This window comes from Streptomyces sp. NPDC055400 (genome assembly GCF_053644375.1).
On sequence record NZ_JBSHLM010000001.1, the window covers coordinates 854,968 to 968,173 of the forward strand.

Annotated in this window: 95 protein-coding genes and 4 pseudogenes (2 of these 99 running past the window's edge); 52 read left to right on the top strand and 47 right to left on the bottom strand. The window is 71.6% G+C overall.

The genetic code is table 11. The features are described from left to right. Positions 1–43: the 3' portion of a hypothetical protein gene (locus tag ACWIGU_RS03830; protein WP_454397041.1), read on the top strand. 809 nt of this gene lie to the left of the window's left edge; 43 of the gene's 852 nt are visible here — the last part of the coding sequence; its start codon lies beyond the left edge, outside the window; its stop codon occupies positions 41–43. A 64-nt stretch (positions 44–107) separates the two neighbouring features. Here the strand turns inward: ACWIGU_RS03830 and ACWIGU_RS03835 are convergent, their stop codons facing one another. Next, positions 108–746, bottom strand: coding sequence for a winged helix-turn-helix transcriptional regulator (locus tag ACWIGU_RS03835; protein ID WP_454397043.1), 639 nt, complete (start codon positions 744–746; stop codon positions 108–110). Between the two features lie 94 nt (positions 747–840). Here ACWIGU_RS03835 and ACWIGU_RS03840 point away from each other — a divergent pair, with 94 nt between their 5' ends. Together ACWIGU_RS03840 and ACWIGU_RS03845 are read left to right on the top strand one after the other, a co-directional pair. Further along, positions 841–2,049 (top strand): pyridoxal phosphate-dependent aminotransferase, encoded by a 1,209-nt coding sequence (locus ACWIGU_RS03840; protein ID WP_454397045.1) that lies wholly within the window; start codon positions 841–843, stop codon positions 2,047–2,049. After that, positions 2,046–2,702, top strand: a complete 657-nt coding sequence (locus ACWIGU_RS03845) for a peptidase (protein ID WP_454397047.1) — start codon at positions 2,046–2,048, stop codon at positions 2,700–2,702. The genes ACWIGU_RS03840 and ACWIGU_RS03845 overlap by 4 nt, the downstream gene beginning before the upstream one ends. Positions 2,703–2,735: 33 nt before the next feature. Here ACWIGU_RS03845 and ACWIGU_RS03850 read toward each other — a convergent pair. Next, positions 2,736–2,819 (bottom strand): annotated as a pseudogene (locus ACWIGU_RS03850) (IS200/IS605 family transposase); the annotation flags it as partial. 53 nt (positions 2,820–2,872) lie between these two features. On the opposite strand from ACWIGU_RS03850, the pseudogene ACWIGU_RS03855 reads away from it, so the two are divergent. Next, a pseudogene (locus tag ACWIGU_RS03855) lies at positions 2,873–4,152 on the top strand (RNA-guided endonuclease InsQ/TnpB family protein). 32 nt (positions 4,153–4,184) lie between these two features. After that, a pseudogene (locus ACWIGU_RS03860) lies at positions 4,185–4,385 on the top strand (hypothetical protein); the annotation flags it as partial. Between the two features lie 33 nt (positions 4,386–4,418). Here ACWIGU_RS03860 and ACWIGU_RS03865 read toward each other — a convergent pair. Then, on the bottom strand, positions 4,419–5,696 hold the full coding sequence (locus tag ACWIGU_RS03865; protein WP_454397049.1) for an SWIM zinc finger family protein: 1,278 nt from the start codon (positions 5,694–5,696) through the stop codon (positions 4,419–4,421). A gap of 13 nt (positions 5,697–5,709) precedes the next feature. Beyond that, a complete protein-coding gene (locus ACWIGU_RS03870) occupies positions 5,710–8,574 on the bottom strand; it encodes a DEAD/DEAH box helicase (RefSeq protein WP_454397051.1) in 2,865 nt (954 codons plus the stop codon). 222 nt (positions 8,575–8,796) lie between these two features. On the opposite strand from ACWIGU_RS03870, the gene ACWIGU_RS03875 reads away from it, so the two are divergent. The 3 genes from ACWIGU_RS03875 (at position 8,797) to ACWIGU_RS03885 (ending at position 10,637) form a co-directional block, all read left to right on the top strand. Next, positions 8,797–9,390, top strand: a complete 594-nt coding sequence (locus ACWIGU_RS03875) for a histidine phosphatase family protein (protein ID WP_454397053.1) — start codon at positions 8,797–8,799, stop codon at positions 9,388–9,390. A gap of 95 nt (positions 9,391–9,485) precedes the next feature. Then, positions 9,486–10,124, top strand: a complete 639-nt coding sequence (locus ACWIGU_RS03880; protein ID WP_454397055.1) for a hypothetical protein — start codon at positions 9,486–9,488, stop codon at positions 10,122–10,124. A 90-nt stretch (positions 10,125–10,214) separates the two neighbouring features. Next, positions 10,215–10,637 carry an acyl-CoA thioesterase gene (locus ACWIGU_RS03885; RefSeq protein ID WP_266558436.1) on the top strand — a complete coding sequence of 141 codons (423 nt, stop codon included), beginning with the start codon at positions 10,215–10,217 and terminating at the stop codon, positions 10,635–10,637. A gap of 27 nt (positions 10,638–10,664) precedes the next feature. Here ACWIGU_RS03885 and ACWIGU_RS03890 read toward each other — a convergent pair whose 3' ends face one another. Continuing rightward, complete coding sequence (locus ACWIGU_RS03890) at positions 10,665–11,519, bottom strand: NAD(P)H-binding protein (protein ID WP_454397057.1); 855 nt, start codon at positions 11,517–11,519, stop codon at positions 10,665–10,667. 96 nt (positions 11,520–11,615) lie between these two features. Between ACWIGU_RS03890 and ACWIGU_RS03895 the strand changes: the two genes are divergently transcribed. The 3 genes from ACWIGU_RS03895 (at position 11,616) to ACWIGU_RS03905 (ending at position 13,955) form a co-directional block, all read left to right on the top strand. Continuing rightward, positions 11,616–12,545, top strand: a complete 930-nt coding sequence (locus ACWIGU_RS03895) for a helix-turn-helix domain-containing protein (protein ID WP_454397059.1) — start codon at positions 11,616–11,618, stop codon at positions 12,543–12,545. Positions 12,546–12,743: 198 nt separating this feature from the next. After that, entirely contained in the window at positions 12,744–13,568 is an 825-nt protein-coding gene (locus tag ACWIGU_RS03900) for a chitosanase (protein ID WP_454397061.1), read from the top strand. Positions 13,569–13,751: 183 nt separating this feature from the next. Continuing rightward, positions 13,752–13,955: a hypothetical protein gene (locus ACWIGU_RS03905; protein ID WP_454397301.1), complete on the top strand. Its 204-nt coding sequence runs from the start codon at positions 13,752–13,754 to the stop codon at positions 13,953–13,955. A 37-nt stretch (positions 13,956–13,992) separates the two neighbouring features. Here the strand turns inward: ACWIGU_RS03905 and ACWIGU_RS03910 are convergent, their stop codons facing one another. The 8 genes from ACWIGU_RS03910 to ACWIGU_RS03945 form a co-directional block, all read right to left on the bottom strand. Beyond that, positions 13,993–15,486 (bottom strand): nucleobase:cation symporter-2 family protein, encoded by a 1,494-nt coding sequence (locus ACWIGU_RS03910; RefSeq protein WP_454397063.1) that lies wholly within the window; start codon positions 15,484–15,486, stop codon positions 13,993–13,995. Positions 15,487–15,714: 228 nt separating this feature from the next. Beyond that, entirely contained in the window at positions 15,715–17,103 is a 1,389-nt protein-coding gene (locus ACWIGU_RS03915; protein ID WP_266558447.1) for an 8-oxoguanine deaminase, read from the bottom strand. 48 nt (positions 17,104–17,151) lie between these two features. Beyond that, positions 17,152–18,552: a nucleobase:cation symporter-2 family protein gene (locus ACWIGU_RS03920; RefSeq protein ID WP_454397066.1), complete on the bottom strand. Its 1,401-nt coding sequence runs from the start codon at positions 18,550–18,552 to the stop codon at positions 17,152–17,154. Between the two features lie 71 nt (positions 18,553–18,623). Beyond that, on the bottom strand, positions 18,624–19,571 hold the full coding sequence (gene pucL, locus ACWIGU_RS03925) for a factor-independent urate hydroxylase (protein WP_454397068.1): 948 nt from the start codon (positions 19,569–19,571) through the stop codon (positions 18,624–18,626). A 5-nt stretch (positions 19,572–19,576) separates the two neighbouring features. Then, positions 19,577–19,981 (bottom strand): hydroxyisourate hydrolase, encoded by a 405-nt coding sequence (gene uraH, locus ACWIGU_RS03930; protein WP_454397069.1) that lies wholly within the window; start codon positions 19,979–19,981, stop codon positions 19,577–19,579. Continuing rightward, positions 19,981–20,496 carry a 2-oxo-4-hydroxy-4-carboxy-5-ureidoimidazoline decarboxylase gene (gene uraD / locus ACWIGU_RS03935; RefSeq protein ID WP_454397280.1) on the bottom strand — a complete coding sequence of 172 codons (516 nt, stop codon included), beginning with the start codon at positions 20,494–20,496 and terminating at the stop codon, positions 19,981–19,983. Before uraD ends, uraH begins: the two co-directional genes overlap by 1 nt. 171 nt (positions 20,497–20,667) lie before the next feature. Continuing rightward, positions 20,668–21,045: a helix-turn-helix domain-containing protein gene (locus tag ACWIGU_RS03940; protein ID WP_266675213.1), complete on the bottom strand. Its 378-nt coding sequence runs from the start codon at positions 21,043–21,045 to the stop codon at positions 20,668–20,670. Continuing rightward, complete coding sequence (locus tag ACWIGU_RS03945; protein WP_100591422.1) at positions 21,042–21,293, bottom strand: hypothetical protein; 252 nt, start codon at positions 21,291–21,293, stop codon at positions 21,042–21,044. The genes ACWIGU_RS03940 and ACWIGU_RS03945 overlap by 4 nt, the downstream gene beginning before the upstream one ends. A 162-nt stretch (positions 21,294–21,455) precedes the next feature. Between ACWIGU_RS03945 and ACWIGU_RS03950 the strand changes: the two genes are divergently transcribed. The 3 genes from ACWIGU_RS03950 to ACWIGU_RS03960 all read left to right on the top strand — a co-directional run bounded on the left by ACWIGU_RS03950 (position 21,456) and on the right by ACWIGU_RS03960 (position 24,950). Next, positions 21,456–22,313, top strand: a complete 858-nt coding sequence (locus ACWIGU_RS03950) for a TIM barrel protein (protein WP_454397072.1) — start codon at positions 21,456–21,458, stop codon at positions 22,311–22,313. A gap of 59 nt (positions 22,314–22,372) precedes the next feature. Then, complete coding sequence (locus ACWIGU_RS03955; protein WP_454397074.1) at positions 22,373–23,287, top strand: 2-hydroxy-3-oxopropionate reductase; 915 nt, start codon at positions 22,373–22,375, stop codon at positions 23,285–23,287. A gap of 205 nt (positions 23,288–23,492) precedes the next feature. After that, positions 23,493–24,950 (top strand): catalase, encoded by a 1,458-nt coding sequence (locus ACWIGU_RS03960; RefSeq protein ID WP_454397076.1) that lies wholly within the window; start codon positions 23,493–23,495, stop codon positions 24,948–24,950. Positions 24,951–25,394: 444 nt separating this feature from the next. On the opposite strand, the gene ACWIGU_RS03965 is transcribed toward ACWIGU_RS03960, so the two are convergent. Continuing rightward, positions 25,395–26,165, bottom strand: a complete 771-nt coding sequence (locus tag ACWIGU_RS03965) for a hypothetical protein (protein ID WP_454397078.1) — start codon at positions 26,163–26,165, stop codon at positions 25,395–25,397. Positions 26,166–26,319: 154 nt separating this feature from the next. Then, entirely contained in the window at positions 26,320–28,107 is a 1,788-nt protein-coding gene (gcl, locus tag ACWIGU_RS03970; RefSeq protein WP_454397080.1) for a glyoxylate carboligase, read from the bottom strand. Positions 28,108–28,417: 310 nt separating this feature from the next. Between gcl and ACWIGU_RS03975 the strand changes: the two genes are divergently transcribed. Next, positions 28,418–29,218 carry a hypothetical protein gene (locus ACWIGU_RS03975; protein ID WP_454397082.1) on the top strand — a complete coding sequence of 267 codons (801 nt, stop codon included), beginning with the start codon at positions 28,418–28,420 and terminating at the stop codon, positions 29,216–29,218. Positions 29,219–29,370: 152 nt separating this feature from the next. Here the strand turns inward: ACWIGU_RS03975 and ACWIGU_RS03980 are convergent, their stop codons facing one another. Both ACWIGU_RS03980 and ACWIGU_RS03985 read right to left on the bottom strand, forming a co-directional pair. Next, positions 29,371–31,017 carry an AMP-binding protein gene (locus tag ACWIGU_RS03980; protein ID WP_454397084.1) on the bottom strand — a complete coding sequence of 549 codons (1,647 nt, stop codon included), beginning with the start codon at positions 31,015–31,017 and terminating at the stop codon, positions 29,371–29,373. Then, entirely contained in the window at positions 31,014–32,717 is a 1,704-nt protein-coding gene (locus ACWIGU_RS03985) for an AMP-binding protein (RefSeq protein WP_454397086.1), read from the bottom strand. The genes ACWIGU_RS03980 and ACWIGU_RS03985 overlap by 4 nt, the downstream gene beginning before the upstream one ends. Before the next feature lie 139 nt (positions 32,718–32,856). Between ACWIGU_RS03985 and ACWIGU_RS03990 the strand changes: the two genes are divergently transcribed. Both ACWIGU_RS03990 and ACWIGU_RS03995 read left to right on the top strand, forming a co-directional pair. Continuing rightward, positions 32,857–33,726: a response regulator transcription factor gene (locus ACWIGU_RS03990; protein ID WP_454397282.1), complete on the top strand. Its 870-nt coding sequence runs from the start codon at positions 32,857–32,859 to the stop codon at positions 33,724–33,726. A 75-nt stretch (positions 33,727–33,801) separates the two neighbouring features. Then, the gene (locus tag ACWIGU_RS03995; protein WP_454397284.1) at positions 33,802–34,446 is read left to right on the top strand and encodes a LysE family translocator; all 645 of its coding nucleotides are present in this window, start codon (positions 33,802–33,804) and stop codon (positions 34,444–34,446) included. A 22-nt stretch (positions 34,447–34,468) separates the two neighbouring features. Here the strand turns inward: ACWIGU_RS03995 and ACWIGU_RS04000 are convergent, their stop codons facing one another. Beyond that, positions 34,469–35,617 (bottom strand): winged helix DNA-binding domain-containing protein, encoded by a 1,149-nt coding sequence (locus tag ACWIGU_RS04000; protein ID WP_454397088.1) that lies wholly within the window; start codon positions 35,615–35,617, stop codon positions 34,469–34,471. Between the two features lie 182 nt (positions 35,618–35,799). On the opposite strand from ACWIGU_RS04000, the gene ACWIGU_RS04005 reads away from it, so the two are divergent. Further along, positions 35,800–36,963: a magnesium and cobalt transport protein CorA gene (locus ACWIGU_RS04005; RefSeq protein ID WP_454397090.1), complete on the top strand. Its 1,164-nt coding sequence runs from the start codon at positions 35,800–35,802 to the stop codon at positions 36,961–36,963. Positions 36,964–37,107: 144 nt separating this feature from the next. Here ACWIGU_RS04005 and ACWIGU_RS04010 read toward each other — a convergent pair whose 3' ends face one another. Next, positions 37,108–37,686 carry a TetR/AcrR family transcriptional regulator gene (locus tag ACWIGU_RS04010; RefSeq protein WP_454397092.1) on the bottom strand — a complete coding sequence of 193 codons (579 nt, stop codon included), beginning with the start codon at positions 37,684–37,686 and terminating at the stop codon, positions 37,108–37,110. A 91-nt stretch (positions 37,687–37,777) separates the two neighbouring features. On the opposite strand from ACWIGU_RS04010, the gene ACWIGU_RS04015 reads away from it, so the two are divergent. Beyond that, the gene (locus ACWIGU_RS04015) at positions 37,778–38,224 is read left to right on the top strand and encodes an anthrone oxygenase family protein (protein WP_454397094.1); all 447 of its coding nucleotides are present in this window, start codon (positions 37,778–37,780) and stop codon (positions 38,222–38,224) included. Between the two features lie 119 nt (positions 38,225–38,343). Next, positions 38,344–38,769 carry a DUF4267 domain-containing protein gene (locus ACWIGU_RS04020; protein ID WP_454397096.1) on the top strand — a complete coding sequence of 142 codons (426 nt, stop codon included), beginning with the start codon at positions 38,344–38,346 and terminating at the stop codon, positions 38,767–38,769. Between the two features lie 127 nt (positions 38,770–38,896). Here ACWIGU_RS04020 and ACWIGU_RS04025 read toward each other — a convergent pair whose 3' ends face one another. Continuing rightward, positions 38,897–39,391, bottom strand: a complete 495-nt coding sequence (locus ACWIGU_RS04025; RefSeq protein WP_454397098.1) for a GNAT family N-acetyltransferase — start codon at positions 39,389–39,391, stop codon at positions 38,897–38,899. A gap of 208 nt (positions 39,392–39,599) precedes the next feature. On the opposite strand from ACWIGU_RS04025, the gene ACWIGU_RS04030 reads away from it, so the two are divergent. The 5 genes from ACWIGU_RS04030 (at position 39,600) to ACWIGU_RS04050 (ending at position 43,779) form a co-directional block, all read left to right on the top strand. Next, the gene (locus ACWIGU_RS04030) at positions 39,600–39,827 is read left to right on the top strand and encodes a hypothetical protein (RefSeq protein ID WP_454397100.1); all 228 of its coding nucleotides are present in this window, start codon (positions 39,600–39,602) and stop codon (positions 39,825–39,827) included. Positions 39,828–40,383: 556 nt separating this feature from the next. Beyond that, a complete protein-coding gene (locus ACWIGU_RS04035; RefSeq protein ID WP_454397102.1) occupies positions 40,384–41,151 on the top strand; it encodes an aminoglycoside phosphotransferase family protein in 768 nt (255 codons plus the stop codon). Next, positions 41,148–41,639, top strand: coding sequence for an NUDIX domain-containing protein (locus ACWIGU_RS04040; RefSeq protein ID WP_454397104.1), 492 nt, complete (start codon positions 41,148–41,150; stop codon positions 41,637–41,639). The genes ACWIGU_RS04035 and ACWIGU_RS04040 overlap by 4 nt, the downstream gene beginning before the upstream one ends. A gap of 87 nt (positions 41,640–41,726) precedes the next feature. Then, positions 41,727–42,923 (top strand): bifunctional class I SAM-dependent methyltransferase/NUDIX hydrolase, encoded by a 1,197-nt coding sequence (locus ACWIGU_RS04045; protein ID WP_454397106.1) that lies wholly within the window; start codon positions 41,727–41,729, stop codon positions 42,921–42,923. Between the two features lie 394 nt (positions 42,924–43,317). Further along, positions 43,318–43,779, top strand: coding sequence for a VOC family protein (locus ACWIGU_RS04050; RefSeq protein WP_454397108.1), 462 nt, complete (start codon positions 43,318–43,320; stop codon positions 43,777–43,779). 41 nt (positions 43,780–43,820) lie between these two features. On the opposite strand, the gene ACWIGU_RS04055 is transcribed toward ACWIGU_RS04050, so the two are convergent. Beyond that, positions 43,821–45,635: a bifunctional sugar phosphate isomerase/epimerase/4-hydroxyphenylpyruvate dioxygenase family protein gene (locus ACWIGU_RS04055; RefSeq protein WP_454397110.1), complete on the bottom strand. Its 1,815-nt coding sequence runs from the start codon at positions 45,633–45,635 to the stop codon at positions 43,821–43,823. A gap of 60 nt (positions 45,636–45,695) precedes the next feature. Further along, positions 45,696–46,571 (bottom strand): shikimate dehydrogenase, encoded by an 876-nt coding sequence (locus tag ACWIGU_RS04060; protein ID WP_454397112.1) that lies wholly within the window; start codon positions 46,569–46,571, stop codon positions 45,696–45,698. 152 nt (positions 46,572–46,723) lie between these two features. Between ACWIGU_RS04060 and ACWIGU_RS04065 the strand changes: the two genes are divergently transcribed. The 4 genes from ACWIGU_RS04065 to ACWIGU_RS04080 all read left to right on the top strand — a co-directional run bounded on the left by ACWIGU_RS04065 (position 46,724) and on the right by ACWIGU_RS04080 (position 51,414). Next, positions 46,724–47,389, top strand: coding sequence for a TetR/AcrR family transcriptional regulator (locus ACWIGU_RS04065; protein WP_454397114.1), 666 nt, complete (start codon positions 46,724–46,726; stop codon positions 47,387–47,389). 216 nt (positions 47,390–47,605) lie between these two features. Further along, complete coding sequence (locus ACWIGU_RS04070; RefSeq protein ID WP_454397116.1) at positions 47,606–48,970, top strand: MFS transporter; 1,365 nt, start codon at positions 47,606–47,608, stop codon at positions 48,968–48,970. 138 nt (positions 48,971–49,108) lie between these two features. Continuing rightward, on the top strand, positions 49,109–50,038 hold the full coding sequence (locus ACWIGU_RS04075) for an oxygenase MpaB family protein (RefSeq protein ID WP_454397118.1): 930 nt from the start codon (positions 49,109–49,111) through the stop codon (positions 50,036–50,038). 596 nt (positions 50,039–50,634) lie between these two features. Further along, positions 50,635–51,414, top strand: a complete 780-nt coding sequence (locus tag ACWIGU_RS04080) for a polysaccharide deacetylase family protein (protein WP_454397286.1) — start codon at positions 50,635–50,637, stop codon at positions 51,412–51,414. A 28-nt stretch (positions 51,415–51,442) separates the two neighbouring features. On the opposite strand, the gene ACWIGU_RS04085 is transcribed toward ACWIGU_RS04080, so the two are convergent. Continuing rightward, positions 51,443–52,657, bottom strand: a complete 1,215-nt coding sequence (locus tag ACWIGU_RS04085; RefSeq protein ID WP_454397120.1) for a cytochrome P450 family protein — start codon at positions 52,655–52,657, stop codon at positions 51,443–51,445. 138 nt (positions 52,658–52,795) lie between these two features. Between ACWIGU_RS04085 and ACWIGU_RS04090 the strand changes: the two genes are divergently transcribed. Continuing rightward, complete coding sequence (locus ACWIGU_RS04090) at positions 52,796–53,236, top strand: SRPBCC family protein (RefSeq protein ID WP_454397122.1); 441 nt, start codon at positions 52,796–52,798, stop codon at positions 53,234–53,236. Between the two features lie 19 nt (positions 53,237–53,255). Here the strand turns inward: ACWIGU_RS04090 and ACWIGU_RS04095 are convergent, their stop codons facing one another. Then, on the bottom strand, positions 53,256–54,686 hold the full coding sequence (locus ACWIGU_RS04095; RefSeq protein WP_454397124.1) for a hypothetical protein: 1,431 nt from the start codon (positions 54,684–54,686) through the stop codon (positions 53,256–53,258). A 127-nt stretch (positions 54,687–54,813) separates the two neighbouring features. Between ACWIGU_RS04095 and ACWIGU_RS04100 the strand changes: the two genes are divergently transcribed. Then, on the top strand, positions 54,814–56,622 hold the full coding sequence (locus ACWIGU_RS04100; protein ID WP_454397125.1) for a hypothetical protein: 1,809 nt from the start codon (positions 54,814–54,816) through the stop codon (positions 56,620–56,622). Here ACWIGU_RS04100 and ACWIGU_RS04105 read toward each other — a convergent pair. The 5 genes from ACWIGU_RS04105 to ACWIGU_RS04125 form a co-directional block, all read right to left on the bottom strand. Further along, complete coding sequence (locus ACWIGU_RS04105) at positions 56,571–57,746, bottom strand: XdhC family protein (protein ID WP_454397127.1); 1,176 nt, start codon at positions 57,744–57,746, stop codon at positions 56,571–56,573. The genes ACWIGU_RS04100 and ACWIGU_RS04105 overlap by 52 nt on opposite strands. A gap of 56 nt (positions 57,747–57,802) precedes the next feature. Then, positions 57,803–59,260 carry an NCS2 family permease gene (locus ACWIGU_RS04110; protein WP_454397129.1) on the bottom strand — a complete coding sequence of 486 codons (1,458 nt, stop codon included), beginning with the start codon at positions 59,258–59,260 and terminating at the stop codon, positions 57,803–57,805. Between the two features lie 275 nt (positions 59,261–59,535). Continuing rightward, on the bottom strand, positions 59,536–61,935 hold the full coding sequence (locus ACWIGU_RS04115; protein ID WP_454397130.1) for a xanthine dehydrogenase family protein molybdopterin-binding subunit: 2,400 nt from the start codon (positions 61,933–61,935) through the stop codon (positions 59,536–59,538). A gap of 4 nt (positions 61,936–61,939) precedes the next feature. Beyond that, the gene (locus ACWIGU_RS04120; RefSeq protein ID WP_454397132.1) at positions 61,940–62,569 is read right to left on the bottom strand and encodes a (2Fe-2S)-binding protein; all 630 of its coding nucleotides are present in this window, start codon (positions 62,567–62,569) and stop codon (positions 61,940–61,942) included. After that, positions 62,569–63,459, bottom strand: a complete 891-nt coding sequence (locus ACWIGU_RS04125; RefSeq protein ID WP_454397134.1) for an FAD binding domain-containing protein — start codon at positions 63,457–63,459, stop codon at positions 62,569–62,571. The genes ACWIGU_RS04120 and ACWIGU_RS04125 overlap by 1 nt, the downstream gene beginning before the upstream one ends. A 337-nt stretch (positions 63,460–63,796) precedes the next feature. On the opposite strand from ACWIGU_RS04125, the gene ACWIGU_RS04130 reads away from it, so the two are divergent. Beyond that, entirely contained in the window at positions 63,797–65,527 is a 1,731-nt protein-coding gene (locus tag ACWIGU_RS04130) for a PucR family transcriptional regulator (RefSeq protein WP_454397136.1), read from the top strand. Positions 65,528–65,691: 164 nt separating this feature from the next. Continuing rightward, positions 65,692–66,453, top strand: a complete 762-nt coding sequence (locus tag ACWIGU_RS04135) for a hypothetical protein (RefSeq protein ID WP_100591784.1) — start codon at positions 65,692–65,694, stop codon at positions 66,451–66,453. Positions 66,454–66,492: 39 nt separating this feature from the next. On the opposite strand, the gene ACWIGU_RS04140 is transcribed toward ACWIGU_RS04135, so the two are convergent. Continuing rightward, positions 66,493–67,266 (bottom strand): GntR family transcriptional regulator, encoded by a 774-nt coding sequence (locus ACWIGU_RS04140; protein ID WP_454397138.1) that lies wholly within the window; start codon positions 67,264–67,266, stop codon positions 66,493–66,495. Between the two features lie 141 nt (positions 67,267–67,407). Here ACWIGU_RS04140 and ACWIGU_RS04145 point away from each other — a divergent pair, with 141 nt between their 5' ends. Both ACWIGU_RS04145 and ACWIGU_RS04150 read left to right on the top strand, forming a co-directional pair. Then, positions 67,408–68,253, top strand: coding sequence for a (2Fe-2S)-binding protein (locus tag ACWIGU_RS04145; RefSeq protein ID WP_454397140.1), 846 nt, complete (start codon positions 67,408–67,410; stop codon positions 68,251–68,253). A 216-nt stretch (positions 68,254–68,469) separates the two neighbouring features. Then, positions 68,470–69,549, top strand: a complete 1,080-nt coding sequence (locus ACWIGU_RS04150; RefSeq protein WP_454397142.1) for a DUF2637 domain-containing protein — start codon at positions 68,470–68,472, stop codon at positions 69,547–69,549. 64 nt (positions 69,550–69,613) lie between these two features. Here the strand turns inward: ACWIGU_RS04150 and ACWIGU_RS04155 are convergent, their stop codons facing one another. The 4 genes from ACWIGU_RS04155 to ACWIGU_RS04170 all read right to left on the bottom strand — a co-directional run bounded on the left by ACWIGU_RS04155 (position 69,614) and on the right by ACWIGU_RS04170 (position 77,510). Then, positions 69,614–70,108 (bottom strand): ATP-binding protein, encoded by a 495-nt coding sequence (locus ACWIGU_RS04155; RefSeq protein ID WP_454397144.1) that lies wholly within the window; start codon positions 70,106–70,108, stop codon positions 69,614–69,616. 159 nt (positions 70,109–70,267) lie between these two features. After that, positions 70,268–72,013, bottom strand: coding sequence for a pyruvate dehydrogenase (locus tag ACWIGU_RS04160; protein ID WP_454397146.1), 1,746 nt, complete (start codon positions 72,011–72,013; stop codon positions 70,268–70,270). Between the two features lie 79 nt (positions 72,014–72,092). Further along, positions 72,093–73,610, bottom strand: coding sequence for a protein phosphatase 2C domain-containing protein (locus tag ACWIGU_RS04165; RefSeq protein WP_454397147.1), 1,518 nt, complete (start codon positions 73,608–73,610; stop codon positions 72,093–72,095). 153 nt (positions 73,611–73,763) lie between these two features. Further along, positions 73,764–77,510 carry a S8 family peptidase gene (locus ACWIGU_RS04170; RefSeq protein ID WP_454397149.1) on the bottom strand — a complete coding sequence of 1,249 codons (3,747 nt, stop codon included), beginning with the start codon at positions 77,508–77,510 and terminating at the stop codon, positions 73,764–73,766. Positions 77,511–77,708: 198 nt separating this feature from the next. Here ACWIGU_RS04170 and ACWIGU_RS04175 point away from each other — a divergent pair, with 198 nt between their 5' ends. The 6 genes from ACWIGU_RS04175 to ACWIGU_RS04200 all read left to right on the top strand — a co-directional run bounded on the left by ACWIGU_RS04175 (position 77,709) and on the right by ACWIGU_RS04200 (position 85,567). After that, positions 77,709–78,773 (top strand): winged helix-turn-helix transcriptional regulator, encoded by a 1,065-nt coding sequence (locus ACWIGU_RS04175; RefSeq protein ID WP_454397151.1) that lies wholly within the window; start codon positions 77,709–77,711, stop codon positions 78,771–78,773. Between the two features lie 85 nt (positions 78,774–78,858). Next, positions 78,859–79,341, top strand: coding sequence for a DUF456 domain-containing protein (locus ACWIGU_RS04180; protein ID WP_454397153.1), 483 nt, complete (start codon positions 78,859–78,861; stop codon positions 79,339–79,341). A gap of 153 nt (positions 79,342–79,494) precedes the next feature. Next, positions 79,495–81,822: a glycosyl hydrolase family 95 catalytic domain-containing protein gene (locus ACWIGU_RS04185; RefSeq protein ID WP_454397155.1), complete on the top strand. Its 2,328-nt coding sequence runs from the start codon at positions 79,495–79,497 to the stop codon at positions 81,820–81,822. Between the two features lie 177 nt (positions 81,823–81,999). After that, entirely contained in the window at positions 82,000–83,694 is a 1,695-nt protein-coding gene (locus ACWIGU_RS04190; RefSeq protein WP_454397157.1) for an MFS transporter, read from the top strand. Next, positions 83,691–85,121, top strand: a complete 1,431-nt coding sequence (locus tag ACWIGU_RS04195; protein WP_454397159.1) for an amidase — start codon at positions 83,691–83,693, stop codon at positions 85,119–85,121. The genes ACWIGU_RS04190 and ACWIGU_RS04195 overlap by 4 nt, the downstream gene beginning before the upstream one ends. A gap of 77 nt (positions 85,122–85,198) precedes the next feature. Further along, positions 85,199–85,567, top strand: a complete 369-nt coding sequence (locus ACWIGU_RS04200; RefSeq protein WP_385189494.1) for a PPOX class F420-dependent oxidoreductase — start codon at positions 85,199–85,201, stop codon at positions 85,565–85,567. Here ACWIGU_RS04200 and ACWIGU_RS04205 read toward each other — a convergent pair. The 3 genes from ACWIGU_RS04205 to rsgA form a co-directional block, all read right to left on the bottom strand. Beyond that, positions 85,564–86,061: a methylated-DNA--[protein]-cysteine S-methyltransferase gene (locus ACWIGU_RS04205; RefSeq protein WP_454397162.1), complete on the bottom strand. Its 498-nt coding sequence runs from the start codon at positions 86,059–86,061 to the stop codon at positions 85,564–85,566. The two genes, ACWIGU_RS04200 and ACWIGU_RS04205, sit on opposite strands and share 4 nt — an antisense overlap. Next, positions 86,058–87,458, bottom strand: a complete 1,401-nt coding sequence (locus ACWIGU_RS04210) for a DNA-3-methyladenine glycosylase 2 family protein (protein ID WP_454397287.1) — start codon at positions 87,456–87,458, stop codon at positions 86,058–86,060. The genes ACWIGU_RS04205 and ACWIGU_RS04210 overlap by 4 nt, the downstream gene beginning before the upstream one ends. A gap of 123 nt (positions 87,459–87,581) precedes the next feature. Continuing rightward, complete coding sequence (rsgA, locus tag ACWIGU_RS04215) at positions 87,582–88,685, bottom strand: ribosome small subunit-dependent GTPase A (RefSeq protein ID WP_454397164.1); 1,104 nt, start codon at positions 88,683–88,685, stop codon at positions 87,582–87,584. Positions 88,686–89,160: 475 nt separating this feature from the next. Here rsgA and ACWIGU_RS04220 point away from each other — a divergent pair, with 475 nt between their 5' ends. Beyond that, positions 89,161–89,502 (top strand): DoxX family protein, encoded by a 342-nt coding sequence (locus tag ACWIGU_RS04220; protein WP_454397289.1) that lies wholly within the window; start codon positions 89,161–89,163, stop codon positions 89,500–89,502. Further along, positions 89,499–89,966, top strand: coding sequence for a peroxiredoxin (locus ACWIGU_RS04225; RefSeq protein ID WP_454397166.1), 468 nt, complete (start codon positions 89,499–89,501; stop codon positions 89,964–89,966). Before ACWIGU_RS04220 ends, ACWIGU_RS04225 begins: the two co-directional genes overlap by 4 nt. 77 nt (positions 89,967–90,043) lie before the next feature. Here ACWIGU_RS04225 and ACWIGU_RS04230 read toward each other — a convergent pair whose 3' ends face one another. Beyond that, complete coding sequence (locus ACWIGU_RS04230; protein ID WP_454397168.1) at positions 90,044–91,363, bottom strand: radical SAM protein; 1,320 nt, start codon at positions 91,361–91,363, stop codon at positions 90,044–90,046. 60 nt (positions 91,364–91,423) lie between these two features. Next, positions 91,424–92,116, bottom strand: a complete 693-nt coding sequence (locus tag ACWIGU_RS04235) for a pyridoxamine 5'-phosphate oxidase family protein (RefSeq protein ID WP_454397170.1) — start codon at positions 92,114–92,116, stop codon at positions 91,424–91,426. Between the two features lie 154 nt (positions 92,117–92,270). Between ACWIGU_RS04235 and ACWIGU_RS04240 the strand changes: the two genes are divergently transcribed. The 6 genes and pseudogenes from ACWIGU_RS04240 (at position 92,271) to ACWIGU_RS04265 (ending at position 100,228) form a co-directional block, all read left to right on the top strand. Continuing rightward, positions 92,271–93,497, top strand: a complete 1,227-nt coding sequence (locus ACWIGU_RS04240) for an ROK family transcriptional regulator (protein ID WP_454397172.1) — start codon at positions 92,271–92,273, stop codon at positions 93,495–93,497. Between the two features lie 15 nt (positions 93,498–93,512). After that, positions 93,513–96,407, top strand: coding sequence for a glycoside hydrolase family 2 TIM barrel-domain containing protein (locus tag ACWIGU_RS04245; RefSeq protein WP_454397174.1), 2,895 nt, complete (start codon positions 93,513–93,515; stop codon positions 96,405–96,407). 58 nt (positions 96,408–96,465) lie between these two features. After that, positions 96,466–96,963: pseudogene (locus ACWIGU_RS04250) on the top strand (SAM-dependent methyltransferase); the annotation flags it as partial. Positions 96,964–97,160: 197 nt separating this feature from the next. Further along, entirely contained in the window at positions 97,161–98,789 is a 1,629-nt protein-coding gene (locus ACWIGU_RS04255; RefSeq protein ID WP_454397176.1) for an IS200/IS605 family accessory protein TnpB-related protein, read from the top strand. Positions 98,790–98,808: 19 nt separating this feature from the next. Beyond that, complete coding sequence (gene mmuM / locus ACWIGU_RS04260) at positions 98,809–99,723, top strand: homocysteine S-methyltransferase (RefSeq protein WP_454397178.1); 915 nt, start codon at positions 98,809–98,811, stop codon at positions 99,721–99,723. Positions 99,724–99,814: 91 nt separating this feature from the next. Beyond that, complete coding sequence (locus ACWIGU_RS04265; RefSeq protein ID WP_454397180.1) at positions 99,815–100,228, top strand: VOC family protein; 414 nt, start codon at positions 99,815–99,817, stop codon at positions 100,226–100,228. Between the two features lie 30 nt (positions 100,229–100,258). Here ACWIGU_RS04265 and ACWIGU_RS04270 read toward each other — a convergent pair whose 3' ends face one another. Both ACWIGU_RS04270 and ACWIGU_RS04275 read right to left on the bottom strand, forming a co-directional pair. Beyond that, the gene (locus ACWIGU_RS04270; protein ID WP_454397182.1) at positions 100,259–101,443 is read right to left on the bottom strand and encodes an amidohydrolase; all 1,185 of its coding nucleotides are present in this window, start codon (positions 101,441–101,443) and stop codon (positions 100,259–100,261) included. Then, on the bottom strand, positions 101,440–102,819 hold the full coding sequence (locus ACWIGU_RS04275; RefSeq protein ID WP_454397184.1) for an MFS transporter: 1,380 nt from the start codon (positions 102,817–102,819) through the stop codon (positions 101,440–101,442). The genes ACWIGU_RS04270 and ACWIGU_RS04275 overlap by 4 nt, the downstream gene beginning before the upstream one ends. 184 nt (positions 102,820–103,003) lie before the next feature. On the opposite strand from ACWIGU_RS04275, the gene ACWIGU_RS04280 reads away from it, so the two are divergent. Next, complete coding sequence (locus ACWIGU_RS04280) at positions 103,004–104,020, top strand: Lrp/AsnC family transcriptional regulator (RefSeq protein ID WP_454397186.1); 1,017 nt, start codon at positions 103,004–103,006, stop codon at positions 104,018–104,020. Positions 104,021–104,034: 14 nt separating this feature from the next. On the opposite strand, the gene ACWIGU_RS04285 is transcribed toward ACWIGU_RS04280, so the two are convergent. Both ACWIGU_RS04285 and ACWIGU_RS04290 read right to left on the bottom strand, forming a co-directional pair. Further along, a complete protein-coding gene (locus tag ACWIGU_RS04285) occupies positions 104,035–104,727 on the bottom strand; it encodes a DUF6597 domain-containing transcriptional factor (protein ID WP_454397291.1) in 693 nt (230 codons plus the stop codon). 51 nt (positions 104,728–104,778) lie between these two features. Continuing rightward, the gene (locus ACWIGU_RS04290) at positions 104,779–105,954 is read right to left on the bottom strand and encodes a YihY/virulence factor BrkB family protein (protein WP_454397188.1); all 1,176 of its coding nucleotides are present in this window, start codon (positions 105,952–105,954) and stop codon (positions 104,779–104,781) included. 18 nt (positions 105,955–105,972) lie between these two features. Between ACWIGU_RS04290 and ACWIGU_RS04295 the strand changes: the two genes are divergently transcribed. Further along, positions 105,973–107,619 (top strand): acyl-CoA dehydrogenase family protein, encoded by a 1,647-nt coding sequence (locus ACWIGU_RS04295; RefSeq protein ID WP_454397190.1) that lies wholly within the window; start codon positions 105,973–105,975, stop codon positions 107,617–107,619. A gap of 310 nt (positions 107,620–107,929) precedes the next feature. After that, a complete protein-coding gene (locus tag ACWIGU_RS04300) occupies positions 107,930–109,204 on the top strand; it encodes a GAF domain-containing protein (protein WP_454397293.1) in 1,275 nt (424 codons plus the stop codon). A 55-nt stretch (positions 109,205–109,259) separates the two neighbouring features. Here ACWIGU_RS04300 and ACWIGU_RS04305 read toward each other — a convergent pair whose 3' ends face one another. The 4 genes from ACWIGU_RS04305 to ACWIGU_RS04320 form a co-directional block, all read right to left on the bottom strand. Then, a complete protein-coding gene (locus tag ACWIGU_RS04305; RefSeq protein WP_454397192.1) occupies positions 109,260–110,144 on the bottom strand; it encodes an SIS domain-containing protein in 885 nt (294 codons plus the stop codon). Positions 110,145–110,325: 181 nt separating this feature from the next. After that, entirely contained in the window at positions 110,326–111,111 is a 786-nt protein-coding gene (locus ACWIGU_RS04310; protein ID WP_454397194.1) for a DeoR/GlpR family DNA-binding transcription regulator, read from the bottom strand. Between the two features lie 155 nt (positions 111,112–111,266). Further along, complete coding sequence (locus ACWIGU_RS04315) at positions 111,267–112,454, bottom strand: Gfo/Idh/MocA family protein (protein WP_454397196.1); 1,188 nt, start codon at positions 112,452–112,454, stop codon at positions 111,267–111,269. Between the two features lie 70 nt (positions 112,455–112,524). Then, positions 112,525–113,206 carry the 3' end of a hypothetical protein gene (locus tag ACWIGU_RS04320; RefSeq protein WP_454397198.1) on the bottom strand. The gene runs 968 nt beyond the window's last position, so 682 of the gene's 1,650 nt are visible here — the last part of the coding sequence; its start codon lies off the right edge, out of view; the stop codon is at positions 112,525–112,527.

Below are 113,206 nucleotides of genomic sequence, written 5' to 3' on the forward strand. Positions count from 1 at the left end.
GCGCGGGACGGGCCGCCCGTCCCGGGTGCCGCCGGGCATGTAACCCACCCGTCCATGGCGCCCGCGCACCTCACGTGCCGGGCGTCATGGACGAGTTGCTCCCTGCTTCACACCTCTCGCAGCGCCTTCGCCAGGGCGCCGTCCCCGGACACGGCGACACGGCCCGCGCGCGCCGCCTCCTCCAGCGTCAGCTCGCCCCGCACCACGGCGACACAGGTTTCCGTGCCGAGGACGAGCCGCGCGTCGGGCTCGACACCCACCGGCCCCTCGGCATAAACAGGCCCGCCCGCGCCCGAGCCGCCGACCCTCACATGGAACTCCCCCTCGTCGAGGCGCACTTCGACCACACCCTCGCCGCCGAGCCGCTCCAGATGGCTCAGGAGCGGCAGGGCGAACCAGTGCGCGCGTACCGCGTCCGTGGGCCCGCGCTCCTCAAGCGCGGGTGCGCCCCACTCACCCAGCGCCTGGAGCACCGGCAGCAACTGCCGTCCCCGCGGGGTCAGTTCATACACGTACGCCGAGACGGGCGCGGGCAGCCTGCGGCGCTCGGCGACGCCCTCGCGCTCCATGTCCTTGAGTCGCGAGGCGAGCACGTCCGTGCTGACGCCGGGCAGGTCGGCGTGCAGATCGGTGTAGCGGCGCGGCCCGGCGAGGAGCTCACGGACGATCAGGAGCGTCCAGCGGTCCCCGACGGCGTCGAGAGCGCGGGCGGCGGCGCAGTACTGGTCGTAGCTTCGGCGTGGCATGGCTCGCAGTCTATGCAACTTGTTGGACTTTCCAAGCGGTCACTTGGTAAAACCAAGTCACACACGTCACGGGCAGGTCGCGGGAGGGCACCACATGGAGTTCCGGCAGTCGAGCAAGCTCAGCGAGGTCTGCTACGAGATCCGCGGCCCGGTGATCGAGCACGCCAACGCCCTTGAGGAGGCGGGCCACAGCGTCCTGCGCCTCAACACCGGCAACCCCGCCCTCTTCGGCTTCGAGGCGCCCGAGGAGATCGTCCAGGACATGATCCGGATGCTCCCCCAGGCCCATGGCTACACCGACTCGCGGGGCGTCCTGTCCGCCCGCCGCGCCGTCGCCCAGCGCTACCAGGCGCTCGGCCTCGAGGTCGGCGTCGACGACGTGTTCCTCGGCAACGGCGTGTCCGAGCTGGTCTCCATGGCCGTACAGGCACTCCTGGAGGACGGCGACGAAGTCCTCATCCCCGCCCCGGACTTCCCGCTGTGGACGGCCGTCACCACGCTCTCCGGCGGCAAGGCCGTGCACTACGTCTGCGACGAGTCGGCCGACTGGTACCCCGACCTCGACGACATGGCCGCGAAGATCACCGACCGCACCAAGGCGGTCGTCATCATCAACCCCAACAACCCCACGGGCGCCGTCTACCCGAAGGAGATCATCGAGGGCATCCTCGACCTCGCCCGCCGGCACGGCCTGATGGTCCTCGCGGACGAGATCTACGACCAGATCCTGTACGACGACGCGGTGCACCACAGCGCCGCCGCCCTCGCCCCCGACCTGGTCGTCCTCACCTTCTGCGGCCTTTCCAAGACCTACCGCGTCGCGGGCTTCCGCTCCGGCTGGCTGGTCGTCACGGGACCGCGGCAGCACGCCCGCAACTATCTGGAGGGCCTGACGATGCTCGCCTCCATGAGGCTGTGCGCCAACGCCCCCGCCCAGTACGCCATCCAGGCCGCGCTCGGCGGCCGCCAGTCCATCCGCGAACTCACCGCGCCGGGCGGCCGCCTCCTCGAACAGCGCGACAAGGCCTGGGAGAAGCTCAACGAGATCCCGGGCGTCTCCTGCGTGAAGCCGAAGGGCGCCCTGTACGCGTTCCCGCGCATCGACCCCAAGGTCCACCCCATCGCCGACGACGAGAAGTTCGTCCTCGACCTGCTGTTGCGCGAGAAGATCCAGGTCGTCCAGGGCACCGGCTTCAACTGGCCGCGCCCGGACCACTTCCGCATCCTCACCCTCCCGTACGCTGACGACCTCGACGCCGCGATCAGCCGGATCGGGCGCTTCCTGAGCGGATACCGCCAGTGACGTCCTGCACCACCTGTGCCCTGCCGAGCCTGACGCAGTTCGCCTCGCCCGAGCTCGTCGAGGCGATCGTGGAGGGCGGCCACGACCGCGCCGACGACCCCGCCTGGGAGACCTCGGGCGCGGCCACCGTGGAGGACTACGCGCTGTGGTGCGGCCATCTGTGCGGTCTGACCTGCCTGCGCATGGCGCTCGGCCCGGACGCGCCCACCCTGTTCGACCTGCGGGACGGAGCACTCAAGTACGGCGCGTACACCGTGGATGCGGACGGCGACATCCACGGTCTGATCTACGCCCCTTTCGCCGAGTACGCCCGCGAGGAACTCGGCCTGGACGCGACCGTCCACCGCACACTGACGGTCGGCGAGATCGCCGGGCTGCTCGATGAGGGCCGTACGGTCATGGCGTCGGTCCACTACGGGATCCGGCGCCCGGAGCGGCCCGCGCCCGGCCGGGGCGGACACCTGGTCCTGCTCACGGCCCGCGACGGTGACCGCTTCCACTTCCACAACCCGTCGGGGACCAGCCCCGAAACCCGTTGCGCGGAACTGCCGTCGGCGGCGTTCGAGAATTTCTTCGCGGGCCGGGGCATTTCACTGGGGGCGCGGCGGATCGGGTCGCCGGGTCCGGAAACGGGAGCGGGCCCGAGGGCGTAGCAGGCCCCCGGACCCTTTCGATGCCACTCACATCTCGGTGAACGCATTTCGCCGGTATTTGGCGACAAAAACCAAGTGAACGTGCAAGTTGTAGACAACATGTCGTCCGGTGCGCACGTTGGGATGAGGAGTCCAGCGCGGTGACCTAAACCAATGCTACGTTCGCGGTTGTGAGTCACGGCACCTTGGTTAAGCGGCAGTTCGGGCACCGTGCCCGACTTTCACCGTCTCCTGCCCAAGTGTTGAAGACCGATGACCAGGCGCACGCGGCCCGCACCATGTGGAACCTTCTCCACGCCTGGTGGCAAATGATGCCGAAGGAAAAGCGGACGCTTGCGAACGCGGACGCCGCGATCCGCCAGGCCCGTAAGGACATCGACTTCCTGGCCGCCCTTCCCGCGCAGGCCGCGCAAGCGGTACTCAAGACCTACTTCCAGGCATGGAAGAACTGCTGGGACGGCCGCGCCGACGCCCCGAACTTCAAAAGCCGCCTCCGCACCGCGATGTCCGTGGATATCCCACAGGGCCGCGACCTGAACATCACCCGCACGCACCGCCGCTGGGGCATGGCCAACATTCCCAAGGTGGGCCGGGTCCGCTTCCGGTGGACCAAAGACCTTCCGGTCGGCAAGCGTGCAGGCGCGGAGAACCGGATCACCGGGCACGACTGATCAAGGACGTGCTCGGCTGGCACATCGCCTTCCGCGTCCAGACCTTGGAGGTCGAGCCCGATCCCCACCAGGGGGATGAGGTCGGCATCGACGTGGGCGTCACCGTGCCCCTCGCCCTCTCGGACGGCGAGACGTACGAGCACGGCGCATGGCTGACCGGCAAGGAGAAGGCCAGGCTCCTGCAGCTGGAGCAGCGCGCCGCGCAGCGCAAGCAGCACCGCAAGCCCGGCGAGCGCACCAGCCGCCGACTGCGCCACACCTACGACCAGATCGCAGGACTGCGCGCGAAAGCCAAGCGCAAGGCCCTGGACTGGCAGCACCAGACGACCACCGCCATCGCCCGCACCTACGGCACCGTCGTGGTCGAAGCACTCACCATCACGAACATGGTCAAGTCGGCCAGGGGAACCATCGAGGAGCCGGGGAAGAACGTTGCCCAGAAGGCTGGGCTGAACCGCTCCATCAGCCAGGAGGCATGGGGCCGGACGGTGACCATGCTGATGTACAAGACCGCCCGGCTCGGCGGCACCCTGCACAAGGTCCCCGCCCCCAATACTTCCCGACGCTGCTCGGTGTGCGGCTTCACCACGCCCGGCAACCGGGAGAGCCAGGCCGTGTTCGTGTGCAAGAACCCGGACTGCGGCTGGTCGGGCAACGCCGACCACAACGCAGCCCGGAACGTCTTGCACCTGTACCGGATGGGCCTCGCGCTCATCCCGGCTGCCGGGAGGGCAGTCGTCAGGCGCGCGAAGCGCGTCAAGCCCGCTGCCGCAAGGTAGGCAGGAATCTCCCGGCTCCAGCCGGGAGAGCACTCCAATGGAAGACGCGCCCGCTGCTCGACTGGGCGGCGGGGCGGCCCTTCGCCTGGGTCGACGACATGATCACGGACCTGGACTCCCGCCATGTCACCGCGCACCACGACGCCCCGGCCCTGCTCCTGCGCATCCATCCGCGCCACGGGCTGCGCGAGAGGGACTTCACGACGCTGACGCGATGGGCCGAGGCACTGTGAAGCGGCGTACTCGGCCGCCGCCGGCCCGGCCCGTCAGCGGCCGATCAGCGCCGTGAGGGCGCCCACCGGGTCCGTGTCGGGGGTGCCTCTCGGCCACCAGTCCTCGCGGCCGGGGTCCGACTCGTAGCCGTACCAGAGCCCTTCGCGGCCGAGGCGGAGCTGGAGGTTGTCCGTGGACAGCCTGTTTCTGTGGGGACGGAAGTGGGGGAAGTCCGCGGCGATGAGGGCCGGGCGGGCGCGGTCGAAGGGTCCGGCCGGCGGGTCCCACTCCTCTTCGAGGACGCCCAGGCCCGCGAGTCCGCCCTGGCGCCAGGCGGCGACGGCGCGGGCCAGGTCGGTGGCCGTGCGTCCGGTGCCCTGGGCGAGGGACTTGTAGAGCGCGCGCGTGGACGCCGCGAGGCCGGAGCCGGGGTGTGCGGCGGCGAGCCGGACCGCGTCCTGCCAGGGGGTGAGACCGGCGATCGGGTCGATGCCCCGGGTGAGGAACGTGTGGGCGCGGGCCGCGGCCTCCGTGGCGAGGAGGTCGAGGGCGAGCGGGTCGGGGGCGCCGGACGCGTGCGGGTAGACGGGCGGGCGGCCCGGCTGCGCGGGGGCCGGGAACGGCGGGGGCAGGAGCGGCAGGGTGCGGGGCGCGAGGGCTTCGCGGGCCTCGACCGAGGGCAGCGCGGGGGCCGTGGCGGAGCGCTCGCCGGCGGCCCGCGCCGCGTTGCGCCGGGTCAGTTCGGCGAGGAGCTCCTGTTCGCCGCGGCCGCGCAGCAGGAAGAGGACGAACGGGTCCTCGTCGAGCAGGCGTGCCGTCTGGTAGCAGAGCGCGGCCGCGTGCTTGCAGGGGTGACCGTCGTCCGGGCAGGAGCAGTCGGGGATCAGGTCGCCGACGGCGGGCAGGAGGTCGGCGACGGCGGCCAGCGCGTGCGGCACGTCCTTGTCGAGGAGCGCGGCCATGTGGTCGGGGCGGGCGGCCGCCGCGTCCAGGATGCGCTCCCAGTCGTCGTCGTGGAGGGTGCGCAGGCGGATCTCCGTGCGGTACGGGCGGGGGCGCGAGCCGTGGACGTAGGCCATGACGCGGCCGGGGGTCGCGGTGATGGCGTCGACGTGTCCCCGGTCGGCGTAGGCGCGGCCCCGGGTGAGGCGGGCCGTGTCGAGCGCCGTGTCCACGAGGGCGTCCACCCACGCGTTCCCCCACCAGGTCAGCGCGAAGTCGTCGGCCGTGCGGGTGCGGGGCGGCAGGGGCGGGAAGGTGCGGCGGCGGTCGTCGACGCGGGCGCGGGCCTGGGCGTGCGCGCCGGCGCGGCCCGGCGTGTGGGGTGTCATGCCGTCCTCCGTGTCATGCCGTCCTCCTGAGGGAGACGAGGTCGGCGAGCTCCCGGTCGGTCAGCTCGGTCAGGGCGGCTTCGCCGGAGCCGAGCACGGCGTCCGCGAGGGCCTTCTTGGCGGCGAGCATCTCGGCGATGCGGTCCTCGACGGTGCCCTCGGTGATGAGGCGGTGGACCTGGACGGGCTGGGTCTGGCCGATGCGGTAGGCGCGGTCGGTGGCCTGCTCCTCGACGGCCGGGTTCCACCAGCGGTCGAAGTGGACGACGTGGCCCGCGCGGGTGAGGTTGAGGCCGGTGCCGGCGGCCTTGAGGGAAAGCAGGAAGACGGGGACCTCGCCGGACTGGAAGCGGTCGACCATGCGCTCGCGTTCGGCCACCGGTGTTCCGCCGTGCAGGAGCTGGGACGGGATCGCACGGGCGGCGAGGTGGGTCGCGAGGAGGCGGGCCATGGACACGTACTGCGTGAAGACGAGGACGGAGCCGTCCTCCGCGAGGATCGTGTCGAGGAGTTCGTCGAGCAGGGCCAGCTTGCCGGAGCGGCCGGTGAGGCGGGCGCGCGGGCCTTCCGCCTCCTTGAGGAACTGCGCCGGGTGGTTGCAGATCTGCTTGAGCGACGTCAGGAGCTTCATGATCAGGCCACGGCGTGCGATGCCTTCGGCGGCCTCGATCTCGGCCATCGCCTCGCGGACGACCGCCTCGTAGAGCGAGGCCTGTTCGCGGGTGAGGGGGGCCGGGTGGTCCGACTCGGTCTTGGGCGGCAGCTCGGGGACGATCCCGGGGTCGGACTTCTTGCGGCGGAGCAGGAACGGCCGCACGAGGCGGGCCAGACGCTCGACGGCCTCGGCGTCCTCGCCGGTCTCGACGGCGCGCGCGTGCCGTGCGCGGAAGGACTTGAGCGGGCCGAGCAGCCCGGGTGTCGTCCAGTCGAGCAGGGCCCACAGCTCGGAGAGGTTGTTCTCCACGGGCGTGCCGGTGAGCGCGATGCGGGCGGGCGACGGGATCGTGCGCAGCGCCTTGGCGGTGGCGGAGAAGGGGTTCTTGATGTGCTGCGCCTCGTCGGCGACGACCATGCCCCAGGTGTGCCCGGCCAGTTCGGCGGCGCGGGTGCGCAGGGTGCCGTACGTGGTGAGGACGAAGCCGCCTGCGAGGCCTTCGAGGGTGCGGTCCGTGCCGTGGAAGCGGCGGACGGGGACGCCGGGGGCGAAGCGGATGATCTCCCGCTGCCAGTTCCCGAGGAGGGACGCCGGGCAGACGACGAGGGTGGGCGCCGCCTTGTTCCTGCGCAGGTGGAGCGCGATGAGGGTGACCGTCTTGCCGAGGCCCATGTCGTCGGCGAGGCAGCCGCCGAGGCCGAGCGAGGTCATGAGGTCGAGCCAGGCCAGGCCCCGCAGCTGGTAGTCGCGGAGCGTGGCGTGCAGGCCCGCGGGCTGGGTGACGGCGGCGGGGCCTTCGACGAGGCGGTCGCGGAGGTGGGCGAGGACGCCGGTGGGGACGGCCTCGACGCGCTCGCCCTCGATGTCGGCCTCGCCGGTGAGGGCCACGGCGAGGGCGTCGACGGGCTGGAGCAGTCCCAGCTCGCGCTTGCGGGCCTTGCGTACGAGGTCGGGGTCGACGACGACCCACTGGTCGCGCAGCCGGACGACGGGCCGGTGGGACTCGGCGAGTTCGTCCATCTCGCGCTCGGAGAGGGGGTCGCCGTCGAGCGCCAACTGCCAGTTGAACTTGAGGAGTTCCTCGCCGTCGAAGAACGGGGTGCCGTCGGTGGCGGAGCCGGGCGCGGCGGCGCGCACCACGGCGGTGGCGGTGAGGGCGCGGGCCAGGTCCCTGGGCCAGTGGACCTCGACGCCCGCGTCCGCGAGGCGGGCCGCGGCCGGGCCGAGCAAGTCGAGCAGCTCGCCCTCGGAGAGTGCGAGGACGTCGGGCACGTCACGCTCCAGGACGCGGCCGAGCGGGGGCCAGACGCGGGCGGCGCGGCGCAGGGCGAGGACGGCGTCGATCCTTGCGCGCGGCCCGAAGTGCGCGTCGCCGTCACCGGCCCAGAGCCGCGCCGCGTCGACGACCTGCGTGGGGTCGGCGAGGCTGTGCACCTGGACGAGGGCGGCCCCGGCCCGCCGCCGCTCCCCGGCGCCCGCGCCTCCCGGGCCGTCCTCACCGGCGGAGGCGGGGTCGGTGGCGTCGGCAGCGTCGTCCGTGTCGAAGAGCGTGAAGTTCGAGAGGTCGAGGCGCAGGGACACCCGTACGCCCGCGTCCATACCGGCGGCCGCCTCGACCGCCCAGGCACGCGCGCGGGGCAGGTGCTGCGGCGCGAAGGAGGCGAAGGGCGCCCCGGCCGCGAAGGGGGCGGCGGGACTGCGCGGCAGGGAGTCGGCGACCGCGTCGAGGAACGCGCGCACAAGGGCCTCGGGCTCGGGCAGCCGCAGCGGCTCGGAGCCCTCGACGGGCGCGGCATGGGCCTCGTACGGCATCGCGGCGGCGATGGCGCGCAGCTGTGCGATGTCGTCCGCGTCGAGAGGGCCCGCGCGCCACGCGTCGTGGTCGGAGGGGGTGAGGCCGGGCAGGAGGCGGCCACGGCCCACGAGGTGCAGGGCGTGCAGGGCGGCGGCGCCCCAGCAGGCCGCGGCGGGGTGGGCGCCAGGGGTGTGGCGGGCCCGGACGAGCAGGGGCAGGGCGTCGGTGACGGGTAGCCGGACGGCGGGCACGGTCCGGGCGCGGGCGCCCGCGCCGTGCGGCCGGACCACGGTGAGCGGGGTGGCGCCCGGCAGGTCCGTGCCGTCCGGGTGCCAGAACGCGACGCTGCTCTCGCGCGGCAGGGGCGCGGGAAGGAACACGGCGGCCGCGGCGACGGTGATGCCCCTGTGGTCGGTCTGCTCCGTCATGGCCGGGCTCCTTTCCCTGGTCGGCAGGCATGGGTACGCCCTGGTCGGTGCGGCGTGCGTCGCTCTCGTCCGGCGGGACCGGCGACGTCTACGACCTTACGGGCGGGGTCTGACAATCAAGGCCGGGCGTCCCTCCCCCACCGCGTGTACGGTTCGAACGACGGCCCGTGCAAGATCGCCGGGCCCGACCGACGGCAGCCTCGGAGAGAACAGGACAGTCGCATGGGTGACCTGCTGCTGGTCCGGCACGGCGAGACCGAGTGGGCCCTGTCCGGGCGGCACACGAGCTGGACCGACGTCCCGCTGACGGAGAACGGCCGCGAGCAGGCACGCAAGCTCGCCCCGCTCGTCCGCAGCTATCACATCGGAGCCGTCTTCTCGAGCCCGATGGTGCGGGCCCACGAGACAGCGAAGCTCACGGGTCTCGGGAACGTGCGGGTCGACGCCGACCTGTGCGAGTGGGACTACGGCGCCTACGAGGGCGTCACGACGCTGGAGATCCAGCGCACCCGGCCCCACTGGTTCCTCTTCACGGACGGGGTCGCGCCAGGACCTCCCGAGCACCCCGGTGAGAGCCCCGAAGAGGTGGGGGCGCGGGCCGACCGCATGCTCGCGAAGGTGGACGCCGCGCTCGCGGAGAACGAGGGCAGCGTCGTCCTCTTCGGCCACGGCCACTTTTCTCGGGTCCTCACCGCACGCAGGCTCGGCCTGCCCCCGGCGGACGGAGCGCATTTCCTGCTGGCGACGGGCACGGTCAGCAGGCTGAGCACAGAGCACGGCCGGCCGGTCGTCGCCGGGTGGAATCTGCGGCCCTGATACGCCGTCGGGCCCGGCCGTTGTCAGACCCGTGCTGCACCATCGGAACGTACGGAGGATCTGCCGGCCGAGGGACGGAATCAGGGGGTGGCGCCATGACCAGGCCGCTGTCCGCCGCGCAGCGGCGCATCGTCGACGAGGCCGACCCGGTCACCGGGCGGCTGAGGGGCGGTGACGCCCAGCTCGCGCGCCTCGTCCTGATGAAGCTCGCGTTCCGGCACCCGCGACCTCCCCACGACCACTTCCTGACACCGGCCGGGCACCGGATACGGGAAGCGGGGGACGAACCGGAGCGCGCCGAGCAGCCACCGCCGCCGGAGCCTTCGGGCGGGGGCCCGTTCGCGGCGCGGGTGGGCGGAGAGTCACCGGTGCCGGGCGGTCCGGCGCGGGCGCGCGAGGTGCGCAGTGCCTGGCAGGGGCTCGTGGAGATGCGCCGGATGACCAATCCGGGCGGCGTCACCGACCGCCCGTGCGCCTGGGAGCGCGCGCATCTGGTGCAGGCTGCCGCCCTCGCCCTGGAGGCGGCGGGCTGCCGTCCGGCGGAGGGTGACACCGGGGACGGCTACCGTGTCGGCGGCACACCACAGCCGGAGGCCGTGGCCGTACGGGGGCGCGGGCCGGACGGAATCGCGGGCTGCGCCGCCGCGTTGGAGCGGGCAGGGTGGCAGGTCAGCGAGCACGCGGAACCCCGCACCAGGGGGCGGTACCTGCTGGCGTCACCGCGAAGATCATGACGATCGAGCAGCAGACGCAGCACCCGAAGCAGAAGCCGTAAGAGCTGTACTGGCCGCATTGGGGCCGTAGTAGTCGTCGAAGGGGGAATCGTGACGGAGCCGTTCACCGTGCGCATTCAAGTGCGCGGGTACGAGACCGACTCGCAGGGGCACCTCAATCAGAGCGTGTATCTGCAGTACGCGGAGCACGCGCGATGGGTGCTGCTCCAGCACGGCGGGATCCGGCAGGCCGACCTGCTGGCGAAGGGGGTCGGCCCGGTCGCCCTGGAGACGACCATCCGCTACCGCCGAGAGCTGCGCGCAGGCGACGAGGTGGACGTGAGCTGCGCGTTCGTGTGGACGGAGGGCAAGACGTTCCGGATCGAGCAGTCGATACGCAAGACCGACGGCACGCTCGCTGCGGAACTGACGAGTGCGGGCGGCCTGATGGACCTCAAGGAGCGCAAGCTCGTGGCGGATCCGCGCGAGTACTTCCGGGCACTCGCGTCGGACCCACGCGCCTTCGGCCTCTGATTCCCGACGGCCCTGGACGAACGCCGCCTAGACGAACGCCCCCTTGTGCTCTTCGGCCCACATGGCGAAGGTGCGGGGCGGGCGTCCGAGGATCCGTTCGACGTCGTCCGTGACGATCGCGTTCTGACCGGCGCGGACGTACGCGAACCCTTCGAGGACACTGTCCACGGACTCCTCGGCGATGCCCGCGGCAAGCACGTACTCCCGGGCGGACTCCAGGGGCACGTCGACGGTCTCGACGGGGCGCCCGACCGCCGCGGCGACGGCGGCCGCCTGGTCGGGCACGGTGAGGAGTTCGGGCCCGGTGAGGGTGTAGACGCGGCCGTCGTGCCCGTCGGCGAGGAGGGTCTTCACGGCCGCTTCGGCGATGTCGCGCGGGTCGATCACGCCCTGGGCGCCGTCCCCGAACTGGTTGGGTACGGGCCGCCCCGCGCGGATCTCCGGCGCCGACCACAGGAAGTTCGACGCGAACGTGGTGGGACGCAGCACGGTCCACTCCAAGTCGCCCTCCCGGAGCGCCACTTCGCCCGGGACGTGCCACATGCCGAAGCCTCCGGCGCCCGGCTCGCCCGTGCCGATCGCCGAGAGCTTCACTACCCTGCGCACGCCGGCCGCCCGCGCCGCGTCCAGCAGGGCCTTGTCCTGCGCGCCGGGCCCGGATCCGGAGCCGGGCAGGGTCACCATGAAGACGGCGGTCGCGCCGGCCACCGCGGCGTCGAGAGTCCCCGGGTCGTCGAGGTCCCCGCGGACGACCTCGGTTGCGGATCCGAAGGCGGCGCGGGCCGGATCACGGGTCAGGGCGCGGTGCGCGACGCCCCGCGCGGCGAGGAGACGGGTCACTTCACTGCCGATGGTGCCGGTGGCACCGGTGATGAGGATCATGGCCGCAACGCTGCCGGTCAACGGGCCGCCGCAGCTAGGAAATTCCGGCACAGCCGGCGGCCTCCGGACGGCAGACCCCCCGGTTAACGTGGAGGGGTGACCACGCTGAGGGACAGGACAGCTGAACGGGCGGGGGCGCCGGACCACACCGGCACCCCCGGGCACACCGGCGCCCCCGGGCAGTACAGCACCCCCGGACCCTACGGCACCCCTGTCGCGCCGCCCGAGGCGCTGCGCCCCTGGATCACCGAGATCGACTCGATCAACTCCGTCGGCTCCCCGGACTTCGGTCGGGCGGACACCGGGGCGATCACCCACGTCCCGGACGCGGCGACGCGCCTGGTGTTCCGTGTGCTGCCGGACGGCGGCACCGACGTGGTCGCCATCGGGCCGCGCACCAAGGCCTCGTACTACGAGGAGACGCGGCTCCCGATGTGTCTGCAGCTGCGGTTCCGGCCCGGGGCCGCGCGCCCTCTGCTCGGGGTGTCCGTACGCGAACTCGTGGGCCGCGCCGCGCCGTTGGAGTCACTGCCGGGCGAGGCGGGCCGGCGGCTCGCGGGTGGGCTCGCCGCCCTCGGGCCCGCTCCGGACCCGGACGCCGTACTCGCGCGCATGACGGAGCTGCTGCCGGACGGTCTCACGCCGCGCGACCGTGGCGAGCGCGCCCGCGACGGCCTGGTGCGGGCGGCGGTGGAGGCGCTGTCGACTGCCCCGGGGCGCGACCGGCCGGGGACGGTCGCGGAGGTGTCCCGGCAACTCGCCGTGAGTGAGCGCCAGTTGCGCAATCTCTTCGCGGAAGACGTCGGCCTGTCCCCCAAGCATTTCGCTCGGATCGACCGGGTGCGCCAGGTGCTCGCCGGCGCGGGCGCCGAGGGGAACCCGCGGTGGGCTGGGCTCGCGCACGCCACCGGCTACTACGACCAGTCGCACATGACGGCGGAGTTCCACGCGCTGTTCGGCGTACCGCCGACGGCGTTCGTCTCGGGACGCCTCCCGGCTACGCGCCCCTGCGGCCCGGGCCGCTGATCCCACCGGCGCCCCCGCCCACCCCCCTCCCCACATACAAAACCGCCGTTCAGGTGCAGGAACGGCCTGTGCGAGCACATCGACCCCGCTCCACACCCCCAACTCCTCTCCGCTTGACGGGTATACGTCACCCGCAATCTCTGGTAGGAAACCTTCCTAACAGTTCGCGGAAGAACGAGCTCCCCCCATGGAGGTCCCGTGCACACCCCCCACGCACGCACGTCGCGTCGCACCCTGCTCGCCCTGATCGGCGCCTCGGTGGTCGCGGCCCCGCTCCTCACGACCCAGCTCGCGACGGCCACGCCCGTCTCCGCGGGCGGGCTCGACGACCCGGCGAAGAAGGAGATCGCCATGAAGCTGGTGTCGAGCGCGGAGAACTCCTCGCTCGACTGGAAGGCCCAGTACGGCTACATCGAGGACATCGGTGACGGCCGCGGGTACACCGCCGGGATCATCGGCTTCTGTTCCGGCACCGGCGACATGCTCGATCTCGTGGAGCTGTACACGCAGCGCAAACCCGGCAACGTCCTCGCGAAGTACCTGCCCGCCCTGCGCGAGGTGGACGGCACCGACTCGCACGACGGCCTCGACCCCGACTACCCGCGCGACTGGGAGAAGGCGGCCGAGGACTCCGCGTTCCAGCAGGCCCAGAACGACGAGCGCGACCGCGTGTACTTCAACCCGGCGGTCGCACAGGGCAAGGCGGACGGCATCGGCACGCTGGGGCAGTTCGCGTACTACGACGCCATCGTGATGCACGGCGACGGCGACGACGCGACGAGCTTCCGCAACATCCGCGAGCGCGCTCTCGCCCAGGCCCAGCCGCCGGCGCAGGGCGGCGACGAGGTCGCGTACCTGAACGCGTTCCTCGACGCTCGCGTGTGGGCCATGAAGCAGGAGGAGGCCCACAGCGACACGAGCCGCGTCGACACCGCGCAGCGCGTCTTCCTCGAGAACGGCAATCTGAACCTGGACCCGCCGCTCGACTGGAAGGTGTACGGGGACAGCTACCACATCGGCTGACAACTCCCGTGGCCGGGCGGCGTGTTCGGCACCTGACAGTGTCGGGCGCGCCGCTTTCGTGTATGCCGACCAGTCACCCGCACGACGCAGTACCCGCCACGGACAGCGGAAGGACACGCGGCGAGAGGCCTGGCGCCTGCTGCGCTCCCCCGGCGTGGCGCCGAACGCCGGCGGAACACATCGATGAACGCGCTGGTGGTGGTCGCGGTGTCCGGGATCGGGGTCGCCGCCTACCATCCTGAGGCCGCGCGCGTGGCCCGCATCGCGAGCCGTGGCAGCCATACGGCGATGGGCTGGTTCTCGCTGATGCCCGAGCCGAGGACGAGGGCCGGTCCCGTCGCGCTGCGGCTCACGCGGGACCGGCAATCCGGGTTATCTGGAAAGTAACTTCCGCCATACGGTGGGCGGCGTCACGCTCGTTACGTCAGTGCACCCCTGCCGCGGAAGACCCTGCCGAGGCGGAGGACCCGGCGGCCGTACGCGTCGACGCGATCTCACCGCCCGGTTCCATCGGGGCCGTCACATCGTCCGCGGCACCGCTGCGGCCGAGGTGGTTGAAGAGCAGGTTGAGGATCACCGCGGCCACACAGCCCGTGGAAATGCCCGAATCCAGGATGATCTTCGCGGTCTCCGGGAACGCGTGGTAGAACTCCGGCGCCGCGATCGGGATGAGCCCGACGGCCAGCGAAACGGCCACGATCAGCACGTTGTTGTCCCGCTCCAGGTTCGCCTTGACCAGGGTCTGGATGCCGCTCGCCGCGACCGAGCCGAAGAGCACGACACCCGCGCCGCCGAGTACGGGCCGCGGCACGACCGCGATCAGCGAGGCGGCCATCGGGCACAGGCCCATCAGGACGAGGAAGCCGCCGCCCGTGGCGACGACGTACCGGCTGCGGATCTTCGTCATCGCGACGAGGCCGATGTTCTGGGCGAACGCGCTGCACATGAAGCCGTTGAAGAACGGGCTGAGCGCCGAGCCGAGCGTGTCGGCCCGCAGTCCGGCAGCGATGGTCTTCTCGTCGGCGGGGCGCTCCACGATCTCACCGAGCGCCAGCATGTCGGCCGTGGACTCGGTCATCGAGACGACCATGACGACGCACAGGGAGACGATCGCCGCGGCGGCGAACTGCGGGGCGCCGAAGTGGAACGGCGTCGGGAAGCCGATGACGTCCGCGTCACCGATCGGGCTGAAGTCCGTGACGCCGAAGGGGATCGCGACGAGGGTGCCGATGATCAGGCCGAGGAGTACGGCGATCTGCTTCACGAAGCCCGTGGTGAACCGGCGCAGCAGCAACACGATGACGAGGGTGATGCCCGCCAGCGTGAGATAGGTCGTCGAACCGTAGTCCTCGGCCGCGGGGTTGGGGCCCTGGGCCCAGCCGAACGCGACGGGCATCAGCGAGACGCCGATGAGGGTGATGACCGTGCCGGTCACGACCGGCGGGAAGAAGCGCACGAGCTTGCTGAAGAAGGGGGCGGCGATGAAGCCGAGAACGCCGGCGACGATCACCGCGCCGAAGATGACGGGCAGCGCGTCCTTCTTGTCGTCGGTCGAGTTGACGACGGCGATCATGGGCGCGACACCGGCGAAGGTGACGCCGTTGACGAACGGCAGACGGGCGCCGATCTTCCAGATGCCGAGCGTCTGGAGGAACGTGGCGAGTCCCGCGGTGAACAGACAGGCGCCGGTCAGGAAGGTGAGTTCCTTGGGCGACAGGCCCACGGCGGCGCCCACGATGAGCGGCGGCGCGACGACGCCCGCGTACATGGCGGCGACGTGCTGGAGGCCGGTCGTCGCCATCTTCAGCGGCGGCAGCTTCTCGTCCACCGGGTGCTTGCCCGCAGGACGTTCGGTGTGCCCCTCGGATATCTCGTCGGGGGTGGTGCCTTGCTTGGTGAACCTGGGCTTGTTGGCCACAGCGGCTCCTCCGGTTGTTTTCCAGTGCCTGGGCGGCACTCGCTTCTGGGAGGTGGTACGAGGTGCAAGGACTTGCCGGTATTCGGTTGTGGGTACTGCGCCCAGGTAGTGCTGACCGCCCCGGGACCGTGAAGTGTCGGGCCACGATCCGGGGCGGCACTTGAGCAGCCCGCTCGGCGGCTCAAGTCCGGTCGGGGGCCGTCCCCCCCGACCGGAGTTCTATGGTTGTCAGGCCTCGGCGGTGATCCGCGCGAGACGCTGGGCCTCCTGACGCGCATCGCGGGCGATGGCGTCCTCGTCGGCGTGCAGCAGGCGTCCGTCCTCGACGACCGGCTTTCCGTTGACGAGGGAGAGGGTGACCGGGGCCGCCGCGCCGAAGACGATGGCGGTGACCGGGTCGGCGATCGAGGAGTGCCCGATGCCGTCGATCTTCCACAGGACCAGGTCGGCGAGCTTGCCAGCCTCCAGGGAGCCGATCTCTGCGGCGCGGCCCAGGACCCGGGCGCCGCCGGCGGTGCCGAGCCGGAGCGCCTGACGGGCGTTCAGGGCGGCCTCGCGGTGGGCGCCGAGACGGTTGATGAGGAGCGCGTTGCGCAGCTCGGTGTGCAGCTCGCCCGATTCGTTGGACGCGGTGCCGTCGACGCCGAGGCCGACCGGGACGCCCGCCTTGAGCATGTCCGGGACGCGGGCGATGCCTGCCGCGAGGCGGGCGTTGGACGACGGACAGTGCGCGACGCCCGTGCCCGTACGGGCGAAGGCGGCGATGTCCGAGTCGTTCATGTGGACGCAGTGCGCCATCCACACGTCCTCGCCGAGCCAGCCCGTCGACTCGAAGTAGTCGGTCGGGCCCATGCCGAAGAGCTCGTGGCAGAACTTCTCCTCCTCGACCGTCTCGCTGCCGTGGGTGTGCAGGCGTACCCCGAGGCGGCGCGCCAACTCGGCGCCCTGCTTCATGAGTTCGGTGGACACGGAGAACGGCGAGCAGGGGGCGACGGCCACCTGGGTCATGGCGCCGAAGGAGGCGTCGTGGTGCTTGTCGACGGTCTCCTCGGTGGCCGCGAGCGCGCCCTCGAGGGTCTCGACCGCGAAGTCCGGCGGCAGGCCGCCGTCCTTCTCGGAGCGGTCCATGGAGCCACGGGCCAGTGTGAAGCGGACGCCCATGTCGGAGGCGGCGCCGATGATGGCGCCGGACAGGTCGCCGGAGCCCTTCGGGTACACGTAGTGGTGGTCCATCGCGGTGGTCACACCGCCGCGGGCCATCATCGCGAGGGAGCCCTGCGCGGCGACGCGGGCCATCTGCTCGTCGATGCGCGCCCACGTGGGGTACAGCGCGACGAGCCAGTTGAACAGGTTGTGGTCCGTGGCGAGGCCGCGGGTGATCCACTGGTAGAAGTGGTGGTGCGTGTTGATCAGGCCGGGGGTGACGAGGTGGCCGGTGCCGTCGACACGGCGCACGACGTTCTCCAGGCCCGCGGGGGCCTGGCCGGCTCCGATGGACTCGATCTTGTTGTCGGCGACGACCACGTACCCCGAGGCGTACTCGGTGTCGTTGGCGTCGACGGTCGCGATGGCCGCGTTCTCGATGACGATGCGGGAAGGGGCTGCCGAAGGTGCCATGGTGCTTCCTTCTTGTTCTGTGTGTGGCGGTGGGGGCACGGCAGGACCCTAGGAGGATTTGAGTGCCGCGGCGGCGGTGGCGCGGCCGCGGGTGCCGAGATGGTGAAAGAACAGGTTCAGCGAGACGGCGACCAGGGCGCCCGCGCTGATGCCGGAGCCGAGCACGGTCTGCGCCCAGGCCGGGAATCCGGCGTAGAAGGTGGGCGCGGCGAGCGGGATGATGCCCGCGCCGAGGGAGACGGCGACCAGAACGATGTTCGAGCTGTCGTCGAGGCCGGCTTCCGACAGCGTACGGATGCCACTGACGGCGATGGAGCCGAAGAGGACGATGCCCGCGCCGCCGAGGACCGGCATGGGAACGGTGGAGACCACCGCGCCGAGCACCGGGAAGGCGCCGAGGACCAGGAGCGCGCCACCCGCGGCGGCGACGACGTAGCGGCTGCGCACCTTGGTCAGCGAGACGACGCCCACGTTCTGGGCGAAGGCCGAGGTGGGGAAGCCGCCGAAGACGGGGCCGAGGAGCGTGGCGAGGCCGTCGGTGCGCAGGCCGCGGGTGATGGTCCTGCCGCTGGTCTCGCGGTCGCAGATCTCGCCGATGGCGAGCATCCCGGCACTGGACTCCGTCATCAGGACGAGCATCACCAGGCAGAGCGAGAGGACCGCGGCGGGCTGGAACTCGGGCGCGCCGAACGCGAAGGGCGTGGGCAGCGCGGCGACCGGGGCCGACCTGAGGGCGCCGAAGTCCGCCATGCCGAACGGGATCGCGGCCAGCGTGCCGATCAACAGACCCAGAAGCAGGGCGACTTGCTTGACGAAGCCGCGGCCGAAGCGCTGGATCACCAGGATGACGACGAGCGTGAAGGCGGCGAGTCCCAGGTACTTCATGTCGCCGAAGTCGGCGGTGGTCTTGTCGCCGCCCTGCGCCCAGGCGACCGGGACGGGCATCAGGGTCACCCCGATGAGGGTGATGACGACGCCCGTGACGAGCGGCGGGAAGAAGCGCAGGAGCCTGCCGAAGAACGGGCCGATCGCGAGACAGAAGACCCCGGCGACCATCACCGCGCCGTAGATGGCGGGGAGTTGGTCGCCCCGGGCGTTGGTCTCGGCGATGGCGAGCATCGGCGCGATGCCGGCCGAGGAGGCGGCGTTGACGAAGGGCAGCCGGTTGCCGACGAGTCCCTTGACGCCGAGGGTCTGCAGGAGGGTGGCCACGCCCGCGATGAGCAGGCTGGCGGCGATGAGCCGGGTCTGGCCCGCCGTGTCGAGACGGACGGCCTGACCGATGATGAGCGGCGGTGTGACCACGCCCGCGTACATCGCCGCGATGTGCTGGAGTGCCGCGGGGACGAGCCGCGAGGGGTGGAGCTTTTCGTCCACCGGGTGGACCTCTGGTCCGGCCGGTGGGGTGGAACAAGGGCCTTCTGCCGGCCCCTTTGCAGGCGTTGCCATAGCTAGCTGTTCCCTCCGGTGTGGCGCACCCCCTGCCCGACTGCGGGCGGGCGGGGGGTGCGCGCCCCGCGTCAGAGGTTGGTCATGTCGACCGGGATGTGCGGCTCGCAGCCGTCGCGCAGGATGGTGGCCTCGATCAGGCCGTAGGGGCGGTCGGCCGCGTAGTACACGGCGCCGTCCTTGGCTTCGTTCTCCAGGCCGAAGGCGGAGAGGTCCTGCCGGAAGTGGTGCTTGTTGGGCGCGGAGAAGCGGATCTCGTCGATCTCGCTGCGGTTGTTGATGACCCGCGAACCCATTTGGTACAGCGTCTGCTGGAGCGAGAGCGAGTACGTCTCCACGAACGCCTGGAGGATGTGCTTCTTGGACTGCTCGTAGGACTTCTCCCACTGCGGCATGCGCTGGTCGTCGGACGTCCAGTTGTGCCGCCACCACGTCGACAGGGACGTGGCGAGGATGCGGTCGTAGTCCTCCTGGAGCGTCGTGTACTTGTCCTTGATGTAGCCCCAGAACTCGGAGTTCGTGGAGTTCATCACCGTCAGGTCCTTGAGCCCGGACAGGACTTCGAACTTCGGCCCCCCGTCACCTTCGGCGGAATACGTGATCTGCGCGAGGCGGGTCTCCTGGCCCTTGCGGACGAAGGAGTGCTTGACCTCGTCGGCGCCGATGAACTTGGAGTTCCCGTCGGAGCCGGCGAGGCGCTCCCAGGAGTACTCCTCGATGCGGATGCGCGCGCGGTGGATGGACGGCTGGCTGTCCACGAAGTGCCGGGCGAGGTGGATGCCGTACTGCTCGGCCGACTCGATGCCGTATTCCTTGGCGAACGCGAAGCAGGTGTTCTTCGTCGTGTCCGTCGGAAGACAGTTGGCGTTCGAGCCGTTGTAGTGGACGTCGTCGAGGTCGCCGGAGAGGGCGACGGAGACGTTCAGGTCCTTGATGTGGTGGGTGTCGCCGTCCCGCGTGATCTTGACGACGCGGTTCTCTGCTTTGCCGTACTGGTTCTGGCCGAGAATCGTGGGCATGTCTGCTAGCTCCCTCGGTAAACGGAGTAGCCGAACGGGTTGAGCAGCAGCGGTACGTGATAGTGCTCGCCCGGCTTGACGGCGAACGTGATCGCCACCTCCGGGAAGAACGCACCGCTGTCCCTTACGCGGGGGGCGTCCTGCTGCGCCTCGGCTTGCTTCACGGTGTTGATCTGATGCGTGAAGTACGTCTCGACGGCGAAGTCGAGGCGTACGTGGGTGGTGCCCTCCGGCAGCGCCGGCAGGTCCTTGCAGCGCCCGTCCGCGTCGGTCGCGGAGCCGCCGAGCGTCACCCACTCGGCGTCGCTGCCCGAGCGGGCGGCGAGCGAGATGGCGACGCCCTCGGCGGGGCGTCCGATGCTGGTGTCGAGAATGTGCGTCGACACCGACGCGGTGGTCGCGGTGCTCATCAGTCCTTGTCCTCTTCCACTTCTACGTCTTCTTCGGCGAGGCGGGTCAGGCGGATACGGTTGATCTTCCCCAGTTCGGTGCGCACGATCTCGCGCTCCGTACCGGCGTCGTTCCCGATCCTGGCCTTCATCGCGTCGCGCATCTGCTCGCCGGTCGCCCCGGTGGCGCAGATCAGGAAGACATGACCGAACCGGTCCTGGTAGGCCAGGTTCAGTTCGAGCATCTCGGCCTTGAGCTCCTCCGAGGCGCCGGCCATGCCCCGCTGCTCGCGGGACGAGGTCGGGTCGCCCGGCTTGGGGCGGCCGATCGGGGGGTGCCCCGCCATGGCCTCGGCGAGATCCTCGGCTCCGAGCTCGGCCATGGCGGCGTCGCTCGCGGCGAAGAGTTCCTCCGCGGTGGTGAAGGGGCGCTGGGCGAGGAGCTTGCTCCCCCACGCCGAGCTGGCACACACCTCGTGGAGGGCGGCAGCGGCCGCGTTCTCCTGAAGTGTGTTGAACCGGGAAAGCCCCGGCATCGGACGTGAAGTCACGGGAAGCCTCCGTGGCCTTGAGCTGGACGGGCTGCGGATAGCTAACGCCCTCCGAAACACCACGTCAACACTTTGTTGAAAACTTGGAGTGACAAAAACCGCCGCCCGGTATCCGGACGGCGGCTGGTTCGACACCTTGGCGTGATACTGCGGAGGCTACTCCCCCTTGGCGGCGTTTTCCCTGTTCAAGTAGTTGTAGACGGTAAAACGACTCACTCCGAGCGCACCGGCCACGGTCTCCACTCCGTGCCGTACGGAGAAGGCGCCGCGCGCCTCCAGAATCCGTACGACCTCCTGCTTGGCCTTGCGGTCGAGGGCCGACAGGGGCATGCCCTGCCCGCGCTCCATGGCCACCAGGATGTGATCCAGGGAGTCGGCCAGCTGGGGCAGCCGTACGGCGATGACCTCGCGGCCCTCCCAGTGCAGGACGACATCGTCCTTGCCCGCCTCCTGCGGCGGCAGCATCTCGCCCCCCATGGCGTCCACCAGCGGCTTCACCGCGCTGACGAAGGGGACGTCTCCTGTAGCGGTCACTTATCGCCCTCCCCCATCACATTGACCTGGAGCGAGACGCGGGTGGCGCCGGCCGCGAGGGCCTGGCGCAGCAGCGCGTCCACCGCGCCGAGCACGGCGTCCGCCTCCCCTTCGGCGGTGTTGCCGAAGGGCCCGACATCCACCGCGTCCAGTTCGGCCTTCTGGATGACGTCGCGGGCGACGACCGCGTGGGGCGGCGCCTCGTCGAGGTCGAAGGGCTCGGTCGTGAACTCCACTCTCAATCGCACGGGGTCAACCTACTGCCGCGACCGGTTTTTCCGGCAGCCCCTCTTGACAAGAGCGAAGCATCCCCGGCAGTCTTCCATCAAGCAGAAACGAACTTCCGCTATACGGAACTCGCGACACCGAGTGCCGTACGGATCTCAATACGGAAGGGAGCGCCGACCCACATGCCAGGCTTCTCAGAGGACACAGCCGCAGACCAGCGCTTCAACGTCAACCTGTCGATCCTCTTCACGGAACTCCCGCTCCTGGAGCGCCCCGCGGCCGCCGCCGCGGCGGGCTTCACGGCGGTCGAGCTGTGGTGGCCCTGGGTCGACGCCCCCACCCCCGAGCAGTCCGAGCTCGACGCCCTGAAGAAGGCGATCGAGGACGCGGGCGTACAGCTCACCGGACTCAACTTCTACGCCGGACAACTGCCGGGCCCCGACCGCGGCGCCCTGTCCGTCCCCGGCGAGGAGAGCGACAAGTTCCGCGCGAACATCGACATCGCGGCGGACTTCGCCCTCTCCCTCGGCTGCAAGGCGCTCAACGCGCTGTACGGCAACCGCGTCGACGGCGTGGACCCGGCGGTCCAGGACGAGCTCGCGCTGGAGAACCTGGTGCTCGCGGCCCGCGCCGCCGACCGCGTCGGCGCGATCCTCCTGATCGAGGCGCTGAACAAGCCCGAGTCGCCGCTGTGCCCGATCGTGAGCGCCCCCAAGGCGATCGAGATCGTGGACAAGGTGAACGCGGCCACGGGCCTCGGCAACGCCAAGTTCCTCATGGACCTCTACCACCTGTCCATGAACGGCGAGGACCTGCCCGCGGTGATCGAGCAGTACGCCGCGAAGACCGGCCACGTGCAGATCGCGGACAACCCGGGTCGTGGCGCCCCCGGCACCGGTTCGCTGCCGCTGGAGGAGCTGCTCGACCAGCTCGCGAAGGCCGGCTACGAGGGCTACGTCGGCCTGGAGTACAAGCCGGGCGACAAGCCGAGCGCCGAGGCGTTCGAGTGGCTGCCCGCCGCCGCCCGCGCCGCGCGCTGACCACCCCCCGAGTCAGCGCCAACTCACCTACGTACGACCGCAGTCAGAGAGGCACCGTCATGAGCAACCTCGCCGCTTCTTCCCACCCGGCCCGCCCGGCGATCGCGTGGATCGGACTCGGCATCATGGGCTCCCCCATGTCCGAGAACCTGATCAAGGCTGGTTACTCGGTGACCGGCTTCACCCTGGAGCAGGACAAGCTGGACCGGCTCGCCGCCGCCGGCGGCACCGCGGCCGGCTCGATCGCCGAGGCCGTCAAGGACGCCGACGTCATCGTCACGATGGTGCCCGCCTCTCCGCAGGTCGAGGCCATCGCCTACGGCGAGAACGGCATCCTCGAGAACGCGAAGTCCGGCGCTCTGATCATCGACATGTCGTCGATCACCCCGCAGACCTCCGTGGACCTCGCGAAGGCCGCCGAGGACAAGGGCATCCGCGTCATCGACGCACCCGTCTCCGGCGGCGAGGCCGGCGCGATCGAGGCCGTTCTGTCCATCATGGTCGGCGGTGAGCAGGCCGACTTCGACGAGGCCAAGCCGCTCCTCGACGCCCTCGGCAAGACCATCGTGCTGTGCGGTCCGCACGGCTCGGGCCAGACCGTGAAGGCCGCCAACCAGCTGATCGTCGCCGTGAACATCCAGGCGTGCGCCGAGGCCGTGGTCTTCCTGGAGAAGTCCGGCGTGGACCTGACGGCCGCGCTCGACGTCCTCAACGGCGGCCTGGCCGGCTCGACCGTCCTGACCCGCAAGAAGGACAACTTCCTGAACCGGGACTTCAAGCCCGGCTTCCGGATCGACCTGCACCACAAGGACATGGGCATCGTCACCGACGCCGCCCGCAACGTGGGCGCCGCCCTGCCCGTCGGCGGTGTGGTCGCCCAGCTCGTCGCCTCCCTGCGCGCCCAGGGCGACGGCGGCCTCGACCACTCCGCGCTGCTGCGCGGCGTCGAGCGCCTCTCCGGCTCGCAGGTCTGACCCCCCGGACTTCCGGGCCGTGGCGGCGCTGACACCTGTCCTGTCGCGCCCAGGCGCCGCCACGGCCCGGAACCATGCCTTTCACTTCAACAAACTGTTGACCACAACTTCAACAAACTGTTGACGTAGCTGTTCAGAGCCTCTTACGCTCCGGTTCACCGTCAGCAGTCCCAGCAGTTCCGTACGGAAGGTCACCCTCGCCACCATGTCGAAGCGTGTGCTCACGACCGAGTCCGGCGCTCCTGTCGCCGACAACCAGAATTCCGCCACCGCCGGCGTCGGTGGCCCGCTTCTCCTCCAGGACCAGCACCTCCTCGAGAAGCTCGCTCGCTTCAACCGCGAGCGCATCCCGGAGCGTGTCGTCCACGCGCGCGGTTCCGGCGCGTACGGCTACTTCGAGGTGACGGACGACGTCACCGGCTTCACCCACGCCGACTTCCTCAGCACGGTCGGCAAGCGCACCGAGACGTTCATCCGCTTCTCCACCGTCGCGGACAACCTCGGCGGCGCGGACGCGGTCCGCGACCCGCGCGGTTTCGCGCTGAAGTTCTACACCGAAGAGGGCAACTACGACCTCGTCGGCAACAACACCCCGGTGTTCTTCATCAAGGACCCGATCAAGTTCCCCGACTTCATCCACTCCCAGAAGCGCGACCCCTTCACGGGCAAGCAGGAGGCGGACAACGTCTGGGACTTCTGGGCGCACGCCCCCGAGGCCACGCACCAGATCACCTGGCTCATGGGCGACCGCGGCATCCCGGCCTCGTACCGCCACATGAACGGCTACGGCTCGCACACCTACCAGTGGACGAACGCCGAGGGCGAGGCCTTCTTCGTCAAGTACCACTTCAAGACGAACCAGGGCATCCGCTCCCTCTCCAGCGAGCAGGCCGCCGAGATCGCGGGCAAGGACCCCAACTCGCACCAGACGGACCTGCTCCAGGCCATCGAGCGCGGCGTCAACCCGTCCTGGACCCTGTACGTGCAGCTCATGCCCGTCGCCGAGGCGGACGACTACCGCTTCAACCCGTTCGACCTCACCAAGGTGTGGCCGCACAAGGACTACCCGCTGCAGCGCGTGGGCCGTCTGGTCCTCGACCGCAACCCGGACAACGTCTTCGCCGAGGTCGAGCAGGCCGCGTTCTCCCCGAACAACTTCGTGCCCGGCATCGGCCCCTCCCCGGACAAGATGCTCCAGGGCCGCCTGTTCGCCTACGCGGACGCGCACCGCTACCGCCTGGGCGTCAACCACACCCAGCTCGCGGTGAACGCGCCCAGGGCGACCGACGCCGACAACTACGGCCGCGACGGTCTGATGGCGTCCAACGCCTACGGCCGCGACCGCAAGAACTACGAGCCCAACTCGTACGACGGGCCCGCCGAGACCGGCCGCCCGCTGTCGGCCCCGCTCGCCGTCGCCGGCCACACCGGCACGCACGAGGCGCCCGCCCACACCAAGGACGACGACTTCTTCCAGGCGGGCGAGCTGTTCCGCCTGATGTCGGACGACGAGAAGTCCCGTCTGATCGCCAACATCGCCGGCGGCCTCTCGCAGGTCTCGCGCGACGACGTGATCGAGAAGAACCTGGCTCACTTCCACGCCGCCGACGCCGAGTACGGCAAGCGCGTGGAGGAAGCGGTCCGCGCCCTGCGCGAGGACTAGCACCAGAGCTGCGTCCGGGGCCTGACGGGAGGTCAGGCCCCGGACGCAATGCCCGCGCCACTGTGAAGACCCGGATGAGGGGTGGTCACACGGCGACGCGGGCGGTCCGCCCCAGGCGGACAGGCACGGTCCGCGGCGGCTCTGCGAGCCAGTGCGGTGGTCAAGATCCTGGCGGCCCCTTCTCGACCTGAGGGGAGGGCAGCCGCCGGGGTTCATCCCAGGCCGCCGCGGTACCGGCCACACCACAGAATCCGCCCGGCGGCACGCATGCATGTCTCGCCAGTCGCGTGCCTTCGGGCGGCACCAACTCCCTTCGGGGAAAGCCCTCTTCGGGGATGCTCAGTTCAGGAGAGGCGAGCTTCGGGGGAAGCACAGAACGCCGAGTACGGACGGTCCCGTACTCGGCGTTCTTGCGTTGTCCCCGCGTCGCTCGGCGGGCGGTGCTCAGGAGTTGCCGCTGCCCGCCTGCGCGATCAGCTTCTCGCGCAGCACGGTCCACTGCGCCGTCATGTCGTGCACCAGATACAGGTCGCGCCGCCGCGTCCAGGCCTGGCCCGACTCGGGGTCGTACGTGCCGGGCATCTCGAAGCCGGCGGGCGCGTACGCCTTCATGCCGCGGTCGTTCGTGGTCTGCACGCAGCGCTTGACGTGGTCGCGGAAACCGATGACGCCCGCCGTGCCGATGCCCTCCGGCAGCTTCTCGCGGGCCTGAACGACCTGGGCGGCGACGCCGTCCGTGCTCAGGTAGGTGATGGTGCCGTCCGGCGCGACGACCGGTTCGATCGATGTCACGCCGGTCATGCGGTACTTGGACTTCAAGAAGCGCGCGATCTCCCACTGCGCGTACACGGGCACGTCCCTGCGGGCGCGCACGCGGGCCACGGTGTCCGCCAGCTCCTCGTTGACCGGTCCCGGCTCGTACATGACCTTCGTGGGGTCGCCGCCGACGGCCGGCGGCCGGTTCCCGAAGCCGTACGCGACGAGGAAGTCGATCCGGCCCAGGGGCACCGTCGGCGTGTGCCAGTCGAAGCCGATGTCGTGGATGTGGGGCTCGACGGCGCGGGCGGCGGCCCGGTCGTCGAGTTCGGCGCCGAGCGCGGCCCGCATGGCCTTCCTCAGCCGGTCGTCGCCGTGCGAGGGGGCGGGGGCCGCACCGAGCAGGGCGGGGGCTGCGGCCGCTGCCGCGATGCCCGCGGCGAATGTACGTCGTTCCATGGCCGGATCGTCGCCGTCCGGGACGGCCCGCCGATCAACACGGGGCAGCGCCGGGGTGTCGGCCCGGTGTCATGCGTCACGCGCGCCGCCATGCCGAAGGGGCGGTCCACCCCCATCGGGTGGACCGCCCCCGCTTCGGCCGGCAGGCGCCTGATCAGGCCGTCAGCGGCCGGATCGCGGTCGGCGCGTGGCCGGGCTCGGTCGCGAGCTCCTCGAACTCCTTGACGGCGCTGATGTCGGCCGTCGGGCTCATCGAGATGTTCGTGATGCGCTCCAGGATCGCCTCGACGACGACCGGCACGCGGTACTGCGCGGCGAGCTTCTTGGCCTCCTCGAAGGCCGGCAGGAGCTGGTCGGGCTCGGTGACGCGGATCGCCTTGCAGCCGAGGCCCTCGGCGACCTTGACGTGGTCGACGCCGTAGACGCCGAGCTCGGGGCTGTTCTGGTTCTCGAACTCCAGGTTGACCTGGAAGTTGATGTCGAGACCGATCTGCGCCTGGCGGATCAGGCCGAGGTAGGCGTTGTTGACCAAGACGTGGACGTACGGGATGCGGTGCTGCGCGCCGACCGCCAGCTCCTCGATCATGAACTGGAAGTCGTAGTCACCCGAGAGCGCGACGACCTGGGTCTCCGGGTCGGCGGTGGCGACACCGAGCGCGGCCGGGATGGTCCAGCCGAGCGGGCCCGCCTGGCCGCAGTTGATCCAGTGGCGCGGCTTGTAGACGTGCAGCATCTGCGCGCCGGCGATCTGGGAGAGGCCGATGGTGGTGACGTAACGGGTGTCGGGCCCGAACGCCTTGTTCATCTCCTCGTAGACGCGCTGGGGCTTCATCGGCACGTTGTCGAAGTGCGTGCGGCGGTGCAGCGTGCCCTTGCGCTCCAGGTGGGAGGCGACCCACGCGGAACGGTCGGGGAGCCTGCCGGCGGCCTTGAGCTCGCGCGCGACCTCGACGAACAGTTCGAGGGCGGCCTTGGCGTCGGAGGCGATCCCGTAGTCCGGGGCGAAGATCTTGCCGATCTGGGTCGGCTCGATGTCGACGTGGACGAACTTACGGCCCTCGCGGTACACGTCCAGCTTGTAGCCGGTGTGACGGTTGGCCCAGCGGTTGCCGATGCCGAGGACGAAGTCCGACTCCAGGAACGTGGCGTTGCCGTAGCGGTGACCCGTCTGCTGGCCGACCATGCCCGCGTTCAGGTCGTGGTCGTCCGGGATGGTGCCCCAGCCCATGAGGGTCGGGACGACCGGCGTGTCGGTGATCTCGGCGAACTCGACCAGGAGGTCGGAGGCATCCGCGTTGATGATGCCGCCGCCGGCGACGATCAGCGGGCGCTCGGACTCCAGGAGGAAGGAGATCGCCTTCTCGATCTGGGCGCGGGTCGCGGCCGGCTTGTAGACGGGCAGCGGCTCGTACGTCTCCGGGTCGAAGTCGATCTCGGTCTGCTGGACGTCGATCGGCAGGTCGATGAGGACCGGGCCCGGACGGCCGGAACGCATCAGGTGGAACGCCTGCTGGAAGACGCCGGGCACCTGGGCCGCTTCGAGGACGGTGACCGCCATCTTCGTGACCGGCTTGGCGATCGTGGCGATGTCGACGGCCTGGAAGTCCTCCTTGTGCAGGAGGTGGGTGGGCGCCTGGCCCGTGATGCACAGGATCGGGATGGAGTCACCGGTGGCCGAGTAGAGGCCGGTGATCATGTCGGTGCCGGCCGGGCCCGACGTACCGATGCAGACCCCGATGTTGCCCGGGTTCGTACGGGTGTAGCCCTCGGCCATGTGCGAGGCGCCCTCGACGTGGCGGGCCAGCGTGTGGCTGATGCCGCCGACCTCCTTGAGGGACTTGTAGAAGGGGTTGATGGCGGCACCCGGCACGCCGAACGCGTTCGTGACGCCTTCGCGCTTGAGGATCTCAACTGCCGCGCTGGCAGCGGTCATACGAGCCATTGAGTTCTCCTGCTTCGGCTGTCGGATTCGCGCTCCCGTCGCGCCCCGCGGCGAGCTGTGAGTCCGTGTCGTCTTCGTACTGTCTTCAGCTCCTAATTTCCACATTGCGGAAACTAGGTTCTGCTATATGGAAGCAATGTAGGCGGCGGCCCCCCGACCGTCAAGGGACGGCCTCTCGTCGACGGATCCGGCGGGATCTCGCCCGACTGCCTGCCGCGGCCGGGGAGTTTGGAGGACGATGGGCCCCGAGGGCGGGAAGCCATCGCGTGAGCCCGGGTGCTCAGACCCGGGCGGATGCCAGGAGTGGGTCATGGCTCAGAACGTGCCGGTGCGGTGCCCCGCCTGCCGGCGTGAACAGGTGTATGCGCCACCGGTCTACCCGTGCTCGTGCGGCGCGCCCGTCGTGCCGCCGCTGCGGCGCGGGGCGCCCGCGGAGCCGGTCACGCACCGCACCTGGCTCGACGACTGGGTGACCGTGCGGTGCGCGGCCTGCGGGCGCCGGGACCGGTGGCCGCGCCCGGAGATCGGCTGCGGGTGCGGCACGGTGCTGCGGATCCCGGTCGAGGGCGACCCCGCGCCGAGCCATGACGCGTCGCCTGACTCCGGCGTGGCGGGCGGCGCGACCTGGCCGGGCCCCGCGGACCCGCCCACGACGGACGGTCCGGATCAGGCCGCTCCCACGCGGCCGGGCCCCGCCCACATTCCGCTGCCGCCCACGGCTCCCGTCCCGCGCCCCGCGTTCCAGCCGGTGGCCATCCGCACGGCGCGCGACGCGGTGACCGCCGTCGCCCTCTATCTGCGCTGGCTCGGCTACCGGGACGTCCGCCGCGCCGACCAGCGCCCCTCGTCCGGCATCGGCCTCGCGGCGCGCGGCGTCGTCGCCCAGGTCGAGCCGTCGGTACGGCCCGCCACCCTGCGGGACGTGGAGTGCCTGTGGCTGACCGGCATGTCGGAGTCGGCGGTCTGCGCCTACTTCTCACTCGCGGGCTACGACGAGGACGCGCGCACCCGCGCCGACGAACTCGACGTCCCGCTCTTCGTCCTCGACCTGGCGGGCATACCCCAGCCGGTCAACAATCCGGCGGACGAACTGATAGCGGCCGGGGCGTAGGGCCTGTCTTCACATTCCCGTCGTCCGCCCGAAGGGCGGGCGGGAATCTGAAGACAGGCCCCAGACGCTGCCGGGTCCGGTCGGAGACACGGGGCGGGCCCCACCCGGGCCGATCGCGCCCGGACGAGGCCCCGCGGAAAAAGCCGTACGCCTCAGCCGGCGTCTGCCCCGTACCCCTCCCGCAGCTCGATCTTGCGGACCTTGCCGCTCACCGTCATCGGGAACGCGTCGAGGATGCGCAGCCGGGCCGGCGTCTTGTAGTGGGCCAGCCGGTCGCGGCAGTACGCGCGCAGTTCCTCCAGGGTGAGCGTGTCCTGCGGGTCGCGGAGGATCACGCAGGCCAGGACCTCCTCCCCGTACCGCTCGTCGGGCACGCCCACGACCTGGACGTCCGCGATCTTCGGGTGGGCGTAGAGGAACTCCTCGATCTCGCGCGGGTAGACGTTCTCGCCGCCCCTGATGATCATGTCCTTGATGCGGCCGACGATCTGGACGTAGCCGTCCTCGCGCAGGACCGCGAGGTCGCCGGTGTGCATCCACCGTCCCGGGTCGATGACCTCGGCCGTCTTCTCCGGCTCGTCCCAGTACCCGAGCATCACGCTGTAGCCGCGCGTGCACAGCTCCCCCGGTTCGCCGCGCGGCAGCGTCACGCCGCTGACCGGGTCGACGACCTTGACCTCGATGTGCGGCAGGACGCGGCCGACCGTGCCGGTGCGGCGCTCCAGGTCGTCGTCGCGGCGGGTCTGCGTGGAGACGGGCGAGGTCTCGGTCATGCCGTAGCAGATGGAGACCTCCGCCATGTGCATCTCGGCGACGACCCGCTTCATGACCTCTACGGGACACGGCGAGCCCGCCATGATGCCGGTCCGCAGCGACGACAGGTCGTACGTCGCGAAGTCGGCGAGGTTCAGCTCGGCGATGAACATCGTCGGGACGCCGTACAGCGACGTGCACCGCTCGCGCTCGACCGCGTGGAGCGTGGCGACGGGGTCGAAGGACGGGGCGGGGATGACGATGCAGGCACCGTGGGACGTTGCGCCCAGATTGCCCATGACCATCCCGAAGCAATGGTAGAAGGGCACGGGCAGGCAGACCCGGTCCTGCTCGGTGTAGCCGACCGTCTCGCCCACCCAGAAGCCGTTGTTGAGGATGTTGTGGTGGGAGAGCGTGGCGCCCTTCGGGAAACCGGTCGTGCCCGAGGTGTACTGGATGTTGACCGGGTCGTCACAGCTCAACTCGGCCTGCCTGGCATCGAGTTGCTTGACCGTCACCGCCGCGGCGCCCGCCGCCAGGGCGTCCCATCCGGGGTCACCGATGAAGACCGTCTCGCGCAGCTCGGGGCACCGCTCCCGCACCTGCCGGACGAGCGCCCGGTAGTCGCTGCCCTTGTGTTCGGTCGAGGCGACGAGGATCGAGACGCCCGCCTGCTTGAGCACGAACTCCAACTCGTGGGCGCGGTATGCGGGGTTGATGTTCACCATCACCGCGCCGATGCGCGCGGTCGCGTACTGCACGAGGACCCACTCGGGGCAGTTGACCGCCCAGATCCCGACCCGGTCACCCTTGAGCACACCTCTGGCGAGCAGCCCGCGCGCCAACTGGTCCACGTCCGCGCCGAACTGGGCGTAGGTCCAGCGGCGCCCGGACGGCACGTCGACCAGTGCGTCACGGTCGGGATACGCGGCGACGGCCCGGTCGAGGTTGCGGCCGATGGTGTCGCCGAGGAGCGGCGCGGGGTCCGTCCCGTGCGCGTAGGAGAGGGGCGTGGGCCGGGTCGTCGTGCGGGGTTCGTTCGTCACCGGAAGTCCTCCTCGCGGTACTCGGCCGTGGAACCCCGCGCCGTGCGCTCGCGCAGTTCGATCCGGCGGATCTTGCCGGAGACCGTCTTGGGCAGCTCGGCGAACTCCAGGCGCCGGACGCGCTTGTACGGCGCGAGCACGTCCCGTGAGTGCTCGAACAGCAGCTTCGCGGTGCCGGGCCCGGGTTCGTACCCCTCGGCGAGGACGACGTACGCCTTCGGGACGGCGAGCCGCAGCTCGTCGGGGGCGGGCACGACGGCCGCCTCGGCGACCGCCTCGTGCTCCAGGAGCGCGCTCTCCAGCTCGAACGGGCTGATCTTGTAGTCGGAGGCCTTGAAGACGTCGTCCGAGCGGCCGACGTACGTGAGGTAGCCGTCGGCGTCGCGCGAGCCGATGTCGCCGGTGCGGTAGTAGCCGCCCGCCATCGCCTCGGCCGTGCGCTCGGGGTCGCCGTGGTAGCCGGCCATGAGGCCGACGGGGCGTGCGGAGAGGTCGAGGCTGATCTCGCCCTCCTGCGCTCCCGGTCGGCCGGTGACGGGGTCGAGCAGCTCGACCTTGTAGCCGGGGCTGGGGCGGCCCATGGAGCCGGTCTTCAGCTCCTGACCGGGGCTGTTGGAAACCTGCACGGCGGTCTCCGTCTGGCCGAACCCGTCCCGGATGGTGACGCCCCAGGCGCGCCGCACCTGCTCGATGACCTCGGGGTTCAGCGGCTCGCCCGCGGCGACGACCGCACGCGGCGGCGTCGCGAGCTGCGTCAGGTCGGCCTGGATGAGCATGCGCCACACGGTGGGCGGGGCGCAGAAGGACGTGACGCCCGCGCGCTCCATGACCTCCATGAGCCGGCCCGCGTCGAAGCGCGTGTAGTTGTAGAGGAAGACGGTCGCCTCCGCGTTCCACGGCGCGAAGAAGTTCGACCAGGCGTGCTTGGCCCAGCCGGGCGACGAGATGTTCAGATGGACGTCTCCGGGACGCAGCCCGATCCAGAACATGGTCGCCAAGTGCCCCACGGGATACGACACATGGGTGTGCTCGACGAGCTTGGGCCGGGCGGTCGTGCCGGAGGTGAAGTACAGGAGGAGCGGGTCCTCGGCCGACGTGACGCCGTCGGGCTCGAAGGTCTCGGAGGCGTCGTCGGCTTCCTCGTACGAGAGCCAGCCGCTTTCCGGAGCGCCGCTCGCACCGACCACGGTTCGGGTGAAGTCGCCGGGGACCTCGGTGAACTTCTCGACGTCCTCGGGGCGCACGATGACGTGCCGGGCCCGGCCGCGGTCCACGCGGTCGCGCAGGTCGGCGGGACCGAGCAGCGGCGTCGCGGGGATGACGACGGCCCGCAGCTTCATCGCGGCGAGCATGATCTCCCACAGCTCCACCTGGTTGCCGAGCATCAGGAGGACCCGGTCGCCCGCGCGGACGCCCTGGCCGCGCAGCCAGTTGGCGACGCGGTTCGAGCGGCGGCGCAGTTCGTCGAAGGTGAACCGGCCCTCGCGGCCGTCCTCCTCGACGATGTGCAGGGCCGTCTTCCCGTTGCCGTCGGCGATGGCGTCGAACCAGTCGAGGGCCCAGTTGAACCGCTCGGGGCGCGGCCAGGCGAAGCCCTCGTACGCGGCGGCGTAGTCGTCCGCGTTCCGCAGCAGGAAGTCCCTCGCCGTGCGGAACTGCTCGGTCGGGCCCGGATCCGTGCCGCTGGTCACCGTCGTCATGTGTCCTCCTCATTGCGGACCGTGCATGCCATCGTGTAATCCGTGACGCAGATCTCACCACCCCCGGACGGGGGTGGTGTGCGAACCGTTCTCTGGAGGGACACGGCGAGTGAGCGCAGACGGGGCCGACGCGGTGGAGATGCGTGCCGCTCTGGTGCGGCTGCGGCGGGGCACGGGACTGCCCGTCGCGTTCGGCGGACTCATGGCGGGCGGCACCGTGACGGGCGGCGCCGGTGCGGTGCGCATCGGTGAGCTGAGCGGCGCGGTGACGGGCGCGCTCCGCGGCCTCGCCATCGCGACGGGCAACGGCCTGGGCGGCAAGGCGCTCGCCCTGTCCCGGCCGTGCGCCGTCACGGACTACCCGGTCTCGCGGCACATCAGCCACGAGTACGACGCGGCGGTCGCGGCCGAGGGCCTGCTCTCGGTCCTCGCGGTCCCCGTCGTCGTACGCCGCCGGGTGCGGGGCGTGCTCTACGGGGCGCTGCGCACCGCCCAGCCACTGGGCGACCGCACGCTGGGCGAGGCGGTCGCGGCGGCGCGCGACGTGGAACAGGCCTTGGTGATACGGGACGAGGCGCGGGCGCTGCTGGCGGCGGTGGGCGGAGCGGGGGCGTCCGGCTCGGGGGCCGGTGGGGTTGGGGTGGCCGGCTCGGCGGCTGCGGCGAACGGCTCGGCGGCGTGGGAGGAGGTGCGGGAGGCGCACGGCGCGCTGCGGGCGCTCGCGCCTCGCGTCGTGGATCCGGTGCTGCGCGGGGAACTCCTCGCGGTGTGCGGGCGGCTCGCCTCGGCGACGGCTCCGCCGCGCGTTCGGGACGTGGGGCTCGCGCCGCGCGAGGTGGACGTCCTCGCGTGCGTGGCCACCGGCGCGACGAACGCGGCCACGGCCGAACGCCTCGGCCTGCGGCCCGAGACCGTGAAGGGCTATCTGCGGGCGGCCATGCGGAAGTTGGGCGCGCACACGCGCCTGGAGGCGGTGGTGGCTGCACGGAGGGCCGGGCTGCTGCCATAACCGCTGCCTCGGGCAGGAGCAATTCCTCAAGTGGCCCGTGGACGACGAAGGGGGTTGAGGGACATGCTGGGGAACATGGTGTCCACCGACCGGTATCTGGCGTTCGCGGCGATGTCGCTCCTTGTGATCGTGATCCCCGGCCCGAGCGTGCTGTTCGTGATCGGGCGCGCGCTCGCGCACGGCCGGCGGACGGCGGTCGCGACGGCGCTCGGCAATGTCATCGGCTCGTACGTGCTCGTGGTGGGCGTGGCGCTCGGGATCGGTTCCCTGGTGGAGCGCTCGGCAGCGGTGTTCATGGCGGTGAAGCTGGCGGGAGCCGCGTATCTGGTCTTCCTCGGCGTGCAGGCGTTCCGGCATCGCAGGGAGATGCGGGCCGAGGACATCCGGGGGCCGCAGGGCCCGCCGCGCGGGGATCTGCGGACGGTCGCGGACGGCGCGCTCGTCGGGGTGACCAACCCCAAGGGCATCGTCTTCTTCGCGGCGGTTCTGCCCCAGTTCGTGGACCACTCGGCCGGTCAAGTGCCCGCGCAGATGCTCCTGTTGGGGCTGATTCCGATCTCGATCGGCCTGGTCACGGACACGCTGTGGGGCCTGACGGCGTCCGCCGCGCGTACGTGGTTCGCCCGCTCCGACCGCCGCCTGTCACTGATCGGCGGCACGGGAGGCTTCGCGATGATCGGCCTGGGAGTGACGGTCGCGGCGACGGGCCGCGCGGACTGATCCCGGCGCCCTCCGACCGCCACTACTCCGGCCGTACGGTCCCGAAGCGGATGTCGCACGGGCCCTTGACGCCCAGCGTGCGCGCGGTGGTCTCCGCCTCGTCGGTGAGGGCGTCGTGCTGCCCCGCGGTGAGCTTCCCGAAGGGCTGGAGGGTGAGCGTGGCGGAGGCGTCCTTGGCCTCGTCGAGCTTCCACAGCCCGGCGAGCACGCCGTCGACGAGGAAGGCCGGATAGGCCATGTTCGCCTTCCAGGTGCGGTCCTTGTACGCGAGCGGCACGAGGCGGGTGCGGTCGGCGTGCGAGAGCAGCAGGTTGTCGAACTCGGGGAGGAGGCGCGGCGGGGCGGGGGTGTCCTCGTCGGGGCGGGGGGCGTCGGGAAGGTCGAAGAGCTCGACGCCGTGCGGGTCGCGGAAGGTGACCAGTTGCGGCCGCAGCCGCTCGAAGACCTCCTTCATACGGGTCAGGCCCGCCCACTGCTGCATGTCCTTGACCGAGGCGGGCCCGAACGCGGCCAGATAGCGCAGGACGGTGCCGTCCGGGGCGGGCGCCGGGTCGGCAGCCCGGTTGAGCCAGTGCTCGGCGGTGGTCAGGGCGACCTGGCCGCTGCGCTTCCACAGGCCGCGCGGCGTGGTCTGCACGAGCGGCAGCCGGCAGCGCGCGGCGATCGTGAGGGCGAGGGGGTCGGCGTCGGGCCACTCGGCGAGGAGCAGCTCCCTGATCTGCTTGGGGGTACGCGGCTCCTGCTCGACGTACGCCTTGGTGAGCGCGGTGAGCCGGTCGAGGTCGACGCCGGACAGGCCCTTCGCGAACATCTTCAACTCCCGCTCACGCGCGGGCTGGACCAGGGGGCGCAGACTCATGCAGTCGTCGGCGCTGTGGAGGTGGATGGTCGAGCGCATGGTGACGATACGGACGACCTCGCGGTCCTCCAGGAGCCGGGAGAGCTCGCCGGGGTCGAAGCCGTCGAGCCGGGCGGCGAGCGCGCCGTAGGGCGGCTTCACGTTCTGCGCCTGGAGCCCGAGCAGATGTTCCACGGCGGCCTTCACGGTGACCGGCGAGCGCCGCAGCAGGAACTGACGATCAAGGGTCGCCCGCCCCAGGGCCCGGGCCGACAGGGTGGGCGTGCCCGTGTTGCTCACACTTGCCGTGACTGTGCTCCGCTTGGTGGTCATACTCGGCACGCTATCGGGACTTGCGGACAGCTACTGGCCTCAAGCCACCGCCCGGCCAACCACCCACGTCCCACCGACCTGACCACCGCCCTGTGACGATCACTCCCCCACCGGCCTTATTTGGGCCATATATCCTGCACAGTGGCCGAAGTGACAGCCGTTTCGACACGCAAGGCGGAGACATGGCAGAGCGGCGGACCCGCCCCGGAGCGGCACCGAAGAAGTACATGTGGCGCCGCGCCGCAGGACAGTCACCGGTGAACCCGCCCGAGCCCCCTGCCGCGCCGCTCCCGTCCGCCACACCCACGGACCCCGCGTCCGAGACGGCCAGCGTGGTGCAGGCGGCGCTGTACCAGGACGGAGTACGGGTGTCGTCGCCCACGACGCTGGCCGAGACGTTCCGCGAGCTGCGCGAACAGCAGGACGGCATGGCGTGGATCGGCCTGGCCCGCCCGACCGAGTCCGAACTCCTCTCCCTGGCAGGCGAATTCGACCTGCACCCGCTCGCGGTCGAGGACGCCCTGGAGGCGCATCAGCGGCCAAAGCTCGAGCGGTACGGGGACACGCTGTTCGTCGTCCTGCGCGCCGCCCGCTACCTGGACGCACCCGAGGAGGTCGAGTTCGGGGAGCTGCACGTATTCGTCGGAGCGGACTTCGTCATCACGGTCCGGCACGGCGCGGCGCCCGACCTCTCCGGTGTGCGCCGCCGCATGGAGGACTCCCCCGAGCTGCTGAAACTCGGCCCCGAGGCGGTGCTCTACGCGATTCTCGACGCGGTGGTGGACGGCTACGCCCCGGTCGTCGCCGGCGTCCAGACAGACATCGACGAGATCGAGACGGAGGTCTTCTCCGGAGCGCCCGAGGTGTCCCGGCGCATCTACGAACTCTCGCGCGAGATGGTCGAGTTCCAGCGCGCGACCCGCCCTCTGGTCGGCATGCTGCACGCCCTGATGGCGGGCTTCGCCAAGTACGGCACGGACGAGGAACTCCAGCGCTACCTGCGCGACGTGGCCGACCACGTCACGCACACCAGCGAACGCGTCGACGGCTTCCGCCAGGCCCTCGCGGACATCCTGACGGTGAACGCGACACAGGTCACCCAGCAGCAGAACTCGGAGATGCGGGCACTGGCGGAGGCGGGCTTCGAACAGAACGAGGAGATCAAGAAGATCTCGTCGTGGGCGGCGATCCTGTTCGCCCCGACGCTCGTCGGGACGGTCTACGGGATGAACTTCGATCACATGCCGGAGTTGCACTGGGTGCTCGGTTACCCGCTCTCGATCGCCCTGATGGCCACCGTATGCACCAGTTTGTACTTCATCTTCAAGCGGCGCGACTGGCTCTGAGCAACTGGGCCGACGAGATCACGGCCTTCCGCCTGGGGAAGGTGAAAGCCGAGTAGATCCCGCCGGACCGACTGTCCGCGCAGGCGAAGAACGGGCCGCGCTCGAAGGCCCCGAATCGGCGAAACGGGCCACGGACAACGACCGTCAGAGCTTGGCGAGCCGGTCCACCAGCAGCTCCACCCTCCGCTCGGCGTCCTCCGGCGGCAGCCGTCCCGCCCGGGTCAGGGTCGCCAGGCCGTGCAGGGACGCCCAGAACACCTCGGTGAACAGCCCCGCGTCGACGCCGTCCCCGGTGACCTCGCCGAGAACCTCCACCAGCGCGGCGAAGGCGTCCTTCAGCGGCTCCGGGGTGTCCTCCTGCGCGTACGGCAGGCCGCCGTCGAGCTGGAACAGGGCGTCGTAGACAGCGGAGTTGCGCTCGGCGAAGTCGAGGTAGCCGCGGGCGAGGGCGACGACCCGCTCGCGCGGGCTGTTCGCGGCGGAGGCCGCGGCGCGCAGCGCGACGGCCAGCTCGGCGGCGCCCTCCAGGGCGACGGCGCCGATGATCTCGCGTTTGCCGCGGAAGTGGCTGTAGAGGACGGGCTGGCTGTACTCGATGCGCTCGGCGAGCCGGCGGGTGGTGACCGCGTCCCAGCCCTGCTGCTGGGCGAGTTCGCGGGCCGTCGCCACGATGAGGCGCTCGCGGACCGCCCGTTCGCGGGCCTTGCGTTCCTGTACCGACATGATTCGATCCTAGCACCGCTAGACAAGCAAGCGGCAGCAGTACTAGCGTTGCCTCATCACCTAGCGACGCTAGATTCCAGGAGGGGTCATCATGCTCAGCGCACTCGAGGTCGTCACCACCGTGGCCGTCGGCGTGATGGTGGGGGTGGAGTTCTCCGTCGCCTTCGTCATGAACCCGATCTTCAACGCACTCCCCGAGGACAGCGGCCAGCTCGGCCGCGCCCACGGCGGCCGGATGCTCGGCGCCGTGATGCCGTTCTGGTACATCGGCTCGCTCGTCCTCGTCGCGGTCTGGGCCGTCGCCGGCCGGCACCACCACGGCACCGGCCTCGTCGTCACCGCCGGCGCGCTGCTGATCCTCAGCGTGATCATGTCGCTCCTGCTGCTCGTCCCGATCAACAACCGGGGCAAGACGTGGACCCCCGAGAACCGGCCCGCCGACTGGAAGGAGCAGATGAACCGCTGGGACCGCTGGCACTACGTCCGCGTCGCCGTCATCATCGCCGCCTTCGCCCTGCTGGTCACCGCCCTCACCTGACCCCGCGGGCCCACCCGCCCGGCCGTCAGCCGCAACCGCTCGGCCCGATCGGGCCCCACACGACTCAGCAAGCTCCACGCAGCTCACCAAGCCGACGAAGACTCGCAAGGAGAAGAACGATGTCGCTGAAGAAGATCAACACCGTCCTGGCCGCCGCCTTCATCCTCTTCATCCTCTGGTTCGGGACGGAGTTCATCCTGAGCCCGGAGACGACGGCACCGGGCTTCGGCCTGCCGAGCTGGCCGTCCGGCGACGGCGGCGGCTTCCTGGTCATCAAGGGAATCCGCGACGTCGTCATGGCCCTGGGCCTGGGCATCCTGCTGGTGACGGGCCACCGCCGGGCGCTGGGCTGGGTGCTGGTGGTGGAGGCCCTCGCCGCGTACGGCGACATGGCCACCGTGCTGGCCCACCACGGCTCCGTGGCCACCGCGCTCGGCGTCCACGCCCTGACCGCGACACTGATGGTGGTCAACGGCCTGCTGCTCATGCGCGAGACCCGCAAGGTCGCGGCCGCTCCGGCAACGCGCGCCCCGCAGCCCGCCTGATGCTCCAGCGGTAGATCGCGATCTTCGTAGTGCGCGGTCGGCCGGGCCGTCTCTCGTCATTGCGCGGCAGGTCCGACAGCAGCCCCAGCGCCAGATCCCGCACCAGACCCACGAGCAAGATCAAGGTCTATGGCTGGAGGTCGCGCTGGTACCAGGTGCCTGACTTGCCGCCGAGATCGGCCGGGGTGGCCGGGCCGACCGGGACGAACCCGGCCTTGGTCAAGACTTTCCGGGACGCGGCGTTGTCGTGGGAGGTGGCCGCCCGCAGTGTGCGCAGGCCGTGCATCGCTGTCGCCATCCGGCACAGCTCCCGGACGGTGCCGGTCGCCACGCCGCGGCCGGCGACCTGCTCCGCGACCCGGTAGCCGAGTCTGGCAGTGCCGTCCTCCAAGTCGTACAGGTTGAACCTGCCGAGTACCGAGCCGTCCTCGGCGACGAGCACGTAGAAGGCGCAGATGCCGGCCTCCTGCTCGGCCAGCGCGGCGTTGTACCCGTCGGTGAACCGGTCGAAGAATTCGTCGCCGCGGTCGGAGACCGAGGCAGCGAAGTAGGCGCGGTTCGCCAGCTCGAAGGCCAGGACCGCCGGGGCGTGGCCGGCATGCAGCCGCTTCAGCTCGGGCATCGCCCGACCCTACCCAGATCGTGCGCTGAGGCCACCTGAGTTTTTGCCCGTGGCAGACGGCCCCAAGACCAGGGCACGTAACGGTGTTGACGGTTCAGGCAGGCAGGCCGCCGACGGCCGGTTCGGCGACGCCCCCGCCCGGTGAGAGGGCCGGCACGGCCCACCGGCTCGAGGGCCCTTTCGGGGGAGGGTACGCCGGACACCCGAGATGCCGATCGACGAGCGGCACATCACCGCCACCTCCACCCGCGCCCTCTTCGATGTCGTCATCGAGGGCTTCGCGGACCTGCCGAAGCTGGTCACGATCGTGACCGCCATCGCGGTCGGGCTGGTGGTCGGCGGAGCGCTCACGGAGGAACGCGACGGCACCGGTGGGACCGTACATCCGCAGGCGCCGCGGACACCCTCCGCACCCAAGGAACGGGACGGCACCTGAGTGTCCGGCGTGTTCGAGGTGCGAGCGGCCGCCCGGTAGAGACCGCACGGTCATGTCCAGCCCGTACGCCTCGCCCGCCGACCCCGGCCGGCCGTCGCACCGACGGCGCTTCGCAATCCCCCATAGGAAGGAGCCAGACCCACAGGAGTGATCGAACGCAGCATCACGGCCCGGGACTCTCAGCCACACCAGGGGCTATCCAGTTATTCGAAATCTCGTTCTAGATTTCGTCCCCGCACACCCGTGACGGCGACAGCAAAGACCCCGTTACCCGATCACCTGTCCGCACCACTCCCCGAGGAGCACCCATGCATCCCTGGCACCGCCCTGCGCTCGTTCATCCTGCGTTCGAAAATGCCGCTCCTCGCCCGGACACCTCCGCTCGCCCCGCCGGCGGCTGCACCACATTCCTCACCGACGGGTCCCGACCGGATACGAGGTACCTGGCGTGACGGAACCCGCGAGCCTTCCCTCATCACTGGCCCGGTGGGTGGAATCGGTGCTGGGACCGGTCCAGGCCGTACGCGGCACCTCGCACGCGCGGACGGAGTCACACATGTGGGAGGTGATCAGCCGTACCGGGTGCCACTTCGTGAAGGTGGCGCCCGAGCCGGTCTTCTACACCTGCGAGACCCGGGCCTACCGCGCGGCCGTCCCACGACTCGGGTACGCCAACGCCCCAGTCCTGAAGGAGAGTTCGGCCGAACTGCTCGCACTGATCCTCACCCCCGTGGAGGGTGAGCCCCTCAAGAGCGTGACGCCACCCGCCCGGCGTCGCGCCGCACACGCGCAGGCAGGCCGGCTCCTGCGCCTCTTCCACGACGCACTGCCGAACCACCAGGCTCAGGCCGAGGCCGCGCATGCCGTCGATGCCACGGTCACCGGGCTCGAGAAACACATCACCGCCGCCGGTGACCTCCTGTCCGTCTCCGAAGCCGACATGATCCGCCGCATCGTCAGCACCCTGCCCGCCCTAAGCCCCCTCCCGGCCGGGTTTCTCCACGGAGACTTCTGGGAACGCAACCTGCTCTGGAACGGCCGACGCTGCGCACTGACCGACTACGAGCGCAGCACCCCCGGACCACTCGCCGCCGACTTCGTCCATCTCGCCACCGCCGTATGGCTGGACCAGCCCGACCTGGCCACCGCCCTGTTCGCCGGATACGGGCGCACTCTCTTCGCCGTCGAACAGCAGGCCCTGGCGGCGTTCGTCGCAGCCGACGCGGCCCGCGCCCTCGCCTACGGCTCCCGGTGCGGCGACACAGATGCGACCGCCCGCGGCCGACGCACCGTCGAGCGCCTGGCCATGGAGAGCCGACGATGAACGACGACCCTCACCCGCCGATCGCGGACGATCCGCACCTGCTGGTGGCCGACGTGGCCCAGGTCCTGCTCCGCGCGAACGGAACCGCTCTCTGCGTGCGCAGGAAACGCGACGCGAAGCACGCCCCGGGACAACTCACCGTCGTGGGCGGCCACATCAAGGCCGACGAACCGCTGGACCGTGCGGCACGGCGGGAGGCGGAGGAAGAAGCCGGGGTACGCGTCAGCGCCCGGCAACAGGAGTTCTGCGGCCTCGTCCACCAGCACACCCCCGGAGGAATCGACCGCGTCACCGCCGTGTTCGTGGCACAGTCCTGGACCGGCGAACCGCGCAACGCCGAACCGGACAAGCACGAAGCGCTCTTCTGGGTATCGATGGAGAAACCCCCACCGACCTGCCACCCCCACACCACGGCCATCTTCCAACTGCTGACGGAAGGACCCTCGTACAGGGCATTGGACTGGCCCGGTCCGGGAGGCGCCCTGTGAAGAAGTCCTTCGGACACGTCCCCGGCATCCGGCAGCTCACCGCCTGCATCATGCCCTACAACTTGCCTACCCATTCAGGGAGTTCACGTGATCGCTGAAGACGTCAACGCCGAAGCCTGGACCGTCTACGGTCGGCGTCAGCTGGCACGTGAGTTCACGCCGCCCGTCCCGCGGCAGCTGAACTGGGCGCCCTGGGACCGGGTCGGCCCCGGTGCCGAGGTGCTCGGCGACATCACCGGACGGCGCGTCCTCGACATCGGCTCCGGGGCGGGCCACCACGCCGTACACCTGGCGCAAGCCCACGGCGCGCACATGACGGCCATCGAGCTGTCGCCGACCCAGCACCAGCGCGCGGTGGGCGCCCACGCCGACGTGGCCGACGTCCAGTTCGTGCAGGGCGACATGGTCGACCACCTCAGGACCGTCGAGCCCTTCGACGCCGCCTACGCCATCGGTACCCTGGCCTTCGCCGATCCGCACCGCACCCTGCCCGCCCTGCGCGACGGCCTGCGCCCCGGGGCACCGCTGGTCCTCTCCCTCATCCACACCGACCTGCACGACCGAGGCCCGTCCACGACGGTCGCGCCCCGTGAACAGATGATCCTGATGAAGCACGACCCGCCGCTGGCCACCCAGATGTGGGTCCTGGCACCGCAGTTGTGGGAGGACCTGCTCACCGAGTACGGCTTCCGCGTCGAGGCCATCGACCTCCTGCGGCACCCTGACAAGAGCGTCCCCGTCGTACAGCAGCTCATCCGCGCCCGGCGGCTCCCGAACCGCCCCGTACGTGTCATCAGCCGACCCCGCAGTACAAGGCCGCCCGCTCCTCACGCGGCCGTCGGCGTCGGCGCGATCGTCTTCAGCGACCGGGGCCTTCTCCTGGGCCGCCACCGCCGCGGCACCCTCGAACTGCCCGGCGGCACGGTCGAAGCCGGGGAATCCTTCGAGGAAACGGTGATCCGCGAACTCGCCGAGGAGACTGGCCTGTCCGCCCGGCCGGACGATGTCACGCTCCTGGGCACGCAGGTCGACCACGCCGGAGGCGTCGTGCGCGTCACGGTCGGCGCCGTCGTCGGCGCCTGGCAGGGCCAACCGGCCACGCAGCCGGACGAGAGCGTCGGCGACTGGGGCTGGTACCCCTTGGACCAGCTGCCCGACGGACTCTTCGTGTGCAGCGCCCAGATCCTCACCGCCTGGCGCCCCGACCTCCCCATCGACCACACCCCCGCGCACTTCACCCCCTATGCCCGCCGCACGCCGCCTTCGCCCCGCGCACGCCCCTGATCACTGGACCCCCGAGCGGAACGCCGGTGCTCTCACCTCGCGTTCGCTGCGGTACGGGGCGATCAGGCCCCGGGCGGTGATCCGGCGAACAGGGCCTCGGCCATCCGCCGGCCCCGGGTCGTTGACATCCATGTCTCCCACGCCCCTCAGCTGCTGCCTCACAGCCGGTGAAGCCGGGAGCAGGGCCGGAAACGACTGGTGCACCACACGGAAATCGTCACCCCGATGCCGTGGGCACTGGTTGAACGACCAAGCAGCTTTCGGGCTCCGGCGCACCGGGATCACGGACCGAATCTGTCCGCAAGAACTGTCAGGGTGGCTTCAGGGACGCGGACGCACTGTCCTGCGGACCTCTTGCCCGCACACACGCACCACGCTACGGACGGAGCACCCCGTGAGCCGCCACATCCAGGTCACCTTCGATGCCCACGACCCGCGGGCGCTGTCGTCGTTCTGGCGTGACGCGCTGGGCTACGTCCACCCCGGCCCGCCCGGCGTCGACGTGCCCGAGGGCGCCGACCCGCTGGCCGCGTGGGACGACTTCCTCGCGCGGATCGGCGTACCGGAGGAGGAGCGCAACACGAGGTCGGCCATCGAGGACCCGGAAGGGCGGGGCCCTCGGCTGTTCTTCCAGCAGGTGCCGGAGGACAAGGCCGCCAAGAACCGCGTCCACCTCGACGTCCGTGCTGCACCCGGTCTTGAGGGGGAGGAGCGCATGGCCGCGCTCGAGGCCGAGTGCGCCCGGCTCGTCGCGCTCGGCGCCGCGCGGGTTCGCCGCGACGAGCCCGCTCCCCCGCTGAGCACGGGCTACATCGTGATGAGCGACCCGGAGGGGAACGAGTTCTGCCTCGACTGACGTGGTCTCGACTGACGTGGCGCGGCCCGCAGTTGCGGGGCCTACCTGCGTCCGGGGCGCAGGGCGTGCTGGGCGGCGAGGCGGACGGGGGCGTTCTGGGCTCCGTAACCGCGGTATCCGCCGTCGCGCTGGACCAGTTCGAAGAAGACCCGGCCGACCGTCTCCGTATAGAAGTGCCGGAAGGTGCCGTGCTCGTCGCGGTCGTAGAGGATGCCGAGCTCCTGGTACGTCTCCGCCTCGTCCGGCTCGAACTCGAAGCGCGCCGCCAAGTCGTCGTAGTAGTTGGGCGGTACGGGCAGGGGGCGCCCGCCCGCGTCCTGGAAGGCGCGCGCGGCGGCGACCACGTCGTCCGTCGCCAGAGCGATGTGCTGGACGCGGCCGGCGTCGTCGGCGGGTCCGGGGCCGATGCCGAGGGCGATCCGCACCCTGCCGTCGTCGTTCGTGACGGCGCGGCTGCGCAGCAGCCCGTAGGGGTCGGCGACGTCGACGCTCTCCTGCGGTCGGAGCCCGAGGACCGTGCGGTGGAAGAGCGCGGCCTCGTCGAACTGGTGCCAGGGCTGGGTGAGGGCGAGGTGGTCGATGCGCAGGACGGCACCCCGGGGGTCCCGGTCAGTATCGCCGTCACGGGCGCCGGGCAGCGGCGTGAAGTCCTCCCGCCAGTTCGGCAGGCCCTCCCGGTCCGTCGCGCAGAAGAAGATCTCCACGCCGTCGGGCGCGGCCACCGCGTCCAGCGGGGCGTCCTGCGGTGCCCGGTAACGCGGCAGTACGGGAGCGAGGAGCGACTCGGCGCGGGCCGCCGCGCCCACCGGGTCGGGGGATTCCAGGCCGAGCGCGGCGAGGGCGAGTCCGTCGCGGTGGCGGACGGGATCCGTGGTGACGAGGATGCGGGCCTCGCCGCGCTGCCACAGTTCGACGGGCTTGCTGCGGTGCCTGGCGGCCCGGGCCAGGCCGAGCGCGCCGAGGAGCGCGGACACGGCACCGGCGTCCGGGGTGGTGAGTTCCGCGAAGGCGAAGCCGGTGGGCTGGACCGGTGCGGGCGGCGCCGTGAGGCCGGCGGCCTCCTGGAGGAGCATCAGGGAGCGCCGGGCGTCGACGGCGGTGGGGCCCGCGTCGGCCTGCCGGAAGACGTCGTTGAACACTTCGAGCGAGAGCGGGCCCGTGTACCCGGCGTTGATCACGTGCCGGACGAGTCCGGTCACGTCCAGGCCGCCCTGCCCGGGGAAACAGCGGTAGTGGCGGCTCCACTGGAGCACGTCCATCGCCATCAGCGGGGCGTCGGCGAGCTGAAGGAAGAAGATCTTCTCGCCGGGGATGTCCTCGATGCCCTTGGGGTCACTGCCGCGGGCGAGGATGTGGAAACTGTCCAGACAGGTGCCGAGTGCCGGGTGCCCCGCCGCCTCGACGATGCGCCAGGCGTGGTCGTACGTGCTGACGTGGCGGCCCCAGGCGAGTGCTTCGTAGGCGACGCGTACGCCGTGTTCCTGGGCCGACTCCGCGAGCCGGTGCAGGTGTTCGGCGGCGAGCGCGTCGTCGTCGACGGCGAGGGGCGAGACGCTGGAGCACACCAGGACGGTGTCCGTGCCGAGCCGGTTCATCAGCCGGAACTTGTGCCCGGCGCGGCGCAGGTTCCGCTCGAACTCCTGCGGCGGCACCGCCTCGATGTCCCGCATCGGCTGGTAGAGGTCGATGGTCAGACCGAGGTCGGCGGTGCGGGCCCGGATCTCCTCGGGGGTGAGCGGACTCGCGAGGAGATCGTTCTCGAAGATCTCCACCCCGTCGAACCCGGCCGAGGCGGCGGCGGTCAGCTTCTCGGTCAGGGATCCGCTGAGCGAGACGGTGGCGATCGAGGTACGCACGACGGTGCTCCTTGAGAGAGGACGAGGGGGCCGGTGTGGGGGTCGGTGTCGGGGCGGGGGTCAGCCTCGGACCGCGGCCGCACCCGCGAGTTCGGCGATGTCCGCGAGCATCCGCGTGACGTCCGGCTCGCGGCGCGTGAAGAGCCGGAACGCGTCCGCGGCCTGGAACACCGCCATGCCTCCGCCGTCGAGCGTGGCGCAGCCCAACTCCCTTGCGGTACGCAGGAGTTCCGTCTCCAGCGGACGGTAGACGACTTCCGCGACCCAGAGGGACGGGCGCAGCAGGCGGGCGGGGAGCGGGAGTCCCGGGTGGGCGGCCATGCCGGTGGGTGTGGCGTGGACGAGGCCGTCGGCGCGGGCGAGAGGCTCTTCGACGCGGTCCGGGGTCCCGGCGGACGCGCGGCCCTCGCCGAAGTGCCGGTTCAGCGACGCGGCCAGGTCCGCGGCGCGCTCGGGCAGTGCGTCCACGACGGTGAGGTGGCCGCCGCCCAGGGTGAGCACGGCGTGCGCGACGGCCGCGCCCGCGCCGCCCGCGCCGAGCTGCACGACCCGGTCGAGCGGGGCGTCGGGCAGGCCGCGGGCGAAGGAGGCCGCGAATCCGGTGACGTCGGTGTTGTGGCCGACGGCGCGCCCGCCCTCGAACACGACGGTGTTGACGGCGCCGAGCGCCTCCGCCTGCGGGGCGAGCTCATCGAGGTGCTCGATGACGAGCTGCTTGCAGGGGTGGGTGATGTTCAGTCCGTCGTAGCCCACGGCCCGGGCCGCCCGCACCAGGTCGCCGACCTGGTCGGGGGTGACGCCCAGGGCGTCGATGTCGATCAGCCGGTAGAGATGGCGCAGGCCCTGGCGGTCGGCCTCCCGCTCGTGGAGCGCGGGGCTCAGCGAGGGGCCGATGCCCGAACCGATCAGACCGACGAGACAGGAGTCCTGGGGCACCGCAGCTCCTCGAAGCTCACAGAGGTTCAACATTAATGTACGAACTGGTTCGTTAGTAATACCAGGAAGGCGTCATCCTGGAAAGGGCAGCCGGTCACCGGCCCCGGCCCTGCTTCTACAATCACCAGCACAGAACCGACCCGGAGGAACGCATGGCCACAGTCGAAGAGCCGACGCGACCCGCCGGACGGATCCGCGACGCCGCCCGCACCCGGGCCGAGATCCTCGACGTCGCCACCCAGGAGTTCGCCCGCGCCGGATACACGGGCGCCCGCGTCGACGAGATCGCGGCCCGCACCCGCACCACGAAGCGGATGATCTACTACTACTTCGGCGGCAAGGAACAGCTGTTCACGGCGGTTCTGGAGCACGCGTACGCGGCGATCCGGCAGGCCGAGCAGGAGGTCGACGTCGACCATCTGGACCCGGTCGCGGCCATCCGCCGGCTCGCGGAGCTCACCTTCGACCACCATGAGGCGCACCCCGACTTCATCCGCCTGGTCGCGATCGAGAACATCCACGAGGCGGAGCACATCGCCGCCTCCGAACAGCTCGGCGCGCTCAACTCGCCCGCGATCGAGGTGATCCGCCGCATCCTCGACGCCGGACGCGCGTCGGGCCTGTTCACGGCCGGGATCGACGCCGTCGACCTGCACGCGATGATCAGCTCGTTCTGCTTCTTCCGGGTCTCGAACCGGCACACGTTCGGCGCGCTCTTCGGCCGCGACCTGGTGGCGGGGGACCGGCGCGAGCACTACCGGGCCATGCTCGGCGACATGGTCATCGCCTATCTGACGGCGGACCGCACCGAGGACTAGGGGCGCCGGCAGGTCGCCTCGCGCGGAAGTTCTCGCGGCCCACCTCTTGACACGCGGGTAACGCCAGCGCAACATCCGTAGCCATCCGCTACTAACTATCCAGTGGGTTAATTAACCGGCTCGTGCCCCCACCCCAGGGCCAGAGAAAGACACCGCGACACCACCCCGCACCCCTCCGCTCGCTTCATCGCCGAAGCGTCCCCCTAGGAGTACGCCGTGACCGTCCCCTCCCCCGGCGCCGCCGCGCCGCCTCGCGCCCCCGAGGGCCAGCCGCGCAAGGCAGCGCTCGCGGCCTGGACCGGCAGCGCCCTGGAGTACTACGACTTCTTCATCTACGGCAGCGCCGCGGCCCTGATCTTCCCCAAGGTCTTCTTCGACGAGTCCGACCCGGCGAACGCGACGCTGCTCTCCCTCGCCACCTTCGGCGTCGCCTACGCCGCCCGCCCCATCGGCGCGCTCTTCCTCGGCCACATCGGCGACCGGCTCGGCCGCAAGAAGATCATGGTCTTCACGCTGATCCTGATGGGCCTGTCCACCTTCCTCATCGGCTGTCTGCCGAGCCGCGCCCAGGCCGGCTCGCTCGCCCCCGTGCTGCTCGTGCTGTGCCGCGTGCTCCAGGGCATCTCCGCCGCGGGCGAGCAGGCCAGCGCGAGCTCGATGACGCTGGAGCACGCGCCGCCGGGCCGCCGCGGCTTCTTCACGAGCTTCACCCTCAGCGGCACACAGGCGGGCCAGCTCATCGCCACCCTCGTCTTCATCCCCGTCGCGGCCCTGCCCGAGGACCAGCTGCTCTCATGGGGCTGGCGCGTCCCGTTCTGGCTGAGCGTCGCCGTCGCCGTCGTCGGGTACGCGATCCGGCGCTCCCTGGAGGAGACCCCGGCCTTCGCCAAGCAGGCGGCGACGGAGGGCGTCGTGAAACTGCCGCTGGCCGTCCTGCTGCGCGACCACTGGGCCGACGTCCTGCGCGTCGTCGCCGGGTCCCTGATCGCCTCCGTGAGCACGATCTTCACGGTGTGGGCCCTGTCGTACGCGACGAGCGACTCGGTGGGCATGGACCGGTCCGGGATGCTGTGGGTGGGCGCCCTCGCCAACGTGGCGGCCCTCGGCGCGATCCCGCTCTGGGCGAAGCTCTCGGACCGTATCGGCCGCAAGCCGGTCTACCTCGTGGGCGCCGTCGGCAGCGCCGTGCTCATGGCCTGCTATCTGTGGGCGATCTCCACGGGTTCGTACCCGCTGGTCCTCGTCCTCGGCATCCTCACCTTCGGCGTCGTGTACAGCGCGGCCAACGGTGTCTGGCCGTCCTTCTACGGCGAGATGTTCTCGACCCGCGTGCGGCTCTCCGGTGTGGCGATCGGCACGCAGATCGGCTTCGCGGTGGCCGGGTTCGCGGTGACGTTCGCGGCGCAGCTCGCGGGTCCGGACGGTGACGACTGGTCCACGGTCGCCCTGTTCACCGCGGCGCTCTGCGTACCGCCGGTCGTCGCGGCCCTCACCGCGCGCGAGACGCACCGGGTGCCCGCGGACCGGCTCGGCCTGCGCGAGGAGGCCGGGGCCGCCGGCCGCGTACCCGCCGAGGTCTGACCTCGCCATCGCCCCACGACGGCCGAACTGGCCCGCGCGGCCCCGCACTTCACCACCGGAATTCGTATCGCGCCGAATCGGAGCCGGTGACGGGGCCGCGCCGTAGGGTTGACCTCCCGGCCACAGATGGGGGATGGCATGCAGCGCTATGAACGGCTCCGGCAGATCCGGCGGCTCGACCCGGACCGGGACTGGCTGACGATCTACCGGCTGACCGCCACCTACGAATTCCCGTGGGACCTCACACGGGCACTGGAGCTGGCGCTCTACCGCACCTACGCCGTGCCCAGTATCGGACAACTACTCGCCAGGACAGCGGAACTGACGGAGCGTTCACAGAAGCGGTACGACGACACCTCGCTCCTGCTGGACGCCGTCGTCGAGCACGGCTTCGACAGCGTCCAGGGGCGCACGGCGATCCGCCGCATCAACCAGATGCACCGCAGCTACGACATCAGCAACGACGACATGCGGTACGTCCTGTGCACGTTCGTCGTCGTGCCCCGACGGTGGATCGACGCCTACGCCTGGCGCCGCCTCTCGCGCCACGAGGTGATCGCCTCGGCGCACTACTACCGCGCGCTGGGCCGGCACATGGGAATCCAGGGCATCCCGGAGTCCTACGAACAGTTCGAGACCTGCCTCGACACGTACGAGGCCGAGCACTTCGGCCGGGACGAGGCCGGGCGACGGGTTTCGGACGCGACACTCACGCTCATGGCTTCGTGGTATCCCGGCGTCCTGGAACCGGTGCTGAAGAAGGCGACGGTCGCGCTGCTCGACGAGCCGCTCCTGCGTGCCTTCGACTACGAGCCGCCGAGCCCTCTCACGCGCACGCTCGTCCGGGGCGCCGTCCGCCTGCGCGGCCGTGCGGTGCGTCTGCTGCCGCCCCGCCGCACGCCGCACCATGCCCGCCAGAACTGGGAGATCAGGGGCTATCCGAACGGCTACCGGGTCGGTGAGCTCGGCACGTTCCCGACGCCGGGCCTGCGCGGCTGCCCCGTCCCGCACGCGGCGCCGCCCGGCGAGGGTTCAGCGGATCACAGGCCGCCGCCGCGCACCACGTAACTGCATCGCGTGTACGAGTATCCCGACCTGATCTCGCCCTGCCCCGACGTGCCGCCGTCCGCCCGCCGGCGCGGTACCGGCTGGTGGTGGGGCTGCGCGGGCACGGCCTGCGGCGATGAGGCCTTGCCGGTCCGGACGCCTACCCTGGCGTGACGGGCGCGCCGGACCCGGGAGGCCCGAAGCCGGGCGGGGAACCGGGGCCCGCGCCGACGCCCCTGTCCGCATCTGCGTCAGCAGCAGTCGAGTCACCCGGACCCGCCGTCGGCTACCGCGTCACCGCATCCCGGGGAATCGAGTCCGCCGGCACCGCGTCCTGCGGCTCCCGCTCCTCTGATCCCGCCCCCGCGTGCCCGTCCCCCCACACCCATCTCGGTCCCCCGACCGTCAGGCGTCGCGCCAGAGGGACACCATCCGCACCGGCGCACGCGCTGTCAATCGTGCGCGCACGCCACGGTCGGGCCCTGCCTTCGAGGCCACGAGGCGCATCAGCACGCCGCCATCGGCATCTCCCCAGGCCAGAGATCTATACACCACGTCTATACACCTCGCGTATACACGCTATGTATAGTCCTCGCATGCCTACCGCGAATCAGAAGATGAGGAAACTCAGGGCCGCGTTCCACGCCGCCGCCGCGCTCTTCACCGCCGGTGCCCTGGCCTTCGGCCTGAGCGGCTGCACCTCGTACGACACGACCGCCCCGAGCGGGGCCAGGGCCGACAGGAGCCACACGGACGCCAAGAACGCGCCGGCCTCACTGGGGACCGTCGACTGCCGCAGGGCGAAGTGCGTGGCGCTCACATTCGACGCGGGCCCGAGCGAGCACAGCGCGCGGCTGCTCGACATCCTGAAGGAGAAGCACGTCCCCGCGACGTTCTTCCTGCTCGGCAGGAACCACATCGCGAAGTACCCGGAGCTGGTCAGACGCATGGAGCGCGAGGGTCACGAGGTCGCGAGCCACACCTGGGACCACAAGATCCTCACCGACATCGGCGACGCGCAGATACGGGAGGAGTTCGAGCGGCCGGACGACGCGATAGAGCAGCTGACGGGGAAGCGGCCGACGTTGATGCGGCCGCCGCAGGGCCGCACGAACAACCACGTCAGCGAGCTCGCCAAGGAGGAAGGGCTCGCCCAGATCCTGTGGAGCGTGACGGCCAAGGACTACACGACGTACGACTCGGCCGTGATCAGGAAACGCGTCGTCGACCAGACGAAGCGTGACGGGATCATCCTGCTGCACGACATCTACAAGGGCACCGTGCCCGCGGTCCCCGGCCTGATCGACGAACTCAAGGCGAAGGGCTACGTGTTCGTGACCGTGCCGCAGCTCTTCGCGCCGGGGAAGGCCGAGCCGGGCAGAATCTACCGGCCCTGACCCGCCTCCCCCGCATCACCTGGGTTCCCTACAGCGTGACCTTCAACTCGCCGTAGCCGAAGCCGATGAACGACTCCACGTGAGGGGCCGCGCCCTCGCTCGCGTCGAGTGCGAGGCCGGGGAAGCGCGCGAACAGCGCGGGCAGCGCGATCGCCGCTTCGAGGCGGGCGAGCGGCGCGCCGACGCAGTAGTGGACGCCGTACCCGAAGGCGAGGTGCTCCTTGTCGACACGCGTGACGTCGAAGGATCCCGCGTCCTCGCCGTGGCGCAGCGGATCGCGCCCGGCCGAGGCGTACGTCGCGAGGATCGCGTCGCCCTGCGGGATCTTGACGCCGTCGGGCAGCTCGATGTCCTCGACGGCGTACCGCAGCGGCAGGTTGGCGATCGAGGGGGCCCAGCGCAGGGTCTCCTCGATCACGTCGTTCCAGGGGATCTCGCCCGCGAGGACGCGGGCCAGCTGGTCAGGGTGGCTGAGCAGAGCCTGCACGGCGTTGCCGATGAGGTTGACGGTCGTCTCGTGGCCGGCGCCGATGACGAGCAGCAGCGTGTCGATGAGCTCCTGCTCGGTGAGGCCCGAGCCGTCCTCGTCGTCGCGGGTGGTGATCAGGACGCTGGTGAGGTCGTCGGCGGGTGTCTCGCGCTTGAGGGCGACCAGGCCGCCGAGGAGCTCCTGCACCTCCTGCCAGATGGCCATGGCCTGTTCGGGGGTGACGGTGGTGTCCATGATGCCCGCGATGAGGCGCGCGGCGTCGGCCTGCCGGTCCTCGGGCAGCCCGAACAGTTCGCAGATGACCTGCATGGGCAGCGGGTGCGCGTACGCGGCGCGCAGGTCGACGCGGCCGTCCGGCGCCTCGGCCATCCGGTCGAGGAGGCCGGCGGTGAGCTCCTCGATGCGGGGGCGCAGGCCGTCGGTGCGGCGCTTGGTGAACGCGGGCGAGATCAGCTTGCGCAGGCGGCGGTGGTTGCTGCCGTAGGCGGTGAACATGTTGGTCACGCCCACCCAGGAGTTGACCCAGGTCTCGCGGAACTCACCGTTGATCCAGGCGGGCCAGTGCTGGTTGGGGTCCTTGGAGACGCGGTCGTCGGCGAGGAGCTGCTTGAGGACCGTGTACTGGGTCGGGGCCCAGGCGTGTATGCCGCCCGGGAGTTCGACGAGTGCGGCCGTACCGCGCGTGCGCAGCAGGTCGGCCTCCGCGTGGAGTCCGCGTCCCGCGGGGTCGATGACGTGGGGGTCGTGTGCCATGGGGCGCTCCAGCCGGCGTGGGGGTTTCATGATCAAATCGGCACAACAGATCGTAGGGTCTCAGGAGTGAGGAAGCACGTGGATCCGGCGCGCGCCGGGCAGCGCCGCGAAGGGCGCCCGCGGTTCTAGGATCCGGGCGTGGCCTTCTTCCGAATCACCCGTGAATCGCCGCTTTCCGCCGCCGAGGCGTGGCGCCGCATGACGGACTGGGAGCGGCACGGGGACGTCGTCCCCCTCACCCGTGTCAGGCTCGCGACCCCGCCTCCGACCGGCGAGGGCACCGTCTTCGTGCCGCGGACCGGCGTCGGGCGGCACACCTTCGACGACCCCATGGAGGTCGTCGACTGGGCACCCCCGTACGGCGACTCGGCCGGGCGGTGCCGCCTGGAGAAGCGCGGCACGTTCGTCACCGGCTGGGCCGAGATCGAGGTGGCGCCGTACGGCGCCGGGTCCCTCGTCGCATGGCGCGAGGAGATCCGCGTCCGCCCGCTGCCGCGCTGGTGCGACCCGCTGCTCGCGAGGGCGGGCCGCCTGATGTTCACACGGGCGGTCAAAAAGCTGCTCCAGTACGGAGGTTGAGCCCCGGAAACGGGATCACTCACCCTCTTCCGATGACGCGCCTGGCGCCCGCGAGGACCGCCGTCGCCAGGGTCCAGCCGGAGACCATGAGGAAGACGGCGACGGCCTTGCCCGCGCCCTGCGGATCCCAGGAGCCGCGGTAGCCGAGACTCGCCACGGGGATGAGCAGGTCGACGCTGTAGAGGACCGGGTCCCAGGCCCGCTGCCCGGCGCCGCCGACCGCGCGCGGCTCGTGGTAGGCGAACCACAGGGAGCCCGCGGCGGCCAGGGAGAGCAGCCAGACGAGCGCCCGGCGCGGGGCGTAGCCGTAGCCGAACAGGAGGTCCTGGACCAGGCCCCAGGCGCGCCCCGACAGCCGGTCGAGGCGGCGCACATGGCGCTCCCTCGCGTGCCGCACGGTGCGGGCCGCCCGCTCGTCGCCCGCGCTCTCGTACGACGTCGCCAGCTGCTCGAAGGAGCTCGCGCCCGCGTTCGGGTCGCGGGTCAGCCAGCCGATGCGGGCGCGGACGTCAGCGCTTCCGGCGGGGTCGGCGGTTTCCAGGCGCTTGTACGAGAAGCCCTCGAGGTTGAGCCGGCCCGGGGCGGCCCAGGTGGCGGCCGAGTCCACGAGCACGTCGACGGCCGCGTCCTGGAGGACCACGGCGCCGGCCGGTGGTTCACGCAGATCGAGGCGGAGCCGTGGCACCCGGAGGCGGCTCAGGAGCAGTGCGCCCGCGGGCGCGCCGATGACGCTGTCGTGGAACGTGACCACGCCCTCGATCGCGGCGGCGCGCAGCAGCACCTGCCCGGCGCTGCGGAAGCCCCAGTCGGCGTACAGGCCGCGCCCGCAGGCGAGTCCGGTGCCGTCGAGGCCCCCGACGTCCGCGCCGTTGAGGTTGAGGGCGTACGCGATCTGGGCGTCCCTCAGATAGAGGGCGCCGGAGGCGGTGAGGCCGCGCGCGTGGACCGAGCCCGACACGTTCAGGCGGGGGGCGAGCAGGGACCAGGGGCCGGAGTCGGCGACCGTGAGGTCTTCGACGACGAGGTTGCCGTCTATGCGCGCGTCGGCCAGTTCCAGCACGGCCGATGTGGAGTCCTCCGGCAGGCGGCGCGGGACCCGCGGGCCGTCACCGGCCGTGGGCGGGCCGGTCAGCGGCCGGGGTACGGGCGTTCCGCTGCCGAGCGTGGCCCCGGACAGCCGCAGGTCGCCGTCGACGGTGACCCGGTTCGCGTGCACGGCAGGCGCCTTCGACCCCGACAAGTCCAGTGCGCTGACGGTGAGTTCGGCCAAGCGGAGAGGCTCGTCGAAGACGCAGTCGACCAGTTCGAGGACGGCGTCGACGCGGCAGCGGGACAGGTCGAGCCGCCCGCGCACGCGCAGCCCCTCGAATCTGAGCGGGCCACCGGTGCCGCCCTCGTGTCCGGCGATCTCCTCGCGCAGCCGGGCCGCGTCGACCGTGTCACCCGGCACCGGGCGCCACCTCGGACGCCTGCTCCCCCTGAGACGTGCCATCGTCGCCTCCCCCTTCTCTTCCTCCTCGCAGGAGATATCACGCGAGGGCGAACACGCGCGCGGTCCTTGCGGTGATACTGAATTGATGGACCGCTCCTCCCAGTTCGCGCCGTTCGGTACGCGCGCTGCCGCGCTGCTCGGCCAGTGGCAGCAGCAGAACCACCGCCCGCTGACCGCCCCGGCCTGGCTCGACACCGGCGGCAGCGGTGCGTCCCTGGCCTCCGTGTTCGTCCGCGACCGCGATCCGGGGCGCACCAAACGGCGGATGATCATCAAGCTCTGTTCCCCGGACGGCGACTCCTCGATGGAACCGGGGCGGCTCGCCGCCGCGAGGCGGTCCCTGCCGAACGGCGATCCCTCGTTCGCCCGCGACCATCTCGTGGAGCAGCTCTACGATCCGATGCCGGTGGACGACGCCTGGCTGATGTTCCAGGGCTTCGCGGGCAACGACGAGACCATGGTGACGCTCAGCACGATCCTGCGGCAGCGGCGCATGCCCGGCGTCGCCGCGCAGATCACGCGGTCCCTGCTGGCCGACTGGAATCCGGACGAGGACTCGGACGGCCAGATGTCCGCGGCCTCGTTCGTCTCCGAACTCCTCGACCTGCGCCTCGAACCGATGGAACCCCTGACCGTCTGGGTCCGCGACAAACTGGGCCTCGACCTCGAGACCGCCTGGATCAGACTTGGCCGCGCCCACGACGCACCGGTCCCCAACCCCGTACACCTGAGAGGAAGTTGCCCGCTCGCGGCGCGCACCATCGACTACCCGATGCGCGGCCGGGCGCACGGCGATCTGCACCCCGGCAACATCATGGTGCCCAGGGAGCCCGACGCGGACATCGGCCGCTACGTCCTGATCGACCTGTCGCGCTTCGACGAGCGGGCGTTGCTCGCCCGTGACCCGGTGCATCTGCTGCTCTGTCTGGTGGCCGACTTCCTGCCGCACCTGTCCGACGACGCCCGCGCCGAGCTCCTCGACCTGCTCATCGGCCGGGACACCCCGGGTCTGCTGATCCCGCAGGGCCTGGCCCGGACGGTCGACGAGGTGCGCAAGGCACCGGGCGGCTGGCTGCACCAGCGCACCATCTCGGGCCAGTGGACCGGGCAGTGGCTCCTGTCGATGCAGGCGTGCGCGCTGATGTTCACGGCCCGTGTCCGGTACGACGCGCGGGACCGGTGGTGGTTCTTCCGGCTCGCGGCGGAGGCGGCCGGCGCTTATCTGGGGCCGGCCGAAGCGTACGAGCCGGGTGAGGTGAAGTTCGTGCCGGGGCCACGGGAGGCCGAACCGAAGGCGGTGGAGGTGGTGGTGGCCGCGGCGGCGAAGGTGCCGGAGCAGGTGACACCGCCCGAAGCGAGGCCCCAGGCGGAGCCCGGTCCCGTACGCGTCCCCGCCCCCGCCCCCGTACGGGAGGCAGCCCCCGAGACTCCCCCGCAGGCACTCCCGGGCACGCTCCCGGCGCTCCTCCTGGACCTCGGCAACGCCTTCGGGACCGGGCTCGAAGAGCTCAGGCAACAGGAGGCGGGGTCGGTCATCGCCAAGACGCTCGGCTCCATCAGGGAGCGGGCCTACCGGGGACAGATCGATCTCTCGGCGCTGCTCGACGCCGCCGACGGCACCCTCGGCGAGGAGGACCGGGCCCGCCTCCACGAGGTCCGCGGGCACCTCGCCGGTGTCACCGAGGCGGCGAACGAGCCGGGGTTCTCGTACAAACAGCCGTTGTTCGTACGGGACCTGGCTCATCGGGCCCTCGTCATGAGGATCGACCAGCTGCTCGGATCCGCGCGAGAGGCGGCGCGCGGCCTTCAGGCCGGTGAGGCCGGTAAGTCCGGTACGACCGGTCAGGCCACCGACTCGATCCGGACGGAGGGTGCGCGCGCTCCGTCGGGGTGAATCGGCGTGTGGGCGCCGGTCAGCGCGACGCCGCTGCCGCCGCGCCGGTTGGCGACGATCTCCGCGGCGATGGACAGGGCCGTCTCCTCGGGGGTGCGGGCGCCCAGGTCGAGGCCGATCGGCGAGCGCAGGCGCGCCAGTTCGAGCTCGGTGACGCCGACGTCGCGCAGGCGGTCGTTGCGCTCGAGGTGGGTGCGGCGGGAGCCCATGGCGCCGACGTAGGCGACGGGCAGGCGCAGCGCGAGCCGGAGGAGCGGGACGTCGAACTTGGCGTCGTGGGTGAGGACGCACAGGACGGTGCGTGCGTCCGTCCGCGTGCGCTCCAGGTACTTGTGGGGCCATTCCACGACGATGTCGTCGGCGTCGGGGAAGCGGGCCGGCGTGGCGAAGACGGGGCGCGCGTCGCACACCGTCACGTGGTAACCGAGGAACTTGCCGATCCTGACGAGCGCCGCCGCGAAGTCGATGGCCCCGAAGATGATCATGCGGGGCGGGGGGACGGACGACTCGACGAGGAGGGTGAGGGGCTGCCCGCACCGCGAGCCGCTCTCGCCGATCTCCACGGTGGCGGTGCGTCCGGCGTCGAGGAGCGCGCGGGCCTCGCCGGCCGCGGTGCGGTCCAGTTCGGGGTGCCCGCCGAGGCTGCCCTCGTAGCCGCCCGCGAAGCCGCTTTCGGGGTCGCCGTCGGCGCGTACGAGGAGGGCGCGGCCCATGAGTTCGGCCGGGCCCCGGGTGATGCGCGCGACCGCCGCCGCCCTGCCTCGGGCGGCGGCGGACAGCGCCGCCGCGAGCACCTCCCGTCCCGGGGTGTCCGCGCGAACCGGGGTGACCAGGATGTCGATGATTCCGCCGCAGGTCAGCCCCACGGCGAAGGCGTCGTCGTCGCTGTAGCCGAAGCGTTCGAGGACGGTCTCGCCGTCCTGGAGTGCCTGTTGGCACAGTTCGTAGACGGCGCCCTCCACGCAGCCGCCGGAGACCGAGCCGATCGCTGTGCCGTCGCTGTCGACGGCGAGTGCGGCTCCCGGCTGCCGGGGCGCGCTCCCGCCGACGGCCACCACGGTGGCCACGGCGAAGTCGCGTCCCTGCTCGACCCACCGGTGCAGCTCTTCGGCGATGTCCAGCATCTCTAGGTCTCCTTGTCGGTTGCGTGGAGGGCGCGGGGCCCCTCACGGGCCGGGCGTCAGTGGACGCCCAGCCATCCTTCGATCGGGTTGAGGGCGAAGTACACGAGGAAGATCACCGTGAGGCCCCACATGAAGGCCCCGATCTCCCGGGCCTTGCCCTGGGCGACCTTGATGGCGACCCAGGAGATGACGCCCGCGGCCACACCGGTGGTGATGGTGTAGGTGAAGGGCATCAGGACCACGGTCAGGAAGACCGGGATCGCGGTGGCGCGGTCCGCCCAGTCGACGTGCCGGGCGTTCATCATCATCATCGCGCCGATGACGACGAGCGCGGCGGAGGCGACCTCCTGGGGCACGATCGCGGTGAGCGGGGTGAAGAACAGACAGGCCGCGAAGAACAGGCCGGTCACGGCGGAGGCGAGACCGGTGCGGGCTCCCTCGCCGACGCCGGTCGCGGACTCGACGAACACGGTCTGACCCGAGCCGCCGGCGACACCGCCGATGGCGCCGCCCGCTCCGTCGATGAACAAAGCCTTGGACAGGCCCGGCATGCGGCCCTTTTCGTCGGCGAGCTCGGCCTCGGTGCCGACGCCGATGATGGTGGCCATCGCGTCGAAGAAGCCGGCGAGGACCAGGGTGAAGACGATCATGCCGACGGTCATCGCGCCGACTTTGCCCCAGCCGCCGAACTCGACATGGCCGAAGAGCGAGAAGTCGGGCGTCGAGACCGCGCTGCCGTGCAGCTCGGGGGCTCCGTTGGCCCACTGCTTGGGGTTGATCACGTCGAGCGCGTTGAGAATCATCGCGACGACGGTGCCGGTGATGATGCCGATCAGGATGGCGCCGGGGGTGTTGCGGGCCTGGAGCATGAAGATCAGGAGCAGGGTGCCCGCGAAGAGCAGGACGGGCCAGCCGGCGAGTTCTCCGGTGGCGCCGAGCGTGAGCGGGGTGGCCTTGCCGACCTGTACGAAGCCGGACTTGTAGAGGCCGATCAGGGCGATGAAGAGGCCGATGCCCATCGTGATGCCGTGCTTGAGCGCGAGAGGAATCGCGTTCATGATCAGTTCACGGAGACCGGTGACGACCAGGAGCATGATCACCACGCCGTACATCACGCACATGCCCATGGCCTGCGGCCACGTCATCTCGGGGGCGACCTGCGAAGAGATCACACCTGAGACGGAGAGGCCGGCGGCGAGTGCGAGCGGCACCTTGCCGACGAAGCCCATGAGGAGCGTGGTGAACGCCGCGGCGAAGGCGGTGGCGGTGATGAGGGCCTTCTGGCCCATCATGTCGCCCGCCACGTCCTTGCCGGACAGGATCAGGGGGTTGAGCAGCAGGATGTACGCCATGGCCATGAAGGTCGTGACGCCGCCGCGCACCTCACGCGCGACGGTCGATCCTCGTTCGGATATGTGGAAGTACCGGTCGAGCCAAGACCTGCCGGCCGACGGACGCGAGCCTGCGCCCGCGTCTTCGGCGGTGGTCTTCGGCTCCAGAGACTGCTGGGTCATGGTGCCTACTCCCAAGGTTCACAGGGACACCCGCACACACTTCGTTGGAGATCGCGGGATTTGGGATGGTGCGTGGGCTGCACGACCCGGGGGACGGCCCGAGACGAACGGGGTGATGCGTAGCTGTGTTACGCACGAAACCGTGTTGCTGGTGGTGCTGGTGGTGCTGGTGGTGCTGGAAAGAACCGCGAGCGGTGCGGTACTTGAAGGCTCCGGACGGTGCGGGCTGGGAAGTGTGACGTTCCTGGGAGGCACGCACCGTCCGGAGAGCTCTGTCAGGCCGGGCCCGTTCCCGTGAGGTGCTCGGGGCGTACCGGAGTCCGGTCGAGCTCCAGGCCCGTCGCGTTGCGGATCGCCGCGAGGACGGCGGGCGTGGACGACAGGGTCGGGGCCTCGCCGATGCCGCGCAGCCCGTACGGGGCGTGGTCGTCGGCGAGTTCGAGCACGTCGACGGGGATGCTCGGCGTGTCGAGAATCGTGGGGAGCAGGTAGTCCGTGAAGGAGGGGTTCCTGACCTTCGCGGTCTTGGGGTCGACGACGATCTCCTCCATCACCGCGATGCCCATGCCCTGGAGGGTGCCGCCCTGGATCTGCCCGACGACGGACAGCGGGTTGAGCGCCTTGCCGACGTCCTGGGCGCAGGCCAGCTCGATGACCTTGACCAGGCCGAGCTCGGTGTCGACCTCGACGACGGCGCGGTGCGCGGCGAACGAGTACTGCACGTGACCGTTGCCCTGACCGGTGACCAGGTCGAAGGGGACGGTGGGCCGGTGGCGCCACTCCTCCTCCACCTCGACGGCCTCGCCCTCCAGGACGTCGACGAGATCGGCGAGTACCTCTCCTCCGTCGGTGACGACCTTGCCGCCCTCCAGGAGGAGTTCGGCCGTCGCCCACGCCGGGTGGTAGGTGCCCTTCTTGCGGCGCCCGATCTCCAGGACCTTCTCGCGCACCAGCTCGCAGGCGTTCTTGACGGCGCCGCCGGTCACGTACGTCTGACGCGACGCGGACGTGGAGCCGGCCGAGCCGACCTGCGTGTCGGCGGGGTGGATGGTCACCTGCCCGACGCCCAGCTCGGTGCGGGCGATCTGCGCGTGGACGGTGATGCCGCCCTGGCCGACTTCCGCCATGGCGGTGTGCACGGTGGCGACGGCCTCGCCGTTGATGACCTCCATGCGCACCTTGGCGGTGGAGTAGTCGTCGAAGCCCTCGGAGAAGCCGACGTTCTTGATGCCGACCGCGTAACCCACACCCCGGACGACGCCTTCGCCGTGCGTGGTGTTGGACAGACCGCCGGGCAGCTGGCGCACGTCGGAGCCCTCGCTGGACTCCCACTGGCGCTCCATGGGCAGCGGCATCGCCTGGACACGGCGCAGCAGTTCGGCGACCGGGGCCGGGGAGTCGACCGGCTGGCCCGTCGGCATGAGCGTGCCCTGCTCCATGGCGTTGAGCTGCCGGAACGCGACCCGGTCCATGCCCACCTTGTCGGCGAGCTTGTCCATCTGGGCCTCGTACGCGAAGCACGCCTGGACCGCGCCGAAGCCGCGCATGGCGCCGCAGGGCGGGTTGTTCGAGTAGAGCGCGATCGCCTCGATGTCCACGTCGTCGATCACGTACGGACCGACGGAGAGCGACGAGGCGTTGCCGACGACCGCCGGCGAGGCGGAGGCGTAGGCGCCGCCGTCGAGGACGATCTTGCACTTCATGTGCGTGAGCTTGCCGTCCTTGGTCGCCCCGTGCTCGTAGTAGAGCCTCGCGGGGTGGCGGTGGACGTGCCCGAAGAACGACTCGAAGCGGTTATAGACGATCTTGACCGGCTTGCCCGTGCGCAGCGCCAGGAGGCAGGCGTGGATCTGCATGGACAGGTCCTCACGGCCGCCGAAGGCGCCGCCGACGCCGGAGAGCGTCATGCGGACCTTGTCCTCGGGCAGGCCGAGGACGGGGGCGATCTGCTGGAGGTCCGAGTGCAGCCACTGGGTGGCGACGTACAGGTCGACGCCGCCGTCCTCGGACGGCACGGCCAGACCCGACTCGGGGCCGAGGAACGCCTGGTCCTGCATGCCGAAGTAGTACTCGCCCTTGACGATGAAGTCGGCCTTCTTGGCCGCCTCTTCGGCGTTGCCGCGGACGATCGGCTGGCGGTGCACGATGTTCGGGTGCGGGACGTGGCCGATGTGGTGGTCGTCGCGGTCCTCGTGGACGAGGATCGCGTCCGGCGCGGTCGCGCTCGCCTCGTCGGTGATGACGGGGAGTTCGCGGTACTCGACCTTGATCTTGGCGGCGGCGCGGCGCGCGGTCTCCGGGTGGTCGGCGGCCACGAGGGCGACGGGCTCGCCGTGGTGGCGGACCTTGCCGTGGGCGAGGACCGGGGTGTCCTGGATCTCCAGGCCGTAGTTCTTCACGTCGGTCGGCAGGTCGTCGTACGTGAGAACCGCGTAGACGCCGGGAGTCGCGAGGGCCTCGCCCGTGTCGATGGAGAGGATCTCGGCGTGCGCGACCGGGGAGCGCAGGATCTGGCCCCACAGCATGTCCTCGTGCCACATGTCGGACGAGTACGCGAACTCGCCGGTGACCTTGAGGGTGCCGTCCGGGCGGAGCGTGGACTCGCCGATGCCGCCCTTGGTCTGGGAGCCCTGCGTGACGTTGAACGGGATGCCGGTGGTGCGTGTGTCGGCCATGGCGTCAGGCTCCCTGGCTCGGAACAGTTGCGGACTGGCGCGCGGCGGCGAGCCGTACCGCGTCCATGATCTTCTCGTAGCCCGTGCAGCGGCACAGGTTGCCCGACAGGCCCTCACGGATGTCCGCGTCGGACGGGTCCGGGTTGCGCTCGAGCATCTCGTCGGCGGCGACCAGGAGACCCGGCGTGCAGAAGCCGCACTGGACGGCGCCGGCGTCGATGAACGCCTGCTGGATCGGTGAGAGTTCATCGCCCTCGCCGGTCTGCGAGTCACTCGGCTTGGACTGCCACTGCTGGGCGTCCTGGAGCGAGGTGCCCGCCGTGCCGGCCTGGCCCGCGTCGTCGCCGCAGGCGCCGCTCGCGCAGCCCCCGTGCTGCGCGCGCTGCCTGGCGAAGTCGGCGAGACCCTCGACGGTGACGACCTCGCGGCCCTCGACCTGTCCGGCCGCGACCAGACACGAACAGACCGGTACGCCGTCGAGGCGGACGGTGCAGGAGCCGCACTCGCCCTGCTCGCAGGCGTTCTTGGAGCCGGGCAGCCCCATGCGCTCACGCAGGACGTACAGGAGGCTCTCGCCCTCCCACACGTCGTCGGCTTCCTGCTGACGGCCGTTGACCGTGAAATTGACGCGCATTACGCGACTCCCTCCGTGCTGGCGGCGGTGCCGCGGTAGGACTCCCAGGCCCATGTCAGGGTGCGGCGGGCCATGATGCCGACGGCGTGCCGGCGGTAGCTCGCGGTGCCCCGGACGTCGTCGATCGGGTTGCAGGCGGCCGAGCAGAGGTCCGCGAACTGCTTGGCGGCCGAAGGGGTGATGATCTTTCCGTTGTCCCAGAAGCCGCCCTCTTCGAGCGCGGCGTTCAGGAACTCCTCGGCGGCCTTGGCACGGACCGGGGTCGGCGCGGCAGAGCCGATGCCGGTGCGGACCGTACGGGTCTCGGGGTGCAGCGCCAGGCCGAAGGCGCACACGGCGATGACCATCGCGTTGCGGGTGCCGACCTTGGAGTACTGCTGCGGGCCGTCGGCCTTCTTGATGTGGACGGCCCGGATGAGCTCGTCGGCGGCGAGCGCGTTGCGCTTCACGCCGGTGTAGAACGCGTCGATCGGGATACGGCGCGAGCCGCGTACGGACTCCACCTCTACCTCGCAGTCGGCGGCGAGGAGCGCGGGGTGGGCGTCACCGGCGGGCGACGCGGTGCCGAGGTTGCCTCCGACGCCGCCGCGGTTGCGGATCTGCGGCGAGGCCACCGTGTGCGAGGCCAGGGCCAGGCCGGGCAGCTCGGCGCGCAGGTTTTCCATGATCTTGGTGTACGGGACGGAGGCGCCGAGGCGGACGGTGTCCTGCCCGACCTCCCATTCGCCGAGCTCTCCGATGCGGTTCAGGTCAAGGAGGTACTCGGGGCGCCGGTGGTCGAAGTTGATCTCGACCATCACATCGGTGCCACCCGCGAGCGGCACAGCGGTGGGGTGCTCGGCCTTGGCGGCGAGCGCCTCCTCCCAGCTGGCGGGGCGAAGGAAGTCCATGAGCGGCTCTCTTCTTCGTGATCTCGTGGTCGGTCGTTCGAACGGATCGAGCCACGGGATGTGCGGACCTCGAAGGCTCGTTCATGTGCTGTTTACGTGGAGTGGGCTCAGTACACAGCGCGGCACTCCGCCGTGGTCAGTCACGGAAACCATGAAGGAGTTGGCTGGCCAACCGGGACGTCTTGTAGATTCATATAAACGGCGGGCACCGGGAGCCTCACCGCTTTCCCCTTGAAGCGCAGAACCACACGCAACACGGACACGGTGCCCGGGAAGCGGCCCCGGCCGCCTCACCGTCAGGCAAGCACAACCTTCGAGACAGATCGGCGGCAATGAGATGCGGCTGCGCGCCCTCCTTGATACAGACGCGCTGGGCCTCAGGCTGCTCGGCGGCGAGGACGAACTGGACCGCACCGTGCGCGGTGTGATGACCACGGACCTGCGGGACCCCAGCCGCTACCTCTCCGGCGGCGAGCTGGTCCTCACCGGGCTCGCCTGGCGCCGGGACGCGGCGGACTCCGAACCGTTCGTCCGCATCCTCGCGACGGCCGGCGTGGCCGCGCTCGCGGCCGGTGAGGCCGAGCTCGGGGCCATTCCCGACGACATCGTCGACGCATGCGCGCGCCACCGGCTCCCGCTGTTCGCGGTGAACGAGTCCGTCGCCTTCGCCACGGTCACCGAGCACGTCGTGCGCCAGGTCTCGGGCGAGCGGGCCGGCGACCTGGCCGCCGTCGTCGACCGGCACCGGCGCCTGATGACGTCCGGCCCCGCGGGCGGCGGCCCCGACGTGGTCCTCGACCTTCTCGGCACCGACCTCGACCTGCGCGCCTGGGTGCTCTCCCCCGCGGGCCGGGCCATCGCCGGGTCGAGCGCGGCGGGCCCCGAGCTGCCCGCCGGCGTCTGCGCCCGCCTCGCGGCCGAGCACCTGGCGGCCACCCGCACGGGGCGGCGCGGGCCGCACCGGGTGACGATCGAGGGGGGCGGCGCGAAGCGTCTCGACGAGGGGCGGCGGCCGGGCGACGGGTCGGGAGGCACGACGTACTCGCTCTTCCCGATCCGCAGCGCGGGCCGCGGCGCGGCGCCCGCCTCCCGCGACGTGCGCGAGACGGTCCTGTCCGACTGGCTGCTCGCCGTCGAGGCGGACGCGAGCGACTGGCCCGCGGAGCGGCTCGACCTGCTCCAGGGCGTGACGCAGCTGATCGCCGTCGAGCGCGACCGCCGCGACGCGGCCCGCACCGTACGCCGCCGGCTCGCGCAGGAGGTCCTCGAACTGGTCCAGACGGGCGCCGCCCCCGCCGAGATCGCCGCACGCCTGCGCGTCGCCGCGCCCGTGCTGCTCCCCGGCCTCGGCGCCGCCCCGCACTGGCAGGTCATCGTGGCGAAGGTCGAGTGGGACGGCGGCGACATCGAGGGCGGCCCGGTCGCCCAGTCGCTCCTGGAGGAGATCCTCGTCGACCCTCTGTCGGCCGGGCCCGAGCCCTCCGACCGCATCGCCGTCGCCCACCACGGCGACGAGGCCATCGCCCTGGTGCCGCTGCCCGCCGTGCCGGACGAGCACGAGGGGGTGCAGGCGGGGCTGCACGCCGACGCACTCCTGGACTCCGTACGCGATCCGCTGACGGCGGGCCTCGCGGACGACGGGCGGCTCACGCTGGGCGTCAGCGCCGCCGTGCACTCGGCGGAGGGGCTGCGCGGGGCCCTGGAGGAGGCACGGCACGCCCGCCGCGTCGCCGCGGCCCGTACGGGGCGCGTGTGCGCCGCGGGGCACCAGGAGCTGGCCTCGCACGTCCTGCTGCTGCCGTTCGTCCCGGACGACGTGCGCCGCGCCTTCACGGCCCGCCTCCTCGACCCGCTGCGCGACTACGACCGCAAGCACCGCGCCGAGCTCATTCCGACCCTGGAGGCGTTCCTCGACTGCGACGGTTCGTGGACGCGCTGCGCGAGCCGTCTGCACCTCCACGTCAACACGCTGCGCTACCGCGTCGGGCGGATCGAACAGCTCACCAACCGCGATCTCTCGCGGCTCGAGGACAAGCTGGACTTCTTCCTGGCCCTGCGTATGAGCTGAACTCGGGCCGCCCGAAAGGTGTTTCGAACCCCGTCCGCCACCCCATGCGTTTGTGAAATCTTTCACCTACCCCCTTGGCCGAGTGCGCACATCCATGCTGAGATGCGCGCACGACAGCTCGGCTCAATGGTGTGCTCGGGGAGGGCAACGTGGCGCATACCGCCATGTCTGGTTCCGGAACGACTGCAGGGGACGATCCACTCCAGACCGCGGTATGGCGGCTGCGCTCGCGCGCCTGCTGGACCGACGCGGCCGCGCTGCTCGAACGGCTCGCCGCGACGGACGCGCGGGCCGCGCTCCAGCGGGCCGCGCTGCTCGGGGAGCGCTGCCTCTACACCGAGCAGGGCTGGGCCGCCGCGGAGGACGCGCTGCGCGCCGCCGAGGCCCTGGCCCACGACGACGGCGAGCGCGGCGCCGCGGCCTGCGAGCGCGGCCAACTCGCCTACTCCGCGACACTGTTGGGGGTACGGGACCGGGCCGACGAGGCGCGCTCCGCGCTCGGCAGGGCCGCCGCGCTGCTCCCGCCCGGCGCCCCGGGACGCGCCCTGCTGGACTTCCGGCGCGGCCTGATGGCGGAGAACCTGTCCGACTCGCCGCAGGCGGCCAGAGCCGCGTACCGCAGGGCCCACGCGGGTGCGACGGCGCACCCCGATCCGCTGCTGCTGTCCTTCACCTGGCGTCATCTGGCCGGACTCGCCCTGCGCGAAGGCGAGTTGACGGAGGCCCGGCACGGTTTCGCCGAGTCGCTGCGCATCCGCGAGGAACTCGGCTACCTGGTGGGCACGGCGCCGGCGCTCGCCTCCCTCGCGGAGGCGGAGCCCGACCCGGAGGCGGCGGCCCGGCTGCGCGCGGAGGCGTCCCGCCTGTTCCGCCTCCTGGGCGGCGTCCCCACATGGCTGGCGGAGCACTTGCCGACGGCGGCCTGACGGTCCAGGGCCTGACGATCCGGGGGCCTGCTGGAGGCCCTAGTCCGCCGCCCCGGCGAAGTGCTCCCGTACCAGCGCCCGCACCACCGTGAGGTCCTGGGCCTCCAGGGCCGCGAGGAGTGCCATGTGTTCCGCGGCGTCGGCCACCAGGTCGGCGCGGCGGGACAGCGGTCCGCCGCCGGGCAGGGGCCACTGCGAGCGGCGGTGCAGGTCGTCCGCGACCTGTACGAGCTGTTCGTTGCCGCCGAGGGCGAGCATCGCGCGGTGGAAGGCGCGGTCCGTCTCCGCGTAGTGCGCACGGTCGCCGCCGGCGGCCGCGACGGCCGTCGCGTCGGCGAAGGGCCGCAGCTCGGCCCAGCGCGCCACCGGCACCGTACGGGCGAGGCGCAGCACCACGGGCACCTCGATCAGGGCCCGCACCTCGGCCAGCTCGGCGAGCTCGCGGGCGCTGCGCTCGGTGACACGGAAGCCGCGGTTCGGCACGACCTCGACGGCGCCTTCGCGGGCCAGCTGCTGCATCGCCTCACGCACGGGCGTCGCCGAGACGCCGAGGCCGTCCCCGAGGGCGGGAGCGGAGTAGACCTCGCCGGGCACGAGGTCGCCGTCGACGAGCGCGGTGCGCAGCGCGTCGAGCACCTGCCCGCGCACGGAGGTCCGCTCGACGCGGGGGCGCGGCAGCGGCGTCTCGCTGTGGGTGTGCTCGCCCCGGGTCTGCTCGGGCACCTGGTGCCACTGGGCGGCGCCCCGCTGCTCGGGAACGCCCGCGGGCAGCCCTGAGGCGGCGCTGTCGGCGCGCGCTCTGGCCTGCTCCACCCAGGTCCTCCCCGGTCGTCGGTAATCCGTGGAATTCCTCCAATGCAGAACCATAGGCCGCTGGGACCGCAGTTCAAACCCCCGAGCGTTCGGGTAAGGTAAGGCTTACCTGCTAACGATCGCGATTCGGTGGTCTCCTGCATGCCTTTTCCCGCGTCGGTCCCCGTGGCCACCAGTGCGCTCACGCCCGCGTACACCCGGCTGACCGAGGTGTTCGCGGGTCTGCGGATCACGGAGCTCACCGAGACCGAGCAGCCCCCTCAGGGCAGCGGCTGGGTCGCCGCCGCCCGGCTCGCGGAGGGCGGAACCGCCCTCGACGCTTTCCTCGCGTGGGACCACGCACAGGTGCTCAAGGACTACGGGCAGCAGGCCCGCCCGGACGTCGTCGCCAGCTTCGGCCTGCACCGTTACGCCTGGCCCGCCTGCCTGCTGGTCACGGTGCCGTGGTTCCTGGACCGCCGCGTCCCGCGCTTGCCCGTGACGAACGTCGCCTTCCAGCGCGCCCTGGGCCGGATGGCCGTACGCGTCACCGACTTCGCCTGCCTGCCGGGCGACCCGGCCGCCGCGCTGCCCGGCGCCCACGTCGTGCCGGACGAGGAGGCGCTGCGGGCCGAGGTGCGCGCGGCCGTCGCCGACCACCTGGGCCCGGTGCTCGCCGGATTCGGGCCGCGGATGCGGCGCGGCCCGCGCGCCCTGTGGGGCATGGCGACCGACGAGATCGTCGAGGGCCTCTGGTACGTCGCCCATCTGCTCGGCGAGGAGCGACGCGCGATGCGGGAGCTCGAACTGCTACTGCCCGGCACGACGAAGCCGTACGTCGGCAAGCCCGCGTTCCGCGAACTCACCGGCCCCGAGGGGCAATCGCTGCCGACGCGCGACCGGGCGAGCTGCTGCCTCTTCTACACGCTGCGCCCCGAGGACACCTGCGTGACGTGCCCCCGCACCTGCGACGCGGACCGTGTGGCGAGGCTGAGCGCAACCGCCTGAGCGCGATGACGGCAACCCCTTCCCCATGAACCACCCTTTCGGGTGACGTGATTCGAACTCAACTTCCCTCACGCTCATGGGAGTTCGAGCGCATACCCGCTTCGTACGCCCCCTCGCACTCCAATGGCGTTCTCTTGTCCCGAAACTCCTTGCGGGCCAGTGGCCTTGAGCCAATATGGCGGCCGAAAAGCCCTACCGCGACGCAAGGGACCCCAGATGAGACTGACCGACATATCGCTGGACTGGCTGCTTCCCGGCGCCGTGCTGCTCCTGGGCCTGCTGGCGGCGGTGGCGGTCCTCGCGCGCAGCAAGCGCGCCGGGGAGAAGGCGGCCGCATCGACCGACGACTCGTGGGAGCGCAGCGAGGAACGCCGCAGGCGCAAGGAGGCCGTCTACGGCACCGCGTCCTACCTGCTGCTGTTCTGCTGTGCCGCCGTGGCCGCCGCGCTCTCCTTCCACGGGCTTGTCGGCTTCGGCCAGCAGAACCTGAACCTGTCCGGGGGCTGGGAGTACCTCGTCCCGTTCGGCCTCGACGGCGCGGCCATGTTCTGCTCCGTGCTCGCGGTGCGCGAGGCGAGCCACGGCGACGCGGCGCTCGGCTCCCGGATACTCGTGTGGACCTTCGCGGGCGCCGCCGCCTGGTTCAACTGGGTGCACGCGCCGCGCGGCCTCAGCCACGCGGGCGCGCCGCACTTCTTCGCCGGCATGTCCCTGTCCGCCGCGGTCCTGTTCGACCGCGCGCTGAAGCAGACGCGCCGCGCGGCCCTGCGCGAACAGGGCCTGGTGCCGAGGCCGTTGCCGCAGATCCGGATCGTGCGGTGGCTGCGCGCGCCCCTCGAGACGTACGGCGCCTGGTCGCTGATGCTGCTCGAAGGGGTGCGCACCCTGGACGAGGCGGTGGAGGAGGTGCGCGAGGACAAGCGCGAGAAGGAGCAGACCCGGCTGCGCAGGCGCGAGCACGAGAAGCTGGAGCGGGCCCAGCTCAAGGCGATCAGCCGGGGCCACCCCACGCTCGGCGGGCGCGGAGGGCGCCAGGTGGACGTGCAGACCGCCGTCTCCGCGGGGGCCGGCACGGGGCAGGCCGGCGCGGAACCTGCCATATCGGAGGACCCGCCGCCCTCACCGCAGGAACAGCTTCCGCTGCGCGCGCGTCCCTCCCTCCAGGCCGTCAAGAGCGGCCATGAAGCCGGCAAGCCCGTCACGGTCGACCTCACGGCGGAGGACGACACCCAGGCCCTGCCGCGGCTCGACTCTCTGGAGCAGAAGCTCAAGGACCTCGAGCAGCAATTCGGCTAGGTCCTGTCGTCCGAAGGGAGTTCGGCCCGGCGGGCGTGCCGTTCCGGGCGGTGGTCCCGCGGTGTCACGCGGGGCCGCCGTCCAGTTCGAACCAGACCACCTTGCCCACACCCAGTGCCCGTACCCCCCAGGCGTCCGCGAGGGACTGCACCAGGACCAGGCCCCGGCCGTGCGTACCGTCGTCGGCGACCGGTACGCGCAGCCTCGGCCTGCGCCCCACGAAGTCCCTGACCTCTACCCGGAGCCGTTTCGGCCCGACGGTGGCCGTGAGGACGGCGTCGTGGTCGGTGTGCACCAGGGCGTTCGTCACCAGTTCGCTGGTGAGCAGCTCCGCGGTCTGAGACCTCTCCGGCGGGCCCCACTCGTCGAGGAGTTCGCGCAGTGCGCGTCTCGCCTCGGGCACCGCCCGCAGATCGGACCGCCCCAGCGTGCGCCTGAGCTTCGCGCCGCCGCCGTCCGTCGTGCCGTCGTTCCCCGCTCCGTCGCCGCCCGGCGCTTCCTCCGTTGGGGAGCGTCCGGCCACCGTGGTGGGAACGCGCCCTCGTACCAGCCGTTTCATGACCCCCGCCCGCACGCCGATGACCCTGACCCTTCTCCTGCGACCACGCTCGAACGCGTACACGGGAATGCATGCCCCGCACGCATGTCCGCACTCCTGTGGATTCATCCACCAACGAACTCGCGGACCGGCGGGCGCGAGGAGGGCGACACGTACCGGCTACGGGCGCGGCATGTTGCGGATGTTGGAGCGGGCCATCTGCACCATGCGGCCGACGCCGCCGTCCAGGACGATCTTGGAGGCGGAGAGCGCGAAGCCCGTCACCATCTCGGCGCTGATCCTCGGCGGGATCGACAGGGCGTTGGGGTCGGTGACGATGTCGACGAGGGCAGGGCCCTTGTGCTTGAAGGCGTCCTTCAGTGCCCCGGCGAGCTGCTTCGGCTTCTCCACGCGCACCCCGTACGCACCGCACGCGCGGGCGACGGCCGCGAAGTCCGGGTTCTTGTTCGTCGTCCCGTACGACGGGAGCCCCGCCACGAGCATCTCCAGCTCGACCATGCCGAGGGAGGAGTTGTTGAAGAGGACGACCTTGACCGGCAGGTCGTACTGGACGAGGGTCAGGAAGTCTCCCATCAGCATGGAGAAACCGCCGTCACCCGACATCGAGACGACCTGACGGTTCCGGTCGACGAACTGGGCGCCGATCGCCATCGGCAGCGCGTTGGCCATGGAGCCGTGCGAGAACGAACCGATCACGCGGCGGCGCCCGTTGGGCGAGATGTAGCGCGCCGCCCACACGTTGCACATGCCCGTGTCGACGGTGAACACGGCGTCGTCGGCGGCTAGTTCGTCGAGCACGGAGGCGACGTACTCGGGGTGGATCGGGACGTGCTTCTCGACCTTCTTCGTGTACGCCTTGATGACGCCTTCGAGGGTGTCCGCGTGCTTCTTGAGCATCTTGTCGAGGAAGCGCCGGTTCGTCTTCGACTGCACGCGCGGAGTCAGACAGCGCAGCGTCTCGCGCACGTCGCCCCACACGGCGAGGTCCAGCTTCGAGCGCCGGCCGAGGTGCTCCGGCCTGACGTCGATCTGGACGATCTTCACGTCCTTCTGCGGCAGGAACGCGTTGTACGGGAAGTCCGTGCCGAGCAGGATCAGCAGATCGCACTCGTGCGTCGCCTCGTACGCGGCGCCGTACCCGAGCAGCCCGCTCATCCCGACGTCGAACGGGTTGTCGTACTGAATCCATTCCTTGCCGCGCAGGGCGTGTCCGACCGGTGACTTGACCTTCTCGGCGAACTCCATGACCTCGGCGTGCGCGCCCGCGGTGCCGCTGCCGCAGAAGAGGGTGACCTTGGCGGCCTCGTCGATCATCTCGACGAGCCGGTCGATCTCCGTGTCGCCCGGGCGGATGGTCGGCCGGGACGTGACGATCGCCGTCTCGACGGACTTCTCGGGGGCGGGCCGGTCGGCGATGTCGCCGGGCAGCGTGACGACGCTGACGCCCGACTGGCCGACCGCGTGCTGGATCGCCGTCTGCAGGACGCGCGGCATCTGCTGCGGGTTGGAGATCATCTCGCTGTAGTGCGAGCACTCCTGGAAGAGCCGGTCCGGGTGGGTCTCCTGGAAGTAGCCGAGGCCGATCTCGCTCGACGGAATGTGCGAGGCGAGGGCGAGGACCGGCGCCATGGAGCGGTGGGCGTCGTAGAGCCCGTTGACGAGGTGCAGATTGCCGGGCCCGCAGGAGCCTGCGCAGGACGTCATCTTCCCGGTGATCTGCGCCTCCGCCCCGGCGGCGAACGCGGCGGTCTCCTCGTGCCGTACGTGGATCCAGTCGATCGCGGAATTGCGGCGGATCGCGTCGACGACCGGGTTCAGGCTGTCACCGACGACGCCGTACATACGCTTGACGCCCGCGCGGACGAGGATGTCGACGAACTGCTCGGCGACGTTCTGCTTGGCCATGACTCACGCGCCCCTTCACGAACCGGGTACTGCGAACAATCGGGATACTCGTGGTCCCATGAATTCACAGCGGGCGCGGTTACGCCTCCCAAACAGCGACGGCCGTGCGGTCGTCCGCGTACCCCTTGACCCGTACCTGGGTGTCCGCGAGGAAGGCGGTGAGGCCGGGCGGGCCGCTCCCGTTCCAGCGGCGCGTCAGGTGCCCGGACAGTTCCGGCTCGCCCCGCAGCGGCTCGGCGAGGCCCGCCGTGCACAGCAGCAGCGTGTCACCCGGGCGGGCGACGGAGGCCCGGAACCGGAACGGGTCGCGGGGCTGCTCGGGTGCCGGCTCGTACGGGCTCGGGGGCGTGGTGATCCCGAGGTCCATGGTCAGGCGGTCGCCGTCGGGGGTCTCCTGCGGCGGTGAGCCGTAGCTGACGACGGGGGCGCCCGACACCTCGGAGACCTGCGGCTCGATGTCCTGCCACACGCCGTCACGCAGCCGGAACAGGCCGCCTCCGCCGACGCCGAAGAACACGCGGGTGCGGCAGCCGGGGTCGGCGGGCAGCAGGAGGCAGCGCAGGCTCGCCGTGTACTCCTCCGGTTCGAGGCCCTGCTCGGCGGCGCTCGCCCTGAGTCTGCCGAGGCTGCGGTCGGTCAGGCGGTGCAGGCCCGACTTGAGGTCGCCCCGGTGGGCGGCGCGGATGTCCTCGGCGAGGCGGGCGTGGCTGCGGCCGACGGCGCGGCCGATCCAGTCGCAGGCCTCGGCCGCCGCGCGGTGCGCTCCGGGTGCGGCGCGTGCGCCGGTGGCCATGGCGACCAGGATCAGGGCGCCGGGTCCCGTGCCGAAGCGGGCGGTGAGCAGGCAGTCGCGCCGTGGCTCGCCCCGGTAGCGGGCGGAGTCGCCGCGCACGGACACCGCGCGCAGGGTGGATGTCCCGTATCGGGCGCCGTCCAGGACGGTGTCGGCGACGAGGTCGTCGAGGGTGTCGGGGTGGGCAGGCGGGAGTGCGGTGGGTTCGGCGTCGTAGGTGGGCGGGCCGTCGCCCACGTAGGGGATCACGGGGGGTGCGGGGCGGGGCTCGGGTTCGTCGGCGACGGGCGCGTCCTGGGCGGGGGTGAGGTCAGGGGCCGCGTCGGAGGCGGGCACGTCTGCTTCAGGGGCGCGGAGGTCCGGCGCGGCGGCGGGAGGGGGTGGCGGCGGCCGGTGGCCGGGCGGCGGTGGCCCGGGCGGGAAGCTCTGGGGGCGCCCCAGGGCGTGCGTCGGGGGTTCCCACGGGGCGCGTGGGGTGCCCCGATCCGGCGACGGGTCCACGGGCGGGGCCGTCGCGGGCGGTGTCCGTGGCGGTGGTGGCGGCGGTGACGGTGGCGGCACCCTCCGCTGCTCAGGGACGGGTGCCTGCTCCGGGACGGGTGCCTGCTCAGAGGCCGGCGCCCGCTCGTCGGCCAGATCGGGCCCCGGCGGCGAGACCGTCCCCGATGCCGAGGCGAAGCGGTCGTCGAGGGTGTCCGGGGCCGGGGTCGGCCCCGTGTCGTCGGTGGAGTCGTCGTACAACTGCCCCCACCAGTCGTCGCCTTGACCGTGTCGGCCGGAGTGCCTCTCCCCCTGCTGGCTCATGCCCCTATTGTCCACCGCACCGGCCGTACGAAAACGGGACACTCGATAACGACCAGAAATGGCCCGAAAAGACCAGGATCGACGTGAAAAAGGCCCGCCGGACGACCCCACCCCCCACGGGAAGGACGCCCGGCGGACCGGCTCGTTCGGTGATCAGCGCACGTCGTAGGCGCGCGTCACCGTCTGTTCGACCGAGTTGCCCTCGGAATCGGTCAGTCGGGCCTTCAGGGTGACCTGCTTGCCGGACGCGCCCGCGTGGTTCACGGTCGCGGTCCACCTTCCGCCGTGCTCGGCCGTCTTCGCCTCGGTCCAGGTCGCGCCGTCGTCGTACGAGTACGCGAGGGACACCTCGGTGAGGTCACCGGGCGTGTATCCGGCGTGCCCGGTCGCGGTCAGGCCGATCTGCTGGCCGTCCTGCGCGGCGAGGGTCTTGAGGCCGTCTTCGGGCAGGGTCAGGTGCGGGAAGAGCAGCGGGATGCCCTGCGAGTAGACGTTCTCCTCGAGGTGTGAGCGGAACGACCACGTGGTGAGGGTCCCGGTGGAGCGGTTCCAGACCTTGGAGCCGATCTTGTGGGTTTCCAGGGTGAGTTCGTACGCGGAGTCGTCGGCCGGGACGGTGAACACGCCGAACGGCCAGCCGGAGGAGCCGATCAGCTCGCCGTCGCGCTTGAGCGACACCCCGCCGATGTCACCGAAACTGCCCTGGACTCCCTGGTGTTCGGCGTCTCCCCAGAAGCCGGGCGCGACACCGATGAGGTTGCCCTGCCGCTCCGCGGCGAGCACCTGCCGTCCGCTGTCGTCGAGCGGGCTCGTCGGCGCGAGGGCGCCGCCGTACCATTCCTCGGTGCGCTGCTCGCCCTTCTTGTTCGTCCGCACGGGGTCGATCATGAACTCGCCCCAGGGGAAGCTGCTGGAGACCTGGTGGCCCCAGCCGGTGGTGCCCGCCGAGTAGTACTCGGTGCGCTGCGAGGGCGCGGCGACGGTGTCGAGGTCGCCGCTGGACGCGACGAGACCGGAGGGCCGGGCGGCGGAGGGCAGGTCGATGTAGTCGGTGGCCTTGCCCATCGCGCGGTAGGTGGCCTTGTTGGCGGCGAGGTCCCTGTCGCGCACCCGGTAGGTGCGGTCCGAGCCGATCGGGCCGGTCTCCGGGAAGGCCAGGTTGTAGAGGTACGGGCTCTTCGCCGTGGCCTTCCAGCGCAGCGTGACCTCGTCGGAGCCGAGCCTGCCGAGCAGGGCCGTGGCTTCGTCGGCGGGGAGGCCAAGGACGGGCAGGGCGCCGCCCACGAAGCCGGTGGACGGGTACCAGCGGCCCGCTGCCTCGCGGTAGCCGATGACCGCGACGGCCCCGGCGGCCTTGGCGTTCGACGCGACCGTGGAGGCGGCGCCGGTGTCCGGCAGTTTCACGAGCGCGATCTTGCCCTTGACGCCGGCGGCCGTCAGATCCTCGGGCGTGCCGGCCTTGGCGTCGACGATCTGCGCCTGTCCGGTGCCGTCCAGGTTCGTGGAGCTGGTGTTGGCGGTCACCGGGTGGAGCTTCTGCCCGCCGACGACGGCGAGTTCGGAGATCTGCGGGGCCGCCGCGCGCCAGAAGCTGTCGAACTCGAAGGTGCCGTCGGTGGCGCGGCCCTCGACGTCGGCGTAGTAGCCCTTGATGCTCCGGCTGCCCGCCGCGGTGCCCGCGTGCAGCCAGGTGTCGTCCCAGCTGCGCGCGAACCCGAGGGTGACGCCCCGCGCTTCGGACTCCTTGTCGGTCTCCACGCTCAACCGGCCGGCCTTGCGCGCGTCGAGGACGACGGTGGTGTCCTTCTTGACGTCGAGCTGCGGACGCGCCAGGTAGGAAAGGGAGTTGAGGAGGGTGCCCTCGGTGTCGGGTGTGGCGACGAAGCTGGAGAGGAAGTAGCGGCCGGGGCGCACCTGGTACGTCTGGTCGGCCGCGCCCTCGTTGAAGCGGCGCTCGCCGCTGGCGTCGTCGGTGCCGATCAGGTCGACGGACGACTGTCCGGCGGCGGGCCTGCCGGAGCGGTCGACGAGCTTGACGCGGAGGGTGACCGTCTCCGCCTGCACGTACAGCGAGAAGGGCGTGGAGACGCTGACGCCTTCGGCGGTGGCGAGGACGCGGCCGGTGACGTCGCCGTACTGGGCGGCCTTGAGCGAGGCCGTGGGGTCGAGCTTCAGGGGGACCTTGACGGTCGCGCCGGCGGGCACGGTGACCGTGCGTTCGGCGAGCTTCGCGACCGAGGAGTGGACCGCAGAGCCGTCGTTGCCGGTGACGCCCTTGACGGCCAGGCTCAACCGCACCGGCTTGTCGGTGGTGTTGGTGTAGGGCACGTCGACGGTGGTGCGGTCGCTGCTGTCCTGCGGCCATTCGAAGCTGCCGCCCTGGACGGCGCTCGCGCCGAGTACCTTCTCGTCGATCGCGGCCTTCACGTCGAGGCGCCCGCCGCCGGTCTCGCGCACGTCACCAGGGATGTCCGCGTCCGCGGAGGACACGAGGGCCGACTTGATCTGCTGGGCGCTCCAGCCGGGGTGGCGCTGCTTGACGATGGCGGCGGCGCCCGCGACGTGCGGGGTCGCCATCGACGTACCGCTCATGGACTGGTACGCGTAGATGCCACGGCCGCCCGCGGCGGCGGCCGAGATGGCGACGCCGGGCGCGGTGATCTCGGGCTTGAGGGTGTGCGAGCCGTAGGCCGGGCCGCGGCTGGAGAAGTTCGCGGTGGAGTCGTCGCGGTCGACGGCGCCGACGGTCAGGACGCTCGGGGCGCAGCCGGGTGAGGAGACGGTGTTGTCGCCGGGGCCGGTGTTGCCCGCCGCGATGACGAAGAGGGTGTTCTCGGAGGACCGCGCGAGTTCCTCGGTGGCGGTGGCCATCGGGTCGGTGCAGTCGGTCCGCGCGGGGTTGCCGAGGCTCATGGAGACGACGTCGGCGCCCTGGTCGACGGCCCACTGCATGCCGGCGATGATCCACGAAGTGGCGCCGGAGCCCGAGTCGTTGAGGACCTTGCCGTTGAGAAGCGTGGTGCCGGGGGCGACGCCGCGCTTCTTGCCGTCGCTCGCGGCGCCGGTGCCACCGACGGTGGACGTGGTGTGGGTGCCGTGGCCCTGGTGGTCGCCCGCGTCGTCGGAGTCGGTGAAGTTCCTCGACTCGGCGACGCGCCCCTTGAGGTCGGGGTGGTCGGTGTCGACACCGGTGTCGAGGACGGCGACCTTGGTGCCCTTGCCGTCGTAGCCCGCCGCCCACGCCTCGGGGGCGTGCACCTGCTTCGTCGACCGGTCGAGGCCGGCCCGCATCTTCTCGTCGAGCCAGAGCTTCTTGAGGGAGCCGGCGACACGGGAGCGGGTGTCGGTGACGTCGGCCCAGAAGTCGGCGGCCTCCTTCTTGTCGGCCTTCAGCGCCACGCCGTCGACGGGATCGAGCACGAGGCCGCGCTCGGCTCCGCGCGGGGCGGCGGGCACGCTGCGGGCGACGTCCACGGACTTGTCGTAGACCGCGATGAGCGGCAGCGTCTTGCTGTGCGCGTCGTCGTAGCCCTGGCGGACGAGGCCCGTGACGTTGAAGAGCTCCTCGTCGACGCGGCCGTCGGCGATCGCCTTGACGGCACCCGCGGGGTAGACGTAGAGGTCCTGGCCCGACGTCCGCGTCTGCACGAGCGGGGCGGCGCCGTCCTCACCAGGGAGCACGGTGGCCGCGCTGTGGCCCGAACCGTCCTTGGTCACCAGGATCCGGTCGCCCGTGACGAGGGTGACGACGGAGCCCGCCCCCTCCTTCGCGGCCGCCTCGCTGCCGACGATCGGCCTCTTGGCGTCCCCCCGTGTTTCGGCCACGGTGGGCAGGGCCGCGGTGACGGCCAGGACGACGGCGGTCGCCGCCACCGAGGCCGTACGCGATATCGCGCGCATCGCTCTCCCTCTCCCCAGGTGAAAGCGCAGGTGAATACGGCGCAAAGGGCGTATTCCCGGCGGATGTTGGTGCTGCGGTGGCGCCACATTGGCAGAGAGAGCGGTGGTACGGGGAAGATGGGGCGCGGCGGGTTTGTGCCGTGGCCGTTTCCCGCCACGGTGCCGCCGGAACCGAGGCTCGGGGAGGGGCATCGCCGCATGCTGGGTGCGATAGGTCTGGACGAGATGCACGAGAGCACCTACCGCGCGCTCGTGTCGCTGGGCGCGGCCGACGTGCCCGATCTCGCGGGGCGGCTCGCCCTGGCCGAGTACGAGACCGAGCACGCGCTGCGCCGGCTCGAGCGGCACGGGCTCGCGGCGCAGTCGTCCGCGCGGCCGGGGCGCTGGGTGGCCGCCCCGCCGGGTGTCGCTCTCGGCGCGCTCCTGACACAGCAGCGGCACGAGCTGGAGAAGGCGGAGCTGGCTGCGGCGCTGCTCGCGGAGGAATACCGGGCACAGGCCGCCGAGCCCGCCGTGCACGATCTGGTCGAGGTGGTCACGGGCGCCGCGGCCGTCGCGCAGCGCTTCCTCCAGCTTCAGCTGGGCGCGACGGACGAGGTGTGCGCACTGGTCACCGGCAATCCGATCGCCGTCTCGGGGATGGACAACGAGGCGGAGGAGCAGGCCACCAGCCGGGGCGTCGCGTACCGGGTCGTGGTGGAGCGCGAGGTGCTCTCGATGCCGACGGGGCTGACCGAGCTGTCGGCCGCGATCGGGCGGGACGAGCAGGTACGGGTCGTGGACCGGGTGCCGACGAAGCTGGTGATCGCCGACGGCGCGCTCGCGATGGTGCCGCTCACCTCGCGCACGGCGGAACCGGCGGCGCTCGTCGTGCACGCGAGCGGGCTCCTCGAGTCGCTGTCCGGCCTGTTCGAGGCGGTCTGGCGGGACGCGCTGCCGCTACGGCTCGGCGAGAGCGGCCGCTCGGTCACCGAGCAGGAGCCCGACGGCCCGGACGGCACGGACCTGGAGATCCTCTCCCTTCTTCTGGCCGGACTCACGGACGCGAGCGTCGCCAAGCAGCTTGACCTGGGGCTTCGCACGGTGCAGCGGCGGGTGAAGCGCCTGATGGAGCTGGCCGGCGTGACGACGCGGCTCCAGCTGGGGTGGCACGCGTACGAGCGGGGCTGGGTGTCACGGGACGTGCCGGGGTTGGACCGGAGCGGGGAGCGGACTCAGGAGCGGGCCCAGGAGCGGGCTGGGGAGCACGTCGCGGAGGGCTGAGTTCCGCGGCCGGAAGCCATCGGTGGTGGCGGAGCGTGAAGCTCTGCGATCTGCGCGTTCCGCCGTTGTCCGGCACTCTTGGCAGATGGGCGTGTGGGAACTCCTGCTGGTGGGAGTGGTGATGCTGCTCGGCCTGTGCGGGGTGCTCGTGCCCGGGGTGCCGGGGTCATGGCTCGTGTGGGCAGGGGTCCTCGTGTGGTCGCTCCAGGACCCGAACGGGCTGGCCTGGGGCGTTCTGGTCGGAGCCACCGCCGTCCTGCTCGCCGCCCAGGTGCTCCGCTGGCAGCTTCCGCCGCGGCGGCTGCGCGAGAGCGGCGCCACGCGCCGCACCGCGATATGGGCGGGCACCGGAGCCCTGGTGGGTTTCTGCGTGATCCCGGTGATCGGGTCGATCCCGGGGTTCATCGGAGGTATCTACCTCTGCGAGCGGCTGCGTCTGGGCCGGCACGGCGACGCCGTCGCCTCGACCCGGACCGCGATGCGCGCCGGCGGCTCGAGCGTCCTGGCCGAACTCTTCGCCTGCCTGCTCATCGTGGGCGCATGGATCGGGGCCGTGATCTGGGGCTAGCCGCTCTGGTTCACGTATACGTACAGCATCCACGTAGCGCGAGTCACATCGGATCTCTCCCGGCATGTTGACGAGCTCTCGTCACATCTCTAGCTTTCCGCAAGGAATAGCTCCGATGAATCGACGTCAGCTTCGACACGTGGAGGCCGCGCCATGCCAAGACCGTCCAGAAGGACCGTGCTCGCCACCGGATCCACGCTCGCCGGGGCCGCGCTCGCGGGCGGGCTGCCGGCTCAGGCCACCGCCGCCACCCCGGCCGCGCTCTCCGCCACCGCCGTGAGCGCACCCTCCGAAGACGCCTGGCGCACCGTCCTCGCCGACGCCGACCTCGTCTGGCAGAAGATGCCGAAGACCTGGTACGAGGGCCCGTATCTGGGCAACGGCCTCCTCGGCTCCGGGATCTACCAGGAGCCCGGGAAGAACGCGATCCGCTTCAACGTCCAGCACTCCGAGGTCCAGGACCACCGCCCGGAGTTCGGATCCCTGTTCGGTCTGGCGCGGCTGCCCATCGGCTACTTCACGCTGGAACCCGTCGGCGCCGTCACCGGCCTCGACTGGCGCCTGCGCCTACGCGACGCGGAGCTGACCGGCACCCTCACCACCGACAAGGGCACGCTCACGATCCGCGCCCAGGTAACCAACGCGCTCTCCGTCCTTGCCGTCGAGGTCACCCCGTCCGAGGGCGAGCGCGGCTTCGCGTGGGTCTTCCACCCCGCCCGGTCGATCAGCCCGCGCGCCGCGTTCCAGCCCATCCCGGCCGGCTACGAGGGCAACCCGCCCGCCGAGCCCGGTGAGTACGACGGCATCTCCGCCTCCGTCCAGCCGCTCCTGTCAGGCGGCCAGTACGTCACCGCCTGGCGCGAGCGCACCCGTGGCGAGCGGCGGACGCTGTACGTGAACGTGGCGCACTCCTTCCCGAAGTCCACCGCCCGCGACCGGGCCGTCTCGACGGTGCGGGCCGCGGCCGCGCTCCCCTACGACGCCCTGGCCGTGACCCATCGCGCCTGGTGGCACGCGTACTACCGCAAGAGCTTCCTGTCCGTCCCCGACGCGCGCATCCAGCGCTTCTACTGGATCCAGCTCTACAAGACGGCGTCCGCCGCCCGCCGGGACGCGCCCGTGATGGCGACCAGCGGCCCCTGGCTCGAACCGACGCCGTGGCCCGCGACCTGGTGGAACCTCAACGTGCAGCTGGAGTACTGGCTGATCCACGGCTCGAACCACCTCGAACTCGACGCCGTCACACGGGCGCTCGGCGAGTTCCGGGACCACCTCACCGCCGAGATGGCCGCCCCGTACCGCGCCGACTCGCTCGGCATCCCGCGCACCACGGACATGCACCTCGTCAACGGCGGCGCGACGAGCAACGCGCAGGGCTACGGCGTCGGCATCCCCGGCCAGGACACTCCGACGCCCGAGGTCGGCAACCTCACCTGGGCGCTGCACAACGTGTGGCTGAGCTACCGGCACACCATGGACGAGAAGATCCTGCGCGACGTCCTCTTCCCCCTGCTGCGCAAGGCGATCAACTACTACCTGCACTTCCTGGAGCCGGGAGCCGACGGCAAGCTGCACCTGCCCGCGACGTTCTCGCCCGAGTACGGCGGCAACACGCGCGACTGCAACTACGACCTGATGCTCCTGACGTGGGGCTGCCGCACCCTCCTGGATTCGGCCGAACTCCTCGGCATCGAGGACGAGTTGGCGCCGCGCTGGCGCGAGGTCCTCGCCAGGCGCACGCCGTACCCCACCGACGCCAACGGGTTCATGATCGGCGCGGACATCCCCTTCGCGAAGTCCCACCGCCACTACTCGCACATGCTCGCGGTGTACCCGCTGTACGAGCTGACCGGCCGCACACCCTCCGAACTCGCCCTGATCGAGAAGTCGCTGGCCCACTGGGTGGGCTTCGAGGGGGCCCTGCAGGGCTATACGTTCACGGGCGCGGCCTCGATGTCGGCGCTGCTCGGCAAGGGCGAGGACGCCCTGAAGTACCTGGGCCAGCTGATGTCCCGCTTCATCCAGGCCAACACCATGTACAAGGAGTCGGGCCCGGTCATCGAGACGCCGCTGTCGGCCGCCCAGTCCCTGCACGACATGGTGTGCCAGTCCTGGGGCGAAGTGATCCGCGTCTTCCCGGCCCTGCCCGCCGCGTGGAAGGACCTCGCCGTCCACAACTTCCGTACGCAGGGCGCCTTTCTGCTGAGCGCGGTACGCGAGGGCGGCACGACGCGCTGGGTGCGGCTCGTGAGCGAGGCGGGCGCGCCGTGTGTGGTGCGACACGGCATCGCGGGCGCGGTCGACGTGCGCGACGGCCGGGGCAGGCCGCTCCGCTACGAGGACGCGGGCGACGGCGCGATCCGGATCACCCTGCGCAAGGGCGACTCGGCGCTCGTCACGGCGCAGGGCGACCGCCCCGACCTGAGCATGGAGCCGGTCACGGCGAACGCGCCGGCGGAGCGCTGGGGACTGCCCGCCTGACGCCGACGCGTATCCCCGCGGCCCGGGCCTGCCCTCCTCCGGGCAGGCCCGGGCCACACAGTCCCGCCATAACGAGATCACAAACCCTTGTCCTACCCCTAGGAGATACCGACTGGACGGTATTAGCCTCCCCGACCATGCACACGCTGGCGTGTGTCTCGACAGCAGGGAGGCGTGATGTCGGTTTCGTCACCGGCGGACACGGCGCGGCGCACCAGCCGGCCGTTCCCCTCGGCTCTGAGCCGCCTCGGCGGCAGGCAGCTCGACCACTACCCCGAAAGCGGTCCGCGGTACTGGTACCTGGGCATCGTCGTGCTCGTCACGATCGTTCTCTACTACCAGCTGTACATCCAGTACGCGGTGTCGACAGCCATCATCAGCCACTACCACATGACGTTCCTGTACTTCGTCTACATATCGGTGGCCGCCAACGCGGTGGGCGCCTTCTCGTCCCTGGTGGCCGGTCTCGCCGACCGCTGGGGCCGGGCGAACATCGTGGTCTACGGCCTGCTGGTGGTCGGCCTGCTCACCACGTTCGCCCTGCCCAACGCGCCCGGCAAGGTGAGCTATCTGCTCGTCTACGCGGCCGTGTCACTCGTCGAGGGCATGATCCTGGTCGCCACCCCGGCGCTCATCAGGGACTTCTCTCCGCAGCTCGGCCGGGCCTCGGCGATGGGCTACTGGACGATGGGGCCGATCATCGGCAGCCTCGTGGTCACCGCCGTCACCTCCCGCACGTTCAGCGGCTCCACCACCTGGCAGGACGAGATCCGCTTCGCGGGCATCAGCGGCCTCGTCATGTTCGTCGTCGCGCTGTTCGGACTGCGCGAGCTCGCCCCGGCGCTGCGCGACCAGATCATGGTGAGCCTGCGGGACCGCGCGCTGGTCGAGGCGCGCGCCAAGGGGATGGACACCGAGGCGGCGCTGCGCGGTCAGTGGCGCCAGATGCTCCGCCTCGACGTCATCGGCTCCGCCGTCGCCATCAGCGTCTACCTCCTGCTGTACTTCGCCGCCGTCGGCAACTTCGTGCTCTACTTCGCCACCACCTTCGGATACACCCCGCAGCGCGCCAACGCCCTGCTGAACTGGTACTGGGGAGCGAACGCGATCTCGCTGGTCCTGGCCGGCCTGTTCTCCGACCGCCTGCGCGTGCGCAAGCCCTTCATGCTGCTCGGCGCGCTCGGGTCCATAGGCTTCACGCTGGCGTTCACCCTGCACGCCACCCAACCGCACACCGGGTACTACACGTTCGCGTTCATCGTGGCGGGCATCGGTGTCACCAGCGGTATCGCCTACTCGCCGTGGATGGCGAGCTTCACGGAGACGGTCGAGCGGCACAACCCGGCGGCCACCGCCACGGGTCTCGCCGTGTGGGGCTGGATCGTGCGGATCACCGTCGCCCTGTCCGCCGCCTTCGTACCGCTCGTCGTGAGCACCGTGACCCCGCTGATCGAGCACGGCGCTGAGGTCAAGGCGGCGTCGGTGCAGGCGGCTCCGGCCCTCGCCATCACGAAGGCCCACCCGAAGCTCTTCGCCGAACTCGGCTCGTACGCACCGGACAAGGTGCCCGCCCCGCTGCTGGCCGAGGCACAGAAGGAGGTCGGCACCGAAGGTCTGGACACCGTGCGGAAGGCGGCGCCGCAGCTGAAGATCCTGCGCGAGCACGGACCCGAGGTGCAGCGGGCGAGCGCGGACAACGCGCACGCGTGGCAGACCTGGTGGTGGGTGTGTCTCGGCGGGCAGGTGCTGTTCCTGCCGTTCATCTTCGTGATGACGGGCAGGTGGCGGCCGCGCGACGCGCGACGCGACGTCGAGGAGCACGAGGCACTGGTGGCCCGGCAGGTCGCCGAACTGAAGGAGAGCACGGCATGACCGCCCCGACTCGGCTGCACGCACTCGGCGCCCTCGAACAGGCCGCCGCCGTCCGCAAGGGCGAGGTCGGCCCGGTGGAACTCGTACGGCATCACCTGGACCGGGTGGAGCGCTACGACGAGCGGTTCGGCGCCTTCGTGACGGTGACGCCCGACGCCGCTCTGGCCGGGGCGTCGGCCGCGCAGGAGCGGCGCGCGGAGGGGGACCTGCCGCCGCTGTTCGGCGTGCCGACGGCCGTCAAGGACCTGGCAGACACGGCCGGCGTGCGCACGACGTACGGCTCCAAGGCCTTCGGCGGCCATGTGCCGGAGGCCGACGCCTACAGCGTGACCCGGCTGCGCGAGGCCGGCACGATCAGCCTCGGCAAGACCAACACCCCGGAATTCGGCTGCTGTTGCTACACCGACAACGATGTGGCGGGTCCGGCCCGCAACCCGTGGGACCCCGCCCTGTCCGCCGGAGGTTCCAGCGGCGGGGCGGCGGTGGCCGTGGCGCTCGGCCTCGTGCCGGTCGCCCACGCCAGCGACGGGGGCGGCTCCATCCGGATCCCGGCGAGCGTCTGCGGCCTGTTCGGCATCAAGCCGTCGCGGGGCCGGGTCAGTTCGGGCCCCGCCGGGATCGAAGTCAACGGCCTGTCCGTACAAGGGCCGCTGGCGCGCAGTGTGCGCGACGCGGCGGCGCTGCTCGACGCGCTGGCGGGGCCCGAACCGGGCGACCCGCACTGGGCGCCGCCGCTCCCGCCGGGCGAGACGTTCCTCTCCCATGCCGAGCGCTCCCCCGGGCGGCTGCGCATCGGCCGGTACGCGCGGCCCGCTGCCGAAGGCGTGACGGTGGACCCGGCATGCCTGGCGGCCTGGGAGCACGCCTCGCACCTGCTCGAAGATCTCGGGCACATCGTGGAGGACATCCCGACGCCGTTCGGCCCCGAGATCAGCGGCCACTTCGTGACGGCGTGGGGAGTGCAGTCACTCGGACACACCCTCGACGCCGCGGCGGAGGAGCTGCTGCGGCAGGTGACCCGGGCCTGGCGCGAGTTCGGCCGTGGCATCAGCGGCGAGCAGCTCGCGGCCGCGATCACCGGGATGCAGCACGCCGCACGCCGCGCGGTACGGGCGACGTCCGGCTACGACGCCGTGCTCACCCCGACCCTGGCGACGCTGCCGCAACCGCACGAGTTCTTCGACGAGTCCGGCGACCCGCTCGACAACCTGCGCCGCCAGAGCGCGTTCAGCGCGTTCACCAGCCCGTACAACATGACGGGCCAGCCGGCGGTCAACGTCCCGCTGTACTGGACCCCGGAGGGCGGGATCCCGGTGGGCGTCTCCCTGGTGGGCCGCCCCGCCGACGAGGCCACCCTGATCGCCCTGAGCGCGCAACTGGAGGAGGCGCACCCCTGGCACGACAGGTACGCGCGCCTCTTGTCGTAGCCGTCGGGACGCATCGGGCAACGGCCCTAGGACCGGGGCCCGATGCATGGCGGGGGCGATCGTGTTTGGCTGAGGTCATGACCGAATTCAGCGAGGCCGAGATCACGTATCTGAAGTCCCAGCGCCTGGGACGGCTGGCCACCGTCGACCCGAAGGGCCAGCCGCAGGCTAACCCGGTGGGGTTCTTCCCGCAGGACGACGGCACGATCCTGGTCGGCGGATATGCGCTCGGGACAACAAAGAAATGGCGCAACCTCCAGGCGAACCCGAAAGTCGCGCTCGTCGTCGACGACATCCTCAGCCTCAAGCCGTGGAAGGTGCGGGGCGTCGACATCCGTGGCGAGGCGGAACTCCTCACCGGCCCGCACCACCTGGGCGCGCACTTCAGCGAGGAGCTCATCCGTATCCACCCGCGCAAGATCCACAGCTGGGGGCTCGACGACTAGGGGGTGTGCCCCTGGAGGACTCCCTCCAGGGCCAGCAGCTGCTGCTTGCGCTCCAGGCCGCCCGCGTACCCGGTGAGGGAGCCGTCCGCGCCGATCACGCGGTGGCAGGGGCGGACGATGAGGAGCGGGTTGGCCCCGATCGCGCCGCCGATGGCGCGGACCGCGGCGCGTGACGCGCCGATGCTCGCGGCGACGGCGCCGTACGTGGTGGTCGCGCCGTACGGCACGGCGTCGAGTGCCGCCCACACCTTCTCGCGGAACGCGGTCCCGTCCGTGCTGAACTCCAGGTGGAATTCCTTGAGTTCACCCCTGAAGTAGGCGGCGAGCTGCTCCTCGGCGTCGGCGAAGCGCTCCGGTGCGCGCCGCCACCCGGGCTGCACCGTGCGGCCGGCCTTCTGCCCGGGAACGGACACAGAGGTGAGGGCGCCCGACTCGTCGCCGGTGAGCAGGAGTTCACCGACGGGGCTGTCGAGCACGGTGTAGTACACGGTCATGACTGCTGCTCCAACTGTCGCTGTGTCCAGAGGTGTTGCTGTGCGTACGTGCGCCAGGGGCGCCAGGTGTCCGGTACAGGTTCCTGCCCCGGTTCTTCGGGGAGGGCCACGTCCGGGTCAGCCAGCGACCGCATGCGGATGAGGGCGGCGGTGCGGGCGTCGACGCCGGGCAGGGCGCGCAGGGCGGCCTCGGCGTCGTCCCGGTCGGCGCCCGGATCGAGGCGCACGGTGCCGTCGGCGAGGGCCGTGGCGAGCGCGCCGACGGGTCCCGGCTCCCCGGCGAGGTCGCCGGGCGAGGGGAAGACATGGGTGAGGGTGCCGCAGGGCGCGTCGACGGCCTTCGCGTACCGCTCGACGAGCCGCGCCGCCTCCTCCCGCCCGGCGAGGACCCGTACGGCCAGCTCGTCGGGGTCGGCGGCCCCCGGCGCGCGCAGGCCGGGCCGTGCGGCGACGAGGGGCGCGAGGCGCGGGTCGGCGCCGAGGCGCTCGTCGATCGCGTACGGGTCGCTGTCCAGGTCGAACAGGCGCCGCAGGCGTCCCACGGCGGTCGTCAGATCGCGCAGGTCGGTGAGGTGGATGCGGGCGTCTAGCCAGCCGCCATGGTGCGCGGCGCGGCTCGCGGACGTGGACCTGGTGCGCTCGTCGACGGAGACGACGCCGGTGCCGTAGGGCAGGCGCAGGGTGCGGCGGTAAGTGCGGGCGCCCGGCGTTCCGGTCATCTCCTCGACGCCGTCGAGGGCCTCGCGGGCGAGGGTGTCGAAGAGGGGGCGGGCCTGGTAGGGGCCGCGATGGGCGAGGCGCAGGGGGATGCCGGCCGCCGTGGCGGTGACGCGGGTGGCGGGGGCCTCGGCGCGCAGCTGCGTGGGCGTACGGGCATAGACCGCGCGGATCGTGTCGTTGAACTGGCGCACGCTCGCGAAGCCCGCGGCGAACGCGATCTCCGTGATCGGCAGTCCGGTCGTCTGGAGCAGGACGCGCGCGGTGTGGGCGCGCTGGGCACGGGCCAGGGCGACGGGTCCGGCGCCCACCTCGGTGGTGAGCTGGCGCTGCACCTGGCGGGCGCTGTACCCGAGGCGCACCGCGAGCCCGGCGACGCCCTCGCGGTCGACGACGCCGTCGCCGATCAGGCGCATGGCGCGGCCCACCACGTCGGCACGTACGTTCCAGTCGGCCGAGCCCGGCACGGCGTCGGGGCGGCAGCGCCGGCAGGCGCGGAAACCGGAGCCCTGCGCCGCCGCTGCGGTGGCGTAGTAGCGGACGTTCTTCCGCCTGGGGGTCACCGCGGGGCAGCTGGGGCGGCAGTAGATGCCGGTCGTCTCGACGGCGAAGAAGAACTCCCCGTCGAAGCGCGCGTCACGGCTGCGCACCGCTTCGTACCGCGTGTCCTCATCGATCATCACGCCCTCCAGTGTGCGCCTGCGCGGCGCCGGGGGCTGGCGGGATTCGGACACGGCACTGCCCGGGGAGTGCCGCGGCCCCCGCTGTCCCGTACGGGACAGCGGGGGCCGCGCGAGGCCGCCTCAGCCGAGGCGCCCCCGCTTCGCCTCCATCGCGGCGCGGCCCTGGGCGCCGCGCATCTTCCAGACGCGCCGCATCTCGTCCCGCAGGCGGGCGTCGGTGCGGGCGGCGAGCCGCTGGTTCTCGCGCAGCAGCTTGCGGTAGCTGTCGAGGCGGCGCGGGGGCAGCGTCCCGTCGTCGAGCGCGGCCAGCACGGCGCATCCCGGCTCGGCGTCGTGGGCGCAGTCGTGGAACCTGCACCCCTCGGCCAGGGCCTCGATCTCCGAGAAGACCTGCCCGACGCCGGTCTCCGCGTCGAAGAGCCCGACGCCACGCAGCCCGGGGGTGTCGATCAGGACGCCGCCGGTCGGCAGGACCAGCAGGTTCCGGGTGGTCGTGGTGTGCCGGCCCTTGCCGTCGACGTCACGCACGGCCTGCACGTCCATGACGTCGGCGCCGAGCAGGGCGTTGGCGAGCGTCGACTTGCCCGCTCCTGACTGGCCGAGGAGCACGGACGTCCCGTCGAGGAGCGCGCCGAGCACGTCGATGCCGTGGCCCTGCTCGGCACTGACCGCGAGGACCTGCACGCCGGGCGCCGCCGTCTCCACGTCGGAGACGAGGTGCGCGGTGGTCGCGGCGTCCGGCACGAGGTCGGCCTTGGTGAGGACGACGACGGGCTGGGCGCCGGACTCCCACGCCAGGGCGAGGAACCGCTCGATACGGCCGAGGTCGAGCTCCGCGGCGAGCGATACGGCGATCACCGCGTGGTCGACGTTGGCCGCGAGGATCTGGCCCTCCGACCGCTTCGACGAGGTCGACCGCACGAAGGACGTGCGGCGCGGCAGATACGTGCGGACGTAGCGGGGATCGCCGCCGTCCGGGTCGACGACCGCCCAGTCGCCGGTGCAGATGACCCGCAGCGGGTCGTGCGGGGTGACGAACTCCGTGTCGGCGCGCACGGGTCCTTCGGGGGTGACGAGGTCGCACTGGCCGCGGTCGACGCGGACGACGCGGCCTGGCACGAAGCCCTGCGCGGCGTACGGGGCGAACGCGGCGGCCCAGTCATCGTCCCAGCCGAAGTCGGCGAGGGGATGCCGGGAAATCTCCGTGGAGAAAGGGGAGTTCAAGGGGTGACCCTTCACAAGGGTGGCCCCGGCGCGCGCTCATGGGCGCGAGAGAGAGGTTGGTCAGCCGGTGGCCACGGAGGTGGGATGAACGGGCTTCTGGACGCGGGCGGCGCCCTGCGTGACGGCATTCATCGAAGTCCACCTCCTGGCTTCTCGTGTGTGCGTACACCACTGCGTGGCGGGCGTCGCCGAGCGTACGGGACGGGACGGCCCGCGCGCCAGGGATTTGTTCCGGCGGGCCGCCCGGACGACGGCCGCGGTGCGGGCCGGTGGAATCGGAATCGCCCTCTCCAGCGCTTCCCGCGGATACTTACCGACCAGTAATGTTGCGGGCGTCAGGCTCCCGATCCTCCCTGGAGGCCCCGTGCCCCGATCACCTGCCGGACCCGACGCCGAGACCGGTTCCCGCTGCGGCCCGGCGGCCTGTTCCAAGCCCCGTTCGTCGTCGGCGCGCAGGGCACTCGCGCTCGCCGGGCTGCTCGCCGGTGCCGGGGTGACTCACTTCGTCGCCCCGAAGTCCTTCGACGCCACGGTGCCCCGTGCACTGCCGGGCTCCGCGCGCGCGTGGACGTACGCGAGCGGCGCCGTCGAGCTCGCGCTCGCGGCCGGCATCGCGCTGCCGTGGACGCGCCGCGGGGCCGCACGGGCCACGGCCGCGTTCTTCGTGGGCGTCTTCCCCGCCAATGTGCAGATGGCGGTCGACTGGCGCGACAAGCCCGCGCCGCTGAGGACCGCGGCCCTCGTGCGGCTTCCCCTTCAGGTGCCGCTCGTCCTGTGGGCGCGCGGCGTGGCCAGGGCCCAGGAGGCCGGATCATGAGCAAGCGCGTCGAAGTGGGCGACACCGTCGAGGACTTCACCCTGCCGGACGAGAGCGGCACCCCGACGCGGCTGTCGGAGCTGCTGGGCGAGGGTCCCGTCGTCCTGTTCTTCTACCCGGCGGCCATGACGCCCGGGTGCACGGCCGAGGCCTGTCACTTCCGGGATCTCGCGGCCGAGTTCGCGGCCGTCGGCGCGCGGCCCGTGGGCGTCAGCTCCGATCCGGTGGAGCGCCAGGCGGAGTTCGCCGGGAAGCACACGCTCGGCTTCCCGCTGCTCTCGGACGCGGAGGGCGAGGTGCGCGAGCGGTTCGGGGTCGCGCGCGGCTTCTCGATCGCGCCGACCAAGCGGGCCACGTTCGTGCTCGGCCAGGACCGCGTCGTCCTCGAAGTGGTCCGCAGCGAGTTCCGGATGAGCGCCCACGCCGACCGCGCGCTCGCGGCGCTGCGCGAGCGGGCGGCCTGAACGCAGGTGGACCGGGCGAGCGCCGGGCCGGCACTCGCCCGGATCCGGCGAACCCTGCCTGATCCGGACGAAAGGCCCTAGCCGGCCGGGGCCGGCTCCGGAGCGAGGCTGTCCATGAACGAGCTGACGGAGAACACGGCGCGGCCGGCGCCCGCGGGGCCGTAGCCGGGAGGCGAGGAGAGGCCGTACTCCTCCATCGTGGAGCGGTAGGCCTCCAGGAGCCTGATGTGGTACTCCGGCGGCGCGCCCTGCGGGTTGGCCTTGCCGAGCGGGGTCGTCGGCTCGGGGCACCAGGTGGTGAAGCGGGGCGTGATGCCGTGCGACATGAAGAAGCGCAGGCCCTCGGTGGTGGAGGCGATGGCCTCGTCGACGGTGGCGAAGCCGGAGGGCTCGGCCATCTCGACGCCGGCCACGAAGTTCGGGATCACATTGCGCGCACCGAAGACGTCCGCCGAGTCGAGGATGCGCTTGTGCCACTCGTCGCGGCCGACGTAGCGCTCCTTGCCGGGGCAGTACAGCTCGAACAGACGGCGGTCCCACACCTCGTAGTTGGGGTGGTAGATCTGCACGCCGTAGTCCTTGAAGCGCTGCACGTCGTCCTTGGGCAGCGCCTGGGCGACGACCTTGCCGATCCAGCGGCCGGGGAAGTGCTCCTCGATGGCCTTCGCGTACAGGCCGTAGAAGTCGGCCTCGTCGCGGCCCTGGAGCTTGGAGGTGATCGCGCCGCCGGTGAGCGTGTAGGCGGTGGACGCCTTCGTGGTGTCGTACTTGTCGATGATCTCGAGGGCTTCGAGGACCTCGTCGACGTCCTTGACGCCGGTGTACGGCCGGCCGGCCGCCTTGTGCTGGCGCCAGTTGTGGTTGATGTCGCAGTACTGGCACTCCTCCTTGGCGCCGAAGTACTGGCAGACGCGGAAGACCGTCAGATAGATCAGGTAGCCCCACTGGATGGTGGGGGCCACCTCCATGACCGACTTCCCGTTGGAGAGCTTGTGCCGGTAGTACTCCGGCATCGGCGGGACGCCGACGTCCGAGATCCGCTTCCCGTCGAGGTAGAGCCCGAGCATCCCGCCCTCGTCGGCCGCGACCCGGTAGGGCGACGAGGGGTTCACGCGGACCGAGACGACCGTGCGCCGCAGGTCGTACGGGCCGCCGGTGAGGATGATCTCCTCCGGCGGGCGGCGCAGTGCGGCCTCGCCGAGCTCGGGAAGCGTGCCGTGGTCGAAGGAGAAGATGAAGTACGACTTCGGCTTGACGTCACCGGACTCGTTGTCGCTGAGCGCGGATTTGTCGAACGCCACGCCGCCGCGCAGCAGGTCCTCCTTGAACACCGCTTCCCGCGGCACGTGCGGGAAGCGCTCCATCAGGTCCTCGACCAGTGCCGTGCGGCTCTGCATCCCGTACTCCTCGCTCCCAGACCAGTGCTCGAGAACTCACGGTATGCCCCCGCTTGCCGGTCAGCCCTGCCGGGTCCCCGCGCGCGCCACGATGTGTGCCGGGGCGGTGATGCCGGGCGGCAGCAGCGGATCGGCGGTGGGCGCGCCCCAGCGGGAGGTCAGGGGCAGGGTGCCGGCCCACAGGCCGAGGGCGGCGTCGGGCCCGTCGCCGTCGTCGGGAGCGCCCGAACGGATCTTGACGGAGGCCTCGTCGAGGGACAGCACCAGGAGGGTGGTGGCGGCCAGTTCCTTGCGGCTCGGCTGCCTGGCGTACGTCCACTGGCCCGGGGTCGCGTGCTCGGTGAGGCGGCGCAGGCCCGCCAGTTTCTCGTCGGGGTCGGTGACCGCCTGCGGTACGCCGTGGATCATCGCGCTGCGGTAGTTCACGCCGTGTTCGAAGACGGAGCGGGCGAGGACCAGACCGTCGACGTGGGTGACGGTCACGCATATCGGCGCGTCGGGTTCGGCGGCCAGACTGCGGCTCGCCACCGATCCGTGCAGGTACAGCCGGGTGTCGTCGCGGCCGTAGACCGTGGGGACGACGACGGGGCGGCCGTCGACGAGGACGCCGAGGTGGCAGACGAACCCCGCGTCGAGGATCGCCTCGAGGTCGGAGCGTTCGAGGCTGGCCTGCTCGCGGAGCCTGCTGTGGCGGGTGCACTCGGTCTGCGGCAGCGTGCGCGACAGCGTTGTCGCGATGTCGGTCTGGGTCATGCGGTCGGACGGTACTCCGTGGCGATCGCCCCCTCGCGGGCGGGGACTTCTGACAACCCTTTTCAAACCCCTTGTCGAAAGCATGCGAGCGGCCGTAGCGTCGAAGGGGGCCGGCGGGAATTCGAAGACAGGCCCCAGGAACAGAGGGGACACGGTGAAGCGCACATCCCGCGACATCAGGACGGCGAACCGGTACGCGGTGCTGCGCCACCTCATCGCCAAGTCCCCCGCTTCCCGGGGCGAGTTGGCGGCGGCGGCCGGGCTCAGCCAGGCGACGGTCGCCACGCTCGTGGGTGAGCTCACCGCGCTCGGCCTGCTCGTCGAGGTCGGCTTCGAGGAGTCCGCGGGCGGGCGTCCGCGCTCGCTGGTCGCGGTGGACGCGGCGGGCGGCGCCCTCATCGGCGTCGACGTGGCCGAGACGTACGTGCACGCGGAGCTCTTCGATCTCGCCCTGGGCGTCGTGGCGCGCGCGGAGGAGGAGCTGCGGCCCGGCGAGTCCGCCCCGGAGCAGGTCGTCGGCCGGATCGCCGCGGCGGTCGGGGCCGTGGTCGCCGCCGCGGGGACGCATCGCCCGCCCCGCGTGCTCGGGGTGGGCGTCACGATGCCGGGGCAGGTCGACCGCGAGCGCGGTGTCGCCGTGCGCGCCGCCAACTGGGGCTGGCGCGACGTGCCCCTGACCGCGCTGCTCGCCGAGCGCTTCCCCTACCCGGTCCACCTCGACAACCCGCTGCGGGCGGCCACGCTCGCGGAGCTGTGGTTCGGCGCCGCGCGCGGCCGCGACGACGCCGTGGTGATCAACCTCGGTACGGGCGTCGGCGCGGGCCTCGCGCTCGGCGGCTCCCTGCACCGCGGTGTCACCAACAGCGCCGGAGAGTGGGGCCACACCACGCTCGTCCTGGACGGGCGGCCGTGCCGCTGCGGCGACAGCGGGTGCGTGGAGGCGTACGTGGGCGCGCCCGCCATCATGCGGACGCTGCGTGAACTCGCGCCAGAAAGCGCCCTGTTGACCGACGACGACCAGACCGCGACGATCGGCGCGCTCGGCCGCGCGGCCGCCGGCGGCGATCCGGTGGCGCTGCGGGTCGTCCGGGAGACCGCCCGCCATCTCGGCGCCGCCGTCGCGGACCTGGTGAACCTGCTCAACCCCGAAGTGATCGTGCTCAGCAGCTGGGTGGCGGCCGCGCTCGGCACGCCCCTGCTGGCCGAAGTGCGCGAGGCCGTCGCGCGGCACGCCCTGGGCAGCCCGTTCGCGGCCACCGAGATCGTCCTGTCCCCGATACCGACCGACCCCGTGAGCCTGGGCGCGGCGACCTTCGCGCTGGAAGGCGTGCTGTCGTCGCCGGGCCTGACCGGCACCACCCTCACCCCGCACACGAGCTGACCGTCAAGGAGAACGATGTCCCTCCCCGAGGTGTCCCTCCCTGAGGAATCCGCACTCCCCTACTACGAGCAGGTGTCCCCCGGGACCGGCGGTGTCGCGCCGCGCTCCTGGTACGCCGCCTCCGACGCCAAGTCTCTTTCCCTCAACGGCCCGTGGCGCTTCCGCCTCGCGGCGACGGCCGACGGTCACGACGAGTCCTTCGCCCGCCCCGGCTACGACGCGTCCGCCTGGACTGATCTGACGGTGCCGGGGCACTGGGTGCTCCAGGGCGACGGGGCCTACGGGTCACCCGCGTACACGAACACTCTCTACCCGTTCCCCGTCGACCCGCCGCGCGTCCCGACCGAGAACCCGACCGGCGACCATCTGCGCGTCTTCGACCTGCCGGACGACTGGCCCGCGCCGGGAGCGACCGTGCTGCGCTTCGAGGGGGTCGAGTCGTGTGCGCGGGTCTGGCTGAACGGCGAGGAGCTCGGCGAGTTCAAGGGCTCGCGGCTGCCGCACGAGTTCGCCGTCGAGGGGCTGCTGCGCGCGAAGGGAAACGTCCTGGCCGTACGCGTCCACCAGTGGTCGTCCGGCTCCTACCTGGAGGACCAGGACCAGTGGTGGATGCCCGGCATCTTCCGTGAGGTCACGCTGCTGCACCGGCCCGACGGCGCGGACGCCGACTTCTTCGTCCACACCGCGTACGACCACCGCACCGGAGAGGGCACGCTGCGCGTCGAGGCAGACGCGGGAGGCCGCGTGAGCGTGCCCGAACTCGGCGTCGACGTCGGGGCCGGGGAGTCGGTGACGCTGCCGGTTCAGCCGTGGACGGCCGAGACGCCGCGCCTGTACGCGGGTGAACTGGCCACGCCGGGCGGGGAGATCATTCCCTTCCGTGCCGGATTCCGGACGGTCGTCGTGGAGGACGGCGTCCTCAAGGTCAACGGGAAGCGGATCCTCTTCCGCGGCGTCAACCGGCACGAGTTCCACCCGGAGCACGGCCGCACCGTGGACGAGGAGACGATGCGCCACGACGTCCTCCTCATGAAGCGGCACAACATCAACGCCGTGCGGACCTCGCACTACCCGCCCCACCCCGCCTTCCTCGACCTGTGCGACGAGCTCGGCCTGTGGGTGATCGACGAGTGCGACCTGGAGACGCACGGCTTCACCCACGAGCGGTGGAACGGCAATCCGGTCGCCGACGAGCGCTGGACCCCGGCGCTCCTCGACCGGGCCGCCCGCATGGTGGAGCGCGACAAGAACCACGCGTCGGTGATCATCTGGTCCCTCGGCAACGAGTGCGGCACGGGCGCGGGCCTGACCGCGATGGCCGGCTGGATCCGCGACCGCGACCCGTCCCGCCCACTGCACTACGAGGGCGACGCGTCGTGCGCCGACACCGACGTCTACTCGCGGATGTACGCGGACCACGCCGAGGTCGAACGCATCGGACGATACGAGGACGAGGGACCCGAGGCGCGCCGCGAACTCCCCTTCATCCTGTGCGAGTACGCGCACGCGATGGGCAACGGACCCGGCGGGCTCTCCGAGTACCAGCGCCTGTTCGAGACGTACGACCGGCTCCAGGGCGGGTTCGTGTGGGAGTGGATCGACCACGGCCTCGCTGACGAGCGGTACGGGTACGCGTACGGCGGTGACTTCGGCGAGGAGCTGCACGACGGCAACTTCGTCTGCGACGGTCTCCTCTTCCCCGACCGCACGCCCTCGCCCGGGCTCGTCGAGTACAAGAAGGTGATCGAGCCGGTCCTGATCGAGGGCGACGGGACGGCCGGCACGGTCCGCGTCACGAACCGCCACGACTTCGCGGACCTCGCCGCACTGGCCTTCACCTGGTCGTACGAGGTGGACGGCGCACCGGTGGAGTCGGGCCCGCTCTCCGTGCCGACGCTCGCGCCCGGCGAGAGCGCGGACGTCAAGCTGCCCGCCCCGCCGGACGCGGCGCGGGGCGCGGAGACACAGTGGTCGGTACGGGCGGCGCTGGCCGACGACACCGCGTGGGCGGACCGGGGTCATGTGGTGGCGTGGGGTCAACTCGCCGTGTCGGGACGGCAGTCGGTCGTTCCCGCGAGTGGGGTGTCGCCCGTGCGGGACGCGGACGTCATCACGCTCGGCCCGGCTGCCTTCGACGCACGGACGGGCGAGCTGCACAGCGTCGGACAGGTGCCGGTCACCGGGGTGCGCCTCGACGTGTGGCGGGCGCCGACCGACAACGACAACGGCGCCGACTGGCAGGCGGACCGGCGGTTCGGCCCGCTGTGGCGCGCGGCCGGTCTGCACCGCATGCGGCACCGCCTGGACCGATTGACCCTGGAATCAGGCGGGTTGACGGTGCAGACCCGGGTGGCACCCGCGGCCGGGCAGTTCGGACTCGCCACGGAGTACCGCTGGACGGCGGACGGCGCGGGCCGCCTGACCCTCACGGTCTCGGTGGCCCCCGAGGGCGACTGGCAGGTGCCGCTCCCCCGCCTGGGCGTCCGCCTCGGTCTCCCGTCGTCCGCGACGCACGCGCGCTGGTTCGGCGGCGGCCCAGGCGAGGCCTATCCGGACACGCGGGCCGCGTCGCGGCTCGGCCGGTGGGAGGCGTCCCTCGACGAACTCCAGACGCCGTACGTGCGTCCGCAGGAGAACGGTGCGCGGGCGGATGTCCGCCGGGTGGAGATCGGCGGCCTGCGGATCGACGGCGAGCCCGAGTTCTGGTTCACGGCCCGCCGCTGGACGGCCGAACACCTCGACGCGGCCGGGCACCGCACGGACCTGGTGGCCGGGGACACGGTGTGGGTGAACCTGGACCACGCCCAGCACGGCATCGGCTCCCAGTCCTGCGGCCCGGGCCCGCTGCCGCAGTACGTGCACGAGGTGGCCCCGGCCACGTTCGCCTTCACGTTCTCGGCGGCGGGGTGAGCCATGGGCCAAGGCCTGTCCCGTACCCGGGAGTTGAGGGTGCGGGCAGGCCGGAGCCGCGGACCTGCGCGACCCGGCGAAGATCCTCCAGGACGCCGCGGGCACCATCGACCTGGACGCGCCGGTCGCGCTCGGTCTCGTGGCGATCCTGCACTTCATCGAGGACGCGGAGGCGTACGACATCGTGCGCACGCTGGTGGACGCACTGCCGGTGGGCAGCGCGCTGTTCCTGAGCCACCTCACCTCCGACCTGAACGCCGAGAAGATCGCCACGGTGGCCGAGACGTACCACGAGCGCGGCTTCACGTTCGTGCTCCGCTCGGCGGACGAGGTGCGCCGGTTCTTCACGGAGAACGGCCTGAAGATCGTCGAGCCGGGCATCGTGCCCGCCCATCGCTGGCGGCCCGACCACGTCGCCGACCACGACGGGGGCACCGGGCGCGACGAGGCGTACCTGGCGAGCCTCGACCCGATCGAGCAGACGATGTACCGCGACATCAACGACGTCACCGACGACGACATCAACGTGTACGCGGCGGTGGCCTTCAAGCGCTGATCCGGTTCTCCAACGGGGCAGCAGTTGCTGTTCATTGAAGACGTGTGAGCGTGTTGGGGCATGCGCGAGAGTCCTCGGCTGCCACCCGTACGAGGACCGGAGGGGAACGGCAGTCCTCGCATCGAATGCGTGACCTCTGGGGAGTGGCGGCCGTCGGGTGCTGTGACGGCATCTTCAACGCAGGTGGGGGTGATGAGGTGGGCGGGCTGCGGGAGTTGGCGGCGACGTTCGTGGTGCCGGGACCGTCGGGCGTGGCGATCCGTGACCGGCTCAAGGGCCTCACCACCGGGGACGAGGAGGTGCTGCGGCTGGTCGGCGACCACCTCGGGTCGCTCGCGTCCCGGGATCTGAGGGCCCGATGTGCGGCCGGCCTGGACCACGACGCCGGGCGGTGGGCCGAGCGTAAACGGACGTTGACCGGCCAGTCCTCGTCGCGGTGGGCGGGTTCACTCACGAAGGCCACCCATGATCAGTGGGCACTGGCCCGGCGTGGCCAGGCCGCGCACCTCCACAGCCTGGAAACCGGGATCCAGACGGTCCGGCACCGGTTGTCGCTCCCGGTCGGGGCGAAAGGCTCCAAGCGGGACGCGGGCGGCTACCGCAGTGCGCGCGAGTGGTTTGCCAAGTCGCGCCGCCTGCGGGTGCTGGAAGACCGGCTGGATCGGGAGCGCGCCGACCGGGAGACGGGCCGGGTGCGGGTGGTGCGCGGCGGGAAACGGCTGCTGAACACCCGGCACCACCTGGAACAGGCCCAGCTCACCGACGTGGAGTGGCGCGCCCGGTGGGAAGCGTCGCGCCGCTTCCTGCAGGAGGACGGCGAGTCCGGCAAGCGGTACGGCAACGAAACCCTCCGGGTCAGTCCGGACGGCGAGGTCAGCATCCGACTCCCGGCCCCGCTCGCCCACCTCGCCAACGCCCCGCACGGCCGGTACGTCCTCACGCCGACTGTCTCGTTCCCGCACCGGGGAGACGCCTGGCGCGACCGCGTCACCGCGAACCGGGCGGTGGCCTACCGCATCCACGAAGACATCCAGCGCGAGCGCTGGTACCTCACCGCCTCCTGGACCATCCCTCCGGCCCAGATAGTCCCCCTGAGTGCCGCCCGCGCGACCGGTCTGATCGGCGTCGACACCAACGCCGACCATCTGGCGGCCTGGCGACTGGACGAGCACGGCAACCCGGTCGGCTCCCCGCGCCGGTTCGACTACGACCTCACGGGGGCAGCGCCGCATCGTGACGCCCAGGTCCGGCACGCCTTGATCCGCCTGCTGCACTGGGCCAAGCGGTACGGCCTGGCGATCGCGGTCGAGGACCTGGACTTCACCGCAGAGAAGACCCGGGAGAAGCACGGTGGCCGCAAACGGTTCCGCCACCTGATCTCCGGCATGCCCGTCGCATGCCTGCGAGCCCGCCTCGTATCCATGGCCGCCGAACTCGGCATCCCCCTGGTCGCCGTCGACCCCGCCTACACCTCGAAATGGGGCGCCCAGCACTGGCGAAAGCCCCTAACCAGCAGCAAGCGCAAGACCACCCGCCACGACGCAGCCGCCGTGGCGATCGGAAGACGCGCCCTGGGGCACCCGATCCGGCGACGGACGACACCGCCCCGTACCCACCAGAGTGATGGGTACGGGCATCGGACCGTCCAGGCCGGAACGGAAACCCCGGAGCGTGAGGGACCTCGCCCCCGCATTCCCGGACCACGCACCAGATGTGTGTCGCCCGGAAGCGGAGCGAACGCGGGGAACCAGAACCCCCAACACCGTTCGGGGCGTTCGGCTGAGCACGAGACCTGGCGACAGGACTCACTCCCGCTCAGTCCCTAGGAACGGTTAGCGTCGTCGTATGACGTCACCTCCTCTTGCCGAAGCCCTCGCCGCGGGGCCGGTCGTCCTGGACGGCGGGCTCTCCAACCAGCTGGAGTCCGCCGGGTACGACCTGAGCGACGAGCTGTGGTCGGCGCGGCTGCTCACCGAGCGGCCCGGGGCGATCGTGGCCGCGCATCTCGCGTACTACGAGGCGGGGGCCTCGGTGGCGATCACGTCGAGCTACCAGGCGACGTTCGAGGGGTTCGCGCGGCGCGGGGTCTCCCGCGAGCGGGCCGCCGAACTCCTCGCCCTGAGCGTCGAGTTGGCGCGCGAGGCGGCCCGGAGCGCGGAGGCGAAGGGGGTGCCGGGTCCCCTGTGGGTGGCCGCGTCGGCGGGCCCGTACGGGGCAATGCTTGCCGACGGTTCGGAGTACCGGGGCCGCTACGGCCTGACGGTGGCCGAGCTGGAGGCCTTCCACCGGCCCCGGCTCGACGCCCTCGCCGCGGCCGGGCCGGACGTGCTCGCCCTGGAGACCGTGCCGGACACCGACGAGGCGCTGGCTCTGCTGCGGGCCGTGCGGGGGCTCGGCGTCCCGGCGTGGCTGTCGTACAGCGTCGCCGGTGACCGCACCCGCGCCGGGCAGCCCCTGGAGGAGGCGTTCGCGCTCGCTGGCGACGCGGACGAGATCGTCGCGGTGGGCGTCAACTGCTGTGCCCCCGAGGACGTCGAACCCGCGGTGGCGCTGGCCGCGCGCGTCACGGGGAAGCCGGTGGTGGCCTATCCGAACAGCGGCGAGTCCTGGGACGCGGAAGCTCGCGGCTGGCGGGGCGCGGCCACGTTCACCGTGGACCGCGTGGCCGGCTGGGAGCGGGCCGGGGCACGGCTGATCGGAGGCTGCTGCCGGGTGGGCCCTGGCCGGATCGCGGCGCTTGCGACGGCGGTACGTCGCTGAGCGGCGCGGGCCGGCGGCCGGGCGCAGGTTCGGCGCGGCGGTGTCCGATTCGTTCAAGACCGGTGCGGGGGCGCGTGCCTACGGTGGGGCCATGACCGAGATCACCGCACGATTCGACGCCATCGGCGTCGTCGTCTCCGACATGGCCGCCGCCGTCACGTTCTACCGCCGCCTCGGCCTCGCGTTCCCCGAAGGAGCCGAGGAGCAGCCGCACGCGGAGGCCGTCCTGCCCGGCGGGCTTCGCGTGCTGCTCGACACCGAGGAGACCGTGAAGTCGTTCCACCCGTCCTGGCGGGCGCCAGAGCGTGGCGCCTCCCGGCACGGGCTCGCCTTCCACTGCGGCGACGCGGCCGGGGTGGACGCCGTGTACGAGGAGCTGGTGGCCGCCGGGTACGACGGCGAGCTCAAGCCGTGGGACGCGTTCTGGGGCCAGCGGTACGCCGTGGTCCTCGACCCGGACGGGAACGGGGTCGACCTGTTCGCACCGCTGGCCACCACCTCTTAAGAAGCGTCCTCTTAAGAAGCGTCCGCCCGGCTACGGCGCGTTCGCCCGGCGCTTGCGCACGCCGTCGAGCAGCCGGGCGCGCTGGTCCCCGGACGTCGCGAGGTCGACGCCGACGAGGGCGAGGGCCGTCGCCCCGTCGAGCACCGCGAGGTCGGCGCCCGGGGTCTTGCCGTGGGCGGTGAACTCGGGGGTGTGCTGCTTGGCGCCGCCCGTGTCGTAGCCGACCGTGGGGTGGATCGTGGGGATGCGCTGCGAGACGTTGCCCATGTCGGTCGACGCCATCGTCTCGCCGTGCAGCGAGGTGACGGTACGGCCCAGCTCGCCGGCGGCCCTCGCGTAGGACCGGGTCATCTCCTCGTCCTGGCGCAGATCGGCGAAGTCCCTTCCGTGCGCGCTCACTTCCAGCCCGGCGCCGGTGGCGAGCGCGCCCGCCTCGAAGCACGCCCTGACGCGCTGCCAGGCCTCGGCGAGCTGCTCCACGGTTCGCGCCCTGACCTCGTAGCGCGCGGCGGTGCGGGCGGGGATGACGTTCACTGCCTGGCCGCCGTCGGTGACGATGCCGTGCACGACGACGCCGGGCGGCAGCTGCTGGCGCAGGAGGCCGACCGCGGTCTGGGCGACGGTCATGGCGTCGAGCGCGTTGACGCCCTCCCAGGGGGCGAGCGCGGCGTGCGAGGGCCGGCCCCGATAGGCGAGGTCCCAGGCGCCGATGGCCAGCGAGGAGGCGCCCACGGTGTCGTCGGGGGCGGCGTGCACCATCATCGCGGCGGCGACGTCGTCGAAGATCCCGGCGTCCATCAGGAGCACCTTGCCGCCGATGTCCTCCTCGGCGGGCGTGCCGATCAGCTTGACGGTGACGCCGAGCTCGTCGGCGACGGCGGCGAGGCCGAGCGCGGCGCCGACGGACGCGGCGCCGTTCACGTTGTGCCCGCAGGCGTGGCCGATGCCGGGCAGGGCGTCGTACTCGGCGCAGAACGCGATGACGAGGCCGCCGGTGCCGTAGGTGGCGAGCACCGCGGTGGCCAGTCCGCCGGCGCCGCGGGTGACGTCGAACCCGGCGCCCTCCATGAGGTCGGCGATCCGGGCCGCCGCGCGGTGTTCCTCGAGGGCGGTCTCGGGATCGTCGTGCAGGGCGTGGCTGAGTCCCACGACCTGCTCGCGCCAGTTCCGTACGGCGGCGGTCACGGCCTTGCGCGCGGTCAGGGCGTCGGTCATGCGAGGTCTCCGCTCGGGGCGAGGTGCTGTACGGGTGCGGCGGTGTCGGCTTGCGGCGCGCGGTAGCGCAGGGCGAGGGCGGTGCCGACGGCGGCGGCGACGGCGCAGGCGCCCCAGCCCCACAGGTAGCCGGACTCCGCGATGCGCGTGGTGCCGGGCACGGCGTGGGCGGTGAAGAAGCCGCCGATGACGGCGGCGCCGATGGCCGCGCCCAGGGAGAGGGCGAGTTCGTTGAGGCCGACGGCGAGCGCGGTCTCGTGCTCCTGGACGACCTCCGCCGACAGGGTCCGCGTGATCGACTCGAAGAGCCCGGTCGCCAGGCCCACGACGAGGGCCGACGCCACGTACTGGGCGAGGCTGTCGTGGAAGAGGGCCATGCCGGCGAAGCCGAGCGCGACGAGGACGCCGCCCGTGGCGAGCACGGCGCGGTCGCCGATGCGCCGGGCGAGGCGCGGCGTCAGCGTGGATCCGGCGAATCCGGCCACGACCATGGCGAGCGAGATCGTGGCGATGGCCTGCGGACCCATGTCCATGCCGTAGCCGTTCTCGGACCGCGAGGAGCCGAGGAAGAGGGCGTTGGCGCCGAGGAAGCCGATCGTGCCGAACGCGGCGCAGAACGTGTAGCCGCTGACCACCGCGAGCCGCGGGTTGGCCAGCATACGGACGCTGACCAGCGGGTTCTCGGACCGGCGCTCGACGGCCACCCAGGCCGCGAGGACCGCGACGGCCACGACGGCGAGCCCGGTCGTGCGCGCCGAGCCCCAGCCCCACGTACTGCCCTGCGCGAGGACGAGGACGAGCCCGACGAGGCCCGCGGTGAGCAGCGCCGCCGCACCGTAGTGGAAGCGCCCTCCGCGCGGGATGTCGCTGTCCGGCAGTACGAGACCGGCGACGACGGCGAGCACGGCGACGGGGACCGCGGTCCACAGACCCGCCTGCGCGTGTCCCTCGCTGAGCGCGCCGGCCACGAGACCGCCGACGCCGATCGCGATGAGCAGGACGCCCACGAGGAGGGAGATCCCGGTGCGGTTCTGCTCCGGGGCGCGGGAGCGGAGGATGCCCACGAGGAGCGGGAAGAAGCCGACGAGGGCGCCCTGGAGGGTGACGCCGACGGCGAGGGTCACGGCGGACGGCCACGCGGCGATCAGGAGCGAGCCGCCCGCCACCATCGCGAGCGCCACCCGCAGCAGCCTGCGGTGTCCGTACAGGTCACCGAGCCGGGACAGCAGCGGCGTCAGCACGGCGCAGGCCAGCTGGAAGAGCAGGTAGATGTTGTTCTGCCCGACGGTGCCGATGTGCAGGCTCCGGCCGACCTCGGGGAGGAGCGGGGTGAGGTAGCCCTGGACGATGCCGCTGAACAGGACGACGACGGCCATCGTCGCGACCATGGCCGGGCCTGAGCTGACCGCTCTCGGCCCGCGTCCCGTTCCCGTTATGTGCGTGGACACAGCTTCACCTCTGGGTCTTCTGGTGGCCGGAACCGAATGTGGTCGCTACTGTGCGGGCCGAGGCACGGGCGGCCCCGAATATTCATGGATTCGTACGTACGGAGTGCTTGTGATGCGAGAAACGGTCACCGCCAGCGAGCTCGACCTCGCTCTGGTGAACGCCCTCCAGCTGCGGCCCCGGGCGTCCTGGTCGGAGCTCTCCCCGCTGCTCGGCGTGACGGCGGGCACGCTGGCGCGGCGCTGGGAGCGGCTGACGCGGGCGGGGCTCGCCTGGGTGTACGCGGCGCCGGGCCGTGAGTTCACCCGCAACCGCTGCACGGCGTTCGTGCTGTTGCGCTGCCGGCCGCAGGAGCGGTCGCGGCTGCTCGCCCGGCTGAGCGCGCTCCCGGAAGCGGTGACGATCGAGGTGACCGCGCCGGGCAGCTCCGACCTGCTGCTCGACGTGCTCGCCCCCGACCTGCCCTCGCTCAGCCGCTTCCTCACGCAGGAGCTGGAGCAGCTGCCGGGGATCGTGTCGGTCAGCGCGCTGCTCGCCACGTCGCTCTACGTCGAGGGCAGTCGCTGGCGGCTGCGCTCCCTCGACCCGTCGCAGCTCACGGCTCTCGGCAGCCTGAGCGCGGCGCAAGAACCGGCGCGCGGCCTCACACTCGATCCCGTGGACCGGGCCCTGCTCGGCGAACTCGTCCGGGACGGGCGGCTCGGTCTCGCCGAACTCGCCGAGCGCACCGACACCAGCCCGCCCACCGTGCGCCGCAGGCTGCGCCGCCTCACGGAATCGGCGGTCCTGACGTTCCGCTGCGACATCGCGTCCGCGCTCGCCGGGCACCCGGTCCCGGTGTCGCTGCTCGGCCGGGTCCCCGCGCGGGACATCGGCGCCGTCCACCGCACGCTCGCCGCGCTGCCGGAGTGCCGGCTCGTCGCGGCCGTCACGGGTCCCGCGAACATCTTCGCCACGCTGTGGGTGCACGACCTGGGAGACATCCAGCGCCGCGAGACCGCGCTCTGCGCCCGGCTGCCCACGCTCACGGTGACGGACCGCGTCGTCGGCCTGCACACGGTCAAGCGCATGGGTCATCTGCTCGACGAGGAGGGGCGCCGGGTCGGGATCGAGCCGATCGCTCCCTGGTAGTGGCGGCGGCTTCGTCAGACGAGGCGGGTCGGCGGAACGCCCGCCAACTCCCGTACGTCACGTGCCAGATGGGCCTGGTCGGCATAGCCCGCCCGCGCGGCCGTCTCGGCGAGCGGCACTCCCCCGCGGGCCAGCGCCAGGGCGCGTTGCAGGCGCAGGACGCGGGCCAGGGTCTTGGGTCCGTAGCCGAACGCGGCGAGGGAGCGCCGGTGCAGGCTGCGCGCGCCGAGTCCCGCTCTGTCGGCGGTCTCGGCGACGGTGCGGCCCGCGCCGAGCGACGTCACGATGTGCGCGAGGACGGGGTCGGGCGGCGCGGCTCCCCGTTCGAGAGCGACGGCTTCGAGGGCGGCGGCCGGGTCCTGTGCCGCGTCGACGCGTTCGGTCAGGCGCCGTACCTGGTCCGACGGCCACAGGTCGGCGAGGTCGACGCGCCGGTCACGCAGTTCGTGGGCCGGGACGCCGAGGAAGGCGGGCGCGGTGCCGGGGAAGAAGCGGATGCCCGCGATCCGGGTGGCACCGCTGATGCCGGACCGGTAGGCGTGCGTGTCCGGTCCGGCGACGAAGAGGCGTCCCTCGGTCCACAGCAGGTCCATGCAGCCGTCGGGCAGGACGTGCGCTTCGGGGCGGGGAGGGTCGCCTTCGGGGGTGACGGTACGGGTCCACAGGACCGCGCCCGCCACGCTCGGCGCCGCCCGCTCCCGGTACACGTCAGCCACGCCTTCGAGGCTACGCCGCGTCCGCGGGGTGGCGTCGGCCGGTCACTTGGGGTCGTGGTGGTCGTGGTCGCGCTGGTTGGGGTCCTGCGGATGGTCGCCGTTCTTGCGCACGTGCGAGCGCAGCCGGGACGACACGTCGTCCGGGGGCAGGAACTTCGACCAGCGCTCGGGGAACTCGGACGGCATGTCCGGGTCGTCCGTGTCGTCGATGCCGCCGTGCGCCTCGCGGGCGGCGGAGCGGGCGACGTACTCCGCGGCCTGCTTGGTCCGCCACCGCTCGTTCGCGGCGCGGGCGACCGCGGTCGCTACGGACGGCCAGACCCGGTCGATCGCCGCGTTCACCGCGGCGCCGACGAGCACCGCGAACGCCGATACGCCGATCCACAGGAGCACGGCGACGGGCGCGGCCAGGGACCCGTAGATGGTGGGGCCCTCGATGGTGCTGGTGATGTAGAGGCGGAGCAGGAAGCTGCCCGGCACCCACATCGCGAGGGCCACGAGGGCGCCGGGGACGTCCTCGATCCAGGGCGAACGCACGGGCACGGACACGTGGTAGAGCGTCGTCAGGAAGACCACGGACAGGAGGAGGACGACGGGCCAGTACAGGACCTGGACCACGGTCTCCGACCACGGGACCAGGGAGATCACCGCGTCCGGGCCCGCGATCATCAGCGGCAGCGCGACCGAGCCGACGATCAGCGCCACGAGGAACAGCAGGAAGGCGAGCAGGCGCGTCTTGACGATGCCGCGCACCCCGTCCAGCCCGTACATGACCGTCACCGTGTCGACGAACGTGGACACCGCGCGCGAGCCCGACCACAGCGAGAACAGGAAGCCGATGGAGATGACGTCCGGGCGCCCCCTCATCACGTCGTCGAGGATCGGCCGGGCGATCTCCTTCACGCCCTCGTCGGTCAGGACGGTGCGCGACGCCTCCAGGATGTTGTCCCGGACGCCGGCGATCGTGTGGGCGCCGGTCCAGGTGTCGACGTAGGCGAGCAGCCCGATGAGGGACAGGAGCAGCGGGGGCACGGACAGGAGGGTGAAGAACGCGGCCTCGGCCGCGAGCCCGAGGATGCGGTACTCCATGCACGAGTTGACGGTGTCCTTGAGCAGCAGCCAGGCGGTCCTGCGCTTCGAGACGTTGCGATAGAGGGCGCGGGCCCGGTGGAGTCGGCCTCGGCGTGGCCGATCTGGTGTTTCTTTTGCCTGGTGCACGTCCTTACCGTATCTGTCATGGCAGCCACCACCCACGCAGTGACCAACCAGGCTCCGCCCCTGGTGGGATATGACGTTTTTGCCGCGGACAGGGCTCTCGCCGAGGGGGTCGAACGGCATCTGGAGCCCTCGCTCGCGCCCGCGGTCCGCGAGGAACTCGGCGGCCTCGGCCGCGCCGCCGGTTCGGCCCAGGCGCAGGAGTGGGGCGTGCTCGCGAACGACAATCCGCCGACGCTGCACACCCACGACCGCTACGGGCACCGGGTCGACGAGGTCGCGTTCCATCCGGCCTGGCACCGGCTCATGGCCAAGGGCGTCTCGGCCGGGCTGACGTCGGCCTGGTCGCGGCCCGCCGGCCATCTGCGGCGCGCGGCCGCGTTCCTGGTGTGGAGCCAGGCCGAGGCGGGCCACACGTGCCCGCTGTCGATGACGCACGCGGCGGTGCCCGCGCTGCGCGCCGATCCGGCGCTGGCCGCCGAGTGGGAGCCCCGGCTGACGTCGACGGTGTACGACGCGGGGCTGCGGCCCGCCGCTCAGAAGGCGGGTGTCGTGTTCGGGATGGGCATGACGGAGAAGCAGGGCGGCAGCGACGTCCGCGCGAACACGACGCGGGCGACGCCGCTCGCCGAGGACGGGACGTACGAGCTGACCGGGCACAAGTGGTTCTGTTCGGCGCCCATGTCGGACGGGTTCCTCGTCCTGGCGCAGGCGCCGGAGGGACTCACGTGTTTCCTGCTGCCGCGCGTCCTGGAGGACGGCGCGCGCAACCCGTTCGCGATCCAGCGGCTCAAGGACAAGCTGGGCAACCGGTCGAACGCGTCGGCCGAGGTCGAGTTCGACGGGACGTGGGCGCGCCGGGTCGGGGACGAAGGGCGCGGGGTGCGCACCATCATCGAGATGGTCGCCGCCACGCGCCTGGACTGTGTGCTCGGTTCGGCCGCGATCATGCGGCAGGCCGTCGCGCAGGCGATCCACCACTGCACGTACCGCGAGGCGTTCGGCGGCCCGCTCGTCGACAAGCCGCTGATGCGCAACGTACTGGCCGACCTGGCGCTGGAGTCGGAGGCGGCGACGACGCTGGCGCTGCGGCTCGCGGCGGCCCAGGACGCCGTCCAGGACACCGGGTCCGAGCAGGAGCGGGACTTCCTGCGGATCGCGGTGCCGGCCGCCAAGTACTGGGTGACGAAGCGCTGTACGCCCGTGGCGGCGGAGGCCCTGGAGTGCCTGGGCGGGAACGGCTATGTGGAGGAGTCCGGCATGCCGCGGCTGCTGCGCGAGTCGCCGCTCAACTCGATCTGGGAGGGGTCCGGCAATGTGCAGGCCCTCGACGTGCTGCGCGCCTTGCAGCGTGAGCCGCAGGCACTCAACGCGTTCCTCCAGGAGGTGGGCAGGGCGCGCGGCGCCGATCACCGTCTCGACGGCGCCATCAGGGGCCTGCTGACCGAACTCGCCGACCTGGAGGGCATCGAGGCACGGGCGCGCCGGGTCGTGGAGCGGATCGCTCTCGTGCTCCAGGGTTCGCTGCTGGTGCGTCACGCGCCGCCGGAAGTCGCGGACGCGTTCTGCGCCTCGCGGCTCGGCGGGGACTGGGGTTCGGCGTTCGGCACGCTGCCGCACAGTCTGGACCTGCGGTCGGTCGTCGAGCGGGCGCGCCCTGTGAGCTGAGCGACCGGTTCGAGGTCACAGGCCTTGATCTGTGCGGATACGGGGGTGATGCTGCGCCGACACGGCATCACCCCCGCCCTTCAGGCCCCTTGAGGAGCTCCCGCGCCGCCGGAGCGGCACGGTTTCAGCTTCGACCGACGTACGGCTGTTCGCCAGAGTTGCAGAGGGTTGCAACTGTCGCGCTCCCCCTTTCGGCCCCACGAGGGCCGGCGAAGCGGCACGATATGCACACGTCCCCACGCACCGGTCTGTTCCAGGAGGACCTGTGACGCAGAAGAACTCGACCGTCGATCTGGGCCGGCTGTCCACGATGGACTTCTCGCTGGCCGCACGGCTCCTGAAGGGCGTCCGCGCCGCGACCCTGTCGGGGCAGCGGCCCCAGGTCCTGCCGCGCCCGGTGATCGGCGAGTCCTGGAACCGCATGCTGCGCAGCGGTGTCGACCCGGACCGTGACGTGCGGTCGGGCCTGCTGAACCTCGAGGAGCTCGAGGAGCGCCGCCAGGCGTCCGGGCTCACGGAGATCCTGCCGGTGCTGCGCGAGGCGCTGGTCACCGTCGCGGACGCGGCGCAGCACATCATGGTCGTGTCCGACGCGGACGGGCGCATCCTGTGGCGCGAGGGCAGCGCGGCGGTGCTGCACAAGGCCGACCGGCTCGGCTTCGAACTGGGCGCGGACTGGGCCGAGGAGACGGTCGGAACGAACGGGGTGGGCACGCCGCTCGTGACGCGGCGCCCGGTGCAGGTGTTCTCCGCCGAGCACTTCGTGGTGTCGCAGCACGCGTGGACGTGCACGGGGGCGCCGATCACGGACCCGCGCGACGGGCAGCTGATGGGCGTCGTCGATGTGAGCGGCCCGATGGAGACGATGCACCCGGCGACGCTCTCGCTCGTCGGGGCGGTGGCACAGCTCGCGGAGGCGCGGCTGCGGGAGCGTCATGCGGCGGCCCTCGACCGCTTGCGGGCCGTCGCGGCGCCGGTCCTCGCGCGGATCGGCGGCCGGGCGGTCGCGGTGGACGTCCAGGGCTGGACGGCGGCGGTGACCGGGATGCTGCCGGTGGACCGGATCGCGCTGCCCAAGTCGCTGTCCGGACTCTCCGAACTGTCGGAAGGGCGGGCCTGGGTCCCGACCCTGGGGATGTGTGCGGTGACGCCGCTGCCGGGCGGCTGGCTGCTGCGGCCCGACGGCCCGGGAGGGGCGGCCGAGCCGCTCGGCGGCACCCGCGTCGTGCTGGACGTGAGCAGGCCACGGCTCTGGTCGGTCACGGTGACGGACGGCACGCGGTCCTGGTCGCACGAGCTGAGCCCGCGCCACGCCGAACTCCTCTATCTGCTGGCCCTGCACCGCGGCGGGCGCAGCGCTTCGGGCCTCGCACAGGACATGTTCGGCGACCCGACCCGCACGGTGACGGTCCGCGCCGAGATGTCGCGGATACGGCGCTATCTCGGCAGCCTGCTCGGACACCGCCCGTACCGCTTCCACGAGGAGGCGGAGCTGGAAGTGGTGCTCCCGCAGAGCCCGGCGGACCTGCTGCCGCACTCGGTGGCGCCCGGGGTGCTGAGATCGCGCTCAACGCCTCCGCACTGACGCGACCCTCACAACAGCGGTGCTTTCAAGCGCAGTTGACCGGAGCGCGGAGCTCTCAGACCCGGGCCAGGATCACTGAGCGCGCGAGGTGGCGGGGCCGGTCCGGGTTGCGGCCGCCGGCCACCGCGACCGCCACCGCGAGGCGCTGCGTGCGTACCAGTTCGGCCAGCGGGTCGAGGCCGCCGGCCACCCACATGCCGCCGGTGGCGTGCACCTCGTCGGCCAGACCGGCGGGCGCGTCGCCGAGCATCCAGGTGACCGTGCCGCGGGTCGAGACGCTGATCGGGCCGTGCCGGTACTCCAGGGCCGGATAGGCGCCCGCCCAAGGGAGTTGGCTCTCGCGCATCTTGTGGGCCGCCTCGCCCGCGAGCCCCACGGTCCAGCCGCGGCCGAGGAACGTGAACTGTGCGCAGCCGACGAGCCACGGGGGCAGCGGCTCGGCGAGCGCGTCGTGCGCGTCGTCCACGACCTCCCGTGAGTGCAGTCCGAAGTGGGCGCGCAGCAGGGTGAGGGCCGAGGTCGGGAAGCGCGTCTGCACGACGGACTTCTCGTCGGCGAAGCCGAGGACGAGTGCGTCGTCGGCGGCGGACGCCACCGGGGTCGCGGCGTCTGTCGTGATCACGGTGGTCCTGACGCGTCCGCGCAGCCCGGAGAGGAGGCGGAGCACCTCGGTGGTGGCGCCCGAGCGGGTCAGGGCGACGACCCGGTCGTAGTGACGTCCGGCCGGGAACTCCGAGGCGGCGTGGGCGTGGGTCTCGCCGTGACCGGCGTCCTCGCGCAGCGCGGCGGCGGCCTGCGCCATGAAGAGGGAGGTGCCGCAGCCGACGATCGCGACCCGCTCGCCCGGCTCGGGCAGCAACGCCGCTCGGTCCAGGGCCAGTTCGGCCGCCCGGTCCCAGCACTCGGGCTGGCTGTGCAGCTCGTTCTCGATATGGCTCATGACGCACCCTCACATCCCAGCGCATGCTTGGTTGTGCAAGTTATAGCGCGTTTTCAAGCATTTGAGATCAGCCGGACCCGTCAAAGTCCGCCGGGAGTCCATGTGCGCACTCCAGAAGTCCATGCCCTTGCCCACCCGCCACGGCCGCCCTCTTGTCGACCACGCCCCTACGGGCACCCGGTCACACGCAGATGACGTCGATGCCCTGCGCCGCGATCTCCTCGACGAGCGCCTCGGGGGCGTCCTGGTCCGTCACCAGGATCGACACCGAGTTCAGCGCGCACACCTGGGCGAACGCCCGGCGGCCCAGCTTCGAGGAGTCGGCCACCACGATGACCGTGCCCGCGCGTTCGGCGAGCGAGCGGTTCGCGCTGGCCTCCGACTCGTCGTGCGTGGCCGCGCCGAAGCGCGGGTGGACCGCGTCCACACCGAGGATCGTGTAGTCGAGGGCAAGGCTCTGCAGGACGGACGTGACGAGCGGGCCGACGAGTTCGTACGAGCTCGGCCGGGCCACACCGCCCGTGACGACGATCTTCACATGGGGGCGGATCGCCAGTTCGTTGGCGATGTTGATCGCGTTGGTGACGACGGTCAGTGCGACGCCGCCGGACGTGCCGCCCGGGTCGGTGCGGACGGCCAGCTCCCTGGCCACCTCGGAGGTCGTGGTGCCGCCGTTGATGCCGACGACGGAGCCCGACGGGACGAGTTCGGCGACCGCCTTCGCGATCCGCTGCTTCTCGTCCGCCTTGCGGGCCGTCTTGTAGCGCAGCGGCAGATCGTAGGCGACGGAGCTGACCACGGCCCCGCCGCGGGTGCGGGTCAGCAGGGACTGCCGGGCCAGTTCGTCCATGTCGCGACGGACCGTGGCGGAGGAGCAGCCGAGCAGTTCGGCGGCCTCGGTGACATCGAGATGGCCCTGATTGCCCAGTATTTCCAGCAGTTGGGTCCATCGGGCGTGTGCGCCCACTTGTTCCTCCTCGCGACGCGCGTAGCGTAACCCGCGCCGTTCTCCGCATCCAGACGTGATCATCCGCGCACTTACACGTGACCGTCTGTGTGCGCACGCGGGCGTGGGCGGGCCCGCCCCCTCCGACGGGCCCGCCCACGCCTGCGCTGTGGCCGCTACTCCCCTGCTTCGCGCGTCAGTTGCCCGCCGTCGAAGTACGCGAGGAGCTCCGGCTCGAGTTCCGGGACGTCGTACGGCACGCCTCCCTCGCGCAGCGAGCGGGTGGCCAGCGCGCCCGCGGCGACGCTCATCCGGGCCGCGACGGGAGAGGTGTCGGTGACGCCGCCCTCGCGCGCGAAGCGGCAGAACTCGTCGATGATGCGCTCGTCGGCGCCACCGTGCGAGCCCGTCGCCTCGGGCACGCGGTACACGATGTCGGCGTCCTTGCGGTAGCCGGTCGGGCCCGTGTTCCAGACCCGGACCTCGTCGCCGGGGCCGTCGCCGAAGTTCTCGAGGCGGCCCTCGGTACCGATGACCGTGTAGTTGCGGAAGTAGTCGGGGCTGAAGTGGCACTGCTGGTAGGCGGCGATGACGCCGTTGTCCAGCTGCATGTTCATCACCGACACGTCCTCGACGTCCACGACGTGGTGCAGGTCATGGCGCGCGGTCGGCGGCCAGTCGAACTCCTTCAGCCAGCCGTCGGGGCGCGGGGTGTCCGGCTCGCGGCGCGGCAGGTCCCCGTAGACCATGAGGTCACCGAGGGCGTTGACGCGCTTGGTGTAGCCGCCGGCCAGCCAGTGCACCACGTCCAGGTCGTGCGCGGCCTTCTGGAGGAGGAGGCCCGTGGTGCGGGTGCGGTCGGCGTGCCAGTCCTTGAAGTAGTAGTCGCCGCCGTACGAGACGAAGTGCCGTACCCACACGGTCTTCGGCACGCCGATGTCGCCGCGCGCGATGATGTCGCGCATGAGGCGCACCACGCCCATGTGGCGCATGTTGTGGCCGACGTAGAGGCGGGTGCCGGTCTTGTACGCGGTGCGCAGGATGGTGTCGCACTGCTCGACCGAGATGCCGAGCGGCTTCTCGACGTAGGCCGGCTTGCCCGCTTCGAGCGCCTCGCAGGCGATGGCTTCATGGGTGTCGTCGGGGGTGGCGACGATGACGGCGTCGATCGAGGGGTCTTCGAGGAGCCGCCGGTAGTCGTCGACGGCGACCGCGCCCTCGTACAACTCCGGTACCTTCGCCCGGATCTGCGGGTCGAGGTCGGCCACCGCCGCCACGACCGACCCCTTGCCGGGGCGGTGCGCGGCGGTCGCCAGGTTCCTTCGCAGTCCGAGCCCGATGACGGCGATGCGCAGGTCTTCCACGTGCGGGTGTCCTGTTCTGCGTGCGGGACGCATTGGGGTGCTGAGCGGTGCTCTTGCCGTGCCGGGCACGCTACTTGCTGTCGGCGATGGCCTTCTCGAACTCGTCGCGCATCGCGTTGCCCGCCTCGCGCTGCCAGGCCGGCAGGATGTCCTTCTTGAAGGAGGCGAGCGGGGTGCGGCCGGCGACGATGTCCTTGACGGCCTGGTACACGGTGTCGGTCGAGGAGGCGCCCTTGTTGGCGTTGGTGTCCGAGAAGAAGCCCGTGGTCGGGTTGATCTTGGCGAGCTTCATCAGTTCCACCTGGGCCCCGTGGATGCCGCGGGTGATGTCGGGCTTGCCCGGCAGGTACAGCGTCTCGGGGGCGTTGCCGAAGAAGTTGATGGCCTGCCGGGTGGTGATGACCTCGGCGTTGCCCTTCTTGTTGAGGAGCACGTCGCCGTCCTTGGAGCGGGTGTGGTGCGTGCCCTCGATGCCGTTGTCCAGGAAGAGCCGCTCCTCGGTGCCGAAGGGCGCGCTGAGGTAGTTCATGACCTGGAGCAGCGTCTCGATACGGTCCTTGCTCACGTCCTTGTTGATGGCCGTGAAGCCGACCGAGCCGTAGCCGTAACCCCAGCTGGGCGTCAGACCCTTCTCCGCGGCGAACGGGATGACGACCTTCTCCGGCCAGTCGTACTGGTTGCTGTCGCTGAGGAAGCCGGGGAAGGACTGGACGTGCAGTCCGAGGAACCCGCCCTCCATCTTCTCCAGCGTC

Excerpts from the sequence above, each read along its gene's own strand:
- ACWIGU_RS03835 (WP_454397043.1), bottom strand. The coding sequence starts at position 746 with ATGCCACGCCGAAGCTACGACCAGTACTGCGCCGCCGCCCGCGCTCTC.
- ACWIGU_RS03840 (WP_454397045.1), top strand. The coding sequence starts at position 841 with ATGGAGTTCCGGCAGTCGAGCAAGCTCAGCGAGGTCTGCTACGAGATC.
- ACWIGU_RS03865 (WP_454397049.1), bottom strand. The coding sequence starts at position 5,696 with ATGACACCCCACACGCCGGGCCGCGCCGGCGCGCACGCCCAGGCCCGC.
- ACWIGU_RS03870 (WP_454397051.1), bottom strand. The coding sequence starts at position 8,574 with ATGACGGAGCAGACCGACCACAGGGGCATCACCGTCGCCGCGGCCGCC.
- ACWIGU_RS03875 (WP_454397053.1), top strand. The coding sequence starts at position 8,797 with ATGGGTGACCTGCTGCTGGTCCGGCACGGCGAGACCGAGTGGGCCCTG.
- ACWIGU_RS03880 (WP_454397055.1), top strand. The coding sequence starts at position 9,486 with ATGACCAGGCCGCTGTCCGCCGCGCAGCGGCGCATCGTCGACGAGGCC.
- ACWIGU_RS03890 (WP_454397057.1), bottom strand. The coding sequence starts at position 11,519 with ATGATCCTCATCACCGGTGCCACCGGCACCATCGGCAGTGAAGTGACC.
- ACWIGU_RS03905 (WP_454397301.1), top strand. The coding sequence starts at position 13,752 with ATGAACGCGCTGGTGGTGGTCGCGGTGTCCGGGATCGGGGTCGCCGCC.
- ACWIGU_RS03915 (WP_266558447.1), bottom strand. The coding sequence starts at position 17,103 with ATGGCACCTTCGGCAGCCCCTTCCCGCATCGTCATCGAGAACGCGGCC.
- ACWIGU_RS03920 (WP_454397066.1), bottom strand. The coding sequence starts at position 18,552 with ATGGCAACGCCTGCAAAGGGGCCGGCAGAAGGCCCTTGTTCCACCCCA.
- pucL (WP_454397068.1), bottom strand. The coding sequence starts at position 19,571 with ATGCCCACGATTCTCGGCCAGAACCAGTACGGCAAAGCAGAGAACCGC.
- uraH (WP_454397069.1), bottom strand. The coding sequence starts at position 19,981 with ATGAGCACCGCGACCACCGCGTCGGTGTCGACGCACATTCTCGACACC.
- uraD (WP_454397280.1), bottom strand. The coding sequence starts at position 20,496 with ATGCCGGGGCTTTCCCGGTTCAACACACTTCAGGAGAACGCGGCCGCT.
- ACWIGU_RS03950 (WP_454397072.1), top strand. The coding sequence starts at position 21,456 with ATGCCAGGCTTCTCAGAGGACACAGCCGCAGACCAGCGCTTCAACGTC.
- ACWIGU_RS03955 (WP_454397074.1), top strand. The coding sequence starts at position 22,373 with ATGAGCAACCTCGCCGCTTCTTCCCACCCGGCCCGCCCGGCGATCGCG.
- ACWIGU_RS03960 (WP_454397076.1), top strand. The coding sequence starts at position 23,493 with ATGTCGAAGCGTGTGCTCACGACCGAGTCCGGCGCTCCTGTCGCCGAC.
- ACWIGU_RS03965 (WP_454397078.1), bottom strand. The coding sequence starts at position 26,165 with ATGGAACGACGTACATTCGCCGCGGGCATCGCGGCAGCGGCCGCAGCC.
- gcl (WP_454397080.1), bottom strand. The coding sequence starts at position 28,107 with ATGGCTCGTATGACCGCTGCCAGCGCGGCAGTTGAGATCCTCAAGCGC.
- ACWIGU_RS03975 (WP_454397082.1), top strand. The coding sequence starts at position 28,418 with ATGGCTCAGAACGTGCCGGTGCGGTGCCCCGCCTGCCGGCGTGAACAG.
- ACWIGU_RS03985 (WP_454397086.1), bottom strand. The coding sequence starts at position 32,717 with ATGACGACGGTGACCAGCGGCACGGATCCGGGCCCGACCGAGCAGTTC.
- ACWIGU_RS03990 (WP_454397282.1), top strand. The coding sequence starts at position 32,857 with ATGCGTGCCGCTCTGGTGCGGCTGCGGCGGGGCACGGGACTGCCCGTC.
- ACWIGU_RS03995 (WP_454397284.1), top strand. The coding sequence starts at position 33,802 with ATGGTGTCCACCGACCGGTATCTGGCGTTCGCGGCGATGTCGCTCCTT.
- ACWIGU_RS04000 (WP_454397088.1), bottom strand. The coding sequence starts at position 35,617 with ATGACCACCAAGCGGAGCACAGTCACGGCAAGTGTGAGCAACACGGGC.
- ACWIGU_RS04005 (WP_454397090.1), top strand. The coding sequence starts at position 35,800 with ATGGCAGAGCGGCGGACCCGCCCCGGAGCGGCACCGAAGAAGTACATG.
- ACWIGU_RS04010 (WP_454397092.1), bottom strand. The coding sequence starts at position 37,686 with ATGTCGGTACAGGAACGCAAGGCCCGCGAACGGGCGGTCCGCGAGCGC.
- ACWIGU_RS04015 (WP_454397094.1), top strand. The coding sequence starts at position 37,778 with ATGCTCAGCGCACTCGAGGTCGTCACCACCGTGGCCGTCGGCGTGATG.
- ACWIGU_RS04020 (WP_454397096.1), top strand. The coding sequence starts at position 38,344 with ATGTCGCTGAAGAAGATCAACACCGTCCTGGCCGCCGCCTTCATCCTC.
- ACWIGU_RS04025 (WP_454397098.1), bottom strand. The coding sequence starts at position 39,391 with ATGCCCGAGCTGAAGCGGCTGCATGCCGGCCACGCCCCGGCGGTCCTG.
- ACWIGU_RS04030 (WP_454397100.1), top strand. The coding sequence starts at position 39,600 with ATGCCGATCGACGAGCGGCACATCACCGCCACCTCCACCCGCGCCCTC.
- ACWIGU_RS04035 (WP_454397102.1), top strand. The coding sequence starts at position 40,384 with ATGTGGGAGGTGATCAGCCGTACCGGGTGCCACTTCGTGAAGGTGGCG.
- ACWIGU_RS04040 (WP_454397104.1), top strand. The coding sequence starts at position 41,148 with ATGAACGACGACCCTCACCCGCCGATCGCGGACGATCCGCACCTGCTG.
- ACWIGU_RS04065 (WP_454397114.1), top strand. The coding sequence starts at position 46,724 with ATGGCCACAGTCGAAGAGCCGACGCGACCCGCCGGACGGATCCGCGAC.
- ACWIGU_RS04075 (WP_454397118.1), top strand. The coding sequence starts at position 49,109 with ATGCAGCGCTATGAACGGCTCCGGCAGATCCGGCGGCTCGACCCGGAC.
- ACWIGU_RS04080 (WP_454397286.1), top strand. The coding sequence starts at position 50,635 with ATGAGGAAACTCAGGGCCGCGTTCCACGCCGCCGCCGCGCTCTTCACC.
- ACWIGU_RS04085 (WP_454397120.1), bottom strand. The coding sequence starts at position 52,657 with ATGGCACACGACCCCCACGTCATCGACCCCGCGGGACGCGGACTCCAC.
- ACWIGU_RS04100 (WP_454397125.1), top strand. The coding sequence starts at position 54,814 with ATGGACCGCTCCTCCCAGTTCGCGCCGTTCGGTACGCGCGCTGCCGCG.
- ACWIGU_RS04105 (WP_454397127.1), bottom strand. The coding sequence starts at position 57,746 with ATGCTGGACATCGCCGAAGAGCTGCACCGGTGGGTCGAGCAGGGACGC.
- ACWIGU_RS04110 (WP_454397129.1), bottom strand. The coding sequence starts at position 59,260 with ATGACCCAGCAGTCTCTGGAGCCGAAGACCACCGCCGAAGACGCGGGC.
- ACWIGU_RS04115 (WP_454397130.1), bottom strand. The coding sequence starts at position 61,935 with ATGGCCGACACACGCACCACCGGCATCCCGTTCAACGTCACGCAGGGC.
- ACWIGU_RS04120 (WP_454397132.1), bottom strand. The coding sequence starts at position 62,569 with ATGCGCGTCAATTTCACGGTCAACGGCCGTCAGCAGGAAGCCGACGAC.
- ACWIGU_RS04125 (WP_454397134.1), bottom strand. The coding sequence starts at position 63,459 with ATGGACTTCCTTCGCCCCGCCAGCTGGGAGGAGGCGCTCGCCGCCAAG.
- ACWIGU_RS04130 (WP_454397136.1), top strand. The coding sequence starts at position 63,797 with ATGCGGCTGCGCGCCCTCCTTGATACAGACGCGCTGGGCCTCAGGCTG.
- ACWIGU_RS04135 (WP_100591784.1), top strand. The coding sequence starts at position 65,692 with ATGTCTGGTTCCGGAACGACTGCAGGGGACGATCCACTCCAGACCGCG.
- ACWIGU_RS04145 (WP_454397140.1), top strand. The coding sequence starts at position 67,408 with ATGCCTTTTCCCGCGTCGGTCCCCGTGGCCACCAGTGCGCTCACGCCC.
- ACWIGU_RS04150 (WP_454397142.1), top strand. The coding sequence starts at position 68,470 with ATGAGACTGACCGACATATCGCTGGACTGGCTGCTTCCCGGCGCCGTG.
- ACWIGU_RS04155 (WP_454397144.1), bottom strand. The coding sequence starts at position 70,108 with ATGAAACGGCTGGTACGAGGGCGCGTTCCCACCACGGTGGCCGGACGC.
- ACWIGU_RS04160 (WP_454397146.1), bottom strand. The coding sequence starts at position 72,013 with ATGGCCAAGCAGAACGTCGCCGAGCAGTTCGTCGACATCCTCGTCCGC.
- ACWIGU_RS04165 (WP_454397147.1), bottom strand. The coding sequence starts at position 73,610 with ATGAGCCAGCAGGGGGAGAGGCACTCCGGCCGACACGGTCAAGGCGAC.
- ACWIGU_RS04170 (WP_454397149.1), bottom strand. The coding sequence starts at position 77,510 with ATGCGCGCGATATCGCGTACGGCCTCGGTGGCGGCGACCGCCGTCGTC.
- ACWIGU_RS04175 (WP_454397151.1), top strand. The coding sequence starts at position 77,709 with ATGCTGGGTGCGATAGGTCTGGACGAGATGCACGAGAGCACCTACCGC.
- ACWIGU_RS04180 (WP_454397153.1), top strand. The coding sequence starts at position 78,859 with ATGGGCGTGTGGGAACTCCTGCTGGTGGGAGTGGTGATGCTGCTCGGC.
- ACWIGU_RS04185 (WP_454397155.1), top strand. The coding sequence starts at position 79,495 with ATGCCAAGACCGTCCAGAAGGACCGTGCTCGCCACCGGATCCACGCTC.
- ACWIGU_RS04190 (WP_454397157.1), top strand. The coding sequence starts at position 82,000 with ATGTCGGTTTCGTCACCGGCGGACACGGCGCGGCGCACCAGCCGGCCG.
- ACWIGU_RS04195 (WP_454397159.1), top strand. The coding sequence starts at position 83,691 with ATGACCGCCCCGACTCGGCTGCACGCACTCGGCGCCCTCGAACAGGCC.
- ACWIGU_RS04200 (WP_385189494.1), top strand. The coding sequence starts at position 85,199 with ATGACCGAATTCAGCGAGGCCGAGATCACGTATCTGAAGTCCCAGCGC.
- ACWIGU_RS04205 (WP_454397162.1), bottom strand. The coding sequence starts at position 86,061 with ATGACCGTGTACTACACCGTGCTCGACAGCCCCGTCGGTGAACTCCTG.
- ACWIGU_RS04210 (WP_454397287.1), bottom strand. The coding sequence starts at position 87,458 with ATGATCGATGAGGACACGCGGTACGAAGCGGTGCGCAGCCGTGACGCG.
- ACWIGU_RS04225 (WP_454397166.1), top strand. The coding sequence starts at position 89,499 with ATGAGCAAGCGCGTCGAAGTGGGCGACACCGTCGAGGACTTCACCCTG.
- ACWIGU_RS04230 (WP_454397168.1), bottom strand. The coding sequence starts at position 91,363 with ATGCAGAGCCGCACGGCACTGGTCGAGGACCTGATGGAGCGCTTCCCG.
- ACWIGU_RS04235 (WP_454397170.1), bottom strand. The coding sequence starts at position 92,116 with ATGACCCAGACCGACATCGCGACAACGCTGTCGCGCACGCTGCCGCAG.
- ACWIGU_RS04245 (WP_454397174.1), top strand. The coding sequence starts at position 93,513 with ATGTCCCTCCCCGAGGTGTCCCTCCCTGAGGAATCCGCACTCCCCTAC.
- mmuM (WP_454397178.1), top strand. The coding sequence starts at position 98,809 with ATGACGTCACCTCCTCTTGCCGAAGCCCTCGCCGCGGGGCCGGTCGTC.
- ACWIGU_RS04265 (WP_454397180.1), top strand. The coding sequence starts at position 99,815 with ATGACCGAGATCACCGCACGATTCGACGCCATCGGCGTCGTCGTCTCC.
- ACWIGU_RS04270 (WP_454397182.1), bottom strand. The coding sequence starts at position 101,443 with ATGACCGACGCCCTGACCGCGCGCAAGGCCGTGACCGCCGCCGTACGG.
- ACWIGU_RS04275 (WP_454397184.1), bottom strand. The coding sequence starts at position 102,819 with ATGGCCGTCGTCGTCCTGTTCAGCGGCATCGTCCAGGGCTACCTCACC.
- ACWIGU_RS04280 (WP_454397186.1), top strand. The coding sequence starts at position 103,004 with ATGCGAGAAACGGTCACCGCCAGCGAGCTCGACCTCGCTCTGGTGAAC.
- ACWIGU_RS04295 (WP_454397190.1), top strand. The coding sequence starts at position 105,973 with ATGGCAGCCACCACCCACGCAGTGACCAACCAGGCTCCGCCCCTGGTG.
- ACWIGU_RS04300 (WP_454397293.1), top strand. The coding sequence starts at position 107,930 with ATGGACTTCTCGCTGGCCGCACGGCTCCTGAAGGGCGTCCGCGCCGCG.
- ACWIGU_RS04305 (WP_454397192.1), bottom strand. The coding sequence starts at position 110,144 with ATGAGCCATATCGAGAACGAGCTGCACAGCCAGCCCGAGTGCTGGGAC.